The following is a 104,572-nucleotide window of genomic DNA, read 5'->3' as shown; positions in this document are numbered from 1 at the left end:
ATTAAAAGAACCCCGTACCGTATGGTGCGGGGTTTTTTGCTTTGGGTTTTTCCCGTCATACAGAGAGAGCATCAGACAGCACACCAATTCAAAATAAACGCGGCGATCTCCTCAACGTTATTCAAATCCAGTACCGGTACCTCCAGATCCAGGGCTACGTCACTGGCGATTGCAATCACATGCTCATCGAGCGTCAGCTCGTGAACATCATGCCCGGCATGGATTCTGAACAGCAGGATCTTTGCCACCGCGTCATGCTTAAACCCCTCAACCAGCACCAGATCCAGAGTAGAGTGATCCATCCGGCTAACCAGATACATGAGATCCAGCGGCGCTTCATCCGGTGTTTCAGTCATCAATGCCCAGCGCTGATCACTCGCCACCATCGTTTGGGCAGCACCCGCCTTACGCAGCTCATAGCTGTCTTTTCCCGGCTTATCGACATCCATATTGTGATGCGTATGCTTAATTAATCCGGGGCGAACACCTTTAGCGCAAAGCGCAGGGATCAGTTTTTTCAGCAGCGTCGTTTTCCCGGTACTACTCCAGGCTGAAATGGCCAAAACAGGTATCATTTTTTCTCCTGCATCATCTGCAAATCTTCTGTGGTATTGACGTTCATAAACGCCGATTTCAGATCGCTAAAATCGACGGGATGGCCTCCTGACTGGCGCATAAAAGCCATCACCCTGCGTTCTCCTGCCGTCAGGTACTCCTGTAACGCCGGAACTAACGAACGGTGGATCAACGCAACAGCAGGGTGGTCACGCTCACCATCATGGGCCCAGACAACGGGTGCGCTACCACGAAGCCGTACCATGCGTTCGACAAGACAAGACGGAATAAACGGGGTATCACACGGACAGAAGATAAACCACTCTCCGTGCGCCTGCTGCATAACCGAAAGCATACCGGCCAGCGGCCCGGGATAATTCTCCTGAGTATCCTCGTAAACGGGATACCCGCTACGCTGATAAACATCTCTATGCCTGTTAGCGCTGATGGCCATTGTCATGACCTGGCCCGCAAGCGTATCAGCGACATGCTGCCAGAGTGGCTTACCGTTAAGGAGCTGAAGACCTTTATCTTTCCCCCCCATTCGGGTTGCCTTGCCACCCGCCAGAACAACGCCGATTATTTGCTGGCCATGATTCATGAATATCGCCTCTTTTATTGTGGGATTGACCCTGCTAACGTGTCACTCTCAATGAAAGGAGCACCACCATGAAATGTAAACGTCTGAATGAAGTCATTGAACTCCTCCAGCCGGCCTGGCAAAAAGAGCCAGAGCTTAATCTGATGCAATTTTTACAGAAACTGGCAAAAGAGTCAGGTTTTGACGGCGAACTGACAGACCTTTCTGACGATATCCTGATCTACCATCTCAAAATGCGCGACTCTGCCAAAGACGCTGTTATTCCTGGTATTCAGAAAGATTATGAGGAAGATTTTAAAACCGCGTTGCTGCGTGCACGTGGCGTAATTAAAGAGTAAAAGCTTGTAAGCGGCGGCACCGAAATCGCCACAAGATGATATCCTGAATCATTCGTATAATTTCCGGATGATCGGATGAACGACCAGGCTTTTACTTTCCAGACATTACACCCGGATACCATTATGGATGCGCTGTTTGAACAGGGTATTCGGGTGGATTCCGGGCTAACCCCCTTAAATAGCTACGAAAACCGCGTCTATCAGTTTCAGGACGAGGATCGTCAGCGCTTCGTCGTAAAGTTCTATCGCCCTCAACGTTGGTCCGCAGAACAAATTCAGGAAGAGCACCAGTTTGCTCACGATCTGCTGGATGATGATGTTCCCGTTGCCGCGCCGCTTAAATTTAATAACCAAACGCTGCTCACCCACGAAGGGTTTTACTACGCCGTATTCCCAAGCCTGGGGGGCCGCCAGTTTGAAGCGGATAATATCGATCAGATGGAGTGGGTTGCCCGATATCTGGGACGCATTCACCAGACGGGACGCAAAGAATACTTTATTGCCCGTCCGACAATCGGTATTCAGGAATACCTGCTTGAACCTCGTCAGGTATTTGAAACCTCGGCGCTAATCCCCAAAGCGCTTAAGGATAATTTCCTCAACGCGACCGATAAACTTATTGATGCGGTGAAAACCTGCTGGCGCGATGATATTTCCGTTCTGCGTCTGCACGGCGATTGTCACGCTGGTAATATTCTCTGGCGTGATGGCCCGCTGTTCGTCGATCTCGATGATGCACGTATGGGGCCAGCGGTTCAGGACCTGTGGATGCTGCTCAATGGCGATAAAGCTGAGCAACGGATGCAGCTTGAAACGATTATTGAGGCCTATGAAGAGTTTAGCCCTTTTAATTCAGACGAAATTGTCCTGATTGAACCTTTACGCGCGATGCGTTTTGTTTATTATCTCGCATGGTTAATCAGGCGTTGGGACGATCCTGCATTTCCCCGTAATTTCCCGTGGCTTACCGGAGAGGATTACTGGCGCAGCCAGATATCCACATTTACTGAGCAGGTTAAGGTTCTTAAGGAGCCCCCTCTGCAATTAACGCCGATGTATTAATTGGACACACCCAGGAGAGAGTTAATTATGAAAAAAATTTGGCTGGCGCTGGCAGGTATGATTCTGGCATTTAGCGCTTCTGCTGCGCAGTTTACCGACGGCAAACAGTATACGACGCTGGAAAAGCCAGTCGCTGGCGAGCCACAGGTTCTGGAGTTCTTCTCGTTCTATTGCCCACATTGCTATCAGTTCGAGCAGGTGCTGCATGTTTCCGATAACGTGAAGAAAAAGCTGCCAGAAGGCACCAAAATGACCAAGTATCACGTTGAGTTCCTGGGTCCATTGGGTAAAGACCTGACTCAGGCGTGGGCGGTAGCTATCGCGCTGGGCGTGGAAGATAAGATCACTGCACCAATGTTTGAAGCAGTCCAGAAAACCCAGACAGTTCAGACGACTGCAGATATCCGTAAAGTCTTCGTGGATGCCGGTGTGAAAGGTGAAGAATACGACGCGGCATGGAACAGCTTTGTGGTGAAATCTCTGGTAGCCCAGCAGGAAAAAGCCGCCGCAGACCTTCAGCTGCAGGGCGTTCCGGCGATGTATGTTAACGGCAAATATCAGCTGAACACGCAGGGCATGGACACCAGCAGCATGGATATCTTCGTACAGCAGTACGCGGATACCGTGAAATATCTGGTCGAGAAGAAGTAAGATCAATAAAGAAAAAAACGCCGGTCACTGACCGGCGTTTTTGTATGAAGATTTAATCTTTTCTATCTGTTCATCTTTCTCATTCCAGAGCGTATTCAGCCAACGCTGGAAAAGACGTTTGAAATTCTTATCGTTAACGTAATCCCCGTGCAACCCGTCATCAACCGGCACCAGCTCGATGCGTACAACGATCCGCGTCAGCTTGCCGCTGAGCATATCGAAGAAGGGTGTCCTGTCGTTTTCCGGATAGCAGAGCGTGACGTTGAGTAATTTATCGAACTGCACGCCCAACACGTTAAGCGCCATCGCAATGCCTGCAGCCTTGGGCGGCAGCAGGTGCTGATAAGGAGAGCGAGTTTGTTGACGCTTCTCTTCCGTAAAGCGCGAGCCTTCCACGAAGTTCACAATGGTTGTCGGATGCGCGCGAAATTTTTCGCAGGAACGGCGCGTGGTTTCCACATCTTTACCACGACGCTCCGGATGACGAAGCAAATAGCTGCGCGAATAGCGTTTCATAAACGGCATATCGAGCGCCCAGCAGGCCAGACCGATAAAAGGCACCCAGGCGAGCTGCTGTTTCAGGAAGTATTTGTTCATCGGGATATGTTTGCGGAAAAGCACGCATAACACCACGATGTCTGCCCAGCTGTGGTGGTTGCAGATAAGCAGGTACCAGTTCTTTTTGTTGAGGCCTTCAAGCCCTTCCACATCCCACTTCAGGTGTGGGTTCAGGTACAACAGGAACGCCAGTCCTTCACACCAGCAGTACATCATGAAATTACAAAATGCGGATACGGCTCGCCATACCACGGGCACGGGCAGCAGCAACTTAATGATGCCGGCAACAATGATCGGCACAGAACAGGCGACAGTCACCAGAATAGTTAAAATGATGCTTAAAGGTAATGTTATTGCTGCGAGCAATCTCGACATGATGAGCTTTTTCAGATGGTTAGCTGTAAGTGAGCGGCCGGCTATCCGGTGCAGGGCGCTGATTTTATCAGAAATCAGACAAAATAAGGGTGCTTTCATGCCAGGCGTTGCGGGATAACGCCCGGGAGCAGAAGATTTCGCTATAACGGCATGCGGCCCTGGGCTTATATCCACATAGACTAAATTGTCATCAATTGGCCATAAAGATCAAATGAAACATAATAACTCTATGATATATAGCATTTATTTATTATGAGGTATGTACTTTTAGCGTCTGTTATTCCTGTGACGTAAAAGTATGCACAAACTTATCCACAGATTTATTTTTGCGAGCGATCCTCACGATCGCAAAATCTTTTCCTGTATCTGGCGCTAATAACTGATGTTTTCATCCTTCTGTGGCATCCTTTACGCATAAATTGATTAAAGGCACGGACATTATGGTTCAGATCCCAGAAAACCCTCTTATTCTCGTCGACGGCTCTTCTTACCTGTATCGGGCGTATCATGCGTTTCCTCCTCTGACCAATAGCGCAGGGGAACCTATCGGCGCAATGTACGGCGTGCTAAACATGCTGCGCAGCCTGATCCTTCAGTACCAGCCAACCCATGCGGCAGTGGTGTTTGATGCGAAAGGTAAAACCTTCCGCGACGAGCTTTTTGAGCATTACAAATCTCACCGTCCGCCAATGCCTGACGATCTGCGTGCGCAGATTGAACCGCTGCACGCGATGGTAAAAGCGATGGGCTTGCCGCTGCTGGCCGTCTCTGGGGTCGAAGCCGATGACGTAATAGGCACGCTGGCACGTGAAGCAGAAAAAATGGGTCGTCCGGTACTGATCAGTACTGGGGATAAAGATATGGCGCAGCTGGTAACGCCAGGTATCACCCTGATTAACACCATGACCAACACCATCCTGGGGCCTGAAGAGGTGGTTACAAAATATGGCGTGCCGCCAGAGCTGATTATCGACTTCCTCGCGCTGATGGGCGACTCCTCGGATAACATCCCTGGTGTACCTGGCGTGGGTGAAAAGACCGCCCAGGCGCTGCTTCAGGGATTGGGCGGGCTGGATACGCTGTACGCGGAGCCGGACAAAATCGCCGGGCTCTCCTTCCGTGGTGCAAAAACCATGGCCGGAAAGCTGGAAGAGAACAAAGAGGTGGCTTATCTCTCCTATAAGCTGGCAACCATTAAAACCGATGTTGAACTGGAACTGGGTTGTGAGCAGCTGGAAGTGCAGCAGCCTTCCGCAGACGAACTGCTAAGCCTGTTTAAGAAATACGAATTCAAGCGCTGGACCACGGACGTGGAAGCCGGTAAATGGCTGCAGGCAAAAGGGGCCAAACCGGCTGCTAAGCCAAAGGAGACGATTGTCGTTGATGCCGAAGAGCTGGCAGAAGAAGAGGCCATCGCGCTCTCTTTCGACAACTACGAAACCCTCCTTGAAGAGTCACAGCTGGTGGCGTGGATTGAGAAGCTCAAAAAAGCGCCGTTCTTTGCCTTCGACACGGAAACCGACAGCCTCGATAACATCTCGGCCAATATGGTCGGCCTGTCATTTGCGACGGAGCCGGGAATGGCGGCCTATGTGCCCGTTGCACATGATTACCTCGATGCGCCTGATCAGATCCCGCGTGAGCGTGTGCTGGAGCTGCTGAAGCCGATTCTGGAAGATGACAAGGCGCTTAAGGTCGGGCAAAACCTCAAATATGATCGCGGCATTCTGCAAAACTATGGCATTGAGCTGCGCGGCATTGCGTTCGATACCATGCTGGAATCTTACATTCTCGACAGCGTGGCGGGTCGTCATGATATGGACTCCTTATCCGACCGTTGGCTCAAGCATAAGACCATTACCTTTGAAGAGATTGCCGGAAAAGGTAAAAACCAGCTCACCTTCAATCAGATTGCCCTGGAAGAAGCGGGTCGCTACGCGGCCGAAGACGCCGATGTCACGCTGCAACTGCACCTGAAGATGTGGCCAAAACTGCAGAAGCACGAAGGTCCGCTGAACGTGTTCCAGCACATTGAGATGCCGCTGGTACCTGTGCTCTCGCGCATTGAGCGCAACGGCGTAAAAATTGATCCGACGGTGCTGCATAACCACTCTGGAGAACTGGCGCAGCGGTTGACCGAGCTTGAGCAGAAGGCGCATGAGCTTGCCGGCGAACCGTTTAACCTTTCGTCTCCGAAACAGCTTCAGACCATCCTGTTTGAAAAACAGGGAATTAAGCCGCTGAAGAAAACCCCTGGCGGCGCGCCATCAACGTCTGAAGAAGTGCTTGAGGAACTGGCGCTGGATTACCCGCTGCCAAAAGTGATTCTCCAGTACCGTGGTCTGGCGAAGCTGAAGTCTACCTATACCGATAAACTTCCGCTGATGATCAATCCTAAAACGGGCCGCGTGCATACCTCGTATCATCAGGCTGTGGCAGCGACCGGTCGTCTCTCCTCGACCGATCCAAACCTGCAGAACATCCCGGTACGCAATGAAGAAGGCCGTCGTATCCGTCAGGCGTTTATCGCGCCAGACGACTACCTGATCGTCTCGGCCGACTACTCGCAAATTGAGCTGCGTATTATGGCGCACCTGTCACGCGACAAGGGGCTGCTGACGGCCTTTGCGGAAGGAAAGGATATCCACCGTGCAACGGCGGCTGAAGTCTTTGGACTGCCGCTGGACAGCGTGACTCATGAGCAACGTCGCAGTGCGAAGGCGATCAACTTTGGTCTGATCTACGGCATGAGCGCCTTTGGCCTTTCGCGCCAGCTCAACATTCCGCGTAAAGAGTCGCAGAAGTATATGGATCTCTACTTCGAGCGTTATCCGGGCGTGCTGGAATATATGGAACGCACCCGTGCGCAGGCGAAGGAGAAAGGCTACGTCGAAACCCTGGATGGCCGTCGCCTCTATCTGCCGGACATCAAATCCAGCAACGCCGCGCGTCGTGCCGGTGCAGAACGTGCTGCCATCAACGCCCCGATGCAGGGGACGGCGGCAGACATTATTAAGCGCGCGATGATTGCGGTTGATGCCTGGCTGGAAAAAGAGAAGCCACGCGTGAAGATGATCATGCAGGTACACGATGAACTGGTATTCGAAGTCCACAAAGATGATCTGGACGCCGTGTCGAAGAAGATCCACGAACTGATGGAAAGCAGCATGACGCTTGACGTGCCGTTGCTGGTGGAAGTGGGCAGCGGTGAAAACTGGGATCAAGCTCACTAAGGGTTCTGCCAATAACGCGCTTTTTATGTAAGTTAGCAACATAACAAAGTGCGTTTTGTGACGATCATTAGAATTCCCTATGTAAAGAATGAAAAAAAACTACAAAAAGTGCTTTTTCTACAGCAAAAAAAGGGGTAGAGTTATTCGCGTAGGGTACAGAGGTAAGATGTTCTATCTTTCAGACCTTTTACTTCACGTAATCGGATTTGGCTGAATATTTTAGCCGCCCCAGTCAGTAATGACTGGGGCGTTTTTTATTGCGGCAAAGAAAAATCCAGGCAAAAAAAAGCGCGGACATCGCCGCGCTCAGTATTACTCTTCTTCCGCTTCCGTCGCGGGTTCCAGCTCGTTGAACCAGCTATCGAGCTTCTGACGCAGCTTGTCGACACCCTGCTTTTTCAGCGAGGAGAACGGCTCCACCTGTACGTCGCCGTTAAAAGCCAGCACCGCTTCGCGAACCATATTCACCTGCGCTTTACGCGCGCCGCTCGCCAGTTTATCCGCTTTAGTCAGCAGTACCAGCACGGCTATCTCACTTGAGACAGCCCAGTCGATCATCTGCTGATCAAGATCTTTCAGGGGATGGCGGATATCCATCAGCACCACCAGACCTTTCAGGCACTGGCGTTTTTCCAGGTATTCACCCAGCGCACGCTGCCATTTGATCTTCATCTCTTCCGGTACTTGCGCGTAACCATATCCCGGTAAGTCGACAAGGCGTTTGCCTTCTGCCACTTCAAACAGGTTAATCAGCTGAGTACGGCCAGGTGTTTTTGAGGTACGCGCCAGGCTCTTCTGATTGGTCAGCGTATTCAGGGCGCTGGATTTCCCCGCGTTAGAGCGGCCAGCAAAAGCCACTTCAATGCCAGTATCAGAAGGAAGGTGGCGGATATCGGGCGCACTGGTGACAAAATGCGTCTGTTGGTAGTTCCAGGTAGTCACGTGGTCGTCTCCAAAATCGTAATCTGAGGGGGATTATACCTGAATGCCGGCAAAAGACTTTTTTGATTGCGCAGTGCCTGTAGGTTAAAACCCTGGCGGTTGTGAGAGATCGGCTATGAATACTATGGGAGATTTCAGAGAATTCGCAGGCGTTAAAAAAGCCAAATTGTTTTAAATCATAAGCTTATTCTCGGGTAATTATCTGAAAATCCGTTTTTGTGCCGTTTCGTTGCTTGTCAGTTTAACTGAACAGGGTAAAGTGTGCGTCAGGGCGAGGAAGCCAACAGGAAACAGACTTAAGGATTAGGGTCAGGAGCGCCAGGAGGCGAAGACGCAGGATTGTCAGGATGACCAACGCCTGGAGGCGTTTTAACAGGAAACGGAACCGTATCACGGACGGTATTAGCCAAGGGATAAACAGGGTTTGTTGTTGGCAAACACGGAATGTCTGACCCGTTAAGGGTTGTGAGTCAGGAAAAAAGGCGACAGATTGCTCTGTCGCCTTTTTTCTTTGCTTGCTTTCTGCTAGATTTCGCCGCAATTCTATACTGAAGAAAACGACTTAAAGATAAAACATCATGAAAAAACCGACCTCCGCTGCGGGTGCCAAACGCCCTGCAAAAGCACACCGCAAAACGCGCGAAGAACTGAACCAGGAATCGCGCGATCGCAAACGCGATAAAAAACATCGCGGTCATGCTGCGGGTAGCCGTGCAAACGGTGGTGATGCTTCTGGCGCTTCTGCGAAAAACAAGCAGCAGAAAGACCCACGTATTGGCAGTAAAACACCTGTTCCACTGGGCGTGACAGACACCCCGGTCACTAAGCAGCACAAACCAAAGAGCGAGAAACCTATGCTTTCACCGCAGGCTGAGCTGGATTTGCTGGAGAACGATGAGCGCCTGGACGCGCTGCTGGAACGTCTCGAAGAGGGTGAAACCCTGACCGCCGAAGAGCAGTCATGGGTTGATGCCAAACTGGACCGCATTGATGAGCTGATGCAGAAGCTGGGTCTGTCTTACGACGATGACGAAGACGAAGAAGAAGACGAAAAGCAGGAAGATATGATGCGTCTTCTGAAGGGTGGAAACTAACATTTGCATCCGGCAGGGACGATAGTCCTGCTAATAACCCTTCCGGTTATATGTTATCTGGTGTGGTTATTCGTTAAACTACGGCGGTTGTCGCGGCGACAGAAGTGGCTGCGCACCCGAGTGATGGCCCGCGATGGGGCCAGAACGGGCCGCCGTATGCGAACGCGACACCAACGGAAGGAGTGAGCATGTCTGTACCAACTATCGACTGGGATTTGGCCCTAATCCAGAAATATAACTATTCCGGGCCGCGTTATACGTCATACCCCACCGCGCTGGAGTTCTCCGATAGTTTCGGCGAAGCGGCGTTTCAGCAGGCTGTCGCACGCTACCCTGAGCGTCCGCTGTCGCTCTATGTCCATATTCCGTTCTGCCACAAGCTCTGCTACTTCTGCGGCTGCAATAAAATCGTTACCCGTCAGCAACATAAAGCCGATCAGTATCTGGATGCGCTGGAGCAGGAAATTCTGCACCGTGCCCCATTGTTTGCCGGCCGTCACGTCAGCCAGCTTCACTGGGGTGGGGGGACGCCAACGTATCTGAATAAAGCGCAGATCAGCCGTTTAATGACGCTCCTGCGCAACAACTTCCGTTTTAACGACGATGCTGAAATCTCGATCGAGGTCGATCCGCGCGAAATTGAGCTGGATGTACTGGATCACTTACGCGCTGAAGGTTTCAATCGCCTGAGCATGGGCGTGCAGGACTTCAACAAAGAGGTGCAGCGGCTGGTGAACCGTGAGCAGGATGAAGAGTTTATCTTTGCCTTACTCAACCACGCCCGCGATATCGGCTTTACGTCGACCAATATCGACCTGATTTACGGCCTGCCTAAGCAAACGCCGGAGAGCTTCGCCTTCACGCTGAAACGCGTGGCCGAACTCAACCCGGACCGCCTGAGCGTCTTTAACTATGCGCATCTGCCGACGCTGTTTGCCGCTCAGCGCAAAATCAAAGATGCTGACCTGCCTTCTGCCCAACAGAAGCTGGATATTCTGCAGGAAACTATCGCCTCGCTGACCGAAGCCGGTTATCAGTTCATCGGCATGGATCACTTTGCTCGTCCGGATGACGAGCTGGCTATTGCCCAGCGCGAAGGCGTACTGCACCGAAATTTCCAGGGCTACACCACCCAGGGCGACACCGATTTGCTGGGGATGGGCGTCTCCGCCATCAGCATGATCGGGGACTGCTACGCGCAGAACCAGAAAGAGCTGAAGCTTTACTATCAGCAGGTAGATGACGCGGGCAACGCTCTGTGGCGCGGTATCGCATTAACGCGCGATGACTGCATCCGTCGTGATGTGATTAAGGCGCTCATCTGTAACTTCCGTCTTGATTTCAGCGAGGTGGAAACGCAGTGGGAACTGCATTTCAGCGATTACTTTGCTGATGACCTGAAGCTGTTAGCGCCTCTGGCAAAAGATGGGCTGGTGGATGTTTCAGAACGTGCAATTGACGTGACACCCAAAGGGCGCCTGTTGATTCGTAATATCTGCATGTGCTTCGACGCCTATCTGCGTCAGAAAGCGCGTCTGCAGCAGTTCTCACGCGTCATTTAAGACGTGCCAACATATTTGGCCGGGTAAGGCGAAGCCGCTACCCGGCTTTTTTGTTAGCGACTCTCTAGCTAAACAGCCCAACCAGCGCCGCGCACAGCACAGCAGCAACGGCTGTTTGTGGCGTGTGGCTTTCAGCTGCTCCACTTGAGAGCATATTCACTAATGTTTCCAGCATGATGATCACCCTCACTTTCCGGGCACGATCATACAAAAATCATTGATACAGTAAAGCGCAAAATAGCAGCAATTTGCGCTCAATTAATAACCTTTACACAAGGGTAAAGATCACTCCATGCCAAGCTCTTTCAGCTTACGCGTCAGGGTATTACGTCCCCATCCCAGCAGGCGTGCCGCTTCCTGCTTATGGCCCTGTGTATGGCGGAGTGCGGTGGTCAACAGCGTGCGCTCCATCTCGGGCTGGGCTTCAGACAGCAAGTTTTGATGACCGGAACGCAGCGCGCGATCGGCCCACTGTGCCAGTAGCGTCGCCCAGCTGTCCGGCAATGCATGTCCGGTGCTGCTTTCTGGCGCAGTCGCTTCAAACAGTTCAGCCGGTAAATCCTGAATCAGGACTTCCTGTCCGGCGGCCATTACGGTCAACCAGCGACAGGTGTTTTCCAGCTGACGCACGTTGCCCGGCCACGCCAGGCGGGTGAGGGCGGCATCGGTTTCCGGGTGCAACTGCTTGGCTTCCACGCCCAGCTCACGGGCAGCGACCTGCAGAAAATGACGCGCCAGGCGGGGAATATCTTCACGGCGTTCACGTAGCGGTGGCAAATGAACGCGGATCACGTTCAGGCGATGGAATAAATCCTCACGGAATTTACCTTCCTGGACGCGCTGCTCCAGATTCTGGTGCGTCGCGGCAATAATGCGTACATCGACCTTCACCGGCGCATAGCCACCTACGCGATAAAACTGTCCGTCGGCCAACACGCGCAGCAGACGGGTCTGGACATCCAGCGGCATATCGCCGATTTCATCCAGAAAGAGTGTTCCACCGTCAGCCTGCTCGAAGCGACCCTGGCGAATGGTATTCGCGCCGGTAAAAGCCCCTTTCTCATGGCCAAACAGTTCGGATTCAATTAAATCCTTTGGGATGGCGGCCATATTCAGGGCGATAAACGGTGCTTTTGCCCGCGGGCTGTGGCGATGTAAGGCATGCGCTACCAGCTCTTTACCGGTTCCCGATTCACCGTTAATCAGTACGCTGATGGACGAGCGTGACAGACGGCCAATGATACGAAACACATCCTGCATGGCCGGCGCTTCGCCAATGATGTCCGTCGTGGGCCCGAAGTCAGGCGTGTGACGAGGCTGCTGCTGCTCCTGATAGTGGCTGATCGCGCGCTCAACCAGGGCGACCGCTTCGTCAATATCAAACGGTTTGGGCAGGTAATCGAACGCCCCTTGCTGATAGGCGCTCACCGCGGCGTCCAGGTCGGAATGCGCCGTCATTATGATGACCGGAAGCATAGGATGGCGTTGTTTGATCTGCTTTAAAAGCGCCAGCCCGTCCATTCCCGGCATGCGAATATCCGAAAGCAGCACATCCGGCGTTTTGGTGGTGAGTGCGTCGAGCACTTCGCTGCCGCTCTCAAACGTCGTGCAGCTTAATCCTGCCCCTGTGAGCGCGCGTTCAAGCACCCAACGGATGGAGCTATCGTCATCGACTACCCAGACTATCCCTCGTTGCATAAACGTCACCTTTATTTTTTAATCGGCAGGAAAACCGAAAACTCGGTATGTCCCGGCCAACTGGTAAATTCAATTTTTCCAGAGTGTTGATCGATCAAACTACGGGCAATGGATAACCCCAGGCCGGTACCGCCTTCGCGACCGCTGACCATCGGGTAGAACAGGGTGTCCTGAAGATGCGACGGAATACCCGGCCCGTTGTCCTCAACGTCGATGCGAGCAGCCAGACGATAGCGCACGCCGTGCAGTGTGAGCTGGAACGCGGTGCGGGTGCGCAAAATAATTTCGCCCCCTTCCGGCCCCAGCGCCTGCAGGGCATTACGCACAATATTCAGCAAGACCTGCTCAATCTGATCCGGGTCGTGCGCCAGTTCCGGCAGGCTTGGGTCGTAATCACGGACCAGCGTGACGTTCTCCGGCAGCTCCATTGAGACGAGTTTCACAACCCGCTCAGCCACTTTATGAATACTTTCTGAGACATGCATGCCGGGCTGTTGCGGCCCGAGCAGACGGTCAACCAGGTTACGCAGGCGGTCTGCCTGCTCAATGATGACGTTGGTGTACTCCGCCAGCGCAGGGTCGGGCAGCGCTTTGGTCAGGAGTTGTGCCGCACCGCGTAAGCCACCCAGCGGGTTCTTGATTTCATGCGCCAGGCCTCGCACCAGGTCACGGGCGGCAATTTGCTGGGCATGCTGAAGTTGTTCCTGGCTCAGGCGGCGCTGATTATCCATCGGCGCCATTTCAAGCAGGATCAGCCCTTCAGGAAGCCGTTGTGCGGTAAGCGATAAAATATGTGAGCGCCCGTCGATCACCAGCGTGACTTCGTTATCGGTAAAGCCCTGACCGGCCTGCAGACTTTCCTGCATCAGGCCAATATTCAGCGAGAAATAGCTCAATAATTCCGGAAGCGGGGTGCCAAACAGTTTGCGTGAACTCTGGGCGAGCAGCTGCTGCGCCGCCGGGTTGGCATAATGTACGGCCAGCTCGTCGTCGACCAGCAAAATACTGTTAATCAAAGAATTGAGGATCTGCCCAGCATCGGGCAGCGTGCCAGTTGCCATTCAGCAGTCTCCTGGAGTTGGTTGCACTAATTTAGTGCAGTATAGCTTTTTCGTCGTAAAAAGCGCGTGAGATCAGTTTGTTGGTGGAGAAAAAAGCCCATCCGGAGATGGGCTGAAAGTTTCCACGGCAACAAATAAAAGCTTGTGAGATCGCGCGTAAAAGGGCGCGCGAAACTCATTGAAACTTAAACGCTGTAGTACAGTTCGAACTCAACCGGGTGTGGCGTCATACGCACACGGTCGTTCTCTTCAGTACGCAGGGCGATGTAAGCATCGATAGCGTCGTCAGTGAACACGCCACCCGCAGTCAGGAACTCGCGGTCTGCGTCCAGCGCCTGCAGGGCTTCTTCCAGAGAGCCTGCAACCTGTGGGATCTCTTTCGCTTCTTCTGGCGGCAGGTCGTACAGGTTTTTGTCCATGGCTTCGCCTGGGTGGATCTTGTTCTTGATACCGTCCAGACCCGCCATCAGCAGTGCTGCGAAGCACAGGTATGGGTTAGCAGCTGGATCCGGGAAGCGAACTTCGATACGACGAGCTTTAGGAGACGCCACCACCGGGATACGGATAGAAGCAGAACGGTTACGGGCAGAGTACGCCAGCATTACCGGTGCTTCGTAGCCTGGGACCAGACGCTTGTAGGAGTTAGTGGTTGGGTTCGCCAGGGCGTTGATCGCTTTAGCGTGTTTGATTACGCCGCCAATGTAATACAGAGCCTGCTCAGACAGACCGGCATATTTGTCACCAGAGAACAGGTTGGTTCCGTTCTTGGACAGAGACATGTGGCAGTGCATACCGGAACCGTTATCGCCGAACATTGGTTTTGGCATGAAGGTCGCGGTTTTACCGAAACGGTGCGCAACGTTGTGCACAACGTATTTGTAGATCTGAATTTCGTCTGCTTTTTTGGTCATGGTGTTGAAGCGGGTTGCCACTTCGTTCTGACCTGCAGTCGCCACTTCGTGGTGGTGAGCTTCAACCACCAGGCCCATCTCTTCCATCACCAGACACATGGTGGAACGGATGTCCTGAGCGGAGTCGACCGGAGGAACCGGGAAGTAACCGCCTTTAACGCCAGGACGGTGACCTTTGTTACCACCTTCGTATTTGGTGGAGGAGTTCCATGCACCTTCGATATCGTCGATGGCAACGTGGGAGCCAGAAATAGAGGCACCGAAACGGATGTCATCAAACAGGAAGAATTCTGGTTCTGGCCCGAACAGTACGGTGTCTGCGATACCGGTTGAACGCAGGTACTCTTCAGCGCGTTTCGCGATGGAGCGTGGGTCGCGGTCGTAGCCCTGCAGTGTGCCTGGCTCGAGGATGTCGCAACGGATGATCAGGGTTGGTTCTTCGAAGAACGGATCAATGACCGCAGTGGAAGCGTCAGGCATCAGAACCATGTCAGATTCGTTGATACCTTTCCAGCCGCCAATGGAGGAGCCGTCAAACATTTTGCCTTCTTCAAAGAATTCGGCGTTTACCTGATGAGCAGGAATAGTGACGTGCTGTTCTTTACCTTTGGTATCGGTGAAGCGCAGATCAACAAACTTCACTTCATGTTCGTTCAGCATCGTCAAAACGTGTTCAGCGGACATACTTAACTCTCCAGATTGGTCATTGTCGTCGTGGTAACGAGGTCTTCAATTTCTGTCTTGGGCTGGCTGTGTGCCATTTTTTTGCCGTATTTTTATAAAGCGAAATCTGTGCCAACTTTTAAAACACCCCAAAAAGGCGTTATCATGCGCACCATAGTGCAAAAGTGCTGCACCACAATGGTTAAGTTGCACCAGTATAGTGCTTCAGTGTGAACACTGAGCACCATATTGGTGCAATTTTCGTTAAAGTGCCCTTTTTACGCTCCGTGAAAGCGATCACAAAGCATCTCTGCAATACTTGTTTGCGGGGGATGTTTGTGATCCTGTTTTGTAGTGCGATTAATCCGTGTACAATAACGCGCTATTTCTAATGCCTGAGGCAAAGTTGTGATCGAAAATTTGCGTAACATCGCCATCATCGCGCACGTCGACCATGGTAAAACCACCCTGGTTGATAAGCTGCTGCAGCAGTCCGGTACGTTTGATGCTCGTGCCGAAACTCAAGAGCGTGTGATGGACTCCAACGATTTGGAGAAAGAGCGTGGGATTACTATCCTCGCGAAAAACACCGCTATCAAATGGAATGACTACCGTATCAACATCGTTGATACCCCAGGGCACGCCGACTTCGGTGGTGAAGTTGAGCGCGTGATGTCCATGGTGGATTCCGTGCTGCTGGTAGTTGACGCATTTGACGGCCCAATGCCGCAAACGCGCTTCGTGACCAAAAAAGCATTTGCCCATGGCCTGAAACCTATTGTTGTTATCAACAAGGTTGACCGTCCGGGCGCGCGTCCTGACTGGGTTGTTGATCAGGTGTTCGACCTGTTCGTTAACCTCGACGCGACCGACGAGCAGCTGGACTTCCCTATCATTTACGCTTCGGCGCTGAATGGTATCGCGGGTCTGGATCACGAAAATATGGCGGAAGACATGACTCCGCTGTATCAGGCGATTGTCGATCACGTACCGGCTCCGGATGTTGATCTTGATGGTCCGCTGCAGATGCAGATCTCCCAGCTGGACTACAACAACTACGTTGGCGTTATCGGTATCGGCCGCATCAAACGCGGTAAAGTGAAGCCGAACCAGCAGGTTACTATCATCGATAGCGAAGGCAAAACCCGTAACGGTAAAGTGGGCAAAGTGCTGACTCACCTGGGTCTGGAGCGTATCGACAGCGAACTGGCTGAAGCGGGCGACATCATCGCGATTACCGGTCTGGGCGAGCTGAACATCTCTGACACCATCTGCGACCCGCAGAATGTGGAAGCGCTGCCAGCCCTGTCCGTTGATGAACCAACGGTAACCATGTTCTTCAACGTCAACACCTCTCCGTTCTGTGGCAAAGAAGGTAAATTCGTTACCTCTCGTCAGATCCTTGACCGCCTGAACAAAGAGCTGGTGCACAACGTTGCGCTGCGCGTTGAAGAAACTCAGGATGCTGACGCATTCCGCGTTTCTGGTCGTGGTGAGCTGCACCTGTCTGTTCTGATCGAAAACATGCGTCGTGAAGGTTTCGAAATGGCGGTTTCCCGTCCGAAAGTTATCTTCCGCGAAATCGACGGCCGTAAACAAGAGCCGTTCGAGAACGTAACGCTGGACGTTGAAGAGCAGCATCAGGGTTCTGTTATGCAGGCTCTGGGTGAGCGTAAAGGCGACCTGAAAAACATGAATCCAGATGGCAAAGGCCGCGTACGTCTCGACTACGTGATCCCAAGCCGTGGTCTGATCGGTTTCCGTTCAGAGTTCATGACCATGACGTCCGGTACCGGTCTGCTGTACTCCACCTTCAGCCACTACGACGACGTGCGTCCGGGTGAAGTTGGTCAGCGTAACAACGGCGTTCTGATCTCCAACGGTCAGGGTAAAGCGGTTGCGTTTGCGCTGTTCGGTCTGCAGGATCGCGGTAAGCTGTTCCTGGGTCACGGTGCTGAAGTTTATGAAGGCCAGATCATCGGTATTCACAGTCGTTCTAACGACCTGACTGTAAACTGCCTGACCGGTAAGAAACTGACCAACATGCGTGCGTCCGGTACTGACGAAGCAACGGTTCTGGTTCCACCGATCAAGATGACCCTGGAGCAAGCTCTGGAGTTCATCGATGACGACGAACTGGTAGAAGTGACCCCACTGTCTATCCGTATCCGTAAACGTCACCTGACCGAGAACGATCGTAAACGTGCAATGCGCGGTGCGAAAGAAGAGTAATACGGTCAATCCGTAGGCCGGGTAAGCGCATGCGCCACCCGGCACGTAAAAAGCCGCTGAGCGATCAGCGGCTTTTTTTATTATCAGAACGAATACCTTAACCCCAGGCGGATACGGTACTGCTCGCGGTTGTAATCATTCCATCTGTCCAGCCACTGAAGCTCGAGATAGGGCAGCCAGTTTTTATCGATTTTATAGCTAAATTTGTGGGTGATTTCCCAGTGATGGTCTTTGCCATTTTTGCTGTGGTAATCGTTCACGCGCTGGAAAAAATGCGGTTCAAAGGTATAGAAAAACGCATCCGTGACCTTGAAATTCCAGTAGTTAGCGAATTCGTGAGTGTCGTTTTTATCCATCTGGCCGTTGTAGTCCGGCGTATCGTAATTGTTGTGGTTATAGCGATAGCGGAAGGTCAGATTAAACCAGTCGAGAAATTTATAATTGGTATCCAGATAGATAGCGCCTCCGGACCCGGCGCTGCTGTCATTCAGTAAACCGCCAGGCTGAAAGGTGAGTTTATCGGTCGGTTTAAAAAGCGGATACCACCCTTCAATTTCGTTATAGCTGTGCTTAAGCTCGTCCCATTTGCCCACGTTATAGGCGTTAGTGAACATCAGCCCCGCGCCCTTATCGAAGTTATAGCCAGCACGCAGGATCACTTCGTGCAGTTCAGAGGCCGTATTATAGGCTTCGCGCATTTCGACATAGGCGCCGGCAACTGCCGAGCAGGACACAGACGACACAACCAGTGCAGTAACGATTCTTTTCATAATCAGTCCATGTATGAGGTACAGAAAGGCCCCCCTCCTGTTACACAGGAAGGGAATCAGGGCCGGATTTATTGTTATAAAGTGACTGCTGACGCTTTATTGTTGGTGGTTAACTCAGGGGGTTTTGCGGGTTGTTTTTTTCGTTTTCCAATCTCCTCAATAATAAAGGCGAAGCGTGCTTCATTGAGTTTATAAAGGAGTCCCATGGTTATCGCGGCAACGATCGCCAGGCCGCACGGCCAGAGAAAAATTAGCTGACGGAGCCCCAGTAGCGTGCCCGCACTCTGCACGGCGTGTGGAATGTAGCCAATCTGCGTCAACATAATGCCCGGCAGGAAACCGGCGAGGGCGGCGGAGATTTTGCGCGAGAAGGTATAACCGGTATAAACCGACCCTTCGGCGCGAATGCCTGTTTTCCACTCGCCATAATCCACGGTATCGGGCACCAGCGCCCAGTTGAGGCTGTTTACGAATGCCGTACCGAAAAAGGCCATGCAGGAAAAGAGCACAAAGAGCAGGGAGCTGGTTCCCCAGAGGAAGTTCATTACGTCGCCCACGGCCCACAGCGTCAGCCCGCCAAGGTAGACCGGCTTCTTGCCGAAGCGCTTAACCGCACCCGGCACCAGAAACACGCCAACCAGAATGCAGCCCATACTGAAAAAACCCATCCACGACAGCAGATGCAGATCGTTTAGCACGTACTGGGTGTAGTAGACCTGAATCGCCAGTTTGATATTAAACGCGGCGAGGGTGCAGAGATTGGCGATACACAACACCAGCAACGGCGGGTTGCGGAAAATGGCACAGAAGGATTTCAGGATGCCAGGCTTATGATGATCGGGCGTGACCTCCACATAGCGCTCTTTCACACCGCTGTAGCACCACCACATGCAGAACAGACCGCCGGTGACGAACACCAGTGCGGCCACCAGATAGCCGAGAGAGGGCTGGCTAACAAACAGCGCCTGGATTGGCATAAACCCCACGGTGCAGAGCAACAACCCAACCGTTGCGCCACCCTGACGCCAGGCCGCAAGCTGCGCCCGCTCGTTCGGATTTTTAGTGATGGCGGGAACCATCGCGCCATAAGAGCAGTTCATCAGGCTATAACAGAGGCCAAACATCATGAAGAGCAGGGTGGCAATAGCGGTTTTCACCGTCAGGCTAAAATCGGTGGCCACAAACTGCGCCGTGGCCACCAGGGCAACCGGCACCGAGGCATAAAGAATAAACGGCCTGAATTTGCCTCTGGCACCGATGTTACGCCGCGAATCCAGCAACACACCGGTCAGCATGTCGGTGAATGCGGTAAAGAACTTCGCCACCAGGAAAATAATGCCGCCATAAAAAGCGGGCATGCCCAGTTCATCAGTATAAAACTTCAGCAGATACAGCGTGCCAATACAGAGCATCAGGTTAGAGCCAAAATCGCCCATCCCGTAGGCGCACTTTTCGCGCAGGCTCAGCTTCAGGGTTAACGGATCACTCTTGTGTGTCATGGTCGATCCTCACAGCGCCCCGCAGGGCGCTCTCTCAAGTCAGTTATGCTGTACGTTTGCGCAGTTCAATTTCTTCCACGATGCGCACATACATCTTCTCGTTGAGGTTGTAGAAACAGCCCATCGCCACGATGGTGATGATGGCCAGCAGACTGGGGTAGATAAATATCAGCTGCCGCAGCCCTTCAACCGTTCCGGCGGATTGCACCACGTTTGGCACATAGCCGATTTGCGTGAGCATGATGCCGGGGAAGAAGCCGGCCAGCGCCTGTGAGACCTTCCGGAAGAAGGTAAAGCCGGTATAGACCGTCCCTTCGGATCGCACGCCGGTACGCCACTCGCCGTACTCCACGGTATCGGACACCAGCGCCCAGTTGAGGCTGTTCACGAAGGCTGAGCCGAAGAAGGCCAGACAGGAGAACGCCACAAAGCTCACCGAACCACCGCCAAAGAAGTAGTTGAGCAGGTCGCCTGCCACCCAAATCAGCAGCCCGCTGATATAGACCTTTTTCTTGCCGAAGCGACGCACCGCGCCGGGCATCATAAAGACGCCGATAAAAATGCAGCCCATGCTGAAAAAGCCCATGTAGGACAACAGAATAGGGTCGTTCAGCACGTACTGCGTGTAATAAACCTGAATGGCGAGCTTGACGTTAAAGGCCCCCAGCGTGCACAGGTTGGCGATGCAGAGAATAAACAACGGTCGGTTACCGGCGATGGCGCGAAACGACTGCAGCAGGCCGGGCTTCTGGGCTGGATTGGCGGGCTGCATCTCAACGTAACGCTCGGTCACGCCTTTATAGCACCACCACATAAAGAACAGCCCGAACAGCGAGAAGAGGGTCGCGGCAAAGATATACCCAAGCTGGTCATTGCCTTCAATCAGGTTCATTACCGGCACAAACCCGACGGTACAGAGCAGCAGGCCAAGCGTGGCGCCGCCCTGACGCCAGGCGGCCAGCGAAGCGCGCTCGTCCGGGTTTTTGGTAATGGCCGGCACCATCGCACCGTAGGAGCAGTTCATCATGCTGAAGAACAGGCCGTAAAGCATGAACAGCACGGTCGCCATCACCGTTTTGCCGGTGATTTCAAACGGCGTGCCGACAAAGTTTGCGATGGCCAGTAACGTCACCGGGAACGCCGCATACAGCACGAAGGGGCGGAATTTGCCCTTAGGACCGATCTTGCGTCGGGAATCGAGCATGATACCCGTGCCCATATCGGTGAAGGCGGTGAAGAACTTGGCAATCAGGAAGATGATCCCGCCGTAGGTACCAGGCAGGCCAAGAACGTCGGTGTAGAACTTCAGCAGATACAACGTGCCGATATCCAGAAGGATGTTAGAGCCGAGATCGCCCATCCCGTAGGCGAGTTTCTCTTTAAACGGCAGGCGTAGCGTTGCCGGATCGGAAGCGTGTTGACGCATTATTGTTCTCCATCTGCCCGCAGGTTTCCCTGCGGGCGAGCCTTATCAGATATGACGTAAGGTGCTAAACAGGTCTGCCCATTCGCTTTGCTGGCGATAAAACACCGGCGGTTTGCCGAGCGGAGCGTCAACGGTGATGTCACCGCCCTCATGCGTTTCACCCGTCCAGGCATTCACCCAGGTGTCCTCAGGCAAATAGAGCGTCCAGTCGCGACGGCCTTCTTCATGGACCGGTGCCACCAGCAGATCGCGGCCAAACAGATACTGGTATTTCAGCGTGTAGCTGCGCGCATCGTTTTCGTAATGCAGGAACAGCGGGCGCATCACCGGCAGGCCGCTTTTCGCATTCTGCGCAACGGCGGCTTTGATGTAGGGCTTCAGGGTAGTGAAGACGGTCGTCATACGCGCAAAGTGGGCGATGGTTTCGCCGTCGCCATCAAACTGCCAGTTATCGCCAGGGCGGTTGCCCTCGTGGGTACGCATCATCGGTGTGAAGGCGCTGAAGTCGCACCAGCGCAGCAGCAGCTCTTTGCTGCGTTTCATCTCAAACAGCGTGGTATAACCGCCGATGTCGCTGTGATGCAGCCCGTGCCCGGTCATTGCCAGTGAGAGTGCCGCAGGAACCACTGACGCCAGACCGTCGTCCAGGCTCCAGTCGACGTTCTGATCGCCGGCCCACATCATCACCGAGTGTTTCTGGCTGCCGGTATAACCCGCGCGCATAAAGAACAGGATCTCGCCGAGCTTGCCGGTCTCTTCCAGCGCCTCGTAGTTACATTTCGCCCATAGCGCAGGCCAGGCGTTGTGCATGATTTCCGCGCTCACGCCGTTGTGCAGGAAGGTATCAGTCGGCAAATATTCACCAAAATCAGCCATCCAGCCGCCACAGCCCAGCGCTATCAGGTTCTTTTTGATGACCTCTTTGTACCAGTCGTAGGCTTCCGGATTCGTCAGGTCGATAACGCCCGCGTAGAACTCGCCGAACTCGACGTGATAGTCCTGCCCGTCGGCGTTTTTGGTCAGATAACCGCGTTTCGCCGCCTCTTCACAGAGGTCTCTGTCGCTGGCCACGTAAGGGTTGATATAGGAGAGGAACTGCACGCCTTCCTGCTTCCACTGCGGGATACGTGTATCCAGCTGCGGATACAGATCGCTGTTCCACTTCCAGTTCCACATCACGCGTTTGCCAAAGGAGGTCATCCGGATGCCGGACCAGTCCTGCGCCCAGATACCGTTCACCTTCACACCGCCGTTGCGCATAGTGTCGAGCTTTTGCTGGCACACGTCGGTGCCACCCTGAACGCCCAGCGTTACCCCGTCGTAAACCCAGTCCGGCAGTTCGGGCTGACGGCCCAGCAACCCGGTCAGTTTTTCCAGCAGATCGACATACGTTTGCGCACATTCGAAGCGCAGCGTGGCGTTATCCTCCCAGAAGGCCAGCTCGTGGAACCCCGGCGCGCTGAAGTCGAAATTCATATAACAGCTGTTATCCACGTGGCAGTAGTACTTCTGGGTACTCACAAAGGTGGGTTGCGGGAAGAAGGTCCAGTAGTAATCGCCGCCCGCGTTCTCTTTGCAGTCTGCCTGCCAGGTGACGTAGGTCTGCTTATTACGGCCCACGCCCTGCTCGCTGGTCCACAACGGGAAGGGCTTGCCGCGCAGGTCGAAGTAGGAGAACTGCTCTCCGCAACCATAGATATGATCCTCGGGCTGGGCCGCCAGCCGCAGCCAGATGCGGTTATGGCAGGTGGCATCATTTTTGAGTTTCAGCTCCAGGCGTCCTTCGGCATCCACACCCACCAGTAGCGTGGCGCTGACGGCGTCACCCCGGGTAAAGCGAATCGCCCAGCCCGCATTTTGCGGTGCGACGGTGGCCTCGGTCAGGGCAATTTTTTCGTTGAGTTTGTCTTTGATGCTGAAGTTGCCGCGAAACATCTCGATATCGGCTTCACCTGCGCCGATCCACAGGCACGGGGTGTCGGCGGTGTGGGACAGAATCAGACGATCCTGCCAGCTCAGGGTGAAACCATGTTCACTGCTTTTAAGAATAATATTGTGTAGGGTACGCATAAGATCTCCGTTTTTATTATTTGGCCTGGCTATCCAGTAATCCGGCGGCAACGGCCGGGGCTAACCCTGGCGCCAGCGGTAAGCGAGGGATCACCAGGCAATGCAGCAGATGATAAATATCCTGCTTGCCGTCCCAGACTTTGGTGGTCACTTCGTTATGGATATCCAGCTCCTGCCACCATGAACCGTTCTCGTAGTCGATCAGGTATTTGATGCAGTAATCCCACCATTTCTGATACCAGGCTTCGTACTGCGCCTCGCCGGTGACGGTATAGAGCGCATAGGCCGTTCCCATCGCTTCGACAATCGGCCAGCGCACGCGCTCGCGAACGATGGGTTTACCATCCCAGCCAACGGAATAGACAAAACCGTCGGCACCATCGGGTGCCCAGGCGTCGCGGATTGTGGCGTGGAACAAGCCTTTTGCATCTTCCAGCAGCCATGCGGGGGGTGTTTCAAAACGCGCTTCCAGCGCAGCGCGCAGGTGCAGCATCAGGCGGCCCCACTCGATCCAGTGGCCTGGCGTACCGCCGTAGGCGCGAAAACGGTGAGCGGGGTTATCAATGTTGTAATCGCGGATGGGGTTCCATTGCGTATCGAAATGCTCATTAACCCGGTACTCGCCCTTACGTGCCACGTCGTGAATGATCACCGAAGCAATGCGCAGGGCGCGGTCGAGCCATTTACGGTCATGCGTCACGTCATACACAATCAGGAAGGCTTCGACAGCGTGCATATTGGCGTTGCCGCCACGGTACTCTTCGGTTTTGCTGAAGGCCTCATCCCAGGATTCCAGGCACATCTGTTCCTGTTCGCTCCAGAAATAACGCTCAATCACCTCGATGGCATCGTCCAGTAACTTGCGAGCCTGTGGATGGCCCGTGGTGACGGCGCTGGCCGCGCCCAGCAAAACAAAGAAGTGCTGATAGCCCTGCTTGGAGGCATCCATAACGCCTTCATCGTTAATACAGGCGTACCAGCCGCCATATTGCCGGTCACGCAGCGGACCATTCAGGGCGTTGATGCCATGCTCCACCAGGGCATATGCGCCGGGACGCCCCATGTTTGCCGCCACGGCATAAACGTGCAGCATACGGGCGGTGATCCACAGATGCGTGCCCATATCGCTGCGCACCTGACCGTTATTGCCCAGCCAGCCAAAGCCGGTCGGCACGGCGGCGTTTTTACCGAAATCGAGAATGCGGTCAGTCTCTTGTTCAAGCCAGCGGTTATGGCTCAGGGTGTTAAACCATTTCATGTTCGGGTCCTTTCTTAACGGCGAGCCATCATTTCGTCGACGATCTCACTCAAACGCTGCAGTTTCGGCACAGAAATATCACGGAGCATCAGTTCCGTGTCCGGCAGGCCAATCACTGATGACCAGACGGCGCGGCCGGCTAAAAAGCCGGATGCGCCTGCCTGCATGGCAACGCTCACCGCCCTTGGGAACAACTTATCGTCCACGCCGGATGAGAGGATCACCCACGGCATGGCGATGTTCTCGTTCAGTTTTTGCGAGGCAGTCAGCAATTCCTGCTGAGAGCCTTTGCCGAACAGGGGCATCTCCACTTTGTAGAGATCAGCTCCGCTGTCTCCCAGCTCTTTTGCCGCGTCGATAATGGCCTGTTCACGATTAAACGTCGCGCCGCGACGCGGCGGGCGGACTACCGGCTCAATAATGCTAAGCAGTCCATTGTCATGGCACAGCTGATTGAACGCCTTCACCATCTCCAGACGCTGCTGCGGATCTTCGTCGCTACGCCATAGCACCAGTAGCTTCAGCGCTTTGCCGCCATCGCGCCTGACCGCCTGAGCATCAACGTTTTTATCGATGACGACGCTGTCAACGGGGATCCCGTTCCCCGGAATAAATTCGTCTGCTGCCACAATCATCGCGCAGCTTTTGGCAACGGCCTGTTGCTCAACGATCTGCTGGTAGCAAAACTGCTGATCGACAAGAATGGCGGAGGCATACGGCGACAGAATTTTGGCCGCGTTGACCTTAAAGTCGGTGAGATGCCGATCGGTGACCGGCACCGGAGCGCCCGCCGCAGCAAACATCAGGCGCATCGCTTCGCGCTGGTCAACGGCCAGCATTGCAAAACCGCCGGAAGGTCGGGTGATATCTTTCAGGGTGTACATCGTCATTCCTCAGTCCTTTCGTATCAGTGTGTTTTTTTCAGCCCGGCGGATGCGCGAACCTGTTCAAGAATGGCTGTCCAGTCTTCGCGCCCGCGTCCGGCGGCCCGCGCCTGGTTGTAGACTTCACGGGAGGCGGCGCCCAGCGGCATCGGGACGTGGAGCTGGTTTGCCACGTCCAGCGCGATCCCCAGATCTTTATGCGCGAGGTCGATCATAAAGGCCGGTGTAAGATCGCCTTTGAGCACCTTGTTAGGCCATGAGGTGGTGAAGTGGCCTTTGCCTGCTGGCGTACCGCTCATGACGCTGAGCGCCACATCGAAAGAGAGGCCGAGGGCTTCACACAGCACGGCGGCTTCAGCGGACAGCGCGTTCAGGGTAATGCTCATGTAGTTGTTAATAAGCTTCACGCGGATACCCATGCCTGGCCCACCTGCGTTTATCAGTTCATTGCCCATCGCCATCAACACCGGCGTGGCTCGTTCAACCTGCTGCGCGGTGCCGCCAGCCAGAAGGAGTAATGTTCCGGCGACGGCATGGTCCGATGTGCGTCCGACAGGCACATCCATCATGCTGAAACCACGTTCAGCCATGTCGCGGATCAGGGCATCGGTCTGTAGCGGGTGAATGGTGGACATATCAATGACCAGCGCTTCGCGGGATAACCCTTCGCAGACGCCCTGCTCACCAAACAATACTGTGCGAACCAGGTCTCCGTTTGGCAGCATGGTGATGACAAATTCGGCCTCCTTTACTGCCTGTGCAGGCGTGGCTGCAGCCCGGGCTCCACGCGCCACCAGAGCCTGTATCGCCTGCGGGTTTACATCAAAAACGTGAAGCTGGTGGCCCTGTTTAAGCAGATTCGTTGCCATGGGCGCACCCATCTGTCCTAACCCGATAAAGGCAATTGCTGACATGCTTCTCTCCTGTCACATCGTGTCAATTATTGAGCGTTTGTGTTGTCTGTTTTTGATCGTATTTGTAATTTATAGTCAAAAAATTGACAGGGGTCACTTTTTAAACATTTCGTGAAATTAAAATGAGAGCATCAGAAAACGCAGAAGGAATCACCATGACTCGCATCGTTTGTGTCGGCATTACCGTGCTGGATCGCATCTGGTATCTCGATGATTTACCGAAAGAAGGTGGCAAATATGTCGCAAAAGACTATACGGAGGTGGGCGGCGGTCCTGCGGCGACTGCGGCGGTGGCGGCAGCGAAACTGGGGGCTGAGGTGGACTTTATTGGCCGGGTGGGTGATGACGATACCGGCAGAAGACTGCTCGCGGAGCTGGAGTCCCTGGGGGTAAACACGCGCTATACGCGGAGGGTGAAAGGAGCCCGTTCATCGCAATCGGCCGTGCTGGTGGATGGCCACGGGGAGCGTGTCATTGCTAACTACCCCAGCCCCGATCTCCCGGCTACGGCGGCATGGCTGCAGGATATCGATTTTTCGCAATGGGATATCGTATTAGCCGACGTGCGCTGGCACGAAGGGGCTAAACAGGCGTTCACCCTTGCCCGCCAGCAGGGCGTCAGCACGCTGCTTGATGCCGATGTCACCCCGCAGGATATTGCTGAGCTGGTTGCCTTAAGCGATCACGCGGCCTTCTCCGCGCCGGGTTTGCGGCGTTTAAGCCAGCTGGACGACACGGAAAACGCGCTGAGAAAAGCACAAACGCTCACAAATGGACATGTCTACGTCACGCAAGGGCGTGAAGGGTGTTACTGGCTGGAGCAGGGCGCGCTTCGTCATCAGCCGGGATTTGCGGTCGACGTGGTGGATACCACTGGTGCAGGGGACGTCTTTCACGGCGCGCTGGCGGTGAGTCTGGCGCAGCAGGGGGCGTCACCAGACGCGGTACGTTTCGCGAGTGCGGTTGCGGCACTGAAATGTACCCGGCCCGGAGGACGGGCGGGTATACCTGACTGTGATCAAACCCGCTCTTTTTTGTCACTTTTTGTATAAAATGCGGGGCGTGATGGTTTTCAGAGGACAGCCCATGAGCCTTACCGAACTGACCGGCAACCCGCGGCACGATCAACTGCTTACGTTGATTGCTGACCGCGGCTATATGAACATTGATGAACTGGCGCAACTGCTGGACGTCTCAACGCAAACCGTGCGCCGGGATATCCGCAAGCTGAGTGAGCAGGGGCTGATCACGCGTCATCATGGCGGCGCGGGCAGGGCATCCAGCGTGGTGAACACCGCGTTTGAGCAACGTGAAGTCTCCTTGACCGAAGAGAAGCGGGCCATTGCCGAAGCGATTGCCGACTACATTCCCGATGGTTCAACCATCTTCATTACTATCGGGACGACGGTGGAACACGTTGCCCGGGCGCTGCTCAACCATAATCATCTGCGCATCATCACCAATAGCCTGCGGGTGGCGCATATTCTGTATAAGAACCCGCGCTTTGAAGTGATGGTGCCTGGCGGTACGCTGCGTCCGCATAACGGAGGCATTATCGGGCCTGCAGCGACGGCGTTCGTGTCAGGCTTCCGTGCCGATTACCTGGTGACCAGCGTCGGAGCAATTGAACACGACGGTGCGATGATGGAGTTTGACGTTAATGAAGCCAGCGTGGTGAAAACCATGATGGCCCACGCGCGACATATTTTACTGGCGGCCGATCATACGAAATACCACGCCTCTGCTGCCGTTGAAATTGGTAACGTGTCGCAGGCAACCGCGCTCTTCACCGATGAGCTACCGGGATCTGCGCTGCACAATCATCTCAAATCCAGCAAGGTAGAAGTCGTTGAGGTGAATTCAGGCGACGAACAGCAGGCAGGCTAACCCTTCTTAATGGCCCGATATTCAGGCTCGGGCCTTTCCTTTCTGTAAGCTGAATCTGGCGCATAGCCAAACCTTATCTTTCCCGCTACAGTTACTTTTCCACGGCGAGCAGGAGATAAAAAATGCTTTATATCTTTGACTTAGGAAATGTAATCGTCGATATCGATTTTAATCGGGTGCTGGGCGCATGGAGCGACTTTAGCCGTGTCCCGCTGGCGACGTTAAAGCAGAGTTTCGCCATGGGCGAGACCTTCCATCAGCACGAGCGCGGCGAAATTAGCGATGAAGAATTTGCTGAACGTCTGTGTCATGAAATGGATGTGCCGTTAAGTTACGAGCAGTTTTCCCATGGCTGGCAGGCAGTGTTCGTCGCGATCCGCCCGGACGTGATCGCCATTATGCATAAACTCCGCGAGCAGGGGCATCGGGTTGTGGTGCTGTCGAATACTAACCGTCTGCATACCACGTTCTGGCCTGACGAGTATCCTGAGGTGCAGGCGGCGGCCGATAAAATCTACCTCTCCCAGGAGATGGGGATGCGTAAACCCGAAGCGCGTATCTATCAGGCGGTTCTGCAGGCGGAAGGATTCACCGCGGCCGATGCGGTCTTTTTCGACGACAATGCCGATAATATAGAGGGAGCTAACCAGTTGGGTATCACGTCAATTCTGGTGACCGGAAAGGAGACGATACCAAACTATTTTGCGAAGCAGTTATGCTAAAAACCGTTCATCAAAAAGCCACGCATCATACTCGTCCGCTCAGGGCGTGGCTGAAACTGCTCTGGCATCGCATTGATGAGGACAACATGACCACGCTGGCGGGTAACCTCGCCTACGTATCATTGCTCTCGCTAGTGCCGCTGGTGGCCGTCATTTTTGCGCTATTTTCCGCTTTTCCGATGTTTGCAGATGTCAGCCTGCAGCTTCGCCACTTTGTCTTTGCGAATTTTATTCCCGCCACCGGGGACGTCATACAGAACTACATTGAACAGTTTGTCGCTAACTCCAGCAAAATGACGGCGGTCGGGGCGTGTGGCCTGATCGTCACGGCGTTGTTATTGATGTACGCCATAGATAACGCGCTGAATGCCATCTGGCGGAGTAAAAAGGCGCGGCCCAAGGTTTATTCCTTTGCGGTGTACTGGATGATCTTAACGCTGGGGCCCTTGCTGGCCGGTGCGAGTCTGGCTATCAGTTCGTATCTGCTTTCGCTGCGCTGGGCCAGCGATCTCAACGGCGTTATCGATAACCTGTTGCGTATCTTCCCGCTGATTTTATCGTGGCTCTCTTTCTGGCTGCTGTACAGCGTGGTACCGACCACGCGCGTGCCTAACCGCGATGCGGTCGTGGGCGCGCTGGTCGCGGCATTGCTCTTTGAACTGGGCAAAAAAGGGTTTGCCCTTTACATCACCATGTTCCCGTCTTATCAGCTGATTTACGGCGTGCTGGCGGTGATCCCCATTTTATTTGTCTGGGTCTACTGGACCTGGTGTATCGTCTTGCTTGGTGCCGAAATAACTGTCACTCTCGGCGTATACCGCGAACTTAAAAAAGCAGCAGAAGCTGAAAAACAACAAGAAGCAGACCAACCATGATTGCATTGATACAGCGCGTAACCCGTGCCAGCGTCACCGTGGAGGGAGAGGTGACGGGTGAAATTGGCCCAGGACTTTTAGTGTTGTTAGGTGTCGAAAAGGATGATGACGAACAGAAAGCCAACCGCTTGTGCGAGCGCGTGCTGGGCTACCGCATTTTCAGCGATGCGGAAGGTAAGATGAACCTGAACGTTCAGCAGGCGGGTGGCAGCGTGCTGGTGGTCTCCCAGTTTACGCTGGCGGCCGATACCGAGCGCGGCATGCGCCCGGGTTTCTCTAAAGGTGCCGCACCGGATCGTGCAGAAGCCCTTTACGAGTACTTTGTAGCACGTTGTCGTCAACAGGACATAAATACGCAAACCGGACGATTCGCTGCAGATATGCAGGTATCGCTGGTGAACGATGGCCCCGTCACATTCTGGCTCCAGGTATGAGCCAACTGGCGGCGTGGCCGCGGGTAACAAGAGAGAGTACAGCTATGTATCACCTTCGAGTACCGCAAACGGAAGAAGAGTTAGAAGCCTATTACCAGTTCCGCTGGGAAATGTTACGCAAGCCATTACATCAGCCAAAAGGGTCTGAGCGCGACGCCTGGGATGCGATGGCCCATCACCAGATGGTGATGGACGAAGAGGGTAACCTCGTCGCCGTCGGGCGTTTGTACATCAATGCCGATAACGAAGCTTCAATCCGCTTTATGGCGGTTCATCCTTCCGTGCAGGATAAAGGCCTCGGCACCTTGATGGCGATGACCCTTGAGTCTGTCGCCCGTCAGGAAGGGGTTAAGCGCGTCACCTGTAGCGCCCGCGAAGACGCCGTCGAATTCTTCGCCAAACTCGGTTTTGTTAACCAGGGGGAAATCACCGCCCCGCAAACCACGCCGATTCGTCACTTTTTGATGATCAAACCCATCGCTACGCTGGACGATATTCTCCATCGCGCCGACTGGTGTGGGCAGCTCCAGCAGGCCTGGTATCAGCACATTCCCCTGAGTGAAAAAATGGGCGTGCGTATTCAGCAGTACACCGGGCAAAAATTCATTACCACCATGCCGGAAATCGGCAATCAGAACCCCCATCACACCCTGTTTGCCGGCAGCCTGTTTTCACTCGCCACGCTGACCGGCTGGGGGCTTATCTGGCTGATGCTCCGCGAACGCCATCTTGGCGGCACCATTATTCTGGCCGATGCCCATATTCGTTACAGCGCGCCGATCAGTGGTAAGCCGAGCGCCGTTGCCGATCTTGGCGCACTTGGGGGCGATCTCGACCGCCTGGCGCGCGGGCGTAAAGCGCGCGTACAGATGCGCGTTGAGCTGTTCGGCGATGAAACGCCGGGTGCCGTCTTTGAAGGTACCTACATCGTTCTTCCTGCGAAGCCGTTTGGCGCGTTTGAAGAGGGTGGAAACGAAGAAGAGTAGGCTCCGGCGTCCCGGCATGATTGCCGGGCTAATTCCCCGCGCCGATCCGTCTGGCAATATCCCTCAAAAGATCGCGCGCAGACGGGCTGACCCCGCCAAGCTGGAAAAATCCATGGATAACCCCCAGCCACCGCTGAGCCGTACACGTGACGCCTTGCTCAGTCAGGCGCTGATATAGCGCTTCACCTTCGTCGCAAAGCGGATCAAACTCGGCAGTAATGATGTGCACGGGAGGCAGGCCGCTAAAATCCTTTCGCCAGAGCGGGCTCGCTTCAGGATGCTGGCGTTCCGTGTTGGCCAGATAGAGCTCATATCCGCTCAGCAGCGTATCGCGGGTGATGACGTAATCCGCGCCGTTACGGGTATAACTTTCAAAAGAGGCCGTGGCATCCAGCATTGGGTAGATAAGAATGAGCTGCGCCGGCTGCCAGAGTCCGGAAGACGTGAGCCGCAGGGCAGTCACCAGTGCCAGATGGCCTCCTGCGCTGTCCCCGCACAGGGTGATACGGTTTTTATCCACGCCAAACATATCCGCGTATTGCCAGATCAGATGTGCGCCTCTTTCTGCATCATAATGAGCGGCAGGGTAGGTATGTTCAGGAGCAAGTCTGTACTGGATCGCAATGACGCGGCAGTTGCCATAAAACGCTAACTGGCGCAGTTGATTATCGTGAGTATCGAAGCCGCCGCTGATAAAGCATCCCCCGTGGTAGTAGATAACGGTCGGCAGCTTTTCAGCAGCATCTGGCGGAGAGAAGACGCGATATGTGATGCCTTCGAGGTTCAGCGTCTCTACGTCAACGCGCGTTTCTGTCTCACCGGCAAGCGCCGTGCTGGCAATATAGCCTGCTCTCCGGTCATCAATACTTTGGCTACGCGCAGAAGGGCGTCCTGCTGCGATGAACGCCTGAACCAGCGTATCAATCCCTTTTTCGAGTGCCATGTGGGTCCCTTCAATCTGTATGAATATACAGTGTTATAACTCAGTTTGTTGTCGAGTTAAACAGGGAAAATGAGGCTGAAAACGATTCTGGAAAGCGGCTCGCAAAAGTAAACATGAATGTTAAATTTGGCTTTAGTCCTGAATAACGCACGTGTAGTTTGCCTGCACAGTGATGCTGGAAGATATGCGAGAGGAAGGCGAGGATGTTTCAGTCAACCAGATACAGGCCGGGCAAACCAACGTTGCCCGGCACTGTGAGTGGGGATTACTCCCCTTCACCCGGGAACAGGAACGGGTTAATAGAGCTGCGAGCAAAGCCCTCTTGCTCCATTTTGGCGTCCAGAATCAGCGAGGCGAGATCGTCGGCGACGGCTTCGACTTTCGGGTCTTTTTCCTGATAAAGGATCTTCAGGTAGGTACCGCAGTCGCCGCAGCTTTCAGCTTTGATCGCCGCGTCTTCATTTTCCAGCGACCAGTAGTTGAGATCGCGCGTCTGCTCGCAGTTGCTGCATTTAATACGCACCACGTGCCACTCGGTTTCACACAGGTTGCAGTGCAGATAACGCAACCCCTGAGTGGTACCGATCTGCACCATGCTGGACACCGGCATTGAGCCGCATACCGGGCAGAATTGACGCGCTTCGCCGTATTCGGCGCGGGCTTTACCCGGGATCAGGCTGGCCATTTGCGCCCAGTAAAGCGACAACGCCGCCCAGATGAACGGCGCTTTGTCGCTGCTGACCAGGGAGAAATCGGACGCAAACAGCGCGCTCGCCATCTCTTCCAGCTCCTGATCGGAGGCTTTTTCCAGATTCTCAATGACCGCCAGCGCGGTACCGCTCATCTCGGGTTTCAGCTCGGCAATCAGGGAGTGCAGCAGCGTATGCCAGTGCTTATCGCGCGGCAGAACGTGGATATCCAGCGGAGGCTTACCCTGCTCGCTGGCCTCTTTGATGCGCGCGGTCAGGTCAATTTGCAGCGGGTGGTCGTACAGCACCACTTCCTGCGCATGGGCAACCAGCGCGGCAAAACGCAGAAAATCACCCAGTGGGTTGTTCTCTGCCAGCTCGCGCAGACGCTCTGCGCGGCGGTTATAGAGGTTCTTGAGTCTGGGGAATAACAACGGCGGAATATAATCCGCCGTGCGTTTCTCGCTCGAACCCAGCTCATCTTGCGGGATTATGCGAATACTCATTCAGATGACTTTTCCTGTTTCTGGCGGACCTCTCGGTACCAGCGCGGGTGATGTTTCTTCGCCCACGTACTGGTTACCCAGCCTTCCACCATCGCGGTAATGGTGCCTTTCACCCAAAGGGCGGCGTAAATATGCACCATGATAACCACAATTAACGCCACTGCGGCAAATGAATGCAGCATCAGCGCGAATCGGATCACCGGGATTGAGAAAGCAGGCGCAAAATACGGACGCCAGATGATCACGCCGCTCACCAGCAACAGGACCAGGAAGATAATCGCCGCCCAGAATACGCACTTCTGGCCGAAGTTATAACGCCCGGTATCACCCACTTCCTCGTTGACGACGATCTTACGAATATTCTTCGCCCAAAAGATATCATCCCGATTGATTAGGTTATGGTGCCAGTATCGGAAAAACATGATGATGAACGACGCGAACATGATGACGCCAACAAACGGGTGCAGTATACGCGCCAGTTGTGGTGTCCCCATGATCTGCATCAGCCAGTTGAAGGAGGGGAAGAAGAACCCCAGCCCGCTTATCGCCGCCAGCATGAAGCAGAAGGCGGTGACCCAGTGGTTAATGCGTTCCGGCGCGGTATAGCGCACGATGGTGTCACGTTTTTTCATTTGCGCACCTCGTCTTTCTCTTCATGCAGGTTGTCGTCTTCCTCTTCCGCGCGGTTCGGACCGACACCGACATAGTGGAAGATGCTCGCTGCGAAGGTGGCAGCAAAACCCACCGCTGCCAGCGGTTTCCAGATGCCTTTCCAGAACTTCACGGTCGCGCTGATTTCCGGGTTCTCCGGCAGGCCGTGATACAGATTCGGCTTGTCTGCGTGGTGCAGCACATACATCACGTGCGTGCCGCCCACGCCGGCCGGATCGTACAGGCCTGCGTTGTCGTAGCCACGGGTTTTCAGTTCGCCCACGCGTTCAGCCGCCAGCGTTTTCATATCCTCTTTGGAACCAAAGTGGATAGCGCCCGTCGGACAGGTCTTCACGCACGCAGGCTCCTGGCCGACGTTTACACGGTCTACGCACAGCGTGCATTTGTAGACGCGGTTGTCTTCCGGGTTCATGCGAGGGACATCGAACGGGCAGCCCGCTATGCAGTAGCCGCAGCCAATGCACTGCTCGGACTGGAAGTCGACGATACCGTTAGCATACTGAATGATAGCCCCTTCTGACGGACATGCCTTCAGGCAGCCCGGATCCGCACAGTGCATACAGCCGTCTTTGCGGATAAGCCATTCCAGTTTGTCGTTCTGTTCCACTTCCGAGAAACGCATCACCGTCCAGGACTTGGCGGTCAGGTCAGCCGGGTTGTCGTACACCCCGACGTTGTGACCCACTTCATCACGGAGGTCGTTCCACTCAGAACAGGCCACCTGGCAGGCTTTACAGCCGATACAGGTGGTCACGTCGATAAGCTTCGCCACTTCCTGCTGGTGGTCCCGCGCCTGAGGCGCGGGCGTGAAACCGTTAGTCGCGGAACGACGGATAATGTCTTGAGATTGATAAGCCATAAGTCGTCTCCGTTACACCTTTTCCACGTTCACGAGGAAGGCCTTAAACTCCGGCGTCTGCGTGTTCGCATCACCGACGAACGGCGTCAGGGTGTTCGCAATGAACCCTTTCTTCGCCACGCCCTCATAACCCCAGTGAATCGGAATACCGATGGTATCCACCTGCTGACCGTGAACGTTCAGCGTGCGAATACGCTTGGTCACCACCGCCTTGGCCTTGATGTAGCCACGGTTAGAAGAGACCTTCACGGTATCGCCATGGGCAATGCCGAGCTTGTTCGCCAGCTTCTCGCCGATCTCCACAAACTGTTCCGGCTGCGCGATAGCGTTAAGCAACGCGTGCTTGGTCCAGTAGTGGAAGTGTTCGGTCAGACGGTAAGTGGTGCCCACATACGGGAACTTGTCTTTTTTACCCAGCGCGTCGAAATCGCCCTTAAAGATGCGGGCTGCCGGGTTAGAGACCACGTTCGGGTGCAGCGGGTTGGTGCCCAGCGGCGTCTCAAACGGCTCGTAGTGTTCCGGGAATGGCCCTTCCGCCATCTTATCGATAGCAAACAGGCGTCCCATCCCTTCAGGCTGCATGATAAACGGCCCGACATCGCTGCCTGGAGGGGCAGTACTGTAGTCCGGAATATCCACACCGCCCCATTTCGCGCCGTCCCATTTCAGCAACTGACGCTTCGGATCCCACGGATTACCCTGCGGGTCAGCGGAAGCACGGTTGTAGAGAATGCGGCGGTTCAGCGGCCATGCCCAGGCCCAGCCCAGCGTATTGCCGAGGCCTGACGGGTCAGCATTATCGCGGTTGGCCATCTGGTTACCTTTCGGCGTCCAGCTACCGGCAAAGATCCAGCAGCCACTGGCGGTCGTGCCGTCATCACGCAGGTGCGCGAAGGTACTGAGCTGATCGCCTTTCTTCGCCAGCACCGTCCCGGTGGCCGGGTCGATAACATCTGCCAGCGCTTTACCGTTGCTCTCCATCGCCACTTCTTCCGGCGCTGGGTTTTCCGGCGTCGAGTAGTTCCAGGTCATGTTCAGCACCGGTTCCGGGTTCGCACCACCTTCTGCCGCATACATCTTACGCAGGCGTAAGAAGATACCGGCCAGGATCTCGCCGTCGTTCATGGCGATGCCCGGGGCGTCCGCACCTTTCCAGTGCCACTGCAGCCAGCGGCCGGAGTTCACGATGGAACCGTTCTCTTCCGCGAAGCAGGTAGAAGGCAGACGGAACACTTCAGTCTGAATCTTCGATGGGTCAACATCATTCGACTCACCGTGGTTCTGCCAGAAGGTCGACGTCTCGGTGTTGAGTGGGTCAATCGTCACCAGGAACTTCAGTTTCGACAGCGATTCAACCACCTTGTTCTTGTTCGGGAATGAGGCGACCGGGTTAAAGCCCTGGCACAGATAGCCATTCACCTTGCCCTGATGCATCATCTCGAAGTACTGCAGAACGTCGTAACCTTTGTCCCACTTCGGCAGCCAGTCAAAGCCCCAGCTGTTTTCCGCTGTCGCTTTGTCACCGAAGAAGGCTTTCATCATCGAGACGAAGAACTTCGGATAGTTGCCCCAGTAGTTCACCTGACCTTCGAGCAGCGGTTTAGGCGTGCTGGCTGTGAGGTAGGTTTGCAGGTCGGTCTGTTTTTCGCTTGGCAGGTTCATGTAACCTGGCAGGCTTTGAGACAGCAGACCAAGGTCGGTCAGACCCTGGATGTTGGAGTGACCACGCAGGGCGTTCACGCCGCCGCCAGCCATCCCCATGTTGCCGAGCAGCAGCTGAACCATCGCCATGGTACGGATGTTCTGCGCGCCGACAGAGTGTTGGGTCCAGCCGAGCGCGTAGAGGAACGACGCCGTTTTGTCTTTCGCGCTGGTTTCGGCGATAAGCTCGCACACCTTCAGGAAGTCTTCCTTCGGCGTACCACAGATGTTTTCGACAACGTCCGGCGTGTAGCGGGAAACGTGCTCTTTCAGCAGGTTCCACACGCAGCGCGGATGCTGCAGCGTCGTATCACGCTTCGCAAAGCCTTTCTCGTCCAGCTCATAGTTCCAGCTGGTCTTGTCGTATTTGCGTTTTTCGGCGTCATAACCGCTGAACAGTCCATCTTCGAAGTGGTAATCCTCACGCACGATCAGGCTGGCGTTGGTATAGGCTTCGGTGTATTCGCGGTTATATTTTTCGTTGGTCATCAGGTACAGCAATACGCCTGACAGGAAAGTGATGTCAGTACCTGAACGAATAGGGGTGTAGAAATCCGCCACTGACGCAGTACGCGTAAAGCGGGGATCGATCACAATCAGTTTCGCACCGTTGTGGATTTTGGCTTCCATCGCCCAGCGGAACCCGACAGGGTGCGCTTCAGCGGCGTTACCGCCCATCACCACAATAAGGTTGGCGTTCTTGATGTCGACCCAGTGGTTGGTCATCGCACCGCGACCAAATGTTGGAGCAAGACTTGCTACCGTTGGTCCGTGTCAGACACGCGCCTGGTTGTCGACCGCGAGCATACCGAGTGCACGCGTAAATTTCTGGGTTAAATAGCCGGTTTCGTTACTGGAAGCAGACGCACACAGCATCCCGGTGGAGAGCCAGCGGTTGACGGTGACGCCTTCAGCGTTCTTCGCAATAAAGTTGGCATCGCGGTCTTCTTTAATCAGTTTAGCGATGCGGTCAAATGCGTCTTCCCAGCTGATTTGCTGCCATTTATCGGAACCTGGCGCACGATATTCAGGGAATTTCAGGCGGCTTTCGGAGTGGATAAAGTCAACCAGGCCGGCACCTTTCGGGCACAGCGCGCCGCGGTTGACCGGATGGTCCGGGTCACCTTCGATATGGAAGATAGACGCTTTGGCGTTTTTAGCACCGTCGCCGAGGCTATACATCAACAGCCCGCAACCGACAGAGCAGTACGTACAGGTATTACGGGTTTCACGGGTGCGCAGCAGTTTATATTGCCGCGTCTCCGCCAGCGCTACACCGGGTGCAAAACCCAGTGCCGCCGCCGTGGTGCCTGCCATACCGCCAGCGCAGATCTTAAAGAACTGCCTTCTGCTGACCTGCATGGGTCACTCCTTGTTTCGACATTGCTTACATATGTAGTTTTGACTTCGCGGTTAAACGGTGACCGCAAAGGAGAAAAATTTGCGTTAATCCCTCAGTTCTACGAGGGATATCATCAGAATACCACAATGTCGGTACGCCTGTTCCAATGGCGTTAATACAAAGTGAACGTATTATCACTGTGTTGATTATAAAGTGTGACACGAGTCACATTATTGCCCCGGCATGTTAAAGGGCTGTATCACCGCCTCGGTTGCGCCTCTCCCAAATGAGTAGGTAAACTTGATGAGGATGGGTGCTGAAAAGTTGATCCATACTATGCGTATGGCCTGCGGTTTGTGATGCAATAGCAGGCTCACCTCCGTGGTTGTTCAGGAATACCGCTGTGTCTAAACAAAACCGTGTTACCCACTCGTCGCCACTGCCTGCCGGTATCGTGGAACTGTCGGTACACAGACCGCCCCACATTACCCACACCACGCCTGATTTTCTGGCGGAGGAAGTGCCCGTTGCTCTGGTTTACAACGGTATTTCCCATGTGGTGATGATGGCCTCGCCCAAAGATCTGGAGCTGTTCGCGATTGGTTTTTCCCTCTCGGAAGGCATCATTGAGCACCCGCAAGAAATTTACGGCATGGATGTGGTGAAGGCCTGCAACGGCCTTGAAGTGCAAATCGAACTCTCAAGCCGCCGCTTTATGGGGCTCAAAGAGCGGCGACGCGCGCTGGCCGGGCGTACCGGATGCGGGGTTTGCGGGGTAGAGCAGCTCAATGATATCGGTAAGCCTGTCGCACCTCTGCCGTTTACCCAGACCTTCAATCTGGCCCATCTCGACCATGCCCTTGAACATCTGAATGACGTGCAACCTGTCGGCCAGCTGAGCGGATGCACGCATGCGGCGGCATGGGTTCTGCCATCGGGCGATATTGCCGGGGGGCATGAGGATGTCGGCCGCCATGTGGCGCTGGATAAACTGATGGGCCGCCGGGCGCGTGAAAGCGGCCTCTGGCAGCAGGGGGCGGCACTGGTCTCCAGCCGCGCCAGCTACGAGATGGTGCAAAAGTCGGCGATGTGCGGTGTTGAAATCCTTTTTGCCGTATCGGCCGCGACCACGCTGGCGGTGGAAGTGGCGGAGCGCTGTAATCTGACGCTGGTGGGGTTCTGTAAGCCGGGAAGGGCGACGATTTATACCCATCCGCAGCGTTTAATAGTTAATCAGTAAATTTGAAAAAGAATAGCAAATCCTTCCGCTTTTAGTTGTTCATGATGAGGTCTACTATTTATCTCATCAAGGCACGGTGCCTTAAATAAACAACTAATTGAAAGGGTTTATATCATGAAAAGCATCAAAACTTTTGTCGTAGTAATCGCTCTGGCTACGTCTTTCGGTTCTTTCGCTGCACAGACTGTGACCGCAACCGCCTCTACCATTGATGGCGCAGAAGCGAAAATTGCTGCACAGGCTCAGGAAGCGGGCGCGTCATCTTACAAAATTACGCAGGCGTTTACGGGTAACCGCGTACACATGACCGCTGAACTGAACAAATAAGCTGCCACACCGTCGAAAGAGCGCCCCCGGGGCGCTTTTTTTATTGGATACCCGCCAGGCGCAGCATTGCAGTCACGACCGCTGCCGCCACGATCACCACAATTAACGGCATTTTTCGCCATGCCAGAAACACTGCAAACGCCACGCCCAGTACGCGCGCCATACCGGCAAAATGCTCACCTTCATAGAAGGTGGTCGCCAGCGCGACGGAAAACAGCAAAACCGTTGCCGCATCTGAAAGCAGAGCCTGAGAGCGGTCTGACAGCGCCAGTCGGTTGCCGAGTTTTGCCCCGCCGAGACGCATTAAATAGGTTCCCACGGAAAGCACGGCGATACCGAGAATAAAGACCGTCATATTCCCCATTATTTTTTCCTCGCAGCAAGACCCAGTAAAGAGAGCAGAACCGGTAAACCCACCGGGGCAAACGGCACGGCGGCCAGTGACAATGCAGCACCGCTGCAGGCGCGGATCAGGGTGGTGCGATTTTTAAAAGCCGGCACCACTAACGCCAGTAAAATCGCCGGGAATACCGCATCCAGCCCGATGGTTTCAAGGTCCGGCAACAGTTTGCCAACCATGGTGCCCAGCAATGTACCCAGCGGCCAGACGATCGCCACGCCTAAACCGCATAACCAGTAAGCCGCCTTACGCTGTTCGGGTGTTTTTTGCGACAACCCGAACACCACGCTTTCGTCGTTCATAATGTGGCAACCCAGAAAACTCAGGCCACGTTTACCCACCAGTTCACGCACCGTCACCCCAAACGGTACATGGCGTGCATTAACCAGTAATCCGGCAGCCGCCGCCGCCAGAGGGTTACCGCCGCTTGCCACAATGCCGATAAACATAAATTCAGAGGCACCCGCCAGCACGGTAATGGAGAGTAAAAACGGGACCCAGACCGGGAAACCGTAGGCCATTGCCAGCGAACCATAGGACATCCCGACGACGCCTACCGCGAGACACACCAGGATGATTGCTTTTATCGTGTCGCCTTTCAGGATTGAGAGATGATGCTTCATACAATTTTAGCCATATCGAACGTATTTCCATTATAATGAACGCATCAGAACCGTTTTTCAAGACGAACGATTCGTTCGATTTATAGAACAGAGGGGCCGTTTTTATGACGCAGCCAATCAGCGTGATCGCTAAAAGTCTGGTGCGAGAACGCCTGCGAACCGGACTTTCACTGGCGGAAATCGCGCGCCGTGCCGGGATCGCTAAATCCACGCTGTCGCAGCTGGAGTCCGGCAACGGGAATCCCAGCCTGGAGACGCTCTGGTCACTCTGTGTGGCGCTGGACATTCCTTTTGCCCGTTTGCTCGAACCGCAGCAGCCAACCACTCAGGTGATCCGCCGTGGAGAAGGAACGAAGGTGGTTGCCGGACAGGCTAACTATGAAGCCATTTTGCTGGCGGCGTGCCCGCCGGGTGCGCGTCGTGATATCTACCTGTTACTCACCCAGCCGGGTGCCGACCGCATTTCTCAGCCACATCCGGCAGGCTCAGTGGAGCATATTATTGTGACGCAGGGTAGAGCGCTGGTTGGTCTGATCGACGCGGCGGAAGCGCTTGGCCCGGGGGATTACATTTGCTATCCCGCTGACCAGCCGCATATCTTTAAGGCCCTCGAGCCGGATACGCACGCGCTTCTGGTGGCTGAACAAAATTAACGCAGATACGGAAAATCATGTCGCTTAAAGCCATTGCCAAAGAACTGGGGCTGTCTGTTACCACCGTCAGCCGCGCCCTTAACGGGTATGACGATGTCTCCCGCGAGACGCGCGCCCGCGTCGAAGCGGAGGCTCAGCGCCGTGGCTACCGGCCAAACACCTTCGCGCGTCGCCTGAAGATGGGCAAAATCGACGCCGTGGGTCTGGTTTTTCCGGTGCATCCTGTTCCGCTCAATAACAGCGTCTTTATGGACATGGTCGGCGAAATTAGCCACGAACTGGCGCGACATGAAATCGATCTCCTGCTGATTGCCGATGACGATCTGGCGGACAAGCACAGCTATATGCGTATGGTGCAAAGTCGTCGCGTGGATGCGCTGATTGTGGCGCACACGCTGGATCATGACCCGCGGCTGGAACAGCTTCAGGCCGCCGGTTTTCCCTTTCTCGCGCTCGGGCGTAGCCAGCTGCCGCAGCCCTATGCGTGGTTTGATTTTGACAACTATGCCGGCACGTATAATGCCACCCGCTGGCTGATTGAAAAGGGACATCGCCGCATCGCCTTGCTGGGTGAAAGCAACAATCAGGCCTTCATCACCCAGCGCCGCCAGGGTTATCTGGATGCGCTACGCGAAGCCGGGTTATCCAGCGAATGGCTGCGCGCCATGCCGCCTTCGCGCCGCGTGGGTTACGCCACGACGAATGAACTTCTCTCCTTGCCGCAGCCCCCCACGGCCATCATTACCGACTGCAACACTCACGGCGACGGCGCGGCCATGGCGCTGGCGCAGCGGGGTCTTCTCTGCGGTGAAAACGCCGTTTCGCTGGTGGTTTACGACGGCTTACCGCAGGACAGCATTGTCGATGTTGATGTGGCGGCGGTTATTCAGTCCACCCGCCAGGGCGTCGGGAAACAGATCGCTGACATGGTGCGTCAGTTGATTAACGGCGACGATATCGCTCAGCTACAGGTGCTCTGGCAGCCAGAGTTCTTCCCGGGCCAGACGGCCTAAACACAGCAAAATTCCAAAGCCGATCACAGAACCGAAACGTTTTGGTTTGTATCCGAAACGTTTCGGATCAACACTCAGATCATCCCGATGACAGGAGAGGTCTGATGCACGATTCCATTTTTCGACTCGAAAGTAAGGCGGTTGACCTGGTGATAACCACGCACCCGTTCGCCGAAATTCTCTACTGGGGGCCGCACCTTCACCACTTTTCACCGCAAGATGTGGTAAGTCTGTCTCGTCCTGTGGCGAACGGCAGGCTCGACGTTGACGCTCCGGTGACGCTGATGGCGGAGCTGGGACACGGTCTGTTTGGTTCGCCCGGTATTGAAGGGCACCGCCAGGGGCTGGACGGGTCGCCTGTCTTTAAAACCACCCATGTGCAGCACCAGGGGCAAACCCTGACGTTAACGGCGGAAGATGAACATGCCGGGTTGCGTCTGACCAGCGAGCTGGCACTGGATGCAAGCGGGGTACTGGTGGTGCGTCATGGTTTAACTAACCTGCGGGCGCAGGCGTGGCAGGTTGATCGTTTCGCCGTGACGCTACCGGTCGCTGAACGTGCGCAGGACGTGATGGCGTTCCACGGACGCTGGATCCGTGAGTTCCAGCCGCATCGCGTGAAGCTTGAACATGACAGCGTTGTGATTGAAAACCGCCGCGGCAGGACCTCTCACGAACACTTCCCGGCGCTGATCGCCGGTACGTCCTCATTTAACGAAATGCACGGCGACGTCTGGGGCGTGCATCTGGGCTGGAGCGGCAACCACCGCCTGCGTGCGGAAGTCAAAACCGACGGACGCCGCTATCTGCAGGCCGAAGCCCTCTACCTGCCGGGAGAAATGGCGATTGAAGAGGGGGAAACGCTCTGGACACCACGCCTGTATGCGAGCTACTCCGCACGGGGTCTGAACGGCATGAGCCAGTCGTTCCACCGGTATCTGCGCGACAACGTTATCCGCTTCCCTGAAAACAAACCGCGCCCGGTACATCTCAATACCTGGGAGGGGATCTACTTCAGCCATGACCCGGCGTACATCATGCGCATGGCCGATGAGGCTGCGGCGCTGGGCGTGGAGCGTTTTATCATCGACGACGGCTGGTTCAAAGGCCGTAACGATGACCACGCGGCGCTGGGTGACTGGTACCTGGACGAGAAAAAATACCCGGACGGGCTGACGCCGGTGATTAACCATGTGAAAAAGCGCGGCATGGAATTTGGTATCTGGATTGAGCCGGAGATGATTAACCCGGACTCGGATCTGTATCGTGCCCATCCCGACTGGGTGCTGGCGCTGCCGGGCTACACCCAGGCAACGGGCCGTCATCAACTGGTGCTCAACCTGAATATTCCGCAGGCTTTTGATTATCTGGTCGAGCGCATGAGCTGGCTGCTGGGCGAACATGCCATCGACTACGTTAAGTGGGATATGAACCGCGAACTGGTACAGCCCGGGCACCACGGCAAAGCCGCCGCGGATGCGCAGACGCGGCAGTTTTATCGTCTGTTAGACGTGCTGGGCGAGCGTTTCCCGCACATTGAATTTGAGTCCTGCTCCTCGGGCGGCGGGCGAATCGACTATGAAGTCCTGACCCGCAGCCACCGCTTCTGGGCCTCTGATAATAACGACGCGCTGGAGCGCAATACCATCCAGCGTGGCATGAGCTACTTCTTCCCGCCGGAAGTGATGGGCGCGCATATCGGTCATCATAAATGTCACGCCACCTTCCGCCAGCACAGCATTGCTTTCCGCGGCCTGACAGCACTGTTTGGCCACATGGGACTGGAGCTTGATCCGCTCACCGTCGATGCTCAGGAGCGTGAAGGCTATCGCCATTACGCCGCGCTGCACAAGCAGTGGCGGGAAGTCATCCATCACGGTACCCAGTGGCGCGTGGATATGCCGGATGCCAGCACGCTGGCGCAGGGTATAGTGAGCGAAGATAAAACGCAGGGGTTGTTTATGGTCAGCCAACTGGCCATGCCGGATTACACGCTCATGATGCCGCTGCGCATGCCGGGGCTCGACGCGCAGGCGCAGTACCGCATCACGCTGCTCGACCACCCCAACATTCGACTCACCGGTGAGGGCGGGCACACGATGCGCAAGCTGCCGGCGTGGATGGAAACGTCCCAGACGGCCAGCGGAGAGTGGCTGATGCAGGCGGGGATAGCACTGCCGATTCTGGACCCGGAAACCGCCATTCTGATTGGCGTTGAACGCGTGTAAGGGTGATGGGCCGGGAGACTGGCCCTCCGTTGAGGATAAAAATAATGAACACAACAACCTGTACCCACAAAGACAACCCTAACTTCTGGATCTTCGGGCTGTTCTTCTTTCTCTACTTCTTCATTATGGCCACCTGCTTTCCGTTTCTGCCGATCTGGTTGTCGGATGTCATCGGCCTGAACAAAACCCATACCGGGATCGTATTCTCCTGTATCTCGCTTTCGGCCATCGCCTTCCAGCCCGTGCTTGGGGTCATTTCGGATAAGCTGGGGCTGAAAAAACACCTGCTGTGGATTATCACGGTGCTGCTGTTTCTGTTCGCGCCGTTCTTCCTGTATGTCTTTGCGCCACTGCTGAAAACCAGTATCTGGCTGGGGGCGCTGAGCGGCGGTCTGTATATCGGTTTTGTCTTCTCCGCAGGTTCAGGCGCAATTGAGGCCTACATCGAACGCGTGAGCCGTAACAGCGTGTTTGAATACGGCAAGGCGCGCATGTTCGGCTGTCTAGGCTGGGGGCTGTGCGCTTCAACGGGCGGTATTCTGTTTGGCATCGACCCGTCGTATGTCTTCTGGATGGGGTCAGCGGCTGCGCTGCTGCTGATGCTGTTGCTGGTGGTTGCGAAACCGAAGCCAAACCAGACTGCGCAGGTGATGAATGCGCTGGGGGCTAACCAGCCGCAGATCACCGCCAGGACGGTCTTTAATCTGTTCCGTCAGCGCAGAATGTGGATGTTCATTCTGTACGTCATCGGTGTGGCCTGCGTGTATGACGTTTTTGACCAGCAGTTTGCCACCTTCTTTAAAACCTTCTTCGCAACACCGCAGGAGGGAACGCGAGCCTTTGGTTTTGCCACTACGGCGGGGGAAATTTGCAACGCGATCATCATGTTCTGCTCGCCGTGGATCATCAACCGTATCGGCGCGAAGAATACGCTGCTGATTGCCGGGCTGATTATGGCGACGCGCATTATCGGCTCGTCGTTTGCCACCACCGCGGTGGAGGTCATTGCCCTGAAGATGCTGCACGCGCTGGAGGTTCCGTTCCTGCTGGTGGGGGCGTTCAAATACATCACCGGCGTGTTCGATACCCGTCTGTCGGCCACTATCTATCTGATTGGCTTCCAGTTTGCCAAACAGTCGGCGGCGATTTTCCTCTCTGCTTTTGCCGGGAATATGTATGACCGGATCGGTTTCCAGGAGACCTACCTGATGCTGGGCTGTTTTGTACTGGCGATTACGGTGGTCTCGGCCTTTACGCTGAGCAGTAAGCAGGAGATTGCGGCGCGCCGCGCTGCGGTGGAGGCAAACTAACGCAGGACGCTGCCGCGGATGCGGCAGCGTTAACGCTTTAGGGCAGGTAAAACATCGCTTTCAGTTCGGCACTCACCGGGCTGTTGTCGGGGTTCGAGGGCATTACCTCACCCATGTATTTCCACCAGCGCTGACAAACGTCGGTCTTTGCCACCGCGTTCCAGCGCGCTTCCGATTCAATCTCAACGCTCGCAAACAGCAGGTTACGCGCCTCATCGAGATAGATAGCGTAGTGGTGCGCACCGTGGTCTTTTAATACCGCCTCCAGCTCTGGCCAGATGGGGTTATGGCGACGCGCGTACTCGTCGTGCGCGTCAGGGTTCACCTGCATCACAAATGCTTTGCGGATCATCATGCCTCCAGCCGCTTTCGCGGGCCGCTATGGGTACAAATCCAGTGCCGACTGCATCGGCGTGACGCCAAAGCGTTTACCGAGTGCAATCAGCTCTTCCCGGGTGATGGTCTGCTTCATGCCGCCCATCGACAGGACCTTCACCAGCACCTCGGCGGACTTCTCGGCGGTATCAATCAGACCAAACGTTTCGTCGAGCGTCGGCCCGCTGCCGAATACCCCGTGGAACGGCCACAGCACCAGGGAGTGTGACTGCATTTCGATGGCGGTGGCCTGGCCGATTTCGTCGGTACCCGGCACCATCCACGGCAGAATGCCGACCCCGTCGGGGAAAACCACCAGACATTCGGTGCTGCCTTCCCACAGCTTCCGCGTGAGGTAGTCGCTACTGTTTTCCAGCACGTAGGTCAGGGCGATCAGGTTAGTGGCGTGACAGTGCATGATCACCCGGTCCTTGCCGTGAGTTGCCTTGATACGCTCACAGTGAGAGAGGAAGTGCGCCGGGAGTTCAGACGTGGGCACTGCATCGTCCGTCAACCCCCAGAGGATGTGATAGCCTGCGCCGTCGCTGTCCACTCTCACCACCCCGAGGTTGGCCTGCGGGTCGAGCTGCACGTTACGGAAGAATTTGCCGGAACCGGTGACGATAAACGGCGTACTGGCGAGCTGCGGCATTGGCTGGCTCAGAGCGATATAGCGCGGCTTCTGATGGAACTCGGCGGCGAACGGTTCAATGTCGGCATCATCCAGGCGCAGCGTCAGGTTACCGCCGTTGCGCTCGTCCCAGCCTTTCAGCCAGGCATCGGAGGTGGCTTTAATCATGCCCTGGACGAACCAGGCGTTAGTGATGGTCTGCATAGTGTTTCATTTCCCGTGATCGTGGTGAGCGTTTCCCTCACCCCGGCCCTCTCCCACAGGGAGAGGGGGTAAAAGTGGTCTCTTCCACAGGAAGAGGGTGAGGGCATATTTATCCGCGCTGACTCAGCACGTCTTTCTCATATATCCGCACGTTATCCAGCCACTGACTGCCCGCTGGGGTGTCGTTACGCTGGCAGTACATCTCCCACACCGCCTGCCATGGCAGGGTTTTCTGCTCTTCCAGCAGCACCAGGCGCGCGGTGTAATCGCCGTTCTCTTCCAGCTGTTTCAGGGCGCTGGTGGGCTCCAGCAGCGCACGCAGCAGGGCTTTTTTCATGTTGCGGGTGCCAATCACCCAGGCCGCGATGCGGTTGATGGAGGCATCAAAGAAGTCGAGGCCAATGTGCACGCGGTCAAACAGATCGTGGCGAATGATTTCGCTGGCAATGGCCTGGGTTTCGTCATCCAGCAGCACCACGTGGTCGCTGTCCCAGCGTACGGGACGGCTCACGTGCAGCAGCAGGCGGGGTACGTAGAGCATGGCGGCGGAGATTTTGTCGGAGATCACCTCCGTCGGGTGGAAGTGGCCGGCATCCAGGCACAGCGCGGTCTGGCGGCTGGTGGCGTAACCCATGTAAAACTCGTTCGAGCCAACGGTGTAACTTTCCGCACCAATACCGAATAGCTTGCTCTCTACGGCGTCGATGTGGTGCGCCGGGTTCAGTTTTTCGCTGATGGCTTCATCCAGCGCCGCCAGCAGGCGTTGACGCGGGGCCAGACGGTCAACGGTGATGTCTTTCATGCCGTCCGGGATCCAGATGTTCATCACCGACGGCGTGCCGAGCTGCTCGCCAAAGTACGCGGAGACGCGGCGGCTGGCTTTTACGTGGTCAATCCAGAACTGGCGGATGTCGTCGTTCGCGTGGGCAAGGGTAAAACCGTCGGCGCTCAGCGGGTGTGAGAAGCAGGATGGGTTGAAATCCAGGCCCAGCTGGTTGGCTTTCGCCCACGCCACCCAGTTTTTAAAGTGCGCAGGTTTGATCTCGTGACGCGCGACCGGCGTGTCAGATTCCAGATAGATAGCATGCAGATTCAGCCGCTTAGGCCCCGGGATCAGGCTCAGCGCCAGCTCCAGGTCGGCGCGCAGCTCGGTGGCGTTACGCGCTTTGCCCGGATAGTTGCCGGTGGCCTGAATGCCCCCCGTCAGCGAGCCGCCCGGGTTTTCAAAACCGGCAACGTCGTCGCCCTGCCAGCAGTGCATGGAGACCGGCAGACGATCGAGCTGGCGCAGCGCCTCATCGACATCCACGCCGACGGCGGCGTAACGCTGTTTAGCCAGGTCCCAGGCTTGTTCAAGTTGAGTGGTCATGCGCAAAGCTCCTTAGTCAGTCGGTTTTGCTGAAACTGCGCCCGATAGCGGGCAATTTCATGGCAGGGATTGGGGATGAACGTGGTCAGCGTGGCGTTCACCGACACCACCGTGCGGAAATCGTCCACGCTGGCGAGTTCGTCCAGGGTCATGAGCTGAATGCCAATGTTGCCGAGCGTCGACGCTTCAATCGGGCCCGCCACCACGGTGATCCCGCAGGCATCGGCGCAGAGCTGGTTCAGAAGCTGGTTCTGGCAGCCGCCACCGACAATATGCAGCTGAGTGAACGGCCGGCCGCGAAGGTCGGCCAGCTCGCTCAGGATCTCGGCATACAGCAGGGCGAGGCTGTCGAAAATACAGCGTGCCAGTTCTGCCGGTTTCGATGGCACGGGCTGCCCGGCGTCGACGCAGGCGGCCTGGATTTCGGCGCTCATGTGCGCCGGGTTGATAAAGCGGTCATCATTAGGATTGATCAGGAAACTGCAGGCTTTCAGTCTTTCGGTGTCGGCAATAAGCGCGGGCAGGTCGGTAATGTTCTGCTCTTTAAGCACGCGCTGGAGCAGCCACAGACCCATGATGTTCTTCAGCACGCGGTAGCGCCCCTCGGCACCGCCTTCGTTGGTGATGTTCGCGGCCAGCGCGGCATCGCTGGTGTAGGGAGTTTTGCTCTCAAAGCCCATCAGCGACCAGGTCCCGGAAGAGAGGTAGGCGGCGTCGTTACCGGCAAGCGGTGACGCAATGACGGCGCTGGCGGTATCGTGACTCGCAACCGCCACCACCGGGATCGCATTACCCTGCGGGCACATCCATTGCCCGATCACATTGCCAGGATGCGTCGGCGTACCGAACCAGGAGGGTGAAGCCCCGGTCCAGGCCAGCAGGTGTTCATCCCAGTTATCGGAGTTGATGTTCACCAGTTGCGTGGTGGTGGCGTTGGTGTATTCCCAGTTCATGTTGCCGGTCAGGCGGTAGCTGAAGTAGTCCGGGATCAGCAGTGCATGCGCCACGCGGGGAACCAGCGCCGGCTGCTGTTCGACCAGCGCGCGCAGTTGATAGAGCGTATTGAATGGCAGGAACTGAATGCCGCTGCGGCCATAAATATTCTCTTTGCCAAGCCCGGCAATCGCACGCGCCATCAGGCCGTCGGTGCGGCTGTCGCGATAGGCTATCGGCAAACCAACGCGTTCGCCGTTGCTGTCCAGCAGGACGTAATCGACGCCCCAGGTATCGATGCCGATACTGTCGATACGGATACCCGCATCGCAGACCTTCTGCAGTCCGGTGCGGATCGCTGCCTCAAGGCTGTCGATATCCCACACCTCACAGCCGTCCTGCTTTTGCAGGCAGTTAACAAAGCGGTGCATCTCGCGAAGCGAAAGCGTCTGCCGCTTGCCGTCATAAGTGGCCAGCATTACACGGCCGCTGGATGCGCCGAGATCGACAGCCACGCAATGGCGAAAAGTCATGGTTGTGTCCTTCTTAAAGTCATTAGCGGTGAGTGTAAAAAAAGGAACCCATCACCACCTTCTCGCCAGTGACAGCGGTTTTCCGGGGCTGGCAAGAAAGCAAAGGTGAACGTGAGGGAGTTCACAGTTTCCAGGCGTGACGGGGTTTGCAGGCAGTGTGACGCTTACCGCATTTCCTGATCTTTCAGCCTGTTTCTTGAAAAACGGACAGTTTTTGCGAGGTTTACGGTCGAAAATTTAAGGTGAGGGGACGGGGCCTTAATTACTATTTTGAGAACATTTCTCATTGGTGGGGGCCGTTATGACCGTACTGCACAGCGCGGATTTTTTTCCTTCGGGTGGGTCGTCTGTCGCGATTGAACCGCGACTCCCTCAGGTGGCGTTCCCTGAGCATCATCATGATTTTCACGAAATTGTGATTGTTGAACACGGAACGGGGATCCATGTGTTTAACGGCCAGCCGTATACCATCAGTGGTGGGACGGTCTGCTTTGTGCGCGATCATGACCGGCACTTATATGAACATACCGACAACCTGTGCCTGACTAACGTGCTCTACCGTTCGCCCGATGCATTCCAGTTCCTGTCCGGGCTGAACCATCTCTTGCCGCAGGAGAAGGACGGCATCTATCCTTCACACTGGCGGGTGAATCAGTCCACGCTGCAGCAGGTGCGCCAGCTGGTGAGCCAGATGGAACAGCGCGACGAGGGACAGGAGACCCACGTCATCGCCACGCGTGAGCTGTTGTTTATGCAGCTGCTGGTGCTGCTGCGCCGCAGTAGCATGGTGGCCGGGCTGGAGAATAACGATGCGCGTTTGACTCAACTGATGGCCTGGCTGGAGGACCATTTCGCCGAGGATGTCTGCTGGGAAACGCTGGCGGATGATTTTTCGCTGTCGCTCCGGACCTTGCATCGTCAGCTGAAGCAGCAAACCGGGCTGACGCCCCAGCGCTATCTGAACCGTCTGCGCCTGATTAAAGCGCGCCATCTGCTGCGTCATACCGATGAGAGCGTCACGGATATCGCCTATCGTTGCGGTTTCGGCGACAGTAACCACTTTTCGACCCTGTTTCGCCGGGAATTTAGCTGGTCACCGCGCGATATTCGCCAGGGAAAGGACGCGTCACTGCAGTAACGCGAGGGTTGTCACCGTTTCCCGTGGGCAAAAACGCTAATAATGTCAGGTTATTTGCTGTCGAGGTGGTGTCGTGGTTGCTCAGTTAATGCTTCGCAAAGTGGATTTTTTTGCCTCCGCCGGCCAGGCCGTCGCGGTGGCGGATCGCTATCCGCAAAACGTCTTTGCCGAGCACACTCATGAGTTCTGCGAGCTGGTGCTGGTGTGGCGGGGCAATGGCTTGCATATCCTCAACGACCGGCCCTACCGCATTACGCGTGGGGATCTGTTTTACATCCGTGCTGAAGACAAACACGCCTACGCTTCGGTCAACGACCTGGTCCTGCAGAACGTGATTTACTGCCCCGACAGGCTGAAACTCAACGTCGACTGGGCGGCTTACATTCCGGGTTTTAATGATACGAAGTGCGCGGCGCACTGGCGACTGAGCAGTAACGGCATGACGCAGGTGCGACAGGTGATTTCTCAGCTGGAGCAGGAGAGCCAGAAAAGCGATCCTGAGGCTCACCAGATGGCAGAACTGCTTTTCGCCCAGCTGGTCATGACGTTGACGCGCCATCGCTACGCCATTGATAACCCGTCGGCTACCGCGCAGGAAGCCCTGCTTGATAAGCTCATCACCACCCTGGCGGGCAGCCTTAACAAAAGCTTTGTGCTGGAGAAATTCTGCGAGCAGGCGCAGTGCAGCGAGCGCGCGTTGCGCCAGCAATTCCGCACCCAGACCGGGATGACGGTGAACCACTATCTGCGCCAGCTGCGCATCTGCCATGCCCAGTACCTGCTTCAGCATACGGAACTGATGGTCAGCGATGTGGCGATGCGCTGCGGCTTTGAGGACAGTAACTATTTTTCGGTGGTCTTTAACCGCGAGGTGGGGATGACGCCGGTTCAGTGGCGTCATCGCAGTCGTAACGCGGCGTAATCAGTTCGCCATGCCGAGGCCCACAATGTTGGCCGCAATAATGATCACCACGCACCCCAGACTCAGCACGCCCACCGGGCGACGCCCGGCGTTGTTCCACTCTTTCAGAAGCAGACCCACCAGCCCACCGCACAGCACGTAGAAGCTCATGTGCAGCATCCAGCTCATATAGTCATACTGCGCCGGAATACTGGCGTGACCCCACGCGTAGAAGAAGAACTGGAGATACCACATCAGCCCGCCGAGCGCCGAGAGCAGCACGTTCCCGATAATCATCTGTTTAGCCAGCGAGAAGTCGGCTTTCAGTGACAAGGTCTTCACGTTTGCCAGACGGAAAAAACAGAAACCGAGGTTAACCACCGCTCCGCCACCCATGATCACCACGTAGCTTGGCAGTGCCACGTACAGCGGGTCGACGCCCAGTGCGGCAGCAGCTTCATGCATCGGTTTGGCGGCGTTCATCGCGAATGACATGCCTGCGGAGAAGATCCCGCACATCACCGCCAGCAGCAGGCCTTTCTTCAGGTTGAACTCTTCGGCTCTGATGCCCATTTTGCGCTCTTTCAGCTGCCCTGCGCGGGTGACAATGCCCACGCCAATGACGGCCACCAGCACGCCCAGCAGCGTCATCTGGCCGCCTTTGGTGTTGATCAGCACGTCGACGTTGCCGTTGAGGATCGGCGTCATCAGGGTGCCGACAATCAGCGTAATACCAATCGCGATGCCAATGCCCATCGACATGCCGAGGTAGCGCATGGTGAGGCCATAGTTAATGTTACCGACGCCCCACATGGCGCCAAAAAGAAAGACCGGCAGCAGGGTGGAGGCGTTAAAGGAGGAGAAGTAGCCCCAGAAATCCGGGAGCAGCATGGCGCTGATGGTCCAGGGAAGAATTATCCACGAGACCACACCGCCGACGGACCACATGGTTTCCCATGACCACTGTTTGACCTGTTTAAACGGGGCATAGAAACAGGCTGCACTGGCCGCGCCTATCAGATGCCAGAAAATACCCATCGTAATCGCATGATTCATGTTTACATCCTCATCGTTTTTATATGCCGGTGGCTTCCCACCGACTCGATGAGTGTAAAAATTAAGCAGTCGGGTAACCTTCGGAAGGTTGCCGCACTTTGGTTTTGAATGGCAATCAACGCGTTAACCGGGTGAGCAGACTCACAATTTCAGCAATAACCGAAAACCGAATAACCTTATAAAAACTACGGCATTGATAATCATTTTCAATATCATTTAATTAACTATAATGAACCAACTGCTTACGCGGCATTAACAGCTGTGCCGCCCGACAATAATGGAGAGGATTATGAGTTATACACTGCCATCCCTGCCGTATGCCTACGACGCACTGGAACCGCATTTCGACAAGCAGACGATGGAAATCCATCACACTAAACACCACCAGACCTATGTGAACAACGCGAACACCGCGCTGGAAAGCCTGCCAGAGTTCGCTAGCCTGCCTGTTGAAGAGCTGATCACCAAACTGGACCAGCTGCCAGCTGACAAGAAAACCGTTCTGCGTAACAACGCAGGTGGTCACGCTAACCACAGCCTGTTCTGGAAAGGTCTGAAAACCGGTACCACCCTGCAGGGCGACCTGAAAGCGGCTATCGAGCGCGATTTCGGTTCTGTAGACAACTTCAAAGCGGAATTCGAAAAAGCCGCTGCGACCCGTTTCGGCTCTGGCTGGGCGTGGCTGGTTCTGAAAGGTGACAAACTGGCGGTTGTTTCAACGGCTAACCAGGACTCCCCGCTGATGGGTGAAGCAATCTCTGGCGCATCCGGTTTCCCTATCCTGGGTCTGGACGTGTGGGAACACGCTTACTACCTGAAATTCCAGAACCGTCGCCCGGACTACATCAAAGCCTTCTGGGACGTGGTGAACTGGGACGAAGCAGCAGCGCGTTTCGCCGCGAAAAAATAAGGTTGCATTGACGCCTGTGAGAAGCGAGTCTGATGACTCGCTTTTTTTGTATCTGCAGAAAGGAGCAGCGATGCATTTTCCGGTGAATGTCTTTACAGGCAAGGTAAGGGAGTACGACGGTAGCCGCCCGAGCGCCATCGCCAAAGTTCAGGTCGACGGCGAGTTGACGTTAACCGACCTCGGGCTGGTGGGCGATGAGCAGGCCGAAAAGAAAATCCATGGCGGGCCTGACCGCGCGCTGTGCCACTATCCGCGGGAACATTATCAGCACTGGATAACCGAGTTTCCCGAACAGGCGGATATGTTTGTCGCGCCAGCGTTTGGTGAGAATCTCTCAACGGAAGGGCTGACCGAGAAAAACGTCTTTATCGGCGATATCTACCGCTGGGGCGATGCCCTGATTCAGGTGACGCAGCCGCGCTCGCCGTGCTTCAAACTAAACTATCATTTCGGCATCAGTGACATGTCTGCCCGGCTGCAGAGCGCGGGTAAAACGGGCTGGTTATATCGGGTGGTGCTGGCAGGTCAGGTATCGGCAGATGCGCCGCTGGTGCTGGCATCGCGCCTGAGTGATGTCTCGGTATATGACGCCTGCGCGATTGCCTGGCATATGCCGTTTGATGACGACCAGTACCATCGGCTTTTGTCCGCTGCGGGGCTGTCCACGAGCTGGACCCGAACGATGCAGAAACGCCGTTTAAGTAGCAAGATCGAAGATAATTCGCGGAGATTGTGGGGGAAATAGTTTCCCCGCAGGAGAGGCAAGCCGGGTCAGCGATACCGCCGCCCGGCTAAACGGCTACGAACGTTTATACAACGGCAGCCACAGCGTTAACCGCAACCCACCCAGCGGGCTGTCGTCGGCCTTCACCCAGCCGCGATGCTGCTGCATGGCGGTTTCCACAATCGCCAGACCCAACCCCGTGCCGCCAGATTCACGGTCACGCGCCTCGTCGGTACGGTAGAACGGACGGAAAATCTGTTCGCGGTCTTCCGGGCTTACCCCAGGACCATCGTCATCAACGATGATGGTGATCCCGTCTTTATCCACCGAGAAGGCTACTTCAATCTTCGTGTGCGAATAGCGCAGGGCGTTACGCACGATGTTCTCCAGCGCGCTTTCCAGCGTGTTGGGGTTACCGTACAGCGGCCATGGCCCCGGCGGGAAGTTGACGGTAAAGGATTTCCCCATCTGCTCCGCTTCGAACGCCGCGTTATCCAGCACTTCATGCCACAGGTGGTTGGCTTTCACCGTTTCGCTCACCAGCGCATTTTTCTGCTGATTGCGCGACATGACCAGCAGGTCGTTAATCATGCTGTCCAGACGATGCGCTTCCGTTTCAATACGTTCCAGCTCTTTGCTCTCACCGCTGCGGCGACGCAGCAGCGCGGTGCCGAGCTGTAAGCGCGTGAGCGGCGTGCGCAGCTCGTGCGAGATATCCGACAGCAGGCGTTGCTGTGCCGTCATCATGCGGTCGAGGGCGCTCACCATCTGGTTAAAACTGGTCCCCGCGGCAAGGAACTCCTGTGGACCGGCTTCCAGTTCAGGGTGTTGTCGCAGGTTACCCTGCGCCACTTCGTCCGCCGCGTTTTTCAGCTTACGCGCCGGTTTCGCCAGACTCCACGCCAGCCACAGCAGCAGCGGTGAGCTGACCAGCATGGTGACAATCAGCAGCAGAAGCGGACGGTCAAACAGCAGGTTGATGAAATCGGACTGGGAGTTGCTCGCCGGGCGGATCAGGTAAAGCTGGTAATTATCCTCGCCATCTCTGACGGAGAAGGGGCCTACCATCTCAACCCGACCGTATTTTTTCTTCTGAGGATGGTCGGCGTTATCCGCCTGACCAATGAAGTTACGGATGATCTGCATTTCATTGCGATCGGCGCCAATCACGCGCCCTTCGCTGGTCACCAGCAACAGGCGCTGGCCTGGCGGTGCCCATTTGTCGATAGCGCGAAACAGCCTGCGCCACCACATTAAATCGTTCGGCGGGTCGTTTGCCAGCTCGGCTTCCACGTGCTGCTCGATCATCACGCCCTGACGTTGCTCGCTGTCGAGAAGCTCCGTCATCTGGCGTGAGTCGAGTTTTGGCAACATCAAAACGAGCATTAAAACCAGTGCCAGCGTCAGCCAGAAAATGGCGAAGATGCGGGCTGTTAAGCTTCCTATCATGAAGCGGAAACCATCAGATAACCGCGACCACGCAGGGTTTTAAACCACGGGTGCCCGTCCTTGCGTTCCGGCAGCTTGCGGCGCAGGTTCGAGATATGCATATCGATGGCGCGATCAAACGGGGTGAGGCGTTTGCCAAGCACTTCCTGGCTCAAATGTTCACGCGATACCACCTGGCCGAGGTGCTGGGCCAGCAGATACAGCAGGGTGAACTCGGTGCCAGTCAGTTCCAGCGTTTCACCGTCAAAACTCGCTTCCTGACGGCCCGGATTCAGGCTCAGGGAGTCGACTTCCAGCGTCGGTGAACTGTTGTCGCTGTTCTGCTGCTGTTCGCTCCAGTGAGAGCGACGCAGGATAGCGCGAATACGGGCAACCAGTTCACGGTCGTTAAACGGCTTTGGTAAATAGTCATCCGCGCCCAGCTCAAGGCCAAGTACACGGTCAAGTTCGCTGCCGCGAGCGGTCAGCATAATTACGGGCGTCTGGTGTGTCTGGCGAAGCTCTTTCAACGTATCAATGCCGTTTTTCTTCGGCATCATAACGTCGAGCAAAAGTAAATCGATGCTGTCGTCAAGGAGACTCAGCGCCTGCTCGCCATCATGGGCAACCAGAACGTTGAAACCTTCCATGTCGAGCAACTCCTTTAAAAGGGATGTGAGCTCTCGGTCATCATCAACTAACAGGATTTTATTCATTGTTTAAATACCTCCGAGGCAGAAATTACGACATCAAGGCTATCTAATCCATGACTTTACGTTGTTTTACACCCCCTGACGCATGTTTGCAGCCTGAATCGTAGACTGTCTCTCGTTGAATCGCGACACGAAAGATTTTGGGAGCAAGTGATGCGCAAAGTTACCGCTGCCGTCATGGCCTCAACGCTGGCGTTCAGTACATTAAGCCAGGCCGCTGTAGCTATCCCCGGCGATAACGGGCCCTCAACGGAGGGGGCAACGCAGCACAGCAGCCAAAGCCATATGTTTGATGGCATAAGTTTAACCGAACATCAGCGTCAACAGATGCGAGATCTGATGCAGAGGGCACGACACGACCAGCCCCCTGTTAATGTTAGCGAAATGGAGACAATGCACCGCCTTGTCACCGCAGAAAAATTTGACGAAAGCGCTGTACGCGCTCAGGCCGAAAAAATGGCACAGGAGCAGGTTGCCCGCCAGGTAGAGATGGCGAAGGTCCGCAACCAGATGTTCCACCTGCTAACGCCCGAGCAGCAAGCGGTTTTGAACACAAGACATCAGCAGCGAATGGACCAGTTGCGTGAGGTTGCACGGATGCAGCGAAGCTCAGAAACAACGTTTTTCAGTAGCAATAGCAGTACCCGTAGTAACCAGTAAACCCTGTTTTCCTTGCCATAGACACCATCCCTGTCTTCCCCCACATGATGTGGGGGTTTTTTTTGCCCTTCATTCTGCTTTGTTAACCGTTTATTCATCCTTTGACTCCCCATGCTTCCGTTATACTAGCGGCATGACATGACAGGAGCGTTTATGAATCAATCCTATGGAAGACTGGTAAGTCGGGCAGCGATTGCAGCGACCATCGTGGCTTCAAGCCTGTTAGTGATTAAAATTTTTGCGTGGTGGTATACCGGCTCAGTCAGTATTCTCGCGGCGCTGGTGGACTCGTTGATGGATATTGCCGCCTCGCTGACGAACCTGCTGGTTGTGCGTTACTCGCTGCAACCGGCGGATGAAGAACATACGTTTGGGCACGGGAAAGCCGAGTCGCTGGCCGCGCTGGCGCAAAGCATGTTTATTTCCGGCTCCGCGCTGTTTCTGTTTTTAACCGGTATTCAGCATCTCGTCTCGCCGTCACCGATGAACGATCCCGGCGTGGGCGTGGTCGTGACGATTGTGGCACTTATATGCACACTTGTTCTGGTAACGTTCCAGCGCTGGGTTGTTCGCAAAACGCAAAGCCAGGCTGTACGGGCGGATATGCTTCATTATCAATCTGATGTTATGATGAATGGCGCTATTCTTATTGCGCTCGGTCTGGCCTGGTATGGCTGGCATCGGGCCGATGCGTTGTTTGCGTTAGGGATTGGCATCTATATTTTATATAGCGCCTTACGGATGGGGTATGAAGCGGTGCAATCGCTTCTGGACCGCGCCCTCCCGGACTCAGAACGTAATGAAATTTTTTCTATCGTGACCTCCTGGCCTGGTGTCAGAGGTGCACACGATCTTCGAACGCGGCAGTCAGGGCCGACCCGCTTTATTCAGATTCATATTGAAATGGAAGACAACCTGCCACTGGTTCAGGCTCACGTTATTGCTGAGCAGGTCGAGCAGGCGATTTTGCAGCGTTTTCCTGGTTCAGACGTCATTATTCACCAGGATCCCTGCTCGGTTGTACCCGGACATGTTGAGCTTTCGTAATTGGTTGTAAAAAAGTGAGCCAGGCCAGCATTTTGTGTATAAATTACCGCCATTTGGTCTGACCTGAATCAATTCAGCTGGAAGTGATTGATATACTATTTGCAGTATTCGTTGGTCGATAAATTCTTCCGGCAACAGATTTCAATTTTGCATTCCTAAGTTCAGAGGTAGTCATGATTAAGAAAATCGGTGTGTTGACAAGCGGCGGTGATGCGCCGGGCATGAACGCGGCAATTCGTGGGGTTGTCCGTTCAGCGCTGACGGAAGGCCTGGAAGTTTTTGGTATCTATGATGGTTATCTGGGCCTGTATGAAGATCGCATGGTTCAGCTCGACCGTTACAGCGTGTCCGACATGATCAACCGTGGCGGTACCTTCCTCGGTTCTGCGCGCTTCCCGGAATTCCGTGATGAACACGTCCGTGAAGTGGCTATTGAGAACATGAAAAAACGTGGCCTCGACGCACTGGTTGTTATTGGTGGTGACGGCTCGTACATGGGTGCAAAACGTCTGACTGAAATGGGCTTCCCGTGCATCGGGCTGCCGGGTACGATCGACAACGACATCAAAGGCACTGACTACACCATCGGTTATTTCACCGCACTGGGCACCGTTGTTGAAGCGATTGACCGCCTGCGCGACACCTCTTCTTCCCACCAGCGTATCTCCATCGTGGAAGTGATGGGCCGTTACTGTGGTGACCTGACGCTGGCTGCGGCCATCGCCGGCGGTTGTGAGTTCGTGGTGGTTCCGGAAGTGGAATTCAGCCGTGAAGATCTGGTGGCTGAAATCAAAGCGGGTATCGCAAAAGGCAAGAAACACGCCATCGTAGCCATCACCGAGCATATCTGTGACGTTGACGAGCTGGCGAAGTACATCGAAACCGAAACCAAACGTGAAACGCGCGCTACCGTTCTGGGCCACATCCAGCGTGGGGGTTCCCCGGGTCCATACGACCGCATCCTGGCATCACGTATGGGTGCATACGCCATTGAACTGCTGCTGCAGGGTCATGGCGGTCGTTGCGTCGGTATTCAGAACGAAAAACTGGTTCACCATGACATCATCGACGCCATTGAAAACATGAAGCGTCCGTTCAAGGGTGACTGGCTGGACTGCGCAAAAAAACTGTACTGAGCGGTGACTTTCCCCCGGTCGCGCTGAGTTAACCGGGTCTGCAGTCCACACTCATAAAGACCGGGTAAGGCGATATCGCCGCCCGGTTTTTTTATGCCTGCCCGTTTTTTATTCCTCTACGTTATAGCCAATCTTTTTTTATTCTTTAATCATTGGTTAGCTTTCTGGCACGCTGCAAGCATCAAAACATTACACAAGAGATCCGGGCGATGAATAAATGGGGCGTGGGGTTAACATTATTGCTGGCATCGACCAGCGTTCTGGCTAAGGACATCCAGTTACTGAACGTGTCATACGACCCGACGCGTGAGCTGTACGAGCAGTACAACAAAGCCTTCGCGGCACACTGGAAACAGGAAACCGGCGACAACGTGGTGGTGCGTCAGTCGCATGGTGGCTCCGGTAAGCAGGCGACCTCAGTCATCAACGGGATTGAAGCCGACGTGGTTACCCTGGCGCTGGCCTATGACGTCGACGCCATCGCCGAGCGTGGGCGTATCGATAAAAACTGGATCAAACGCCTGCCAGACAACTCAGCGCCTTACACCTCGACCATTGTTTTCCTGGTGCGTAAGGGCAACCCAAAACAAATTCATGACTGGAACGATCTGGTTAAGCCGGGCGTTTCCATTATCACCCCGAACCCGAAAAGCTCGGGTGGCGCACGCTGGAACTACCTGGCGGCCTGGGGCTACGCGCTGCATCACAACAACGGTGACCAGGCAAAAGCCCAGGCGTTCGTGAAAGCGCTGTATAAAAACGTTGAGGTGCTGGACTCGGGCGCACGCGGTGCCACGAACACCTTCGTTGAGCGTGGGATTGGCGACGTGCTGATCGCATGGGAAAACGAAGCCCTCCTCGCCACCCACGAACTGGGTAAAGACAAGTTCGAGATCGTTACGCCTGGCGAATCTATCCTCGCCGAACCTACCGTTTCTGTGGTTGATAAAGTGGTTGAGAAGAAAGAGACCAAAACGGTGGCGGAAGCGTACCTGAAGTATCTCTACTCGCCAGAAGGCCAGGAAATTGCGGCGAAAAACTACTATCGTCCACGCGATCCGGCAGTGGCGAAGAAATATGAAAGCGTCTTCCCGAAACTGAAGCTTTTCACCATTGATGAAGAGTTCGGCGGCTGGGCGAAAGCGCAGAAAGAGCACTTCTCTAACGGCGGAACTTTCGACCAGATCAGCAAGCGCTAAACGTTAGCAGGACAGACCCGGTGACCCGGCGCGAGAAATCCGCCGGGTTTTTTATTTGGTCATCATTTTGCGTTACTCTTTCGCCACTATCGAAAACAGGGAACGCATTGTGAAAAAAATACTATTACTGATTCTGGTTGTCATCATTCTTGCCGCGGGTGGCTGGTACTGGATGAAGGCGGGTAATCCGAATGCGTTGCGTCATATCGTTCTCGACCAGTGTCTGCCGAATCAACTCCAGCACCGTAACCCGGCCCCGTGCGCGCAGGTAAAGCCTGATGCGGGTTATGTGGTGTTTAAAGACCGCAACGGGCCGCTGCAGTATCTCCTGATGCCGACTTACCGTATCAAAGGAACCGAAAGCCCGCTGTTGACCGAGCCGAATACGCCCAACTTCTTCTGGCTGGCCTGGCAGTCACGCAACTTTATGAGCATGAAGCGCGGGGCCGAGGTGCCGGACAGCGCAATTTCGCTCACCATTAACTCCCCGACAGGCCGTACGCAGAACCATTTTCATATCCATATCTCCTGCCTGCGCCCGGACGTGCGCGAGAAGCTTAATGCCGCGCAGGGGCAAATCAGTACCCAGTGGTTACCGTTCCCGGGCGGGCTGGAAGGGCATGAGTACCTCGCCCGTCGCGTGACGGAAAATGAGCTGGTACAGCGCAGTCCGTTTATGATGCTGGCTGAAGAGCTGCCGGAAGCGCGTGACCATATGGGGCGCTTCGCGCTGGCCATGGCGCAGCAGTCGGATGGATCGTTTGTCTTACTGGCGACCGAACGTAACTTGCTGACCCTGAATCGCGCGTCGGCTGAGGAATTGCAGGATCATCAATGCGATATCCTGAAGTGACATCACCATAAATAGCGTTTACTCGTCCTGCCTGTCGCCGTAGACTTGCTGAAAAAAACGACAGGAGACAGGAATGTCGCTCTGGTTAACGCATCCTCTGTTTGTGCCCTCATTGATAGTCGGCGTCACCATCGTGCTGTGGGCGACGTCGCTATTGCCGGAATTTATCACCGCACTGCTGTTTTTCACGGCGGCGATGACCGCCAGAATCGCCCCGGCGGAGGTGATTTTTGGTGGTTTTGCCTCGTCTGCATTCTGGTTAGTGTTTAGCGGCTTCGTGCTGGGGGTGGCAATCCGTAAAACCGGTCTGGCGGACAGGGCCGCACGGGCGCTGTCGGCAAAACTCACGGATTCGTGGGTAATGATGGTGGCAAGCGTGGTGGGGCTAAGCTACGCGCTGGCGTTTGTGATGCCGTCGAATATGGGCCGTATCGCGCTGCTGATGCCGATTGTCGCCGCCATGGCCAAAAGGGCCGCCATCCCCGACGGTTCCCGCGCGTGGTATGGCCTGGCGCTGGCCGTCGGGTTCGGAACCTTCCAGCTCTCGGCGACCATCCTGCCTGCCAACGTGCCGAATCTGGTGATGAGCGGCGCCGCGGAGGGTTCGTACGGGATTCATCTGAACTATGTCCCGTATCTGCTGCTGCATACACCCGTCCTCGGGATCCTGAAAGGGGGCATTCTGATCGGCCTGATCTGCTGGTTGTTCCCCGGCAGCCCGAAACCGGCCACCGATCTTACGCCGTCTGAACCGATGGGGCGGGATGAAAAACGTCTCGCCTGGCTGCTGGCGGTGGTGCTGGGGATGTGGGTGACAGAGAGCTGGCACGGCATTGGACCGGCGTGGACGGGCCTTGCGGCGTCGGTCATCGTCATGCTGCCACGCGTCGGGTTTATCACCGGTGAAGAGTTTTCTGCGGGAGTGAACATGCGCACCTGCATTTACGTGGCGGGGATTCTCGGGCTGGCGATTGTGGTGACCCAAACGGGTATCGGTTCCGCGGTGGGGGAGGCGTTATTGCGGATTATGCCGCTTGATGCCAACAGACCGTTCACCAGCTTCCTGGCGCTTACCGGTATTACCACGGCGCTCAACTTCATTATGACCGCGAACGGTGTACCGGCGTTGTACACCACGCTGGCACAGAGTTTTTCGGACGCCACCGGTTTCCCGCTGTTGTCGGTGATCATGATTCAGGTACTGGGGTATTCCACGCCGCTGCTGCCGTATCAGGCGTCGCCGATTGTGGTGGCAATGGGTTTAGGGAAAGTGCCTGCAAAGGCGGGGATGTTGCTCTGTCTGGCGCTGGCGATTGCAACGTATCTGGTGCTGCTGCCGCTGGATTATCTGTGGTTTAGCGTGCTGGGGAAAGTGTAATTTCCCTCCCCGGCGGGGGAGGGAAGTCGGTTTTTACGCCTGTTTAGCCGCTTCTGCTGCTTTAACGATCACCGCGAAAGCGTCAGCTTTCAGGGATGCACCGCCAACCAGCGCGCCATCGATGTCTGGCTGGGTGAACAGCTCAGCAGCGTTGGATGCGTTAACGGAACCGCCGTACTGAATAATTACCTGCTCAGCCACTTTCGCATCCGCTTTAGCAATGTGGTCACGGATAAATTTGTGAACCGCCTGTGCCTGCGCAGGGGTCGCTGATTTGCCGGTACCGATCGCCCAGACTGGTTCGTACGCGATAACCGCGCCTTCGAATGCGGCAGCACCCTGTGTTTTCAGCACGGCGTCGATCTGACGAGCACACACTTCTTCCGTTTTGCCTGCTTCGTTTTCGGCTTCGGTTTCACCGATGCACAGAACCGGGATCAGACCCTGCTCTTTCAGCACCGCGAATTTCTTCGCGATAAATTCGTCGGATTCTTTGTGGTAAGTGCGACGCTCAGAGTGGCCGATGATGATGTATTTCGCGCCGATATCTTTCAGCATTTCAGCAGAGGTTTCACCGGTGAATGCGCCTGACAGGTTAACGTCAACGTTCTGTGCGCCCAGAATGATGTGGCTGCCGTCAGCGGCATGTTTAGCCAGATCCAGGTACATATCCGGCGGAGCGATAGCAACCGCGCAGCCCGTCACGCCCGCCAGCTCTTTACGCAGGTTCGCAACCAGTTCGTTTACCATGTGGCGGCTGCCGTTCAGTTTCCAGTTACCCATCACTAAAGGATGTCGCATTTCAATTCTCCACGCTAAATTAGCGAATTAAGGAATATGGCCGCCCTGTCGGGCAGCATGGTCTGTGAATCAGTATAGAGATTTTCCCTCGAAAGGCTTTGCTTTTTGTCATTAATTCGCCCCGCCGAGTGTGTCTGATAGTGCCAGCTTAATCGGTTCAACAGCGAAGGTCAGTCCTTTTTCACCGTTATCTGCCACCACATAGCGTATGGCCCCTTCGGTATCGGCGTAGTAACGCTTGTTTTTACCGGCGGTGAGAAGTTTTTGCAGCTTTTGCTGGCTTTGCTTTTTGGTCAGCGCGGGCGTAAAAGCCTGCAGTATCGCGCTCATGTACTCGAGCGCTTTTGCCTTAGCGGCTTTCTGCTCTGGCCCCTGAATCGGCAGCCAGGTTATCTGCATGCTTTTGATTTTTAGCGTGCCGCGCTCCAGCGCAGTGGAGGCATATAAATTCTCGTTAATCTTGCTCGCAGCCCGGGTCAGGGTTGGCGTATCCCGGGAGCTGTCAATGGCGCGGAATTCATCCAGTGGTAGCGTGGGGTTGGTTTTATTGAAGGTTTCACGAAACTGGCTGATTGACTGATCGAACGAGGGCGCACCTGCCAGCAGATAGGGAGCTGTCGTCGGGGCAGTGGTTTCGGCGGCGTGCAGGGGGACACCCGCGATGAGCATCGCTAAACACAGGAAAAGAGAACGTGCCGAACTTTTCATCAACATTGCCCCTGGCCGTAAGTGTTCATGATTAAATCGATATCTGGTCGGCTTGTCAAAAGGTCACAACTCCAGGGTAAAATGCGCGCTATATGATAATAAGGAACCTTACATGACCATACAGCAGTGGTTGTTTTCATTCAAAGGGCGTATTGGACGCCGTGACTTCTGGATCTGGATGGCGACGTGGATCGTTGCCATGCTGCTTCTGTTTTTCGTTGCCTTCAACGCATGGCTCAGCACACAAACGGCGGCGTTTGCGCTGGTCTGTTTACTGTGGCCAACCGCGGCCGTGGTGGTGAAACGTCTGCACGATCGCGGCCGTTCCGGCGCGTGGGCTTTTCTGATTATTCTGGCGTGGATGCTGGTGGCGGGGAACTGGTCGATACTTCCGTCCATCCTTCCCTGGGTGGTGGGCAGACTGCTACCAACCATTATTTTTGTCATGATGGTGGTCGATCTGGGCGCGTTTATCGGCACCCAGAGCGAAAACAAATACGGCAAAGACACCCTTGAGGTGAAATACCGCTGATCACCAGTAGTGTTCGGCAGTCATATGGCCCGGCCGGCGGCGAAGATGTTTCGTCATCTGCCGGGTATCCTTCAGAAGCTGCTCCGTGTCGCGAACCATCTGCGGGTTGCCACACAGCATGACGTGGCTGGTTTCCGCGCTCATCGGCAGGCCAATTGCGTCTTCCAGTGCACCACTCTCAATCAATGCCGGTACGCGGCCCGTCAGTGAACCTGCTGCGGTTTCGCGGCTGACCACGGTCTGAATTTTCAGTTTCCCGCCGTACTGCTTTTCCAGCGCCTGCATCTGCGGAAGATAGCTCAAGTCTGCGGCATAGCGCGCGGCGTGAACCAGCACGATGTTTTTAAAGCGCTCAAGGTCTTTGCCGTACTGCAAAATAGAGAGATAGGGGCCAATGGCCGTGCCGGTTGCCAGCATCCAGAGGGTGTCGCAGTCCGGGATTTCGTCCAGTACGAAGAAACCGGCCGCTTCACTGACAATTTGCACATCGTCACCGGGCTTAAGCGCGGCAAGGCGTGGGCTGAGTTTGCCGTCCGGGACGGTGACCAGATAGAACTCGAGATCCGGGTTATCGGGGGCATTAACGTAGGAATAGGCGCGCTGCACGCGCTCGCCGTCAACATCCAGCCCCAGCTTCGCAAATTGCCCGGCCGTAAACGGATGGACGGGAGCATGCAGGGTGAGACTAAATAGCGCATCGGTCCAGAACTGTATCTTTGTGACTTTACCTGTTACCCAGTCCGCCATGATCTTCTCCTGTGCTTTTTCTCTGTTCTATCTTCCGGACTTGTGGTGAAGATTTCCAGCCCATTTGGGCCGGAAAGCTCTATCGATCAAACGGTTTTACAGAATGTGCGCCTGCACGTCAGGGTCTTTACGATCCAGATAGTGAACAGACTGAATGCGGCGAATGGTGCGCGATTTACCGCGGATCAGCAGGGTTTCGGTGGTGGCCATATTGCCCTTACGGGTGATGCCATCCAGCAGGTCACCTTTGGTGATGCCGGTTGCGGAGAAGACAACGTTGTCGCTGCGCGCCATGTCATCCAGCGCAAGCACCTTGTTGGCTTCAATACCCATCGCTTCGCAGCGTTTCAGCTCTTCTTCGCCAATACGGCGATTCTCTTCGCTGTCGCCTTTGACTTCGTGACGGGGCAACAGACGGGCCTGCATGTCGCCATCCAGAGCGCGGATCACCGCGGCGGAGACCACACCTTCCGGCGCGCCGCCGATGCCGTAAAGGACATCCACTTCGCTGTCTGGCATGCAGGTCAGGATAGACGCTGCTACGTCGCCATCCGGGATGGCAAAGACGCGAACGCCGAGCTGTTGCAACTGGGCAATGGTGGCATCGTGGCGCGGTTTCGCCAGAATGGTCACGGTGAGCGCGCTAAGCGGTTTTTCCAGCGCCCTGGCAACGTTACGCAGATTCTCTTCCAGCGGCAGGCTCAGGTCGATAGCCCCTTTGGCACCGGGGCCGACAATCAGCTTTTCCATGTACATATCCGGCGCGTTGAGGAAACAGCCTTTGTCCCCTACCGCCAGCACGGCCAGCGCGTTGGCCTGGCCCATTGCCGTCATGCGGGTACCCTCAATCGGGTCAACCGCGATATCCACGGCATCACCTTTGCCGGTGCCCACTTTCTCACCGATATAGAGCATTGGCGCTTCGTCGATCTCGCCTTCGCCAATGACGATGGTGCCATCGATATTGACCTGGTTAAGCACAATGCGCATGGCATGGACAGCCGCACCGTCTGCGGTATTTTTGTCGCCACGGCCAAGCCATTTATAGCCCGCCAGTGCGGCAGCTTCGGTGACGCGGGAAAACTCGATAGCCAGTTCACGTTTCATGAGGTACTCGTGCAATCAAAAGGAATTGCACGAAGTTTATCACAGAGTGGGAGTGGGTGCGGTTGGTCCCCTCTCCCCGCGGGGAGAGGGGACGGGTGAGGGGAGAAATTACTGCTCGTGCTCTTCCCACGCCAGGGCGCGTTTCACCGCTTTCTTCCAGCCGCTATAGCGATAGTTACGCTCAGTGGTTTCGATGCCAGGGCGGAATTCGCGTTCGATAACCGCTTTTTCCTGCAGTTCATCCAGATTCTGCCAGAAGCCGACAGCCAGACCTGCAAGGTACGCCGCACCCAGCGCGGTGACTTCACGTACTTCCGGGCGCTCTACGCGGGTGCCCAGAATGTCGGACTGGAACTGCATCAGGAAGTTGTTGGCAACGGCGCCGCCGTCCACGCGCAGGGCGTGCAGACGAATGCCGGAGTCAGCCTGCATCGCTTCCAGTACGTCGCGCGTCTGATAAGCGATGGATTCCAGCGTAGCGCGGATAATGTGGTTCGAGTTTACCCCACGGGTCAGGCCGAAAATCGCGCCGCGTGCATACGGGTCCCAGTAGGGGGCGCCCAGACCGGTAAAGGCCGGAACCACATACACGCCGTTGGTGTCCTTCACTTTGGTTGCGAAATACTCGGAGTCAAACGCATCGCTGATGAGTTTCATCTCGTCACGCAGCCACTGAATAGACGCACCTGCCATGAACACCGCACCCTCCAGCGCATAGTTCACTTCACCGCGTGGGCCGCAGGCGATGGTGGTCAGCAAGCCGTTTTCTGATTTCACCGCTTTCTCACCGGTGTTCATCAGCATAAAGCAGCCGGTACCGTAGGTGTTTTTCGCCATCCCTTCCTTAACGCACAGCTGGCCAAACAGCGCCGCCTGCTGGTCACCGGCAATACCGGCGATTGGAATACGCGTGCCGCCTTTGCCGCCGATATTGGTCTGACCGTAAACTTCAGAAGATTTGCGGACTTCTGGCAACATCGCGCGCGGGATATCCAGCGCGTCCAGCATCTTGTCATCCCACTCCAGGGTATTGATGTTGAACAGCATGGTGCGCGAGGCGTTGGTGTAATCAGTGACGTGGACACGCCCCTGGGTCATCTTCCAGATAAGCCAGGTGTCGACGGTACCGAACAGCAGCTCACCGCGTTTTGCACGTTCACGTGAACCCTCAACGTGGTCGAGGATCCATTTCACTTTGGTACCGGAGAAATACGGGTCAACGACCAGACCGGTTGCGCTACGCACATAGTCTTCCATACCGTCGCGCTTCAGCTGTTCGCAGATTTCTGACGTACGGCGGCACTGCCAGACGATGGCATTGTAAATGGGCTTACCGGTTTCGCGCTCCCAGACGATAGTGGTTTCACGCTGGTTGGTAATACCGATAGCGGCAATCTCGTCGGAACTGATATCGGCTTTCGCCAGCACTTCTACCAGCGTGGAACTTTGTGAAGCCCAGATCTCCATAGGGTCGTGTTCGACCCAGCCTGGACGAGGATAGATTTGCTCAAATTCGCGCTGTGACACGCTGACGATATTCGCGTCATGATCCATTACGACAGCGCGGGAGCTGGTAGTGCCCTGGTCGAGCGCAACGATATATTTTTTTTCGGTCATGGTATGTGTCCCGTAGTCAGATTACAGCGAAGCTTTTTGTTGTGCGGTAGAAGTCGTTTCCTTCTCCTCTTCCACACAGGTGTCGCACGGTAAATGGCGACCAATTAATTTGCGGTAGCTAAATGCACCCAGCGCAGCCCCGACAACCGGTGCAAACAGCGGTACCAGGAAGTAAGGGATATCTTTACCGCCGGTGAAGGCCACGTCGCCCCATCCTGCGATAAAGGCAAAAGCTTTAGGTCCGATATCACGCGCCGGGTTCATCGCAAACCCGGTCAGCGGGCCCATGGATGCACCGATCACCGCAATCAGCAGGCCAATCAGCAGCGGTGCCAGCGGGCCGCGCGGAATGCCGTTTCCGTCGTCGGTCAGCGCCAGGATAACGCCCATCAGAATAGCGGTAATCACCATTTCAACTGCGAACGCCTGCACAAAATTGATATGCGGGTTGGGATAGGTTGAGAAAATGCCTGCCAGATCCAGACTTTCGACACTGCCACGCACCATATGATGAGTCTGTTCGAAGTCGATGAAAAGATTGTAATAAAGCCCGTAAACTAACGCCGCTGCGCAAAACGCGCCGGCAAACTGAGAAAGGATGAAGGGAACAACTTTGCGTCCGTCGAAGCACGCGAACAGCCACAGCGCGATGGTCACCGCCGGGTTAAGATGTGCGCCGGAAACCCCTGCGGTCAGGTAGATGGCCATCGCCACGCCCAGACCCCAGATAATACTGATTTCCCACTGACCGAAACTGGCACCCGCCACTTTCAGTGCAGCAACACAGCCCACTCCGAAGAATATCAACAACCCGGTACCAAGGAACTCGGCAATGCACTGGCCTTTTAAGGTTGATGTCTGACTCATAATCGGAATCCTGAAGAAATTGATGTTTATTGTTAGCATGACCGCCCGTGACAGCCACGATGCCCTGTAGACATAGTGTTAATTTATCGTTAACGAGCAAAAACGAGAAATATCGAAATCAAAATGTGTGGTCTGCGTCAATAAAATGAGCGTTTTCGCGCCATAAAGCGCATTTTTACACCAATAGCAAAATGTGAGCTGAATCATTTCATTAACGAATCAGTTAACAATTTAGGGGTATATGCCGCGAACGCACCAGGACGAGGCCGAAAAGTGTTGCAAACCACGATCTGCGCGGTCTGCCGCTGGACAGGGGCGACGGGGCTTCATACAATCGGCATATCTGTTGTGCGCGTTTACGTTAAAGCGTCGCCTTGCAATTCAGGAGAGGTAGGATCATGTCTTTAGAAGTGTTTGAGAAACTGGAATCGAAAGTACAGCAGGCGATTGACACCATCACGCTGCTGCAGATGGAAATTGAAGAGCTGAAAGAGAAGAACAACAGCCTGGCGCAGGAAGTTCAGAACGCCCAGCACAGCCGTGAAGAACTGGAGCGCGAAAACAACCAGCTGCGTGAACAGCAGAATGGCTGGCAGGATCGTCTGCAGGCGCTGCTGGGGCGTATGGAAGAAGTGTAATTTCTTTCGGGAAATGCAGAACAGGCCGGGTAAGGCGTCGCCGCCACCCGGCTTTTTTTATTACTCGATATCCAGCGGATCTTCGGAAAGGATAATCCCGGTGTTATCGGCATAGAGATGGTCACCGGAGAAGAAGGTCACGCCGCCGAAATTGACGCGCACGTCGCTTTCGCCGATACCTTCACCTGCAGCACCCACCGGAATGGCCGCGATAGCCTGAATGCCAATGTCCAGGTCTTCGAGATCGTCCACCTGGCGCACTGAGCCATACACCACAATGCCTTCCCACTCGTTCTGTACGGCAAGACGGGCGAGCTCAGCATCAATGAGGGCACGACGTACGGAGCCCCCGCCATCAACCAGCAGAACGCGGCCACGGCCGTTCTGTTCGAGCAGATCATAGAGCAACCCGTTATCCTCGAAACATTTCACCGTGACGATTTGTCCGCCAAACGACGACCGCCCACCAAAGTTGGAGAACAGCGGTTCAACGACGTTGACATCTTCCTGGTAGATGTCACAAAGCTCGGAGGTATCGTATTTCATAGGTTTAACGCTCAGTTGCTGCGAATGTGTTCAGTATATCGTGCTAAATGCGTTGTTGGCAAAATCATCAATTGTTAATTGATATTTGTCAGTTAACCCAGCGTCTGACTTAAGACAATCCCGATGACGAACAACAGGTTAGTCAGCAGCGCCCCTTTTACCGTACGCTCCAGCATTGGCGGCATGGCCGCAGGGCTGAGTTCACGCATGACGAATCGCGCCTGCTTAATCAGCAGCGGTGCGGCGAGTACAAACAGCCAGCCCCATATGCTGTGCAGCGAGATAACGTTAAACAGCGCCAGGCACAGCAGAGCGCCCAGCAGCAGACACGTATGATAACGGCGTGCATTAACGGGCCCCAGACGCACGGCCAGCGTGTTTTTGCCGTTCTCACGGTCGCTGTCGATATCGCGCAGGTTGTTGATGTTAAGCACCGCCGTCGCCAGCATGCCGCAGGCGGTTGCCGGCAGGAACAGGGCCGGGATCAGGGTATGTGCCTGTAAGTACCCGCTCCCCATCACGCTCAGCCAGCCGAAGAACACCAGCACGGAGATATCACCCAGCCCAATATACCCGTAAGGCCGGGTACCGACGGTATAGGTAATGGCGGCAATAATGGCGAGCAGACCCAGTACCAGGAACCCAATGAAATCGCTGGGGGTTTTAGACGCGACCGTTACCAGCGCCAGGCCGGAAAGACAAATCAGCGCCACGGTGATGATCAGCGCGCGCTTCATCTGCGCCTGGGTAATGACCCCTTTCTGCATACCGCGCAGTGGCCCGATACGGTCGGGTTTGTCGCTGCCTTTAACCGCATCGCCATAGTCGTTGGCGAGATTGGAGAGAATTTGCAGCAGACCGGCGGTAATCAGTGCCAGCCCGGCAACCAGCGGGTCGAAATAGCCTTGCCACCAGGCAAGCGCCGTACCGACGATAATGGCGGCAAAGGCCAGAGGAAGAGTTTTAGGGCGCAGACTTTCGAGCCACGCCTGAGTACGGCTGATGTCAGTCATAGTAATTTAGCCAATAAAAATGGGGGCATTAGCCCCCATTAAACGTGATGAGAATGCAGTAACCGCGATTATAGGATAAAACGGCTCAGATCTTCATCTGCCACTAACGCATCCAGGTGTTTACCCACATATTCTGCGTCAATGGTAATGCTTTGACCGTTCAGGTCGCTCGCATCATAAGAGATATCTTCCATCAGGCGCTCCAGCACGGTGTGCAGACGACGGGCACCGATGTTCTCGGTGGTTTCGTTGACCTGCCAGGCGGCCTGGGCGATGCGTTTGATACCGTCTTCAGTGAACTCGATGTTCACACCTTCGGTTGCCATCAGCGCTTTGTACTGTACGGTCACAGAGGCATTTGGCTCGGTCAGGATGCGTTCGAAATCTTCAGTGGTCAGCGCCTGCAGCTCCACGCGAATCGGCAGACGACCCTGCAGTTCCGGGATCAGGTCAGACGGTTTCGCCACCTGGAATGCGCCAGAGGCGATAAACAGGATGTGGTCCGTTTTGACCATACCGTGTTTGGTGGAGACGGTGCAGCCTTCAACCAGCGGCAGCAGGTCGCGCTGAACGCCTTCACGGGAGACATCCGGGCCTGAGGATTCGCCACGCTTACAGATTTTGTCGATTTCGTCGATAAACACGATACCGTGCTGCTCAACCGCGTCGATAGCATCCTGCTTCAGCTCTTCCGGGTTCACCAGTTTCGCCGCTTCTTCTTCGATCAGCAGCTTCATGGCGTCTTTGATTTTCAGCTTACGCGCTTTCTGCTTCTGGCCGCCCAGGTTCTGGAACATGGACTGCAGCTGGCTGGTCATCTCTTCCATGCCGGGCGGTGCCATGATTTCCACACCCATAGGGGCAGCAGCAAGATCGATCTCAATCTCTTTGTCGTCCAGCTCGCCTTCACGCAGTTTTTTGCGGAACGCCTGACGCGCCGCTGACGGCTCAGCCTGCTGTTCAGCCTGGCCCCAGTTGTTTTTCGCCGGTGGGATCAGGACGTCAAGAATGCGCTCTTCCGCCATCTCTTCGGCGCGGTAGCGGTTTTTCTCAATCGCCTGGACGCGCACCATTTTGATCGCCGAGTCGGTCAGATCGCGAATGATGGAGTCCACTTCTTTACCCACATAGCCCACTTCGGTGAACTTGGTGGCTTCGACTTTGATGAACGGGGCGTTAGCCAGTTTCGCCAGACGACGGGCGATTTCGGTTTTACCGACACCGGTCGGGCCGATCATCAGAATGTTTTTTGGCGTCACTTCATGGCGCAGCTCTTCTTCGAGCTGCATGCGGCGCCAGCGGTTACGCAGGGCAATAGCCACGGAACGCTTGGCGTTGTCCTGGCCGATAATATGTTTGTCCAGTTCGCTGACAATTTCGCGTGGGGTCATTTCAGACATGGGAGATCCTTACGCTTTAGACGGTAATTCTTCGATGGTGTGGTTGTGGTTGGTATAGATGCAGATATCACCTGCAATATCCAACGCCTTCACCGCGATATCGCGCGCGTTCATGTCGGTATTTTCCAACAGCGCACGGGCTGCAGCCTGGGCGTACGGGCCACCAGAGCCAATAGCAATCAGATCGTTTTCAGGCTGAATGACGTCACCGTTACCGGTGATGATAAGCGAAGCGGTTTCATCGGCCACCGCCAGCAGCGCTTCAAGTTTGCGCAGCATGCGATCGGTACGCCAGTCTTTCGCCAGCTCAACGGCGGCTTTCACCAGGTGACCCTGGTGCATTTCCAGTTTGCGTTCAAACAGTTCGAACAGCGTGAAGGCGTCAGCCGTGCCGCCTGCAAAACCGGCGATCACTTTGTCGTTGTATAAACGACGAACTTTCTTCACGTTGCCTTTCATTACGGTATTACCCAGCGTGGCCTGGCCATCACCGGCGATTACCACGTGGCCGTTACGGCGTACACTTACTATTGTTGTCACGAGCAGACCCCCTGGTTACAGAATCGGGAAACAGAAGCCCTGAGCCTGTGCTCAGGGCTGAATAGAATGATAGATGGGGGGGAATTTGGGGGTTTCAACCCCCGGTAGCGAGTCGAATGCAGTTTGTGTGTCCCGCCACTTTCAAACGGGAAATGGTTCCGTCGGCATTTTCTTTGCCTTTGACCGGGCCAATCACCACGCGATTCCAGCCGTTATTGGTGGTAATGCGTGAATCAAACCCTTCGAAAGCCAGCTGTGCGCGCACCGTTTCCGCCTGCTCAGCACCTTTGAATGAACCACATTGCACCATCCAGCGGCGTTCGTCTTTTTTCTCAGCAGTCTGTTTCGGCGCATCGGTCTCTTTGGTTACCGGTGCGGCCTGCTGCGTTTTCGGCTGCTGCGCAGTGGTATGCGCCGGCGTCTGCAGCAGATCCTGATACGGCTGAGCCGCCTGTTTCTGCGGCTGGGCCTTCGGCGGTTGCTGCACTGGCTGGGACTGCGCCGTTCGCGTTTGCTGCTGATACGGCTGTTCCGTCACCCGCGGCTGCGTTTTAGGCTGCTGCACTGGCTGGGTTTGCGCCCACTGCTGTTGTTGCTGCTGTTGCTGTTGGAGCTGCTGCTGCGCCTGACGACGCTGCAGCGTTTGCTGACGCTGTTCCGGCGTCTGCTCGTTCCACGGCACTTCGTTCAGCTGCGTAGGCTGCTGGCGCATATCGGCCTGCATTTGAGCCAGCAACTGACGCTGTTCATCCGTCAACTGGCTGGCATTTTGCACTTCACCACCTGCTGAAGGTTCGGTCGGCGCACGTACGCCAGGCTGACGGCTTTCCAGCTCTTTAATATAGCGCCAGCGCTCCTCTGGCTTCGGCGGAAGGCCGTTTCCGGCAACCTTGCTGGCCTGAAGCGCCTCGGACTCTTCTTTTTTATGGTGCGTGATAAAGTACAGACCACCAATAAAGGCCACGACTACAGCCGCAGCAATAGCGACCATCGCTGGCGAGACAGCAGGCAGGTTACGTTGCTTTTTCCTTGAGCTACTCTTTTTGCGTCGCGAAGGTGCCGGCTGGCCGCGACGTACATAATCTCGTTGTGCCACTATCGTTTCGCTGTATTTATTCGTTCGTCAGCCCGCCATGTTACTTAAGCGGCGGGGCTTTGACCAGATAAGGGTGTCTGAAAGACATTTACTTTAAGTCAATGCCTGGGTAGAACCGCGCACAATCAATTCACAGTCCAGCAACCGCGAGCCGCTGTTAACTGTTTGACCATGCAGCTGATCCAGCAGAAGAAGCATCGCTTCACGCCCAATATCATAGCGCGGCTGCGCCACGGTCGAGAGTGGAGGATCGCAAAATTCTGACAGCGAAATATTATCGAATCCGATGATCGACAAATCTTTCGGTATGCGCAGGCCGCGGCGCTTCGCATACGATAATGCCCCCAGTGCCATCACATCGCTGTGACAGAACACCGCGGTCGGCGGCTCGGGCAGATCCAGCAGCTTCTCCAGCGCCTGTCCACCGGCTTCAAAGGTGAAATCCCCGCGAGCAATGTAGTGCGGATCGACGGTGACGCCGGTACGGCGCAGCGCCTGAACGTAGCCCTGCAGGCGGTAGTGGCACAATGGCATCTCTTCCGGCCCGGCAATGCAGCCAATACGCTTGTGCCCCAGCTCCTGAAGATAGTTGACGGCGTTGAACGCGGCGGTCAGGTTATCAATATGTACCGTCGGCAGCTCCAGCTCGGGTGCAAACTCGTTGGCCATCACCATCGGCGGTAAATTGCGCTGCTCTTCAATGCTGGCATCAAAGGGCAGGCGAGACCCAAGCAGCAACATGCCGTCGATCTGCTTGGTGATAATGAGGTCGATAAAGGTTTTTTCCTGCTGGTTCTGGTGAGCACAGTCGCCAATTAGCACCAGATAACCTTGCTCTGCCGCCGTCACTTCGATACCGCGAATAATCTCGCTGAAGAAGGGATCGCAGATGTCCGGCACAATCACCAGGATGGTGCGCGACTCATTGCGTTTAACGTTTCGTCCCATCGCCTGCGGGAAATAGCCCACTTCCAGCGCAGCCTGCTCTACCCGGTTACGGGTCGCCTGGGAGACTTTATCCGGGTTCATTAATGCGCGGGACACGGTTGCCGTAGAGACTTGTGCTTTCTGGGCAACGTCTTTCATGGTCGCCGTGGCAACCTCTTTCCTGGACTTCAACGTCTTCTCCTCGCCTGAACACCGAACTTCTGACGCCACCATTTTTACAGATAGTTAATGGAATCGGTTACAGAATTTTCATAAAAAGTGTGAGGAGCGTTAAATTTTTCGATCCGTCTTCAGCCTTCGATAGGATCAACGTCCAGCACCCACTTCACTTTGCGCGCTTCCGGTAGGGTATTGATCAGCACCAGCGCGCCGCTGACGATATGTTGCAGGCGGATGCGCGAAGGGTGCTGGAGCAAAATCTGCCAGCGGAAACGTCCACCACGCTTTGGTGCCAGCGCCGGCACCGGCCCCAGTATCCACAGCGGGTTATCCACCAGCGGACTGGCCTGCAGGAGGTTTCTCAGCTGCTGCAGGAAAAGCGGTGCCTGCTGGTTGTTGTGATCTTCTGCGCGAATGATGACGTGGCTGGTCCACGGCGGAAGCTGCATCGTCTGGCGTTCTGCCAGCGCCTGCTCCGCAAACGCGTCATAGCCTTTATGCAGCAGGGTTTGCAGTAACGGATGTTCAGGATGGTGGGTCTGTAAAACCACCTCACCCTGTTTGCCTGCGCGACCGGCACGTCCGGCAACCTGGGTATAAAGCTGGGCAAAACGTTCTGCTGAGCGAAAATCGGCCGAAAACAGCGCGCCGTCTACGTCCAGCAGGGCGACCAGCGTTACGTCCGGGAAGTGGTGCCCTTTGGCCAGCATCTGCGTGCCAATCAGAATGCGTGCGCCACCGCGATGCACTTCCGCCAGCTGCTGTTCCAGCGCCCCTTTGCGGCTGGTAGTGTCACGGTCGATGCGGGAAAGAGGAACGTCAGGGAAGAAAGGCTTAAGGGCCTCTTCCAGTTGCTCCGTCCCCAGGCCGACCGGCACGATATGCGTTGAGCCACATGACGGACACTGGCGTGGTACCGGCCGCTGGCTGTCGCAGTGGTGGCAGCGCAAATGGCGCTGGGCCTGATGGAACGTGTAGTAGTGGTCGCAGCGCGGGCATTCGGCAATCCAGCCGCAGTCGTGACACAGCAGCGCCGGGGCAAACCCGCGGCGGTTAAGGAACAAAATGACCTGATTACCGGCCTGCAAATGCTGGCGCATCCGGGTGATAAGCGCAGGCGCTAACCCCGCCTGCACCTGCTGGCCTTTTAGATCCAACACATGCTGAATAGCAGGGCGCGCGTTCCCTGCGCGCCGCGTCAGGCGCAGCATGTGGTATTTACGCTGGCGAACGTTATGCAGCGTTTCGAGGGCGGGCGTCGCGGAGCCAAGAATAATCGGGATTTGCTCGCTGTGGGCGCGATAAACGGCCAGATCGCGGGCGTGATAGCGCCAGCCTTCCTGTTGCTTATAGGAGCTGTCATGCTCTTCATCGATGACGATAACGCCGAGGTTTTTAAACGGCGTAAACAGCGAGGAACGGGTGCCAATCACAATCGCCGCTTCGCCGTTTTTGGCTTTCAGCCAGGCGCTGAGGCGCTCGCTGTCGTTCAGGCCCGAATGTAACACTTCAACCGGCGCATTAAACCGCTCGCGAAAACGGGCGATGGTTTGTGGCGTAAGGCCGATTTCCGGAACCATCACCAGCGCCTGTTTACCCTGCGCAAGCACGTTTTCCAGTACGCTGAGATACACTTCTGTTTTGCCGGAGCCGGTGACCCCTGCCAGTAGCCAGGCGGAGAAATGATCGGAGGCGCTGTGAATGGCCCCTACGGCGGTGGCCTGCTCGGTGTTGAGTCGCAGACGATCCCCTGAAACGGAGAAACTGTCCCGCCAGTCATAAAGGGCAGGCGCCTCGCTTGCCAGTTCGCTCAGCCCTTTTTTGCGCAGGGCCTGTAGCGCCGTTTCGCTCACCTCAAGCTCATCAACCTGATGCCGCCAGATTTTCCCCTGACGCAGGGCCGCCAGCGCCTGCTGCTGTTTCTGCGAGCGTTTCAGGCTATTGATATCGACCGCCTGACCCTCTTCAGTGGCAAACCAGTACCACAGGGGAGCGTGGCTGGCACTTTTACCCTGACGAAGCATAATAGGCAGGGCGTGGAACAGGACATCGCCGATGGGGTGATGGTAGTAATCTGCCGCCCACAGCAGGAGCCGCCAGGTGCTGGTGGAGAAAACGGGCTCGCTGTCCAGTACCTCTGCGACGGCTTTCAGCTCATTGAGCGGCAATTCGCTCTTATCGCTTACCGACACCACAATCCCAATACGCTGTTGTTTGCCAAATGGCACGGTCACGCGACAGCCCGCTTTGGCGCTCATGCTGTCAGGCAGCAGATAGTCAAAGGTGCGGGGAAGCGGAACGGGCAGGGCAACGTGAGCGACGGGCATCGAATCTTCCTGACTTGAAAAGTGGCGCGTTAGTATACACATTAGTGAAAGCGGCGTGCGGATCAGTTTGCATACGTTGGTCAAATTCTGTATGATTCGCCGCCTTTGGTGTACTTTACGCCAAAGAACTTACATTCAACATCGCGTGGTGTCTGGCGTTAGGGCTGGAAGAGCGACGCGGCCTTAACTGAGGTTCTCCCATGAAAAAAGATATTCACCCGAAATACGAAATGATTACTGCAAACTGTTCTTGCGGTAACTCTATCCAGATCCGCTCTACCGTGGGTCACGATCTGAACCTGGACGTGTGCGGCAAATGCCACCCGTTCTACACTGGTAAGCAGCGTGATGTTGCAACCGGTGGCCGTGTTGACCGCTTCAACAAGCGTTTCAGCATCCCGGGCGCTAAGTAAGTTTCCCGAAAAAAAGGCACCGCAAGGTGCCTTTTTTGTATCCGCTTCTCAGTATTCCCACGTATCCGGGTCGATACCCAGTTCACGCATGATCACCTTCGCCTCTTCCGGAATTTCATCACTACGCTCTTTGCGCAGATCTTCATCGTTTGGCAACGGTTGACCGGTAAACGCATGCAGAAACGCTTCGCACAGCAGTTCGCTGTTGGTTGCGTGGCGCAGGTTGTTCACCTGACGACGCGTACGTTCATCGGTGAGGATCTTCAACACCTTCAGAGGAATGGAAACCGTAATTTTCTTTACTTGCTCACTCTTCTTACCGTGCTCAGCGTATGGGCTGATATATTCGCCGCTCCATTCAGCCATGAGATACCTTTAATCCTCTCAGTCATTAATCTAAAGGTGCAAAACCCGTCATCGCCAGTTTTGACCGTAATCCAGCGTAGTTTACCGTAGAGACGATACCGTGGCACGGATATTGCCGCTGCAGCGTGCACTAAAGCATATAATTTTAACGGCTATTTGCGCATTGCTCAATCTATACGCAAAGAAGTTTAGATGTCCAGATGTATTGACGTCCATACTTTCAGTGTTTACTCTGGTGCCTGACTTTTCACCTCTTTTAGCCAGGAAGCCTTCACCATGACGCGTAAACAGGCCACCATCGCAGTGCGTAGCGGATTAAATGATGACGAGCAGTACGGCTGTGTTGTCCCGCCAATTCATCTTTCCAGTACTTACAATTTTACCGGTTTTAATGAACCCCGTGCGCATGACTACTCCCGTCGCGGCAATCCGACGCGTGACGTAACCCAGCGCACGCTGGCGGAGCTGGAAGGCGGAGCAGGCGCCGTGTTAACCAACACCGGGATGTCTGCGATTCACCTGGTGACGACGGTATTTCTGAAGCCGGGCGACCTGCTGGTGGCACCGCACGACTGTTACGGTGGTAGCTATCGTCTGTTTGACAGCCTCGCAAAACGCGGGTGCTACCGCGTGCTGTTTGTCGCTCAAAACGACGAACAGGCGCTGAAACAGGCGCTGGCAGAGAAACCGAAGCTGGTGCTGGTGGAAAGTCCAAGCAATCCATTGTTGCGCGTCGTCGATATTGCGAAAATTTGTCAGCGCGCAAGGGATGCGGGAGCGATAAGTGTAGTGGATAATACCTTCCTCAGTCCGGCCCTTCAGAACCCGCTTGCGCTGGGTGCCGATCTGGTATTGCATTCATGCACAAAATATCTGAACGGTCATTCTGATGTGGTAGCGGGCGTGGTGATTGCAAAAGATCCCGACGTTGTCACCGAACTGGCATGGTGGGCCAATAACATTGGCGTCACTGCGAGCGCTTTCGACAGCTACCTGTTGTTGCGCGGTATCCGCACGCTGTCGCCGCGCATGGAAGTGGCGCAGCGTAATGCTCAGGCGATTGTCGATTTCCTGAAGACCCAGCCGCTGGTGAAAAAGCTCTATCACCCGTCGCTGCCGGAAAACCAGGGGCACGAGATTGCCGCGCGTCAACAAAAGGGATTTGGCGCGATGTTAAGTTTTGAACTGGACGGTGACGAGCAAACGCTGCGTCGCTTCCTGAGCGGGCTGTCATTGTTTACGCTGGCGGAATCATTAGGTGGGGTTGAAAGCTTGATCTCCCACGCCGCGACCATGACGCACGCAGGTATGGCACCAGAAGCACGTGCCGCCGCCGGTATTTCTGAGACGCTGCTGCGTATCTCGACCGGTATTGAAGATTCTGAAGATTTAATTGCCGATCTGGAAAATGGCTTCCGGGTCGCAGCCAAGGGGTAATCATGAGTGTGATAGCGCAGGCAGGGGCGAAGGGTCGTCAACTGCACAAGTTTGGTGGTAGTAGTCTTGCTGATGTGAAGTGTTACCTGCGTGTCGCAGGGATCATGACAGAGTATTCGCAGCCGGGGGACATGATGGTTGTCTCCGCGGCTGGCAGCACCACCAACCAGTTGATTAGCTGGCTCAAACTGAGTCAGACCGATCGCCTCTCTGCGCATCAGGTGCAACAGTCCTTACGTCGTTACCAGAGTGAGCTGATTGCCGGCTTACTGCCAGCGGACGTCGCGGACGGGTTGATTAGCGCCTTTACGCATGACCTTGAGCGTCTGGCTGCCCTGCTGGACAGCGGTATTACCGACGCGGTGTATGCCGAGGTGGTCGGCCACGGTGAAGTGTGGTCTGCGCGCCTGATGGCGGCCGTGCTGCAACACCTGGGCGTGGATGCGGCCTGGCTTGACGCGCGCGACTTCCTGCGTGCCGAACGCGCCGCTCAGCCACAGGTGGATGAAGGCTTGTCATATCCGCTGCTGCAACAACTGCTGGTTCAGCATCCGGGCAAACGTATTGTGGTGACCGGCTTTATCAGCCGCAGCAGTGCCGGTGAAACCGTGCTGCTGGGACGTAACGGCTCTGACTACTCAGCGACGCAAATTGGTGCGCTGGCAGGCGTTTCCCGCGTCACCATCTGGAGCGACGTGGCCGGTGTCTACAGTGCTGACCCGCGTAAAGTGAAAGATGCCTGCCTGCTGCCGCTGCTGCGTCTGGACGAGGCCAGCGAGCTGGCACGCCTGGCGGCACCGGTTCTGCATGCGCGTACGCTACAGCCGGTTTCCGGGAGCGACATCGACCTGCAGCTGCGCTGTAGTTACACCCCGGATCAAGGCTCTACCCGCATCGAACGCGTCCTGGCGTCCGGTACGGGGGCGCGAATTGTGACCAGCCATGACGACATCTGCCTGATTGAGTTCCAGGTCCCGGCGGGCCAGGATTTCAAACTGGCACACAAAGACATCGACCTGATCCTCAAACGCGCCCAGGTGCGTCCGCTCGCCGTTGGCGTGCATAACGATCGCCAGCTGCTGCAGTTCTGCTACACCGCCGAAGTGGCGGACAGCGCCCTGAAAATTCTTGATGAAGCGGGCCTGCCGGGCGAGCTTCGCCTGCGTCAGGGTCTGGCGCTGGTGGCGATGGTGGGGGCGGGCGTTACCCGCAACCCGCTGCACTGCCACCGTTTCTGGCAGCAGCTGAAAGGCCAGCCGGTTGAATTCACCTGGCAGTCGGAAGAGGGCATCAGCCTGGTGGCCGTACTGCGTAAAGGACCCACCGAGAGTCTGATTCAGGGGCTGCATACCTCTCTGTTCCGTGCGGAGAAACGCATTGGACTGGTGCTGTTTGGTAAAGGAAACATCGGCTCACGCTGGCTGGAGCTGTTCGCGCGCGAGCAGGTGACCCTCTCAGCGCGTACCGGGTTTGAATTTATTCTCGCGGGCGTGGTGGACAGCCGCCGCAGCCTGCTGAACTACGAAGGGCTGGACGCCAGCCGGGCGCTGGCCTTCTTTAACGATGAAGCGGTTGAACAGGACGAAGAGTCGCTGTTCCTCTGGATGCGCGCACATCCGTATGACGATCTGGTGGTGCTGGACGTGACCGCCAGTGAACAGCTTGCCGATCAGTATCTTGATTTCGCCAGCCACGGTTTCCATGTTATTAGCGCCAATAAGCTGGCGGGGGCGAGCAGCACGGACAAGTACCGTCAAATCCACGACGCGTTTGAAAAGACAGGCCGTCACTGGCTGTATAACGCCACGGTGGGCGCTGGCTTGCCGGTTAACCATACCGTGCGTGATTTGATTGAAAGCGGCGACAGCATTCTGGCGCTGAGTGGCATCTTCTCCGGTACGCTCTCCTGGCTGTTCCTGCAGTTTGATGGCACCGTGCCGTTCACTGACCTGGTGGATCAGGCATGGCAGCAGGGCTTAACGGAACCTGACCCGCGCGTTGACCTCTCCGGTAAAGACGTTATGCGTAAGCTGGTGATCCTGGCGCGCGAAGCCGGTTATGACATCGAACCTGATGCCGTCCGCGTTGAGTCGCTGGTGCCTGCTGGCTGTGAGGACGACTCTGTCGACCACTTCTTCGAGAACGGCGAAGAGCTGAACGAGCAGATGGTGCAACGTCTGGAAGCGGCAAACGAGATGGGGCTGGTGCTGCGCTACGTGGCGCGTTTCGAAGCGAACGGAAAAGCACGTGTGGGTGTCGAGGCGGTTCGTCCTGAACATCCGCTGGCGGCACTGCTGCCGTGCGATAATGTTTTCGCCATTGAAAGCCGCTGGTACCGTGATAACCCACTGGTGATCCGTGGCCCGGGTGCGGGGCGCGATGTGACCGCCGGGGCTATCCAGTCCGACATCAACCGTCTGGCTAAACTGCTGTAATCTTTCTTGTTCCCTCTCCCGGTGGGAGAGGGACAGGGTGAGGGCATCAGACCGCACTCACCCGCCATCATGAACTCCCTTCATCTTCCCTGAGCATTCCTCACCATTCCTGGCGATTATTTCTGTTGACGTCCCTCCGCTTTTCCGTCATTTTTACATCTGGACGTCTAAACGTATAGAAGTTCGAAACACAACACACAATGACACGCGATTGATGAGGTAAGGTATGAGCTTTTTTCACGCCAACCAGCGGGAAGCCCTGAATCAGAGCCTGGCCGAAGTAAATGGTCAGATTAACGTCTCTTTTGAATTTTTCCCGCCGCGCACCAGTGAAATGGAGCAAACCCTCTGGAGCTCTATCGATCGCCTGAGCAGCCTGAAACCGAAGTTTGTCTCCGTCACCTACGGTGCCAACTCCGGTGAGCGTGACCGTACGCACAGCATCATTAAAGGCATTAAGGACCGTACGGGTCTGGAAGCGGCTCCGCACCTGACCTGTATCGACGCGACGCGCGATGAGCTGCGTGCCATTGCCCAGGACTACTGGAACAACGGTATTCGCCATATCGTCGCCCTGCGCGGTGACCTGCCGCCGGGGAGCGGTAAACCGGACATGTACGCCACCGATCTGGTCGCGCTGCTGAAAGAGGTCGCAGACTTCGACATTTCCGTTGCTGCTTATCCTGAAGTTCACCCGGAAGCGAAAAGCGCCCAGGCGGATCTGCTTAACCTGAAGCGTAAAGTGGACGCCGGTGCGAACCGCGCCATTACCCAGTTCTTCTTTGATGTGGAAAGCTACCTGCGCTTTCGTGACCGCTGTGTGTCCGCGGGCATCGACGTCGAAATTATCCCGGGAATTTTGCCGGTCTCTAACTTCAAACAGGCGAAGAAATTTGCCGATATGACCAATGTGCGCATTCCACACTGGATGTCTAAAATGTACGAAGGGCTGGACGATGACCCGGAAACACGCAAGCTGGTGGGCGCAAACATCGCGATGGACATGGTGAAGATCTTGAGTCGTGAAGGGGTGAAGGATTTCCACTTCTATACGCTCAACCGCGCGGAAATGAGTTACGCCATTTGCCATACGCTGGGTGTTCGGCCTGGCGCATAACAAATAGAAGCCCTCTTCGGAGGGTTTTTTGATTTATAAGGGTTTTATTTACCCGCCATATCAGCAATGCTGCCTTTGACGTACAGAACGCACATACTTTCAATGGGAAATTAAACGGAATTAACTATCGAATCTGTGGGTTATCTCAACTATACCTTATCAACAAGGGCGTATATCGTAACCGTAACACTGTAAAAGGGAGCATAGCGATGAGCACGTCAGACGACAGCAATAATGCGGCATCAATCGGCAAGTGCCCGTTCCATCAGGGCAGCGTCGATCACAGCGCGGGGGCAGGCACAGGCAGCCGCGACTGGTGGCCAAAACAACTCCGCGTCGATCTTCTTAATCAACATTCCAACCGTTCTAACCCTCTGGGTGAAGACTTTGACTACCGCAAAGAATTCAGCAAACTTGATTACTCAGCGCTCAAGGGCGATCTCAAAGCACTTCTGACCGACTCTCAGCCGTGGTGGCCAGCCGACTGGGGCAGCTATGCGGGCCTGTTTATCCGTATGGCCTGGCACGGCGCAGGTACCTATCGCTCCGTTGACGGTCGCGGTGGCGCAGGGCGCGGTCAACAGCGCTTTGCCCCCCTGAACTCCTGGCCAGATAACGTAAGTCTGGATAAAGCGCGCCGTCTCCTGTGGCCTATCAAGCAAAAATACGGTCAAAAAATTTCCTGGGCTGACCTCTTCATCCTTGCCGGTAACGTGGCGCTGGAGAACTCTGGCTTCCGTACCTTTGGTTTTGGGGCCGGGCGTGAAGATGTCTGGGAACCGGATATGGACGTGAACTGGGGTGATGAAAAAGCCTGGCTCACCCACCGTGACCCGGAAGCACTGGCGAAGCGCCCACTGGCAGCCACCGAAATGGGGCTGATTTACGTTAACCCGGAAGGGCCAAACGCCAGCGGTGAACCGCTGTCAGCGGCCGCGGCGATCCGTGCCACCTTTGGCAACATGGGGATGAACGACGAAGAGACCGTTGCGTTGATTGCAGGCGGTCATACCCTCGGTAAAACCCACGGTGCAGGTGAGGCGACCCATGTCGGCGCCGACCCGGAAGCCGCGCCAATTGAAGCGCAGGGTCTGGGCTGGACCAGTACGCACGGTACCGGCGTTGGCGCAGATGCGATCACCTCCGGGCTGGAAGTCATCTGGTCACAAACGCCGACCCAGTGGAGTAACTACTTCTTCGAGAACCTGTTCAAATACGAGTGGGTGCAGACCCGCAGCCCGGCGGGTGCGATTCAGTTCGAAGCCGTGGATGCACCAGACATTATGCCTGATCCGTTCGACCCGTCGAAAAAGCGCAAACCGACGATGCTGGTCACCGATCTGACGCTGCGTTTTGACCCCGAGTTCGAGAAAATCTCCCGCCGCTTCCTGAACGATCCGCAGGCCTTTAACGAAGCCTTTGCCCGCGCGTGGTTCAAGCTGACCCACCGTGATATGGGGCCAAAAGCGCGTTACATTGGTCCGGAAGTGCCGAAAGAAGATCTCATCTGGCAGGATCCACTGCCGCAGGCGGTGTTCAACCCGACCAATGAGGACATCGAGAGTCTGAAAGCGGAAATCATTGCCTCGGGTCTGTCCGTGAGCGACCTGGTTTCCGTTGCCTGGGCGTCTGCATCGACCTTCCGCGGTGGCGATAAGCGTGGCGGCGCCAACGGTGCGCGTCTGGCACTGGCACCCCAGCGCGACTGGGAAGTTAACGCCGCAGCGGTTCGCGCGTTACCCGCCCTGGAAGCTATTCAGCGTACCACCAACAAAGCGTCACTGGCCGATATCATCGTGCTGGCAGGTGTGGTGGGTGTTGAACAGGCGGCGAAAGAGGCCGGCGTTTACGTCAATGTACCGTTCACGCCGGGCCGCGTTGATGCGCGTCAGGATCAAACGGATATCGAGATGTTTAACCTGCTCGAACCGATTGCCGATGGCTTCCGTAACTACCGTGCACAGGTTGATGCCTCCACTACCGAGTCTCTGTTGATTGATAAGGCCCAGCAGCTGACGCTCACTGCACCAGAACTGACGGTGCTGATTGGCGGTCTGCGCGTACTGGGGGCGAACTTCGATGGCAGTCAGAACGGCGTGTTCACCCATCGTGAAGGCGTGCTGAGTAACGATTTCTTCGTGAACCTGCTGGACATGAATACCCAGTGGAAAGCGACCGATGAATCAAACGAGCTGTTTGCCGGCAGCGATCGCGCCAGCGGTGAAGTGAAATACACCGCCACGCGTGCCGATCTGGTATTCGGTTCGAACGCCGTGCTGCGCGCGCTGGCCGAGGTTTACGCCAGCAGCGACGCCCATGAGAAATTCGTCCGCGACTTTGTTGCCGCTTGGGCGAAGGTGATGGATTTGGATCGGTTTGATCTGCAGTAAAAACAATCCCCGCTTCGGCGGGGATTTTTTTACCATCCGGCAATACCGGTTACGCCCACTCCCGCAGGAACTGTTGCCCGTACTGATCGGCCACCAGCAGCGCCGCGTAAACCTGATCCGTTGACACCCCGCCTGGCATGTTGTGAATGGTTTCACCCTCTGCGCAGGCAGCCTCGGCAATCAGCCGCATTTTAAGCGGAATATCCTCTTTAATGTTCAGTTCTGCTAGCGTGATGGGCAAACCTACGCTGTGACACAGCGCCGCGACGGTTTCAATTTCCTCTACCGGGGCATTTTCCAGCACCAGTTGCGTCAGCGTCCCAAACGCCACTTTTTCACCGTGATAGAACGAATGTGCCTCCGGCACGGCGGTCATTCCGTTGTGAATGGCGTGTGCGGCCGCCAGTCCACCGCTTTCAAATCCAACGCCGCTCAGATAGGTATTGGCTTCAATGATGCGCTCCAGCGCCGGTGTGACCACGTGCTGCCCGGCCGCGAGCATCGCTTTCTCACCCTCTTCAATTAACGTGTTGTAGCACAGCTCGGCGAGGGCTAGCGCAGCCTGGGTACATTTTCCGCCCGCCATGGTGATCGCGCCACTACGGGAACAGGCGCGCGCTTCAAACCAGGTGGCAAGGGCATCGCCTATCCCGGCGGCCAGCAGACGCGGCGGAGCGCCAGCTACCACCCGGGTGTCGACAATCACCATGTTCGGGTTATGCGGCAGCATCAGGTAGCGATCGAATTCACCGCTGTCGGTATAAATGACGGAAAGGGCGCTGCACGGGGCGTCGGTGGAGGCGATAGTCGGGGCGATGGCAACGGGCACGTCCATAAAATGCGCCAGCGCTTTGGCGGTATCCAGCGTTTTCCCGCCGCCGATACCGAGCACCGCCATACAGTCGGCGCCGTCGGCCCGTTTTTTCAGGCGATCGATTTCATTTTGCGAACATTCGCCACCGAAGGGCGCGATTTCAGCATAAATTTCCGCTTTTTTGAAACTCTCAAGCAAGGTCTCTTGTGCAAAACCCAGCACAAACTTATCACCCACAACCAGCCAGCGTGTTGCCAGTGGTTTCAGATAGTCGCCGAGACGGGTGAGAACATCAGCGCCCTGGATATATTTCCCCGGCGATTGAATGATACGGTCCATAACAGATCTCCCTTAGAGGTTGAGGTTACCAAACGCGTTTTTCCAGTCGTGCTCAAACTTCTCTATGGCTGACTCTACCGCCGGGGTGCCGAGCATTTGTTGCGCTACATCTAAAGGAAGCGTGATTGCTTCACATCCGGCGAGCAGGCAGTCCAGCGCCTGACGTGGTGTTTTGAAGCTGGCGGCCAGCACGCTGCTTTCTGGGGCGTGGCGTTCGAGCAGGGATTGCAGCTCCTGTACCATACGAATGCCGTCCCCGCCCTGAGCGTCGACGCGGTTAACATACGGTGCGACATATTTCGCTCCCGCCAGCGCGGCCAGTAAACCCTGGGCGGCGCTGTAAACGGCCGTGCCTAACGTGGTAATGCCCTCTTTTTTCAGCATTTTTATCGCCATAAGGCCCTGTGCGGTCACCGGGATTTTCACCACGATGCCAGGAATAGCGTTACTCAGGCGTTTGGCTTCTGCCACCATCCCTTCGGCTTCACGGCTCATGGTCTGGGCAAACAGCGTACCCTGTGGCCCGATGGCGTTTTGCAGACGCGGCAGTACGTTCCAGAGGGTTTCGCCGCTGGCAGCTACAATGCTCGGGTTGGTGGTGACGCCGGCAATCGGAAAAATGCGCGCCAGGCGCTCAACCTCTGCCACGTTGGCGGTATCCAGATACAGTTCCATTATTTTTCCTTAAGTCAGAAAGGTTAACTTAAGGATAAGGTGGGGCTGCTGGTCGGGGATACAGGTCAATTTTGCCAAATACTGGACAAATGTAATGTGCTTAGTGAAGTGAGAGGGCGATCACAATGCTAGTTTTTGGCAGTCAGCTGGCTGTGATACTGGCGGCGGTACTCGGAAGGGGAGCGTTCGGTATGTTTACGAAAGAGGCGACAGAAGTAGTTGCTGTCTGTAAAGCCGCAGCGGGCGGCAATGTCTTTGATTTTTAGATCATAACCCTTGAGCAACTGGCGCGCGTGTTCCAGACGCGTTTGGGTCAGGTATTCATTGAACCCCACGTTCCCGGTCTTCTGAAACAGATGTGAAAGGTAGTTGGGTGAAATATAAAACGCCCGCGCCACGGAATCGCGGGTCAGCGGTGAGGCGTGATGTTCATCGAGATAGCGCCGGATGGCTTCAAACAAAGCACGACTGCGGCTGTCAGTATGAATGTCGCTGCCAAGAAGATCGCGACAGTGGCTGAGCATACTCAGTACCACCAGTCTGGCCGTTTCCTGTTCATCAGGCTGCATCTGCAGTTCGGCCAGCGTTTGCAGGAGAAACGCTCCGGTTCGGGGGCCGCGCCGGGCAACCTGCTGGTGCTGTATAAGCACGTTATCCCGATAAAGACGAAGCGACAGCTGCTGTTTACCGAAGCTGATGCTGAGCGCGTGTCCGGTATGAAGCAACCCCTCCGCAGAGGAAGAAAACCACGCTTCGCAGGCATTATCGAGGTTAATGACCAGGCAAGGCGTTGTGCGGGAGTGTGGGTCGGGTGGGGCGACAAACCGTACGTCACGTAGCGCTACGGTGCCATTAATGAGGTCGGTCAGAAGGGTGCTGATGTCGTGGTGCATGGCGTGAATACCGGATATCGCCCGGCAGCGTTAGCGCTGCCGGGCCTGTATGAAGCCAATGGATTAGCCTGTGTTACGCATACCTGCCGCAACGCCTGCAATCGTCACCATCAACGCCTGTTCGACGCGTGGATCCGGCTCTTTACCTTCCTCTTCCGCCAGACGTGAACGGTGCAGCAGCTCCGCCTGCAGGACGTTGAGGGGGTCGGTGTAGATATTACGCAGCTGGATGGACTCGGCAATCCACGGCAGATCCGCCATCAGGTGCGAGTCGTTAGCAATATCCAGCACCACTTTGATGTCGCCTTCCAGCAGTTCGCGCAGCTCTTTACCCAGCGTCCACAGCTCAGGCTTCACCAGACGCTGATCGTAGTATTCCGCCAGCCACAGGTCTGCTTTCGAGAAGACCATCTCCAGCATACCCAGACGGGTGGAGAAGAACGGCCAGTCGCGGCACATGGTTTCCAGTTCGTTCTGTTTGCCATCTTCCACCACTTTCTGCAGCGCCGCGCCTGCGCCCAGCCAGGCGGGCAGCATCAGACGGTTCTGGGTCCAGGCGAAGATCCACGGGATGGCACGCAGAGACTCTACACCACCGGTCGGTCGGCGCTTAGCCGGACGTGAACCCAGCGGCAGTTTACCCAGCTCCTGCTCAGGGGTAGCTGAACGGAAGTAAGGCACAAAATCTTTGTTTTCACGCACGTAGCCGCGGTACAGATCGCAGGAGATATCTGACAGCTCGTCCATGATATGGCACCAGGACTCTTTCGGCTCTGGCGGTGGCAGCAGGTTCGCTTCCAGAATCGCACTGGTGTAGAGCGACAGGCTGCTGATGGTCACTTCCGGCAGGCCGTACTTGAAGCGGATCATCTCGCCCTGTTCGGTCACGCGCAGGCCGCCTTTCAGGCTTCCCGGCGGTTGTGACAGCAGTGCCGCATGCGCTGGCGCACCACCACGGCCAATCGAGCCACCGCGTCCGTGGAACAGCGTCAGTTCGATGCCTGCTTTTTCACAGGTCTTGATCAACGCGTCCTGTGCCTGATACTGCGCCCAGGATGCCGCCATGACGCCCGCGTCTTTTGCGGAGTCGGAATAGCCAATCATCACCATCTGTTTGCCCTGAATAAAGCCGCGGTACCAGTCGATGTTCAGCAGCTGCGTCATGACGTCGTTGGCGTTGTTCAGGTCATCAAGGGTTTCAAACAGCGGTGCAACCGGAAGGGCATAGTCGATACCGGCTTCTTTGAGCAGAAGGTGAACACCCAGCACGTCAGACGGCGTTTTCGCCATGGAGATCACATAGGCAGCCACCGATCCTTTCGGCGCATCAACGATCGCTTTACAGGTGTTGAGCACCTCGCGGGTTTCGTTGCTTGGCTCCCAGTTACGTGGCAGCAGGGGGCGCTTGGAGTTCAGTTCGCGGATCAGGAAGGCTTGTTTGTCCGCTTCAGACCAGCTTTCATAGTCGCCGATGCCGAGATAGCGGGTCAGTTCGCCCAGCGCTTCGGTATGACGGGTGCTTTCCTGACGGACGTCAATACGCACCAGCGGCACGCCGAAACACTTCACGCGGCGCAGGGTGTCGAGCAATTCGCCATTCGCGATGATGCCCATTCCGCAGGCCTGCAGTGATTTATAGCAGGCATACAGCGGCTCCCAGAGCTGCTCGTTCTGGCTCAGCAGGCCTTCCGGCTTTGGCAGGCGCTGGCCTTTCAGACGCGCTTCCAGCCAGGCCTGCGTCGCCATCAGTTGGCCACGCAGTTTTTTCATCAGGAAACGATACGGCTCGCTGGCACCTTCTTCGCCGGCCAGCGCGCGCAGTTCAGGCGTGGCCTCTACCATCGACAGCTCGGAGATCAATACCTGAATATCTTTCAGGAACAGGTCGGTTGCTTTCCAGCGGCTCAACAGGAGCACGTGGCGGGTAATTTCCGCGGTGACGTTCGGGTTGCCGTCACGGTCGCCGCCCATCCAGGAGGTGAAACGCACCGGCACAAAATCGACCGGCAGGCGGTAATCCAGATTCGCTTCCAGCTGCTCGTTCAGCTCACGCAGGTAGTTCGGCACCCCTTCCCACAGGCTATTTTCCACCACTGCAAAGCCCCATTTGGCTTCGTCGACCGGGCTTGGACGATGCTTACGAATTTCATCGGTGTGCCAGGACTGGGCAATCAGCTGGCGCAGACGGCGCATCAGCTGGTTGCGCTCGTAGTCAGCAATGTCTTTGTTATCCAGCTGCTTGAGGCAGTTGTTCACTTCCACCATTTTGTGGATCAGGGTGCGGCGAGTGATTTCGGTTGGGTGAGCGGTCAGAACCAGCTCCAGCGAAAGGGACTCCACCGCTTTTTTGATGATGTCTTCGTTGAGGTCTGGCTGGTCTTTCAGTTTACGAAGCGTACGGGCAATGACTTCCGGGTTGCTGGCAGCTTCGCCATTCGGCGAAATGCTGTGGTATTGCTCAGCGGTGTTTGCCAGGTTCAGAAACTGGCTGAAGGCGCGGGCAACGGGCAGCAGCTCATCGTTAGAAAGGTTCTGCAAGGTGGTGAGCAGCTCCTGACGACTGGCCTCGTTACCTGCACGGGAAGATTTTGACAGCTTGCGGATGGTTTCAACGCGGTCGAGGATGTTTTCCCCCAACGCATCTTTGATGGTATCTCCAAGCACTTTGCCGAGCATACTGACATTACTACGCAACGCGGAATATTGTTCGTTCATAAAAACCCAGTCACCCCATCATTTTTGTTTATGCCCAATCGAAAATCTTTTGGACAATATTTTGTCATCTCCCTTTATAAAGCCACGTAAAACCCCCGTCGTCAATTGCTGCGAAAACGGTTCAGCAAACGAATAAATGTGGGTAATTTACGAAATTTAATTCGCTTTGCGTCAGATAAGAGATGCTTATGGGAATGTGACGAAGATCGCGGGATTTGTTGCCCTTACCCTGACCCTCTCCCACCGGGAGAGGGAACCTCTTAGGGGCATTTTAATGCCAGCAGAAGTGATGCACGACCTGGGTAATCAGTTCACGGGTCGGTTTGATAAAGCGCGTTTCCAGATATTCATCCGGCTGGTGAGCCTGGTTGATGGAACCCGGGCCAAGCACCAGCGTAGGACACAGGGTCTGAATAAACGGTGCTTCGGTGCAATAGTTCACCACGTCGGTTTTCTCACCGAGCAGCTTTTCCACGACTTCAACCAGTTGATGATCCGGTGGACATTCGTAGCCAGGGATCGGCGGATGAAGCTCGGAGACCGTCAGGCGGCCCGGCCAGCGCTCGCTGACCGGCGCCAGCGCTTCGGTCAACAGGCCGTCGAGATCGCTCAGCGTCATGCCCGGCAGCGGACGGATATCCATATGCAGTTCGCAGCAGGCGCAGATACGGTTGGATGCATCACCACCGTGCAGGCTGCCGAGGTTCAGCGTCGGATAAGGCACGGTGAATGCGTCGTAGTGATAACGCTCTTTCAGCGAGTCGCGCAACTGCATGATGCGGCCGATGGCGTCGTGCATCAGTTCGATGGCGTTGACGCCGCGCGCCGGATCGCTGGAGTGGCCTGACTGGCCCAGCACGCGCACCGCCGTGGAGATATGGCCTTTGTGGGCACGGATTGGCTGCAGTGACGTTGGTTCACCAATAATGGCGCAATCCGGGCGAATCGAGGTGTTTTCAGAGAAGTAGCGCGCCCCGGCCATGCTGGTCTCTTCATCGGCAGTGGCCAGAATGTAGAGCGGTTTCTTCAGCGTTGTCACGTCCACGTCACGCAGCGCATCGAGGATAAAAGCAAAAAAGCCTTTCATATCGGCGGTGCCCAGACCGTAAAGCTTGTTGTCATGCTCGGTCAGGGTGAACGGATCGCGCGTCCAGCGGCCATCGTCAAAGGGAACGGTATCGGTATGACCGGCCAGCAGCAGGCCGCCGGCACCCTGTCCGGTACTGGCGAGCAGGTTAAATTTATGGCGTGTTCCGGGAACGGGCTGAACCTCAACGTTAAACCCAATATCGCTAAACCAACCTGCCAGCAGATTGATTAAAGACTCATTGCTCTGATCCAGCGCTTCTTCGGTCGCACTGATGGAGGGTGTGGCAATCAGGGCGCGGTAAATCTCGATAAATGGCGGTAAGTTCATTTTCATTGTTGACACACCTTAGGTCGTGATAGTATCAATATTCATGCAATAAATGTGAATAAAAATACATTAACGTTGAGCATAAAGGAACCCGATGTTGAATACGCTGATTGTAGGCGCTAGCGGTTATGCGGGCGCAGAGCTTGTAAGCTACGTGAATCGCCATCCTCATATGACCATAACCGCTTTGACCGTGTCAGCGCAAAGCAATGATGCAGGAAAGTTAATTTCCGATTTGCATCCGCAACTTAAAGGCATTGTTGATCTGCCGCTGCAGCCAATGTCTGACATCCGCGCGTTCACCGACGGCGTCGACGTGGTGTTTTTAGCTACCGCGCACGAAGTCAGCCACGACCTGGTTCCGCAATGTCTGGCGGCCGGCTGTGTGGTGTTCGACCTCTCCGGCGCCTTCCGTGTGAATGACGGCGCGTTCTACGAAAAATATTACGGTTTCACCCATCAACACCCTGAACTGCTGGAAAAAGCGGTATACGGCCTGGCGGAGTGGAGCACAGATAAACTGAAGGAAGCGGATCTGGTTGCCGTGCCGGGCTGTTATCCGACGGCGGCACAGCTTTCTCTGAAGCCGCTGATCGACGCAGACCTGCTGGATCTGAACCAGTGGCCGGTGATCAACGCCACCAGTGGTGTCAGCGGCGCGGGGCGTAAAGCCGCTATCGCTAACAGCTTCTGCGAAGTGAGCCTTCAGCCGTATGGCGTGTTCAATCACCGCCATCACCCTGAAATCACGACGCATCTGGGTGCGGATGTCATCTTCACGCCGCATCTGGGCAGCTTCCCGCGAGGGATCCTCGAAACCATCACCTGCCGCCTGAAACCCGGCGTGACCCACGAACAGGTGAGCAAAGCCTTTACGCAGGCCTATGCGGACAAACCGCTGGTGCGTCTGTACGACAAAGGCGTGCCGGCGCTGAAAAACGTGGTTGGCCTGCCATTCTGCGACATCGGCTTTGCCGTGCAGGGTGAGCACCTGATTGTGGTGGCTGCGGAAGATAACTTACTTAAAGGCGCTGCCGCACAGGCAATGCAGTGTGCAAATATTCGTTTCGGTTTCCCGGAAACCCAGGCTCTTATTTAAGGTGTGATGATGAACCCATTAATTATCAAACTCGGTGGTGTACTGCTGGACAGCGAAGAAGCGCTGGAGCGTCTTTTTACCGCGCTGGTGAACTATCGCGAATCACACCAACGTCCGCTGGTGATTGTGCACGGCGGCGGCTGCGTGGTTGATGAGCTGATGAAAGGGCTCAACCTGCCGGTGAAAAAGAAAAATGGCCTGCGCGTCACGCCTGCTGACCAGATTGACATTATTACCGGTGCCCTGGCGGGGACGGCGAACAAAACGCTGCTGGCGTGGGCGAAGAAACACCATATCGCCTCTGTCGGCCTGTGTCTGGGCGATGGTGACAGCGTAAAAGTGACCCAGCTCGACGAAGAGCTCGGACACGTTGGACTGGCACAGCCTGGTTCGCCTAAGCTGATTAACATGCTGCTGGAAGGAGGATTCCTGCCGGTGGTGAGCTCTATCGGGGTGACCGAAGAGGGCGAGCTGATGAACGTCAATGCAGACCAGGCGGCAACGGCTCTGGCGGCTACGCTGGGCGCGGACCTGATTCTGCTCTCTGACGTAAGCGGTATTCTCGACGGCAAAGGCCAGCGTATTGCGGAAATGACCGCAGCGAAAGCCGAACAGCTTATCGAGCAGGGCATTATTACCGACGGCATGATCGTCAAAGTCAATGCGGCGCTGGATGCCGCGCGTACGCTCGGACGTCCGGTGGACATCGCCTCCTGGCGCCACGCGGAGCAACTCCCGGCGTTGTTTAACGGCACGCCGATTGGCACGCGTATTCTGGCGTAAGCAATTTACCGATTCTGCAGGCCCGGTCAGCGCAGCGCAGCCGGGCAATGAAATTCAAAGATATTAAGGAAGCATGTTATGGCACTTTGGGGTGGGCGTTTTACACAGGCAGCGGATCAACGGTTCAAACAGTTCAACGACTCTTTGCGCTTCGACTACCGCCTGGCCGAGCAGGATATCGTCGGCTCTGTGGCCTGGTCCAAAGCGCTGGTCACCGTGGGCGTCCTGACCGCAGACGAACAGCTGCAGCTGGAAGAGGCGCTGAATAACCTGCTGGAAGAGGTGCGTCTGGACCCGCAGCAGATCCTCGCCAGCGATGCGGAAGATATTCACAGCTGGGTGGAAGGGAAACTCATCGATAAAGTCGGCCAGCTGGGTAAAAAACTGCATACCGGGCGTAGCCGTAACGACCAGGTCGCGACTGATCTGAAATTGTGGTGTAAAGATACCGTTGGTGAACTGCTGGCAGCCAACCGTCAGCTGCAGGGCGCGCTGGTGGAAACCGCGCAGAACAACCAGGATGCGGTGATGCCGGGTTATACCCACCTGCAGCGTGCGCAGCCGGTAACCTTTGCGCACTGGTGTCTGGCCTACGTTGAGATGCTGGCGCGTGATGAAAGCCGTCTGCAGGATACCCTGAAGCGTCTGGACGTGAGCCCGCTGGGCAGCGGTGCGCTGGCAGGGACGGCCTATGAAATCGACCGTGATCAGCTGGCAGGCTGGCTGGGCTTTGCTTCAGCCACCCGTAACAGCCTGGACAGCGTCTCTGACCGTGATCACGTGCTGGAGCTGCTTTCCAATGCGTCTATCGGCATGGTGCATCTGTCGCGCTTTGCCGAAGACCTGATTTTCTTCAACTCCGGTGAAGCCGGGTTTGTTGAGCTGTCTGACCGCGTGACGTCAGGCTCCTCCCTGATGCCACAGAAGAAAAACCCGGATGCGCTGGAGCTTATCCGCGGTAAGTGTGGCCGTGTGCAGGGCGCGCTGACCGGCATGATGATGACCCTGAAAGGGCTGCCGCTGGCGTATAACAAAGATATGCAGGAAGACAAAGAAGGGCTGTTCGACGCGCTCGATACCTGGCTGGACTGCCTGCATATGGGCGCGCTGGTGCTGGATGGCATTCAGGTGAAACGCCCGCGTTGTCAGGAAGCGGCGCAGCAGGGCTATGCAAACTCGACCGAGCTTGCCGATTACCTGGTGGCGAAAGGCGTACCGTTCCGTGAAGCGCACCACATTGTCGGTGAAGCGGTGGTTGAAGCCATTCGTCAGGGTAAGGCGCTGGAAGCGTTGCCGCTGACCGACCTGCAGAAATTCAGTGCTGTTATCGGTGATGATGTGTATCCGATTCTGGCGTTGCAGTCTTGTCTGGATAAGCGTGCAGCGAAAGGCGGCGTGTCACCGAAGCAGGTCGCGCAGGCGATTGCGGATGCGAAAAACCGACTGGTTTGATGAGTGCGGGCTGGTGCCCTCATCCCGGCCCTCTCCCACGGGGAGAGGGAGTAAACACTAAAAATGGCAACTTCGGTTGCCATTTTGCTTTTATCCCCGGCCTTTTTTACGCAAAAAAAATGCGGACCACGGGGTCCGCAAAAGTTCACGTTGGCTTTAGTTGTTCGAGTTTTGAGAGAAACTCGCTGACGGTGCGGGGACGTCAAGGGTCAAACACGTGCCGCCTCGTCTATGTGGTGTATTATTCAACAGAATGCTTGATAGGGATAATCGTTCGTTGCTATGCTATCTATCGCCATGAACTATCGTGGCGACGGAGGATGAATAATGAATATTCGTGATCTTGAATACCTGGTAGCGCTAGCCGAGCACCGCCATTTTCGCCGCGCGGCAGATTCCTGCCACGTCAGCCAGCCTACCCTGAGCGGCCAGATCCGCAAGCTGGAAGACGAGCTGGGCGTGATGCTGCTGGAGCGCACCAGTCGTAAGGTACTGTTCACCCAGGCAGGTCTGCTGCTGGTGGATCAGGCGCGCACCGTGCTGCGCGAGGTCAAAGTGCTCAAGGAAATGGCAAGCCAGCAGGGGGAGGCGATGTCCGGCCCGTTGCATATTGGCCTGATCCCAACCGTTGGCCCGTACCTGTTGCCGCACATCATTCCAATGCTGCATCAGACGTTCCCGAAACTCGAAATGTATCTGCATGAAGCGCAAACCCATCAGCTGCTGGCGCAGTTAGACAGCGGCAAGCTCGACTGTGCCATTCTGGCGCTGGTCAAAGAGAGCGAAGCTTTTATCGAAGTGCCGCTGTTTGATGAGCCCATGATGCTGGCGATCTATGAAGATCACCCATGGGCGAACCGCGATCGCGTGCCGATGGCCGATCTGGCCGGTGAAAAACTGCTGATGCTGGAAGATGGTCACTGCCTGCGCGATCAGGCGATGGGCTTCTGCTTCGAAGCGGGTGCTGACGAGGATACCCATTTCCGCGCAACCAGCCTTGAAACGCTGCGTAATATGGTGGCGGCGGGCAGTGGGATCACATTGCTGCCGGCACTGGCCGTGCCGCGCGAACGTAAACGTGACGGCGTGGTTTATCTGCCATGCATTAAACCAGAGCCACGTCGTACCATTGGTCTGGTTTATCGTCCGGGTTCACCGCTGCGCAGCCGCTATGAGCAGCTGGCAGAGGCCATCCGTGGTTCGATGGATGGCCATTTTGACAATGCGTTAAAACAGGCGGTTTAAACCGTTCAGTGCCGCGACCCGATAGGCTTCCGCCATGGTCGGGTAGTTGAAGGTGGTGTTAACGAAGTACTCGATGGTGTTACCACCACCTTTTTGCTCCATGATCGCCTGGCCGATATGAATAATCTCCGCCGCGCGTTCACCAAAGCAGTGAATACCGAGGATCTCTTTCGTCTCGCGATGGAACAGGATCTTCAGCGTACCCACGCTCATTCCCACGATTTGCGCCCTCGCCAGATGTTTAAACTGCGCGCGACCCACCTCGTAAGGCACCTTCATTGACGTCAGCTGCTGCTCGGTTTTCCCGACGGAGCTGATTTCCGGGATGGTATAAATACCTGTCGGAATATCTTCGATCAGATGTGCCGTCGCTTCGCCTTTCACCAGCGCCTGCGCCGCGATGCGTCCCTGATCGTATGCTGCAGAAGCCAGGCTTGGATAACCGATAACATCACCGACGGCATACACATGCGGCAGGGCTGTCTGGTACATGCTGTTCACCTTCAGCTGACCGCGGCTGTCGGTTTCGAGCCCGATATTTTCCAGAGCCAGAGAATCGGTGTTACCGGTACGGCCGTTGGCGTACAGCAGGCAGTCTGCTTTCAGCTTCTTGCCCGATTTCAGATGCATGATCACACCGTCGTCGCAGCCTTCAATTTTCTCGTACTCTTCGTTGTGGCGAATCACCACGCCGCTGTTCCAGAAGTGGTAAGAGAGCGAGTCTGACATTTCCTGATCGAGGAAGGCCAGCAGGCGGTCGCGGGTGTTGATCAGATCAACTTTCACGTCCATGCCCCGGAAGATCGACGCATATTCGCAGCCAATCACCCCTGCGCCATAGATAATCACATGACGGGGTTCGTGGTGCAGGCTCAGGATGGAATCGCTGTCGTAAATGCGCGGGTGGGAGAAGTCCACGTCTGCCGGATGGTACGGGCGTGAACCACAGGCGATGACAAATTTTTCCGCCGTGATGGTTTCGACCGACCCGTCGTGGCATTCGAGTGCCAGGGTGTGTTCATCAACAAAGTGCGCATTGCCCTGCAAAATTTCACAGTGGTTACGCTCATAAAACCCCTGGCGCATCCGCGTCTGCTGGTTAATAACGGTATCCGCATGATTCAGGATGTCAGCAAAGGAGGAACGAAGAAGTCGGGAGTGGTCGCTGTAAAGAGGGTTCTGGTTAAATTCAATAATGCGGCTAACGGCATGGCGGAGGGCTTTGGAAGGGATGGTGCCCCAATGGGTGCAACCACCGCCAACGTTATGGTAGCGCTCTATCACCGCTACTCTGGCTCCCTGTTTCACCAGTCCCATAGCAGCGCCTTCGCCGCCGGGGCCGGAACCTATCACAATTGCGTCGTAATCGTAGGAATGTGGCATGGTAAGGCTTACCTGTTCTTATACATAAAAGCAACAGAATCATAACATCATTGCCCGAGTAACCCAATTATCGTTGTGCTTTTTTCCGGCAGTGGAGCACAAACCGTACGTAAACAATCATTCACAAAGCCAGGCAAACAGATTAATTTTATTCTCTGGTATAGTGCCATCAGGCCTTTGGAAGGATTCAACTATCGTGATGGGCGTAAGAGCACAACAAAAAGAGAAAACCCGGCGTTCGCTGGTGGAAGCCGCATTCAGTCAACTGAGTGCCGAGCGTAGTTTTGCCAGTTTAAGCCTGCGTGAAGTTGCGCGCGAGGCCGGGATTGCGCCAACGTCCTTCTATCGTCATTTCCGTGATGTGGATGAACTGGGTCTGACCATGGTCGACGAGAGCGGGCTGATGCTGCGTCAGCTTATGCGCCAGGCGCGGCAGCGTATCGCTAAAGGGGGGAGCGTGATCCGCACCTCTGTGTCGACCTTTATGGAATTTATTGGCAATAACCCCAACGCGTTTCGCCTGCTGTTGCGGGAACGTTCCGGAACATCAGCCGCGTTCCGTGCCGCTGTGGCGCGTGAAATTCAGCATTTTATCGCGGAACTTGCCGACTATCTTGAACTCGAAAACCATATGCCGCGTGCGTTCACTGAAGCACAGGCTGAGGCGATGGTGACGATTGTTTTCAGCGCGGGTGCCGAAGCGCTGGATGTCAGCATCGAACAACGCAAGCAGCTCGAAGAGCGACTGGTATTACAGCTCAGGATGATCTCCAAAGGCGCGTACTACTGGTATCGCCGTGAACAAGAGAAACTGGCACATCAAACCGAAGAGTGAAGGTGAGTAATGAAACAGTCAGGTCAGGATAAGGGTACGCTGTTGCTGGCATTGATCGCTGGCTTATCAATTAATGGCACGTTTGCGGCTGTGTTCAGTTCGATCGTTCCATTTTCTATTTTCCCGCTCATTGCGCTGGTGCTGACGGTGTACTGTCTGCATCAGCGTTACCTGAACCGCACCATGCCGGTCGGGTTGCCTGGGCTGGCCGCGGCCTGCTTTATTCTTGGCGTGTTGCTGTATAGCACCGTGGTGCGTGCAGAGTATCCGGATATCGGTTCTAACTTCCTGCCGGCGGTACTTTCCGTGGCACTGGTGTTCTGGATTGGCTCGCGCATGCGTAGCCGCAAGCACGAGCTGCCGGAGTAAGAGAGTGGGGTTGCAGGCAGGTTGACCTGCCTGCCATCACGTTACTTCGCGGTAAGAAGTACGCCGCACTCCATATGGTGCGTATACGGGAACTGATCGAAGAGAGCCAGACGTTCAACATTGTGCGTCTGGCTTAATGTTTCGAGATTCTTGCACAGCGTTTCCGGGTTACAGGAAATGTACAAAATACGCGGGTACGCCTGCACCATCTTCTCGGTTTCGCTGTCCAGGCCACTGCGCGGCGGATCGACAAAAATCGTCTCACACTGGTAGCTCTTCAGATCGATCCCCTCCAGGCGATTAAACTGTCGTACGCCATTCATGGCCTGCGTGAACTCTTCTGCAGACATACGGATGATCTGCACATTGTCGATGTGATTGGCGGCAATGTTGTACTGTGCAGCGGCAACGGACGGCTTGGCAATCTCCGTCGCCAGGACGCGCTCAAAGTTACGCGCCAGCGCCAGGGAGAAGTTGCCGTTCCCGCAGTACAGCTCAAGCAGATCGCCCTTTGACCCTTCGGTCGCCTTCAGCGCCCACTCTAGCATCTGTACGTTCATTGCTGCGTTTGGCTGGGTAAAGCTGTTCTCAACCTGGCGGTACACCATCTCTTTTCCCGCCACCGACAGACGTTCGTCGATGAAATCCTGATCCAGCATGATTTTGGTTTTTGTCGCACGACCAATCAGGTGAACGTTGATGTTCTGCGCGCGCAGGGCATCGCGCAGCACTTCTGCCTGCTCGCGCCATTCGTCATTCAGCGCTTTGTGATACAGCAGAGAGACAATCGCCTGGTTGCTTTGTGTGGTCAGATAATCAATCTGGAACAGCTTGTGGCGCAGCACAGGGTTGTTGCGTACGCCGTCAATCATCAGCGTCATGAGCTGGTTGATGAGTTCACTCGCCGCCGGGAAGCTGTCGACCCGAATGCGGGACTTCGTCTGCTGATCGAAAATGATGTGGTACAGGTCGTCACCGTCGTGCCAGATGCGGAACTCCGCACGCATGCGGTAGTGGCTAACGGGCGAGCGGAACACCTCAGGAACGGGCGCGTTGAAAGGCGTCATCATACTTTGCAGGCGGACAACTTTCTCTGCCAGCTGTGCGTCGTACTGTTCTGTTGGGAGGTGTTCGGGGGTCATGATGCGTCCTGAGTGATAAAGAATTACGCGGGGATTGTAGGGATTGTGCAGTGGATGTCCAGATTTAATGGCCAATAGCTATCTGGACATCTATACGTGTCTAATTGTAGCATTCTGTTTCCGGTCTCCTGAGAGTGAAAAGGGAATCCAGTGAAAATCTGGAGCTGACGCGCAGCGGTAAAGACTGGCGGGATGAGAATTGTAGACACTGTGAAAATGGGAAGTCTTCATCCGCAAAACGCCACCTAGCCCGAAGACCTGCCGGGATCACGTCGCATTTGGTTTCGTCATCGCGTGCTATAGATGAAGCCTGCGGCATCCTTCTTATATTGTGGATGCTTTAACAATGATTAAAAAAGTATCGCTGTTGACGGCGTTGTCCGTCACGGCATTTTCGGGCTGGGCGCAGGATAGCGACGACTCGTTGGTGGTGACAGCAAACCGTTTTGAGCAACCTGTTAATACCGTTCTTGCACCAACGTCTGTGGTGACGCGCGAGGATATTGATCGCTGGCAGGCAAAGAGTGTAGTTGAAGTGATGTCGCGTTTACCCGGGGTAGATATCGCGCAAAGTGGCGGCCTGGGCGCAACCTCTTCAACATTTATTCGCGGTACGGAATCCCGCCATGTTCTGGTGTTGATTGATGGTATTCCTCTAAACAATGCAGGGATCAGCAATGTTCCTGACCTTAGCCAAATTCCAACATCGCTGATTCAACGCATCGAATATATTCGCGGTCCGCGTTCTGCGCTGTATGGCTCTGACGCGATTGGTGGCGTGATTAATATCATCACAGGGCGAGATAAACCGGGTGCAGAAATTTCTGCAGGCGTAGGTTCTAAGGGGTATCAGACCTATGATGGTTCTTTCCAGCAAGTACTGGAAAAAACCAAAATCACCATGGCGGGTAATTACACTTATACCCGTGGTTTCGATATCGGTGCGAAAGATGCTCCGCGTCAACCGGATCGTGACGGTTTTATGAGTAAGTCACTTTACGGTTCTGTGGAACAGCAAATTACCGATAGCGTAAGTGGTTTTTTCCGCGGCTTTGGTTACGACAATCGCACTGCGTATGACGGCTATGACCATTACGATGCTAACTTTAACGTTGATGGACGACCGGATACGCGCCAACTCTACAGTCAAAACTGGGATACGGGCCTGCGCTACAGTCAGGGGATATTTAAATCGCAGTTGGCCATAGGTTATGGTCGCAGCAAAGATCAGAACTATGACCCGAAGAAAGGGCGTTATTCAGATTCCGCAACGACGGACGATGTGAAGCAGTACACCACACAGTGGTTAAATTCCCTTGAAGTAGGTCATGGTAATATAGGTGCGGGCCTGGACTGGCAGAAACAAAAAACTCAGGCTGGTTCTAGTACTATGGATAACGGCTATGAGCAGCGCAATACGGGCGTCTTCCTCTCGGCGATGCAGCAATTTGATAGCCTCACGCTAGAAGCTGCGGCACGTAACGATGATAACTCGAATTTTGGCAATCATGCTACGTGGCAAACCAGTGCTGCGTGGGAGTTTATCGATGGTTACCGGATTATTGGTTCATATGGCACGGCTTATAAAGCACCGACAATGAGCCAGATTCACAGTGAGAAATATGGCAATCCTGACCTTAAGCCTGAAGAGAGTAAACAGTGGGAAGGGGGCTTTGAAGGTTTGACGGGGCCGGTTAACTGGCGCGTAACAGGTTATCGTAACGACATTGATAACCTCATTGGCTACGACGCAAACTACCGTTACTACAATGTGGACGAAGCCCGTATCAAAGGCATTGAAGCCACGGCGCAGTTTGAAACAGGTCCGGTAGGGCACCAGATTTCCTATGACTATGTTGACCCACGTAACACCAAAACCAATGAAGTTCTGGCTCGCCGTTCTAAGCAACAGGTTAAGTATCAGCTTGATTGGCAGGTATGGGATCTTGACTGGAACGTTTCCTATCGTTATTTGGGTACACGCTATGACGTTGCGGTCGATCCGAATACCTATTCTACAGAACGTGTGAAAATGGGCGGCGTAAGCCTGTGGGATGTCGCAGTTTCATATCCTGTCACCTCTCACCTTACAGTTCGTGGTAAAATAGCCAACCTGTTCGACAAAGATTACGAGACAGTTTATGGCTACCAAACTGCAGGACGGGAATACACCTTGTCTGGCAGCTACACCTTCTAATCCGCGTCCCACCGTGCTGGTATTTGATTCCGGCGTCGGTGGGCTTTCGGTCTATGATGAGATCCGACATCTCCTGCCGGATCTCCATTACATTTACGCCTTTGATAACGTCGCGTTCCCGTATGGGGAAAAGAGTGAAGACTTTATTGTTGAGCGTGTGGTTGAAATCGTCAGCGCGGTACAAAAGCGTTATCCCCTCTCGCTGGCGGTCATCGCCTGTAACACGGCCAGTACAGTATCGCTTCCTGCATTGCGCGAAAAATTCCAGTTCCCGGTTGTGGGCGTTGTTCCTGCAATAAAGCCTGCCGCGCGTCTGACGGCAAATGGCATTGTTGGTTTACTGGCAACGCGAGGCACGGTGAAGCGACCTTATACGCGCGAGTTAATCGACCGCTTTGCCAACGAATGCCGGATTGCGATGCTCGGTTCGGCGGAACTGGTCGAGATCGCCGAAGCGAAGCTGCACGGAAAGGCAGTGCCGCTCGAAGAGTTGCGCCGTATTCTCCGCCCGTGGCTGCGGATGCCGGAGCCACCGGACACCGTTGTGCTGGGGTGCACCCATTTCCCTCTATTACAGGAAGAGTTATTAGAAGTTCTGCCTGAGGGCACACGGCTGGTGGATTCGGGGGCGGCTATAGCCCGACGTACGGCCTGGTTGCTGGAACATGAAGCTCCGGATGCAAAATCTGCCGATGCAAACATCGCTTTTTGTATGGCCATCACTAATGAGACCGAGCAACTTTTGCCCGTTTTACGCCGTTATGGCTTTGAAACGCTCGAAAAACTGGCGCTGTAGCACGATTTTGAGCAAAAAAGAGACGGTTGAACGTTTTTTTTAAAAGAGGGGTTGTCAACGTCTGAGAACTCCCTATAATGCGCCTCCACTGACACGGAACAACGGCTTGCAAGCCGCCGGGTTAGCGGGGTTCAGAGATGAACACCAACAGAGAAAAGCAAAAATAAATGCTTGACTCTGAATGAGGAAAACGTAATATACGTGACCTCGCGACGGTGAGCTGTAAGCCGCGTCGCAACTGCTCTTTAACAATTTATCA

96 protein-coding genes and 1 riboswitch are annotated in these 104,572 nt (G+C 55.4%); of the genes, 46 read left to right on the top strand and 50 right to left on the bottom strand.

What is annotated here, in order from left to right:
• Window positions 1–71: 71 nt before the first annotated feature.
• Window positions 72–575 (bottom strand): molybdopterin-guanine dinucleotide biosynthesis protein MobB, encoded by a 504-nt coding sequence (gene mobB, locus QRN24_RS09565; RefSeq protein ID WP_284942659.1) that lies wholly within the window; start codon window positions 573–575, stop codon window positions 72–74.
• Entirely contained in the window at window positions 572–1,156 is a 585-nt protein-coding gene (gene mobA / locus QRN24_RS09560) for a molybdenum cofactor guanylyltransferase MobA (RefSeq protein WP_047742347.1), read from the bottom strand. The genes mobB and mobA overlap by 4 nt, the downstream gene beginning before the upstream one ends.
• A gap of 68 nt (window positions 1,157–1,224) precedes the next feature.
• Here mobA and QRN24_RS09555 point away from each other — a divergent pair, with 68 nt between their 5' ends.
• The 3 genes from QRN24_RS09555 (at window position 1,225) to dsbA (ending at window position 3,207) form a co-directional block, all read left to right on the top strand.
• Window positions 1,225–1,494 (top strand): YihD family protein, encoded by a 270-nt coding sequence (locus QRN24_RS09555; protein ID WP_010436801.1) that lies wholly within the window; start codon window positions 1,225–1,227, stop codon window positions 1,492–1,494.
• 75 nt (window positions 1,495–1,569) lie between these two features.
• Window positions 1,570–2,556, top strand: a complete 987-nt coding sequence (locus tag QRN24_RS09550) for a serine/threonine protein kinase (protein WP_284942658.1) — start codon at window positions 1,570–1,572, stop codon at window positions 2,554–2,556.
• 27 nt (window positions 2,557–2,583) lie between these two features.
• The gene (gene dsbA / locus QRN24_RS09545; RefSeq protein WP_020883990.1) at window positions 2,584–3,207 is read left to right on the top strand and encodes a thiol:disulfide interchange protein DsbA; all 624 of its coding nucleotides are present in this window, start codon (window positions 2,584–2,586) and stop codon (window positions 3,205–3,207) included.
• Window positions 3,208–3,231: 24 nt separating this feature from the next.
• Here the strand turns inward: dsbA and yihG are convergent, their stop codons facing one another.
• The gene (gene yihG / locus QRN24_RS09540) at window positions 3,232–4,083 is read right to left on the bottom strand and encodes a 1-acylglycerol-3-phosphate O-acyltransferase, YihG family (RefSeq protein WP_284942660.1); all 852 of its coding nucleotides are present in this window, start codon (window positions 4,081–4,083) and stop codon (window positions 3,232–3,234) included.
• On the opposite strand from yihG, the gene QRN24_RS09535 reads away from it, so the two are divergent.
• The 3 genes from QRN24_RS09535 to spfP all read left to right on the top strand — a co-directional run bounded on the left by QRN24_RS09535 (window position 3,980) and on the right by spfP (window position 7,587).
• Window positions 3,980–4,258: a hypothetical protein gene (locus QRN24_RS09535; protein WP_226864116.1), complete on the top strand. Its 279-nt coding sequence runs from the start codon at window positions 3,980–3,982 to the stop codon at window positions 4,256–4,258. The two genes, yihG and QRN24_RS09535, sit on opposite strands and share 104 nt — an antisense overlap.
• A gap of 322 nt (window positions 4,259–4,580) precedes the next feature.
• Window positions 4,581–7,373, top strand: coding sequence for a DNA polymerase I (gene polA, locus QRN24_RS09530; RefSeq protein WP_284942657.1), 2,793 nt, complete (start codon window positions 4,581–4,583; stop codon window positions 7,371–7,373).
• A 166-nt stretch (window positions 7,374–7,539) separates the two neighbouring features.
• Window positions 7,540–7,587, top strand: coding sequence for a small protein SpfP (gene spfP / locus QRN24_RS22830; protein WP_071892919.1), 48 nt, complete (start codon window positions 7,540–7,542; stop codon window positions 7,585–7,587).
• A gap of 98 nt (window positions 7,588–7,685) precedes the next feature.
• On the opposite strand, the gene yihA is transcribed toward spfP, so the two are convergent.
• Window positions 7,686–8,315 (bottom strand): ribosome biogenesis GTP-binding protein YihA/YsxC, encoded by a 630-nt coding sequence (gene yihA / locus QRN24_RS09525; RefSeq protein WP_014172255.1) that lies wholly within the window; start codon window positions 8,313–8,315, stop codon window positions 7,686–7,688.
• Window positions 8,316–8,893: 578 nt separating this feature from the next.
• Between yihA and yihI the strand changes: the two genes are divergently transcribed.
• Together yihI and hemN are read left to right on the top strand one after the other, a co-directional pair.
• Entirely contained in the window at window positions 8,894–9,409 is a 516-nt protein-coding gene (gene yihI / locus QRN24_RS09520; protein WP_014172254.1) for a Der GTPase-activating protein YihI, read from the top strand.
• A 188-nt stretch (window positions 9,410–9,597) separates the two neighbouring features.
• A complete protein-coding gene (gene hemN / locus QRN24_RS09515) occupies window positions 9,598–10,971 on the top strand; it encodes an oxygen-independent coproporphyrinogen III oxidase (protein WP_032680057.1) in 1,374 nt (457 codons plus the stop codon).
• A gap of 64 nt (window positions 10,972–11,035) precedes the next feature.
• On the opposite strand, the gene QRN24_RS09510 is transcribed toward hemN, so the two are convergent.
• The 4 genes from QRN24_RS09510 to glnA all read right to left on the bottom strand — a co-directional run bounded on the left by QRN24_RS09510 (window position 11,036) and on the right by glnA (window position 15,325).
• On the bottom strand, window positions 11,036–11,146 hold the full coding sequence (locus QRN24_RS09510; RefSeq protein ID WP_032670298.1) for a YshB family small membrane protein: 111 nt from the start codon (window positions 11,144–11,146) through the stop codon (window positions 11,036–11,038).
• Window positions 11,147–11,256: 110 nt separating this feature from the next.
• Window positions 11,257–12,669, bottom strand: coding sequence for a nitrogen regulation protein NR(I) (gene glnG / locus QRN24_RS09505; RefSeq protein WP_020883985.1), 1,413 nt, complete (start codon window positions 12,667–12,669; stop codon window positions 11,257–11,259).
• Between the two features lie 11 nt (window positions 12,670–12,680).
• Complete coding sequence (gene glnL / locus QRN24_RS09500; protein WP_014172250.1) at window positions 12,681–13,730, bottom strand: nitrogen regulation protein NR(II); 1,050 nt, start codon at window positions 13,728–13,730, stop codon at window positions 12,681–12,683.
• A gap of 185 nt (window positions 13,731–13,915) precedes the next feature.
• Window positions 13,916–15,325, bottom strand: coding sequence for a glutamate--ammonia ligase (glnA, locus tag QRN24_RS09495; protein ID WP_014172249.1), 1,410 nt, complete (start codon window positions 15,323–15,325; stop codon window positions 13,916–13,918).
• 387 nt (window positions 15,326–15,712) lie between these two features.
• Here glnA and typA point away from each other — a divergent pair, with 387 nt between their 5' ends.
• Window positions 15,713–17,536: a ribosome-dependent GTPase TypA gene (gene typA, locus QRN24_RS09490; RefSeq protein ID WP_014172248.1), complete on the top strand. Its 1,824-nt coding sequence runs from the start codon at window positions 15,713–15,715 to the stop codon at window positions 17,534–17,536.
• Window positions 17,537–17,619: 83 nt separating this feature from the next.
• Here typA and ompL read toward each other — a convergent pair whose 3' ends face one another.
• The 7 genes from ompL to yihU form a co-directional block, all read right to left on the bottom strand.
• Window positions 17,620–18,306: a porin OmpL gene (ompL, locus tag QRN24_RS09485; RefSeq protein WP_284942656.1), complete on the bottom strand. Its 687-nt coding sequence runs from the start codon at window positions 18,304–18,306 to the stop codon at window positions 17,620–17,622.
• 74 nt (window positions 18,307–18,380) lie between these two features.
• Complete coding sequence (locus QRN24_RS09480; protein ID WP_284942655.1) at window positions 18,381–19,805, bottom strand: MFS transporter; 1,425 nt, start codon at window positions 19,803–19,805, stop codon at window positions 18,381–18,383.
• Between the two features lie 43 nt (window positions 19,806–19,848).
• Window positions 19,849–21,231, bottom strand: a complete 1,383-nt coding sequence (locus QRN24_RS09475) for an MFS transporter (RefSeq protein ID WP_014172245.1) — start codon at window positions 21,229–21,231, stop codon at window positions 19,849–19,851.
• A gap of 45 nt (window positions 21,232–21,276) precedes the next feature.
• Window positions 21,277–23,301, bottom strand: coding sequence for an alpha-glucosidase (locus QRN24_RS09470; protein ID WP_020883981.1), 2,025 nt, complete (start codon window positions 23,299–23,301; stop codon window positions 21,277–21,279).
• A 16-nt stretch (window positions 23,302–23,317) separates the two neighbouring features.
• Window positions 23,318–24,559 (bottom strand): sulfoquinovose isomerase, encoded by a 1,242-nt coding sequence (gene yihS, locus QRN24_RS09465; RefSeq protein WP_059306256.1) that lies wholly within the window; start codon window positions 24,557–24,559, stop codon window positions 23,318–23,320.
• 14 nt (window positions 24,560–24,573) lie between these two features.
• Window positions 24,574–25,449: a sulfofructosephosphate aldolase gene (gene yihT / locus QRN24_RS09460; protein ID WP_284942654.1), complete on the bottom strand. Its 876-nt coding sequence runs from the start codon at window positions 25,447–25,449 to the stop codon at window positions 24,574–24,576.
• Between the two features lie 17 nt (window positions 25,450–25,466).
• Entirely contained in the window at window positions 25,467–26,357 is an 891-nt protein-coding gene (gene yihU, locus QRN24_RS09455; RefSeq protein WP_284942653.1) for a sulfolactaldehyde 3-reductase, read from the bottom strand.
• 155 nt (window positions 26,358–26,512) lie between these two features.
• Here yihU and QRN24_RS09450 point away from each other — a divergent pair, with 155 nt between their 5' ends.
• The 6 genes from QRN24_RS09450 (at window position 26,513) to fabY (ending at window position 31,261) form a co-directional block, all read left to right on the top strand.
• Window positions 26,513–27,409 carry a sugar kinase gene (locus QRN24_RS09450; RefSeq protein WP_086533036.1) on the top strand — a complete coding sequence of 299 codons (897 nt, stop codon included), beginning with the start codon at window positions 26,513–26,515 and terminating at the stop codon, window positions 27,407–27,409.
• Window positions 27,410–27,443: 34 nt separating this feature from the next.
• Complete coding sequence (locus tag QRN24_RS09445; protein ID WP_032679260.1) at window positions 27,444–28,244, top strand: DeoR/GlpR family DNA-binding transcription regulator; 801 nt, start codon at window positions 27,444–27,446, stop codon at window positions 28,242–28,244.
• Between the two features lie 122 nt (window positions 28,245–28,366).
• Entirely contained in the window at window positions 28,367–28,966 is a 600-nt protein-coding gene (yihX, locus tag QRN24_RS09440; protein WP_014172238.1) for a glucose-1-phosphatase, read from the top strand.
• Window positions 28,960–29,841 (top strand): virulence factor BrkB family protein, encoded by an 882-nt coding sequence (locus tag QRN24_RS09435; RefSeq protein WP_014172237.1) that lies wholly within the window; start codon window positions 28,960–28,962, stop codon window positions 29,839–29,841. Before yihX ends, QRN24_RS09435 begins: the two co-directional genes overlap by 7 nt.
• Window positions 29,838–30,275, top strand: coding sequence for a D-aminoacyl-tRNA deacylase (gene dtd / locus QRN24_RS09430; RefSeq protein WP_284942652.1), 438 nt, complete (start codon window positions 29,838–29,840; stop codon window positions 30,273–30,275). The genes QRN24_RS09435 and dtd overlap by 4 nt, the downstream gene beginning before the upstream one ends.
• 44 nt (window positions 30,276–30,319) lie before the next feature.
• Window positions 30,320–31,261, top strand: coding sequence for a fatty acid biosynthesis protein FabY (fabY, locus tag QRN24_RS09425; protein ID WP_020883976.1), 942 nt, complete (start codon window positions 30,320–30,322; stop codon window positions 31,259–31,261).
• Window positions 31,262–31,289: 28 nt separating this feature from the next.
• On the opposite strand, the gene QRN24_RS09420 is transcribed toward fabY, so the two are convergent.
• The 5 genes from QRN24_RS09420 to fdnG form a co-directional block, all read right to left on the bottom strand.
• Window positions 31,290–32,204, bottom strand: coding sequence for an alpha/beta hydrolase (locus tag QRN24_RS09420; RefSeq protein WP_284942651.1), 915 nt, complete (start codon window positions 32,202–32,204; stop codon window positions 31,290–31,292).
• Window positions 32,205–32,469: 265 nt separating this feature from the next.
• Window positions 32,470–33,399: a formate dehydrogenase accessory protein FdhE gene (gene fdhE, locus QRN24_RS09415; protein WP_284942650.1), complete on the bottom strand. Its 930-nt coding sequence runs from the start codon at window positions 33,397–33,399 to the stop codon at window positions 32,470–32,472.
• The gene (fdoI, locus tag QRN24_RS09410) at window positions 33,396–34,031 is read right to left on the bottom strand and encodes a formate dehydrogenase cytochrome b556 subunit (protein WP_014172232.1); all 636 of its coding nucleotides are present in this window, start codon (window positions 34,029–34,031) and stop codon (window positions 33,396–33,398) included. The genes fdhE and fdoI overlap by 4 nt, the downstream gene beginning before the upstream one ends.
• Window positions 34,028–34,930 carry a formate dehydrogenase subunit beta gene (gene fdxH / locus QRN24_RS09405; protein WP_014172231.1) on the bottom strand — a complete coding sequence of 301 codons (903 nt, stop codon included), beginning with the start codon at window positions 34,928–34,930 and terminating at the stop codon, window positions 34,028–34,030. Before fdxH ends, fdoI begins: the two co-directional genes overlap by 4 nt.
• 12 nt (window positions 34,931–34,942) lie before the next feature.
• Complete coding sequence (gene fdnG, locus QRN24_RS09400) at window positions 34,943–37,993, bottom strand: formate dehydrogenase-N subunit alpha (protein ID WP_088202997.1); 3,051 nt, start codon at window positions 37,991–37,993, stop codon at window positions 34,943–34,945.
• 383 nt (window positions 37,994–38,376) lie between these two features.
• Between fdnG and fdhD the strand changes: the two genes are divergently transcribed.
• Both fdhD and QRN24_RS09390 read left to right on the top strand, forming a co-directional pair.
• On the top strand, window positions 38,377–39,213 hold the full coding sequence (gene fdhD, locus QRN24_RS09395) for a formate dehydrogenase accessory sulfurtransferase FdhD (protein ID WP_148577047.1): 837 nt from the start codon (window positions 38,377–38,379) through the stop codon (window positions 39,211–39,213).
• 114 nt (window positions 39,214–39,327) lie between these two features.
• Window positions 39,328–39,540 carry a YdgH/BhsA/McbA family protein gene (locus tag QRN24_RS09390; RefSeq protein ID WP_284942649.1) on the top strand — a complete coding sequence of 71 codons (213 nt, stop codon included), beginning with the start codon at window positions 39,328–39,330 and terminating at the stop codon, window positions 39,538–39,540.
• Window positions 39,541–39,580: 40 nt separating this feature from the next.
• Here the strand turns inward: QRN24_RS09390 and QRN24_RS09385 are convergent, their stop codons facing one another.
• Both QRN24_RS09385 and QRN24_RS09380 read right to left on the bottom strand, forming a co-directional pair.
• Window positions 39,581–39,904: an AzlD domain-containing protein gene (locus tag QRN24_RS09385; RefSeq protein WP_040018299.1), complete on the bottom strand. Its 324-nt coding sequence runs from the start codon at window positions 39,902–39,904 to the stop codon at window positions 39,581–39,583.
• Complete coding sequence (locus QRN24_RS09380) at window positions 39,904–40,563, bottom strand: AzlC family ABC transporter permease (protein ID WP_040018298.1); 660 nt, start codon at window positions 40,561–40,563, stop codon at window positions 39,904–39,906. Before QRN24_RS09380 ends, QRN24_RS09385 begins: the two co-directional genes overlap by 1 nt.
• A gap of 104 nt (window positions 40,564–40,667) precedes the next feature.
• Here QRN24_RS09380 and QRN24_RS09375 point away from each other — a divergent pair, with 104 nt between their 5' ends.
• The 4 genes from QRN24_RS09375 to QRN24_RS09360 all read left to right on the top strand — a co-directional run bounded on the left by QRN24_RS09375 (window position 40,668) and on the right by QRN24_RS09360 (window position 45,767).
• On the top strand, window positions 40,668–41,216 hold the full coding sequence (locus tag QRN24_RS09375; RefSeq protein WP_020883969.1) for a helix-turn-helix domain-containing protein: 549 nt from the start codon (window positions 40,668–40,670) through the stop codon (window positions 41,214–41,216).
• Between the two features lie 17 nt (window positions 41,217–41,233).
• A complete protein-coding gene (locus tag QRN24_RS09370) occupies window positions 41,234–42,229 on the top strand; it encodes a substrate-binding domain-containing protein (protein ID WP_014172224.1) in 996 nt (331 codons plus the stop codon).
• 104 nt (window positions 42,230–42,333) lie between these two features.
• A complete protein-coding gene (locus tag QRN24_RS09365) occupies window positions 42,334–44,457 on the top strand; it encodes an alpha-galactosidase (protein ID WP_032680066.1) in 2,124 nt (707 codons plus the stop codon).
• Between the two features lie 44 nt (window positions 44,458–44,501).
• Window positions 44,502–45,767: an MFS transporter gene (locus QRN24_RS09360; protein WP_044857714.1), complete on the top strand. Its 1,266-nt coding sequence runs from the start codon at window positions 44,502–44,504 to the stop codon at window positions 45,765–45,767.
• A gap of 37 nt (window positions 45,768–45,804) precedes the next feature.
• Here QRN24_RS09360 and rhaM read toward each other — a convergent pair whose 3' ends face one another.
• From rhaM to rhaB, 4 genes are all read right to left on the bottom strand, one after another.
• Window positions 45,805–46,119 carry an L-rhamnose mutarotase gene (gene rhaM / locus QRN24_RS09355; RefSeq protein WP_047742314.1) on the bottom strand — a complete coding sequence of 105 codons (315 nt, stop codon included), beginning with the start codon at window positions 46,117–46,119 and terminating at the stop codon, window positions 45,805–45,807.
• A 27-nt stretch (window positions 46,120–46,146) separates the two neighbouring features.
• Window positions 46,147–46,977 carry a rhamnulose-1-phosphate aldolase gene (gene rhaD / locus QRN24_RS09350; protein ID WP_014172220.1) on the bottom strand — a complete coding sequence of 277 codons (831 nt, stop codon included), beginning with the start codon at window positions 46,975–46,977 and terminating at the stop codon, window positions 46,147–46,149.
• 109 nt (window positions 46,978–47,086) lie between these two features.
• Complete coding sequence (gene rhaA / locus QRN24_RS09345; protein WP_284942648.1) at window positions 47,087–48,346, bottom strand: L-rhamnose isomerase; 1,260 nt, start codon at window positions 48,344–48,346, stop codon at window positions 47,087–47,089.
• A complete protein-coding gene (gene rhaB / locus QRN24_RS09340) occupies window positions 48,343–49,812 on the bottom strand; it encodes a rhamnulokinase (protein ID WP_284942647.1) in 1,470 nt (489 codons plus the stop codon). Before rhaB ends, rhaA begins: the two co-directional genes overlap by 4 nt.
• A gap of 301 nt (window positions 49,813–50,113) precedes the next feature.
• On the opposite strand from rhaB, the gene rhaS reads away from it, so the two are divergent.
• Both rhaS and rhaR read left to right on the top strand, forming a co-directional pair.
• Window positions 50,114–50,950, top strand: a complete 837-nt coding sequence (gene rhaS / locus QRN24_RS09335; protein ID WP_149377052.1) for an HTH-type transcriptional activator RhaS — start codon at window positions 50,114–50,116, stop codon at window positions 50,948–50,950.
• 73 nt (window positions 50,951–51,023) lie between these two features.
• Entirely contained in the window at window positions 51,024–51,872 is an 849-nt protein-coding gene (gene rhaR, locus QRN24_RS09330) for an HTH-type transcriptional activator RhaR (protein WP_014172216.1), read from the top strand.
• Here rhaR and rhaT read toward each other — a convergent pair whose 3' ends face one another.
• Window positions 51,873–52,907, bottom strand: coding sequence for an L-rhamnose/proton symporter RhaT (rhaT, locus tag QRN24_RS09325; protein ID WP_020883962.1), 1,035 nt, complete (start codon window positions 52,905–52,907; stop codon window positions 51,873–51,875).
• Window positions 52,908–53,196: 289 nt separating this feature from the next.
• Here rhaT and sodA point away from each other — a divergent pair, with 289 nt between their 5' ends.
• The gene (sodA, locus tag QRN24_RS09320; protein WP_284942646.1) at window positions 53,197–53,817 is read left to right on the top strand and encodes a superoxide dismutase [Mn]; all 621 of its coding nucleotides are present in this window, start codon (window positions 53,197–53,199) and stop codon (window positions 53,815–53,817) included.
• Between the two features lie 70 nt (window positions 53,818–53,887).
• The gene (yiiM, locus tag QRN24_RS09315; protein WP_025202749.1) at window positions 53,888–54,562 is read left to right on the top strand and encodes a 6-hydroxyaminopurine reductase; all 675 of its coding nucleotides are present in this window, start codon (window positions 53,888–53,890) and stop codon (window positions 54,560–54,562) included.
• Window positions 54,563–54,616: 54 nt separating this feature from the next.
• Here the strand turns inward: yiiM and cpxA are convergent, their stop codons facing one another.
• On the bottom strand, window positions 54,617–55,990 hold the full coding sequence (cpxA, locus tag QRN24_RS09310) for an envelope stress sensor histidine kinase CpxA (RefSeq protein ID WP_010436910.1): 1,374 nt from the start codon (window positions 55,988–55,990) through the stop codon (window positions 54,617–54,619).
• The gene (cpxR, locus tag QRN24_RS09305) at window positions 55,987–56,685 is read right to left on the bottom strand and encodes an envelope stress response regulator transcription factor CpxR (RefSeq protein ID WP_014172213.1); all 699 of its coding nucleotides are present in this window, start codon (window positions 56,683–56,685) and stop codon (window positions 55,987–55,989) included. Before cpxR ends, cpxA begins: the two co-directional genes overlap by 4 nt.
• A 150-nt stretch (window positions 56,686–56,835) precedes the next feature.
• Here cpxR and cpxP point away from each other — a divergent pair, with 150 nt between their 5' ends.
• The 6 genes from cpxP to QRN24_RS09275 all read left to right on the top strand — a co-directional run bounded on the left by cpxP (window position 56,836) and on the right by QRN24_RS09275 (window position 62,955).
• A complete protein-coding gene (cpxP, locus tag QRN24_RS09300) occupies window positions 56,836–57,342 on the top strand; it encodes a cell-envelope stress modulator CpxP (RefSeq protein WP_020883960.1) in 507 nt (168 codons plus the stop codon).
• A 153-nt stretch (window positions 57,343–57,495) separates the two neighbouring features.
• Window positions 57,496–58,389, top strand: coding sequence for a CDF family cation-efflux transporter FieF (gene fieF, locus QRN24_RS09295; RefSeq protein WP_020883958.1), 894 nt, complete (start codon window positions 57,496–57,498; stop codon window positions 58,387–58,389).
• Window positions 58,390–58,562: 173 nt separating this feature from the next.
• Window positions 58,563–59,525, top strand: a complete 963-nt coding sequence (gene pfkA, locus QRN24_RS09290; RefSeq protein ID WP_014172210.1) for a 6-phosphofructokinase — start codon at window positions 58,563–58,565, stop codon at window positions 59,523–59,525.
• Between the two features lie 209 nt (window positions 59,526–59,734).
• Window positions 59,735–60,724, top strand: a complete 990-nt coding sequence (locus QRN24_RS09285) for a sulfate ABC transporter substrate-binding protein (protein ID WP_032679243.1) — start codon at window positions 59,735–59,737, stop codon at window positions 60,722–60,724.
• Between the two features lie 109 nt (window positions 60,725–60,833).
• Window positions 60,834–61,577, top strand: coding sequence for a CDP-diacylglycerol diphosphatase (locus QRN24_RS09280; RefSeq protein ID WP_025202751.1), 744 nt, complete (start codon window positions 60,834–60,836; stop codon window positions 61,575–61,577).
• Between the two features lie 73 nt (window positions 61,578–61,650).
• On the top strand, window positions 61,651–62,955 hold the full coding sequence (locus tag QRN24_RS09275) for an SLC13 family permease (RefSeq protein WP_284942645.1): 1,305 nt from the start codon (window positions 61,651–61,653) through the stop codon (window positions 62,953–62,955).
• Between the two features lie 33 nt (window positions 62,956–62,988).
• Here the strand turns inward: QRN24_RS09275 and tpiA are convergent, their stop codons facing one another.
• Both tpiA and QRN24_RS09265 read right to left on the bottom strand, forming a co-directional pair.
• Window positions 62,989–63,756: a triose-phosphate isomerase gene (gene tpiA, locus QRN24_RS09270; RefSeq protein ID WP_014172206.1), complete on the bottom strand. Its 768-nt coding sequence runs from the start codon at window positions 63,754–63,756 to the stop codon at window positions 62,989–62,991.
• A 111-nt stretch (window positions 63,757–63,867) separates the two neighbouring features.
• Window positions 63,868–64,464, bottom strand: a complete 597-nt coding sequence (locus QRN24_RS09265) for a DUF1454 family protein (protein ID WP_020883954.1) — start codon at window positions 64,462–64,464, stop codon at window positions 63,868–63,870.
• A gap of 112 nt (window positions 64,465–64,576) precedes the next feature.
• Here QRN24_RS09265 and QRN24_RS09260 point away from each other — a divergent pair, with 112 nt between their 5' ends.
• Window positions 64,577–64,996: a DUF805 domain-containing protein gene (locus QRN24_RS09260; RefSeq protein ID WP_025202755.1), complete on the top strand. Its 420-nt coding sequence runs from the start codon at window positions 64,577–64,579 to the stop codon at window positions 64,994–64,996.
• Here the strand turns inward: QRN24_RS09260 and fpr are convergent, their stop codons facing one another.
• The 4 genes from fpr to QRN24_RS09240 form a co-directional block, all read right to left on the bottom strand.
• Window positions 64,997–65,743, bottom strand: coding sequence for a ferredoxin--NADP(+) reductase (fpr, locus tag QRN24_RS09255; RefSeq protein WP_284942644.1), 747 nt, complete (start codon window positions 65,741–65,743; stop codon window positions 64,997–64,999).
• A gap of 96 nt (window positions 65,744–65,839) precedes the next feature.
• On the bottom strand, window positions 65,840–66,850 hold the full coding sequence (gene glpX / locus QRN24_RS09250; protein WP_025202757.1) for a class II fructose-bisphosphatase: 1,011 nt from the start codon (window positions 66,848–66,850) through the stop codon (window positions 65,840–65,842).
• 108 nt (window positions 66,851–66,958) lie between these two features.
• A complete protein-coding gene (gene glpK, locus QRN24_RS09245; RefSeq protein WP_014172201.1) occupies window positions 66,959–68,467 on the bottom strand; it encodes a glycerol kinase GlpK in 1,509 nt (502 codons plus the stop codon).
• Window positions 68,468–68,488: 21 nt separating this feature from the next.
• The gene (locus tag QRN24_RS09240; RefSeq protein WP_014885705.1) at window positions 68,489–69,334 is read right to left on the bottom strand and encodes an MIP/aquaporin family protein; all 846 of its coding nucleotides are present in this window, start codon (window positions 69,332–69,334) and stop codon (window positions 68,489–68,491) included.
• A gap of 398 nt (window positions 69,335–69,732) precedes the next feature.
• Here QRN24_RS09240 and zapB point away from each other — a divergent pair, with 398 nt between their 5' ends.
• A complete protein-coding gene (gene zapB, locus QRN24_RS09235; RefSeq protein ID WP_008501806.1) occupies window positions 69,733–69,972 on the top strand; it encodes a septal ring assembly protein ZapB in 240 nt (79 codons plus the stop codon).
• A 60-nt stretch (window positions 69,973–70,032) separates the two neighbouring features.
• Here the strand turns inward: zapB and rraA are convergent, their stop codons facing one another.
• From rraA to priA, 7 genes are all read right to left on the bottom strand, one after another.
• A complete protein-coding gene (gene rraA, locus QRN24_RS09230) occupies window positions 70,033–70,518 on the bottom strand; it encodes a ribonuclease E activity regulator RraA (RefSeq protein WP_014172197.1) in 486 nt (161 codons plus the stop codon).
• A gap of 92 nt (window positions 70,519–70,610) precedes the next feature.
• The gene (menA, locus tag QRN24_RS09225) at window positions 70,611–71,531 is read right to left on the bottom strand and encodes a 1,4-dihydroxy-2-naphthoate polyprenyltransferase (RefSeq protein WP_163304489.1); all 921 of its coding nucleotides are present in this window, start codon (window positions 71,529–71,531) and stop codon (window positions 70,611–70,613) included.
• A gap of 68 nt (window positions 71,532–71,599) precedes the next feature.
• Window positions 71,600–72,931, bottom strand: coding sequence for an ATP-dependent protease ATPase subunit HslU (hslU, locus tag QRN24_RS09220; protein WP_014172195.1), 1,332 nt, complete (start codon window positions 72,929–72,931; stop codon window positions 71,600–71,602).
• 9 nt (window positions 72,932–72,940) lie between these two features.
• Complete coding sequence (gene hslV, locus QRN24_RS09215; protein ID WP_014172194.1) at window positions 72,941–73,471, bottom strand: ATP-dependent protease subunit HslV; 531 nt, start codon at window positions 73,469–73,471, stop codon at window positions 72,941–72,943.
• Window positions 73,472–73,565: 94 nt separating this feature from the next.
• Window positions 73,566–74,567, bottom strand: a complete 1,002-nt coding sequence (gene ftsN / locus QRN24_RS09210) for a cell division protein FtsN (RefSeq protein ID WP_014172193.1) — start codon at window positions 74,565–74,567, stop codon at window positions 73,566–73,568.
• 93 nt (window positions 74,568–74,660) lie between these two features.
• Entirely contained in the window at window positions 74,661–75,686 is a 1,026-nt protein-coding gene (gene cytR, locus QRN24_RS09205) for a DNA-binding transcriptional regulator CytR (protein ID WP_020883949.1), read from the bottom strand.
• Window positions 75,687–75,805: 119 nt separating this feature from the next.
• Window positions 75,806–78,001 carry a primosomal protein N' gene (gene priA / locus QRN24_RS09200; RefSeq protein WP_047742291.1) on the bottom strand — a complete coding sequence of 732 codons (2,196 nt, stop codon included), beginning with the start codon at window positions 77,999–78,001 and terminating at the stop codon, window positions 75,806–75,808.
• Between the two features lie 200 nt (window positions 78,002–78,201).
• Between priA and rpmE the strand changes: the two genes are divergently transcribed.
• Complete coding sequence (rpmE, locus tag QRN24_RS09195) at window positions 78,202–78,414, top strand: 50S ribosomal protein L31 (protein WP_003862040.1); 213 nt, start codon at window positions 78,202–78,204, stop codon at window positions 78,412–78,414.
• Between the two features lie 48 nt (window positions 78,415–78,462).
• On the opposite strand, the gene metJ is transcribed toward rpmE, so the two are convergent.
• Window positions 78,463–78,780 (bottom strand): met regulon transcriptional regulator MetJ, encoded by a 318-nt coding sequence (gene metJ / locus QRN24_RS09190; RefSeq protein WP_007369220.1) that lies wholly within the window; start codon window positions 78,778–78,780, stop codon window positions 78,463–78,465.
• 276 nt (window positions 78,781–79,056) lie between these two features.
• Between metJ and metB the strand changes: the two genes are divergently transcribed.
• The 4 genes from metB to katG all read left to right on the top strand — a co-directional run bounded on the left by metB (window position 79,057) and on the right by katG (window position 86,159).
• The gene (metB, locus tag QRN24_RS09185; protein ID WP_284942643.1) at window positions 79,057–80,217 is read left to right on the top strand and encodes a cystathionine gamma-synthase; all 1,161 of its coding nucleotides are present in this window, start codon (window positions 79,057–79,059) and stop codon (window positions 80,215–80,217) included.
• Between the two features lie 2 nt (window positions 80,218–80,219).
• On the top strand, window positions 80,220–82,652 hold the full coding sequence (locus QRN24_RS09180; protein ID WP_020883947.1) for a bifunctional aspartate kinase/homoserine dehydrogenase II: 2,433 nt from the start codon (window positions 80,220–80,222) through the stop codon (window positions 82,650–82,652).
• Between the two features lie 226 nt (window positions 82,653–82,878).
• Entirely contained in the window at window positions 82,879–83,769 is an 891-nt protein-coding gene (metF, locus tag QRN24_RS09175; protein WP_014172187.1) for a methylenetetrahydrofolate reductase, read from the top strand.
• A gap of 209 nt (window positions 83,770–83,978) precedes the next feature.
• Window positions 83,979–86,159, top strand: a complete 2,181-nt coding sequence (gene katG, locus QRN24_RS09170) for a catalase/peroxidase HPI (protein ID WP_020883946.1) — start codon at window positions 83,979–83,981, stop codon at window positions 86,157–86,159.
• 49 nt (window positions 86,160–86,208) lie between these two features.
• On the opposite strand, the gene gldA is transcribed toward katG, so the two are convergent.
• The 5 genes from gldA to argE form a co-directional block, all read right to left on the bottom strand.
• Window positions 86,209–87,312, bottom strand: coding sequence for a bifunctional L-1,2-propanediol dehydrogenase/glycerol dehydrogenase (gene gldA / locus QRN24_RS09165; protein ID WP_284942642.1), 1,104 nt, complete (start codon window positions 87,310–87,312; stop codon window positions 86,209–86,211).
• Window positions 87,313–87,324: 12 nt separating this feature from the next.
• Window positions 87,325–87,987, bottom strand: coding sequence for a fructose-6-phosphate aldolase (gene fsa, locus QRN24_RS09160; RefSeq protein ID WP_284942641.1), 663 nt, complete (start codon window positions 87,985–87,987; stop codon window positions 87,325–87,327).
• 128 nt (window positions 87,988–88,115) lie between these two features.
• Window positions 88,116–88,880 (bottom strand): helix-turn-helix transcriptional regulator, encoded by a 765-nt coding sequence (locus QRN24_RS09155; protein WP_040018280.1) that lies wholly within the window; start codon window positions 88,878–88,880, stop codon window positions 88,116–88,118.
• A 63-nt stretch (window positions 88,881–88,943) separates the two neighbouring features.
• Window positions 88,944–91,595, bottom strand: a complete 2,652-nt coding sequence (gene ppc, locus QRN24_RS09150; RefSeq protein ID WP_047954821.1) for a phosphoenolpyruvate carboxylase — start codon at window positions 91,593–91,595, stop codon at window positions 88,944–88,946.
• 271 nt (window positions 91,596–91,866) lie between these two features.
• Window positions 91,867–93,018 (bottom strand): acetylornithine deacetylase, encoded by a 1,152-nt coding sequence (gene argE, locus QRN24_RS09145; protein ID WP_020883942.1) that lies wholly within the window; start codon window positions 93,016–93,018, stop codon window positions 91,867–91,869.
• Window positions 93,019–93,106: 88 nt separating this feature from the next.
• On the opposite strand from argE, the gene argC reads away from it, so the two are divergent.
• From argC to oxyR, 4 genes are all read left to right on the top strand, one after another.
• Window positions 93,107–94,111 (top strand): N-acetyl-gamma-glutamyl-phosphate reductase, encoded by a 1,005-nt coding sequence (gene argC / locus QRN24_RS09140; RefSeq protein ID WP_032680080.1) that lies wholly within the window; start codon window positions 93,107–93,109, stop codon window positions 94,109–94,111.
• Between the two features lie 6 nt (window positions 94,112–94,117).
• On the top strand, window positions 94,118–94,894 hold the full coding sequence (gene argB, locus QRN24_RS09135; protein WP_086462987.1) for an acetylglutamate kinase: 777 nt from the start codon (window positions 94,118–94,120) through the stop codon (window positions 94,892–94,894).
• 78 nt (window positions 94,895–94,972) lie between these two features.
• Window positions 94,973–96,346, top strand: a complete 1,374-nt coding sequence (gene argH / locus QRN24_RS09130; RefSeq protein WP_014172177.1) for an argininosuccinate lyase — start codon at window positions 94,973–94,975, stop codon at window positions 96,344–96,346.
• A gap of 327 nt (window positions 96,347–96,673) precedes the next feature.
• A complete protein-coding gene (oxyR, locus tag QRN24_RS09125) occupies window positions 96,674–97,591 on the top strand; it encodes a DNA-binding transcriptional regulator OxyR (protein ID WP_014172176.1) in 918 nt (305 codons plus the stop codon).
• Here oxyR and sthA read toward each other — a convergent pair.
• On the bottom strand, window positions 97,574–98,974 hold the full coding sequence (sthA, locus tag QRN24_RS09120; protein WP_014172175.1) for a Si-specific NAD(P)(+) transhydrogenase: 1,401 nt from the start codon (window positions 98,972–98,974) through the stop codon (window positions 97,574–97,576). The two genes, oxyR and sthA, sit on opposite strands and share 18 nt — an antisense overlap.
• Window positions 98,975–99,170: 196 nt before the next feature.
• Here sthA and fabR point away from each other — a divergent pair, with 196 nt between their 5' ends.
• Together fabR and QRN24_RS09110 are read left to right on the top strand one after the other, a co-directional pair.
• Window positions 99,171–99,809, top strand: a complete 639-nt coding sequence (gene fabR / locus QRN24_RS09115; RefSeq protein ID WP_008501784.1) for an HTH-type transcriptional repressor FabR — start codon at window positions 99,171–99,173, stop codon at window positions 99,807–99,809.
• Window positions 99,810–99,818: 9 nt separating this feature from the next.
• On the top strand, window positions 99,819–100,178 hold the full coding sequence (locus QRN24_RS09110; protein ID WP_020883939.1) for a YijD family membrane protein: 360 nt from the start codon (window positions 99,819–99,821) through the stop codon (window positions 100,176–100,178).
• Between the two features lie 41 nt (window positions 100,179–100,219).
• Here the strand turns inward: QRN24_RS09110 and trmA are convergent, their stop codons facing one another.
• Window positions 100,220–101,320, bottom strand: a complete 1,101-nt coding sequence (gene trmA, locus QRN24_RS09105; protein WP_284942640.1) for a tRNA (uridine(54)-C5)-methyltransferase TrmA — start codon at window positions 101,318–101,320, stop codon at window positions 100,220–100,222.
• Window positions 101,321–101,424: 104 nt separating this feature from the next.
• Window positions 101,425–101,600: riboswitch (cobalamin riboswitch) on the top strand.
• 66 nt (window positions 101,601–101,666) lie between these two features.
• Here trmA and btuB point away from each other — a divergent pair.
• Together btuB and murI are read left to right on the top strand one after the other, a co-directional pair.
• Entirely contained in the window at window positions 101,667–103,517 is a 1,851-nt protein-coding gene (gene btuB / locus QRN24_RS09100) for a TonB-dependent vitamin B12 receptor BtuB (protein ID WP_063858712.1), read from the top strand.
• The gene (gene murI, locus QRN24_RS09095) at window positions 103,462–104,313 is read left to right on the top strand and encodes a glutamate racemase (protein WP_284942639.1); all 852 of its coding nucleotides are present in this window, start codon (window positions 103,462–103,464) and stop codon (window positions 104,311–104,313) included. Before btuB ends, murI begins: the two co-directional genes overlap by 56 nt.
• Window positions 104,314–104,572 lie beyond the last annotated feature (259 nt).

Source organism: Enterobacter sp. MEB024, assembly GCF_030209635.1.
In the GTDB taxonomy this organism is placed as follows: Bacteria; Pseudomonadota; Gammaproteobacteria; order Enterobacterales; family Enterobacteriaceae; genus Enterobacter; species Enterobacter ludwigii.
This window is presented reverse-complemented; position numbering and strand designations above follow the sequence as displayed.

What these genes read in the sequence shown, in the direction of transcription:
- mobB (WP_284942659.1), bottom strand. Translation starts at nt 575, where the DNA reads ATGATACCTGTTTTGGCCATTTCAGCCTGGAGTAGTACCGGGAAAACG.
- mobA (WP_047742347.1), bottom strand. Translation starts at nt 1,156, where the DNA reads ATGAATCATGGCCAGCAAATAATCGGCGTTGTTCTGGCGGGTGGCAAG.
- QRN24_RS09555 (WP_010436801.1), top strand. Translation starts at nt 1,225, where the DNA reads ATGAAATGTAAACGTCTGAATGAAGTCATTGAACTCCTCCAGCCGGCC.
- QRN24_RS09550 (WP_284942658.1), top strand. Translation starts at nt 1,570, where the DNA reads ATGAACGACCAGGCTTTTACTTTCCAGACATTACACCCGGATACCATT.
- dsbA (WP_020883990.1), top strand. Translation starts at nt 2,584, where the DNA reads ATGAAAAAAATTTGGCTGGCGCTGGCAGGTATGATTCTGGCATTTAGC.
- QRN24_RS09535 (WP_226864116.1), top strand. Translation starts at nt 3,980, where the DNA reads ATGAAATTACAAAATGCGGATACGGCTCGCCATACCACGGGCACGGGC.
- polA (WP_284942657.1), top strand. Translation starts at nt 4,581, where the DNA reads ATGGTTCAGATCCCAGAAAACCCTCTTATTCTCGTCGACGGCTCTTCT.
- yihI (WP_014172254.1), top strand. Translation starts at nt 8,894, where the DNA reads ATGAAAAAACCGACCTCCGCTGCGGGTGCCAAACGCCCTGCAAAAGCA.
- hemN (WP_032680057.1), top strand. Translation starts at nt 9,598, where the DNA reads ATGTCTGTACCAACTATCGACTGGGATTTGGCCCTAATCCAGAAATAT.
- QRN24_RS09510 (WP_032670298.1), bottom strand. Translation starts at nt 11,146, where the DNA reads ATGCTGGAAACATTAGTGAATATGCTCTCAAGTGGAGCAGCTGAAAGC.
- glnG (WP_020883985.1), bottom strand. Translation starts at nt 12,669, where the DNA reads ATGCAACGAGGGATAGTCTGGGTAGTCGATGACGATAGCTCCATCCGT.
- glnL (WP_014172250.1), bottom strand. Translation starts at nt 13,730, where the DNA reads ATGGCAACTGGCACGCTGCCCGATGCTGGGCAGATCCTCAATTCTTTG.
- glnA (WP_014172249.1), bottom strand. Translation starts at nt 15,325, where the DNA reads ATGTCCGCTGAACACGTTTTGACGATGCTGAACGAACATGAAGTGAAG.
- ompL (WP_284942656.1), bottom strand. Translation starts at nt 18,306, where the DNA reads ATGAAAAGAATCGTTACTGCACTGGTTGTGTCGTCTGTGTCCTGCTCG.
- QRN24_RS09480 (WP_284942655.1), bottom strand. Translation starts at nt 19,805, where the DNA reads ATGACACACAAGAGTGATCCGTTAACCCTGAAGCTGAGCCTGCGCGAA.
- QRN24_RS09475 (WP_014172245.1), bottom strand. Translation starts at nt 21,231, where the DNA reads ATGCGTCAACACGCTTCCGATCCGGCAACGCTACGCCTGCCGTTTAAA.
- QRN24_RS09470 (WP_020883981.1), bottom strand. Translation starts at nt 23,301, where the DNA reads ATGCGTACCCTACACAATATTATTCTTAAAAGCAGTGAACATGGTTTC.
- yihS (WP_059306256.1), bottom strand. Translation starts at nt 24,559, where the DNA reads ATGAAATGGTTTAACACCCTGAGCCATAACCGCTGGCTTGAACAAGAG.
- yihT (WP_284942654.1), bottom strand. Translation starts at nt 25,449, where the DNA reads ATGACGATGTACACCCTGAAAGATATCACCCGACCTTCCGGCGGTTTT.
- yihU (WP_284942653.1), bottom strand. Translation starts at nt 26,357, where the DNA reads ATGTCAGCAATTGCCTTTATCGGGTTAGGACAGATGGGTGCGCCCATG.
- QRN24_RS09450 (WP_086533036.1), top strand. Translation starts at nt 26,513, where the DNA reads ATGACTCGCATCGTTTGTGTCGGCATTACCGTGCTGGATCGCATCTGG.
- QRN24_RS09445 (WP_032679260.1), top strand. Translation starts at nt 27,444, where the DNA reads ATGAGCCTTACCGAACTGACCGGCAACCCGCGGCACGATCAACTGCTT.
- yihX (WP_014172238.1), top strand. Translation starts at nt 28,367, where the DNA reads ATGCTTTATATCTTTGACTTAGGAAATGTAATCGTCGATATCGATTTT.
- QRN24_RS09435 (WP_014172237.1), top strand. Translation starts at nt 28,960, where the DNA reads ATGCTAAAAACCGTTCATCAAAAAGCCACGCATCATACTCGTCCGCTC.
- dtd (WP_284942652.1), top strand. Translation starts at nt 29,838, where the DNA reads ATGATTGCATTGATACAGCGCGTAACCCGTGCCAGCGTCACCGTGGAG.
- fabY (WP_020883976.1), top strand. Translation starts at nt 30,320, where the DNA reads ATGTATCACCTTCGAGTACCGCAAACGGAAGAAGAGTTAGAAGCCTAT.
- QRN24_RS09420 (WP_284942651.1), bottom strand. Translation starts at nt 32,204, where the DNA reads ATGGCACTCGAAAAAGGGATTGATACGCTGGTTCAGGCGTTCATCGCA.
- fdhE (WP_284942650.1), bottom strand. Translation starts at nt 33,399, where the DNA reads ATGAGTATTCGCATAATCCCGCAAGATGAGCTGGGTTCGAGCGAGAAA.
- fdoI (WP_014172232.1), bottom strand. Translation starts at nt 34,031, where the DNA reads ATGAAAAAACGTGACACCATCGTGCGCTATACCGCGCCGGAACGCATT.
- fdxH (WP_014172231.1), bottom strand. Translation starts at nt 34,930, where the DNA reads ATGGCTTATCAATCTCAAGACATTATCCGTCGTTCCGCGACTAACGGT.
- QRN24_RS09390 (WP_284942649.1), top strand. Translation starts at nt 39,328, where the DNA reads ATGAAAAGCATCAAAACTTTTGTCGTAGTAATCGCTCTGGCTACGTCT.
- QRN24_RS09385 (WP_040018299.1), bottom strand. Translation starts at nt 39,904, where the DNA reads ATGGGGAATATGACGGTCTTTATTCTCGGTATCGCCGTGCTTTCCGTG.
- QRN24_RS09380 (WP_040018298.1), bottom strand. Translation starts at nt 40,563, where the DNA reads ATGAAGCATCATCTCTCAATCCTGAAAGGCGACACGATAAAAGCAATC.
- QRN24_RS09375 (WP_020883969.1), top strand. Translation starts at nt 40,668, where the DNA reads ATGACGCAGCCAATCAGCGTGATCGCTAAAAGTCTGGTGCGAGAACGC.
- QRN24_RS09370 (WP_014172224.1), top strand. Translation starts at nt 41,234, where the DNA reads ATGTCGCTTAAAGCCATTGCCAAAGAACTGGGGCTGTCTGTTACCACC.
- QRN24_RS09365 (WP_032680066.1), top strand. Translation starts at nt 42,334, where the DNA reads ATGCACGATTCCATTTTTCGACTCGAAAGTAAGGCGGTTGACCTGGTG.
- QRN24_RS09360 (WP_044857714.1), top strand. Translation starts at nt 44,502, where the DNA reads ATGAACACAACAACCTGTACCCACAAAGACAACCCTAACTTCTGGATC.
- rhaM (WP_047742314.1), bottom strand. Translation starts at nt 46,119, where the DNA reads ATGATCCGCAAAGCATTTGTGATGCAGGTGAACCCTGACGCGCACGAC.
- rhaD (WP_014172220.1), bottom strand. Translation starts at nt 46,977, where the DNA reads ATGCAGACCATCACTAACGCCTGGTTCGTCCAGGGCATGATTAAAGCC.
- rhaA (WP_284942648.1), bottom strand. Translation starts at nt 48,346, where the DNA reads ATGACCACTCAACTTGAACAAGCCTGGGACCTGGCTAAACAGCGTTAC.
- rhaB (WP_284942647.1), bottom strand. Translation starts at nt 49,812, where the DNA reads ATGACTTTTCGCCATTGCGTGGCTGTCGATCTCGGCGCATCCAGCGGC.
- rhaS (WP_149377052.1), top strand. Translation starts at nt 50,114, where the DNA reads ATGACCGTACTGCACAGCGCGGATTTTTTTCCTTCGGGTGGGTCGTCT.
- rhaT (WP_020883962.1), bottom strand. Translation starts at nt 52,907, where the DNA reads ATGAATCATGCGATTACGATGGGTATTTTCTGGCATCTGATAGGCGCG.
- sodA (WP_284942646.1), top strand. Translation starts at nt 53,197, where the DNA reads ATGAGTTATACACTGCCATCCCTGCCGTATGCCTACGACGCACTGGAA.
- yiiM (WP_025202749.1), top strand. Translation starts at nt 53,888, where the DNA reads ATGCATTTTCCGGTGAATGTCTTTACAGGCAAGGTAAGGGAGTACGAC.
- cpxA (WP_010436910.1), bottom strand. Translation starts at nt 55,990, where the DNA reads ATGATAGGAAGCTTAACAGCCCGCATCTTCGCCATTTTCTGGCTGACG.
- cpxR (WP_014172213.1), bottom strand. Translation starts at nt 56,685, where the DNA reads ATGAATAAAATCCTGTTAGTTGATGATGACCGAGAGCTCACATCCCTT.
- cpxP (WP_020883960.1), top strand. Translation starts at nt 56,836, where the DNA reads ATGCGCAAAGTTACCGCTGCCGTCATGGCCTCAACGCTGGCGTTCAGT.
- fieF (WP_020883958.1), top strand. Translation starts at nt 57,496, where the DNA reads ATGAATCAATCCTATGGAAGACTGGTAAGTCGGGCAGCGATTGCAGCG.
- pfkA (WP_014172210.1), top strand. Translation starts at nt 58,563, where the DNA reads ATGATTAAGAAAATCGGTGTGTTGACAAGCGGCGGTGATGCGCCGGGC.
- QRN24_RS09285 (WP_032679243.1), top strand. Translation starts at nt 59,735, where the DNA reads ATGAATAAATGGGGCGTGGGGTTAACATTATTGCTGGCATCGACCAGC.
- QRN24_RS09275 (WP_284942645.1), top strand. Translation starts at nt 61,651, where the DNA reads ATGTCGCTCTGGTTAACGCATCCTCTGTTTGTGCCCTCATTGATAGTC.
- tpiA (WP_014172206.1), bottom strand. Translation starts at nt 63,756, where the DNA reads ATGCGACATCCTTTAGTGATGGGTAACTGGAAACTGAACGGCAGCCGC.
- QRN24_RS09265 (WP_020883954.1), bottom strand. Translation starts at nt 64,464, where the DNA reads ATGAAAAGTTCGGCACGTTCTCTTTTCCTGTGTTTAGCGATGCTCATC.
- QRN24_RS09260 (WP_025202755.1), top strand. Translation starts at nt 64,577, where the DNA reads ATGACCATACAGCAGTGGTTGTTTTCATTCAAAGGGCGTATTGGACGC.
- fpr (WP_284942644.1), bottom strand. Translation starts at nt 65,743, where the DNA reads ATGGCGGACTGGGTAACAGGTAAAGTCACAAAGATACAGTTCTGGACC.
- glpX (WP_025202757.1), bottom strand. Translation starts at nt 66,850, where the DNA reads ATGAAACGTGAACTGGCTATCGAGTTTTCCCGCGTCACCGAAGCTGCC.
- glpK (WP_014172201.1), bottom strand. Translation starts at nt 68,467, where the DNA reads ATGACCGAAAAAAAATATATCGTTGCGCTCGACCAGGGCACTACCAGC.
- QRN24_RS09240 (WP_014885705.1), bottom strand. Translation starts at nt 69,334, where the DNA reads ATGAGTCAGACATCAACCTTAAAAGGCCAGTGCATTGCCGAGTTCCTT.
- zapB (WP_008501806.1), top strand. Translation starts at nt 69,733, where the DNA reads ATGTCTTTAGAAGTGTTTGAGAAACTGGAATCGAAAGTACAGCAGGCG.
- rraA (WP_014172197.1), bottom strand. Translation starts at nt 70,518, where the DNA reads ATGAAATACGATACCTCCGAGCTTTGTGACATCTACCAGGAAGATGTC.
- menA (WP_163304489.1), bottom strand. Translation starts at nt 71,531, where the DNA reads ATGACTGACATCAGCCGTACTCAGGCGTGGCTCGAAAGTCTGCGCCCT.
- hslU (WP_014172195.1), bottom strand. Translation starts at nt 72,931, where the DNA reads ATGTCTGAAATGACCCCACGCGAAATTGTCAGCGAACTGGACAAACAT.
- priA (WP_047742291.1), bottom strand. Translation starts at nt 78,001, where the DNA reads ATGCCCGTCGCTCACGTTGCCCTGCCCGTTCCGCTTCCCCGCACCTTT.
- rpmE (WP_003862040.1), top strand. Translation starts at nt 78,202, where the DNA reads ATGAAAAAAGATATTCACCCGAAATACGAAATGATTACTGCAAACTGT.
- metJ (WP_007369220.1), bottom strand. Translation starts at nt 78,780, where the DNA reads ATGGCTGAATGGAGCGGCGAATATATCAGCCCATACGCTGAGCACGGT.
- metB (WP_284942643.1), top strand. Translation starts at nt 79,057, where the DNA reads ATGACGCGTAAACAGGCCACCATCGCAGTGCGTAGCGGATTAAATGAT.
- QRN24_RS09180 (WP_020883947.1), top strand. Translation starts at nt 80,220, where the DNA reads ATGAGTGTGATAGCGCAGGCAGGGGCGAAGGGTCGTCAACTGCACAAG.
- metF (WP_014172187.1), top strand. Translation starts at nt 82,879, where the DNA reads ATGAGCTTTTTTCACGCCAACCAGCGGGAAGCCCTGAATCAGAGCCTG.
- katG (WP_020883946.1), top strand. Translation starts at nt 83,979, where the DNA reads ATGAGCACGTCAGACGACAGCAATAATGCGGCATCAATCGGCAAGTGC.
- gldA (WP_284942642.1), bottom strand. Translation starts at nt 87,312, where the DNA reads ATGGACCGTATCATTCAATCGCCGGGGAAATATATCCAGGGCGCTGAT.
- fsa (WP_284942641.1), bottom strand. Translation starts at nt 87,987, where the DNA reads ATGGAACTGTATCTGGATACCGCCAACGTGGCAGAGGTTGAGCGCCTG.
- QRN24_RS09155 (WP_040018280.1), bottom strand. Translation starts at nt 88,880, where the DNA reads ATGCACCACGACATCAGCACCCTTCTGACCGACCTCATTAATGGCACC.
- ppc (WP_047954821.1), bottom strand. Translation starts at nt 91,595, where the DNA reads ATGAACGAACAATATTCCGCGTTGCGTAGTAATGTCAGTATGCTCGGC.
- argE (WP_020883942.1), bottom strand. Translation starts at nt 93,018, where the DNA reads ATGAAAATGAACTTACCGCCATTTATCGAGATTTACCGCGCCCTGATT.
- argC (WP_032680080.1), top strand. Translation starts at nt 93,107, where the DNA reads ATGTTGAATACGCTGATTGTAGGCGCTAGCGGTTATGCGGGCGCAGAG.
- argB (WP_086462987.1), top strand. Translation starts at nt 94,118, where the DNA reads ATGATGAACCCATTAATTATCAAACTCGGTGGTGTACTGCTGGACAGC.
- argH (WP_014172177.1), top strand. Translation starts at nt 94,973, where the DNA reads ATGGCACTTTGGGGTGGGCGTTTTACACAGGCAGCGGATCAACGGTTC.
- oxyR (WP_014172176.1), top strand. Translation starts at nt 96,674, where the DNA reads ATGAATATTCGTGATCTTGAATACCTGGTAGCGCTAGCCGAGCACCGC.
- sthA (WP_014172175.1), bottom strand. Translation starts at nt 98,974, where the DNA reads ATGCCACATTCCTACGATTACGACGCAATTGTGATAGGTTCCGGCCCC.
- QRN24_RS09110 (WP_020883939.1), top strand. Translation starts at nt 99,819, where the DNA reads ATGAAACAGTCAGGTCAGGATAAGGGTACGCTGTTGCTGGCATTGATC.
- trmA (WP_284942640.1), bottom strand. Translation starts at nt 101,320, where the DNA reads ATGACCCCCGAACACCTCCCAACAGAACAGTACGACGCACAGCTGGCA.
- btuB (WP_063858712.1), top strand. Translation starts at nt 101,667, where the DNA reads ATGATTAAAAAAGTATCGCTGTTGACGGCGTTGTCCGTCACGGCATTT.
- murI (WP_284942639.1), top strand. Translation starts at nt 103,462, where the DNA reads ATGGCTACCAAACTGCAGGACGGGAATACACCTTGTCTGGCAGCTACA.